The organism is Rhodococcus sp. BE178 (assembly GCF_050433545.1).
Lineage (GTDB): Bacteria > Actinomycetota > Actinomycetes > Mycobacteriales > Mycobacteriaceae > Prescottella.
Genome location: NZ_JBNPXA010000005.1, coordinates 227,880 through 343,222 on the forward strand (window position 1 = coordinate 227,880; position 115,343 = coordinate 343,222).

Sequence of the window (115,343 nt, forward strand, 5' to 3'; positions counted from 1 at the left end):
TTCGTCACAGGCGCCGAGCCGGTCGAGGTCCTCGGCGAGAACAGCGTCACCGGCCTGGTCGTGCGCGACACCGTCACCGGTGAGCAGTCCACGCTCGATGTCACCGGCATGTTCGTCGCCATCGGTCACGACCCGCGCAGCGAGCTCGTCAAGGGCCAGGTGCAGCTCGACGACACCGGCTACGTCAAGGTGCAGTCGCCGACCACCGCGACCTCGACCGACGGCGTCTTCGCCGCCGGCGACCTCGTGGACCACACCTACCGTCAGGCCATCACCGCCGCCGGCACCGGCTGCGCCGCCGCGATCGACGCCGAGCGCTGGCTGGCCGACCAGGGCGACATCACCGGCAACACCCTCGCCGCCGCGGGCGAGCCCGTCGCCGTCGACGCCTGAGTCGGTCCCGCACCACCCGATCCGAGCACTGTCCCGATCCGCGCACTTCCAGGTCCCAGGAGGATCCCGTGTCGAACACCATCACGATCAACGACGACTCGTTCAAGCAGGAGGTTCTGGACTCCGACAAGCCCGTGCTCGTCGACTTCTGGGCCACCTGGTGCGGCCCGTGCAAGATGGTCGCCCCCGTGCTCGAGGAGATCGCCGGTGAGCACGGCGACAAGCTCACCGTCGCCAAGCTCGACATCGACCAGAACCCGGGCGCGGCCCGCGACTTCCAGGTCATGTCGATCCCCACGATGATCCTGTTCCAGGGCGGCAAGCCCATCAAGACCATCGTCGGCGCCAAGGGCAAGGCGGCCCTCCTCAAGGATCTCGCCGACGTCCTCTGACCTGAATCCGTTCCGCTCCGCCCGGTAGGCACCGAATGTGTCACCGGACAGGCCACAGTGTGACCCGACTGGCGCTACAGCCTTGTCACACTGTGGCCTACTGGATTGCTGATATCCGGGGGCGGTCTGAGAGAATCGATCGACGTCCGCAACGAAAGGCCCGCGAGCATGCAGCTACTCCGTCACGGCGATCACGGCCCCGCCGTCGCCGAGATTCGGGGTACCTTGACCGGCCTGGGCTTCCTCCACAACGGGGTAGCGGAGACGCAGCGTGAGGCCGTCAACGGCTCGCACTGGGTGGCCCCGGACGCCGTGTTCGATCACCACCTCGATTCCGCCGTCAGAGCCTTCCAGCAGCAGCGTGGCCTGTTGGTCGACGGGATCGTCGGTCCGGCGACGTACCGCTCGCTCAAGGAGGCGTCGTACCGCCTCGGCGCCCGCACCCTCATCTATCAGCTGTCCGCGCCGCTGTACGGCGACGACGTCGCCGCCCTGCAGACCCGTCTGCAGGACCTCGGGTTCTACGTCGGGCGGGTGGACGGCTACTTCGGCCCGCAGACGCACGAGGCGCTCAGCTCGTTCCAGCGAGAGATCGGGATCGCCGCCGACGGCATCTGCGGCCCCGCGACCCTGCGGTCGCTGGAACTGCTCGGCACCCGGGTCTCCGGCGGTTCGCCGCACGCGATCAGCGAGGAGGAGCTGGTCCGCCGGTCCGGCCCGCAGCTCAGCGGCAAGCGGATCGTCATCGATCCCGGTCTGGGCGGCGCCGACACCGGTCTGATCGTCTCGACCCCGCACGGCCCGATGAGCGAGGCCGAGATCCTGTGGGATCTCGCGAGCCGGCTCGAGGGTCGCATGGCGGCGACCGGGATGGAGACGTTCCTGTCCCGCCCGCCGCACGCCAACCCCAGCGAGGCCGAACGCGCCGAGACGTCCAACGGCTTCGACGCCGACCTGATGATCGCGCTGCGGTGCGACAGCCACACCAGCCCGTCCGCGGGCGGTGTGGCCAGCTTCCACTTCGGCAACTCGCACGGCTCCACCTCGATGATCGGCCAGATCCTCACCGGCTTCATCCAGCGCGAGGTCGTGGCTCGAACACCTATGCAGGACTGCAGAACTCACGGACGCACCTGGGATCTTTTGCGGCTCACCAAGATGCCTACCGTTCAGGTCGACATCGGTTATCTCACAAATGATTCCGACGTTTCGGTGCTGACGAACCCGCGTTACCGCGACACCATCGCCGAGGCGATCCTCGTCGCCGTCAAGCGGCTGTACCTGCTCGGGCAGGACGACGCGCCGACCGGGACGTTCACGTTCGCCGAACTGCTCGCCGAGGAACTGTCCGGCGCGCAGCGGGCCCGGTAGCGGTTCCACGGGGCCACTCGGCGTTGCCGGAACCACCCGGAATGGGCCCTAGTGGGCCCCCACAGGGCTTCGTTCGCCGATATCGACCAGTGACAGGGCCGCGACCTCCAGGAGCCGCTCCAGGGCCGCCTCGACGTCCGCCTTCCACAGGTGGTCCCGATCGAGCTCGAGCCGCAACCGCGGGAACCGGTGATGGGGTGCGACCACCTCGAATCCGACGTCCGTCAGGAAGTCGGCGCTGATCATGCATTCCTGGGGCGAACACTCGCGGGCCGCGGTCGCGGTGGGGACGTCACTGGGGGAGGAGTCGGCGTCGGGTCGGATCCCGAAGGCTTCGAGCGCGCGGACACCGCGACGGACCAGATCGCCGACGGCTGCCTGGATGAGCGTCGACCCCAACTCGAACTCGTCACCGGTCGGTTCCAGCCGCATCGTGGTCAGCAGGATCGCGTCGGCGCTCACCGGCGACGTGGGGAAAAGGTCGGCCCGGGGCACCATGTTCGGTGGGGCGTACAGGGCGCAGCCGGCCGGTTTGTCGTCGACGAGGGCGACCTGGCCGCACGAACCCCACTCGAGCATGACCATCGACAGCCATGCTTCCTTCTCGAACTCGGGGTCGTGGAAACCACTGAACTCTCGGGAGCTGCGAACCGCGGCGGGATCCATTTCCCAGAAGACGCATCGCCGCGCGTGCGAGGACAGCTTGTCGAGTCCGTCCAGTGTGAGTGACGTGACGCTAGTCGACACTGTGTAAGCCAGCCTCCATGCTCGCCCCTCCTCGACGGAACTATCCCCTCCAGAATAGGGGATAGTTCCGTCGGCGGCCCGGCGACGATGTCCGGCCCATGAATCAGCCTGTGGAGCAGACTCTTTCGGAGACCCGTGACCCCGCAGCGTGAGACTCGTCGACCATAACGTCACAGTGACGTTATGGTCACGGGTTCCCGGAGCCGGTGAAACGCGATCAGTTACCGCTCTGCTTCTCCATCATGCCCACGATGCGCTCCAGATCGTCGACCGAACCGAACTCGACGACGATCTTGCCCTTCCGCTTGCCGAGACTCACCGTGACGCGAGTGTCGAACGAACTCGACAGCCGCTCGGCGACGTCCTGCAGACCCGGCATCTGGATCGGCTTCCGCTTCACCGGTGGGGTAGGGGAGGGGCCCTCGCGATTCGCGAGCATGACCGCTTCCTCCGTTGCCCGCACCGACATGCCCTCGGCCACGATGCGGGCCGCGAGCACCTCCTGCGCGTCCGCTCCCGCCTCGAGGGACAGCAGCGCACGGGCGTGGCCCGCGGACAGCACACCGGCCGCGACGCGGCGCTGCACCGGGATCGGGAGCTTGAGGAGTCGGATCATGTTCGTCACGACCGGACGCGAGCGTCCGATCCGTGCCGCCAACTCCTCGTGGGTGACCTCGAACTCCTCGAGCAACTGCTGATACGCGGCCGCCTCTTCGAGCGGGTTGAGCTGCACCCGATGGATGTTCTCCAGGAGGGCATCGCGCAGCAGCGTTTCGTCCGTGGTCTCGCGGACGATCGCGGGGATCGTCTCGAGGCCGGCGATCTGGCTCGCCCGCCAGCGGCGCTCGCCCATGACGAGCTGGTACTGCTCGGGGCCGATCCGCCGGACGACGATCGGCTGCATCAGTCCGAACTCGCGGATCGAGTGCACCAGTTCGTTGAGCGCCTCCTCGTCGAAGACGTGGCGGGGCTGCTTCGGGTTCGGCTCGATCAGGTGCGGCGGGATCTCGTGGTACACCGCACCGGCGGGGGAGAGGGGCTCCTCGTCGGTGCGCACCGCGGGAGTCGGGGTCGGCGCGCTCGCGACGACATCCGCGGCCTTCGCGGCCGCGGCCGGCTTCGCCGGGGTCTTGGCCGGAGCCTTCGCCGTGGCCTTCGCTGCGGTCTTCTTGGCGGCCTTCGGCGCGGCCGCGGTGGCCCCCGACTCCGCTGCGTCCGCCGGGGGATCCACGGGATCCTTGGTGGCGACACCGGCGGCCGGCGCCGACGTCCCGATGATGACGTCCGCGGCCGCGTTCCCCAGTCCCGGTCCACCGTTGGCCGGCCCCGTCGGGATCAGCGCCGCCAGCCCGCGGCCGAGCCCGCCCTTACGTGTCTGCGCCATCTCTACTGCTCCTGCGTCGTGGTGGTCATCCCGCGTGCCGCGAGTTCTCGGCCGGCGTCGAGATAGCTCATCGCCCCCCTCGATCCGGGGTCGTAGTCGAGGACCGTCATCCCGTAACCGGGAGCCTCGGACACCTTCACGCTGCGGGGGATGATCGCACGCAACACCGCGTCGCCGAAGTGCTTGCGCACCTCCTCGGCCACCTGGTCCGCCAGCTTGGTGCGGGCGTCGTACATCGTCAGCAGCACGGTCGAGACGTGCAGTTCCGGATTGAGGTGCGCCTGGACCAGTTCGATGTTGCGGAGCAACTGCCCGACGCCCTCGAGCGCGTAGTACTCGCACTGGATCGGGATCAGCACCTCCTTCGCGGCGACCATCGCGTTGACCGTCAGCAGGCCCAGCGACGGCGGGCAGTCGATGAGGATGAAGTCGACGTCGATGTCGGCGAGCGCCTTCTCCGACAGCGCGTTCTTGAGGCGGTTCTCGCGCGCCACCATCGAGACGAGTTCGATCTCCGCGCCGGCCAGGTCGATCGTCGCGGGGATGCAGTAGAGGCGTTCGTTGTGGGGGCTCTGCTGGATCGCTTCCTTCGCGGTCACCTCACCGAGGAGCAGTTCATAGCTCGACGGCGTCCCCGACGTGTGGGGGACACCCAGCGCGGTGCTCGCGTTGCCCTGCGGATCGAGATCGACGACGAGGACGGTGAGCCCCTGGATCGCCAGCGCCGACGCCAGATTCACCGTGGAGGTGGTCTTGCCGACGCCACCCTTCTGGTTGGCGATCGTGAACACCCGACGATGCGACGGCTTCGGCAGAGTCACCGAACCGGGATGGAGCACCTGACTCGCACGCTGCGCGGCGGCGCCGATCGGCGTGTCCGCGAGGGAGATACCGGCGTAGGGGGAGTGGGCGAGGCTCTGGTCTCGACTGCCGCCGGTCGATTCGGGCGGGGCAGCAGTTTCACGTGAAACCGTTTCCCGTGAAACGGCGGATTCAGGTCCAGCCGACATCTACTGCTCCTTCACTTGATGACCACTCATGACGCAATTCTCAACCCTCGAGCTCTCGAATGCCGGTAACTCAGCGGTGCCGGCGACCGTGTTGCGCGACTCGTTCCGCGCTCACCACGATCGTCGGCACCGGCAACACGTCGACACCACACTCGACGACCTCCAGCTTGCCAGCACCCAACCGACCAAGGGAAGCGCGATCCCGGGAAATCTCCTCCGCCGCACTCGAACCCTTCAACGCCAGCATCCGGCCACCGACCCGCACCAACGGCAGCGACCACCGCGCCAACCGCTCCAACGGCGCCACCGCCCGCGACGTCACCACATCCGCACCGCCGACCTCCTTCACCACCCCCGCCTGTTCCGCGCGCCCCCTCACCACCGTCACATTCTCCAGCCCCACCGAATCCACGAACTCCTGCAAATACACCGACCGACGCAACAACGGCTCCACCAACGTCACCCGCACATCCGGCCGCGCAATCGCCAACGGAATCCCCGGCAAACCCGCACCCGACCCCACATCGACCACCGACTCACCAGCCCCCACAAACTCACCCAACACCCCACAATTGAGCACATGCCGCACCCACAACCGCGGCACCTCACGCGGACCGATCAACCCCCGCACCACACCATCCGACGCCAACGACGCGTGATACGCCTCCGCCAACGACGCCCGCTCACCGAACACCCGAGCCACCGCACCGACAACATCCCACTGCTCATCAACCAGTTCCACGTGAAACATCCTCCCCAACCCGCCACCACAACAACAAACTCTGGCACCAGTTCTCGACACCACGACCAAAATGGGGGAGGGGGGGCGGACACGTCGCCGCGCGCCGGATGCTCGACGCCGGCCAGCCTAGTTCCCTGACTCGACCGCATGGACGGCGGCCATGTTCCACGTGGAACAGTGCCGCGCCGCCGTTTCACGTGGAACACCGCGAAGCCGGCCCGGCGACACCCGCCCCCTCGACGATGATCCGGGCCCGACGTGCGCCGCTCGGGGCACGCCGGCAGGCGGCCCAGCCTGGTGGCACGACATCACTTCGGTCGCGGACGGCGCACGGCCCCCAGCGACCTGGTGACGCATCGGGTCGCCTCCTGCGAGAGCCCTGCGATCGACGCCCGGATGATTCACGTGAAACATCGCCACCGTGACCAGTCCGCACGCCCCAACGGGAGCGGGATCGACGAGAGCTGAGCCGCACGCTCCGCGGTCACCACACCGATCGACCTCCGCGCACCCGTGAGGGGCGCCGCGCGGATCGGATTCGAAGCCCCGAGATCCGCCAAACCCCGAACCCGCTGTCACAGTGACGAAATGAGCCGGTATGACCGGGTGGGGGCTCACGCCAGCACTGTCGCCCATATCCGACAAATCGGCTCTTCTGTTGCCGCGCAGCATGATTCACCTGAAACAACGCGGAATCGCGGCTTTCGTGACGCTCACCGCCTCGCTCGCGTAGCGTTCCGGCACATAGGGACGCGATCAGGGGGTGGCGGGATGGCAATCGGTAAGAGAATCCGCATGGGGTGGCGGGCCGCGGTCGTAGCGGCGGTACTTGCCATCGGCTCGGCTCTGTCGACGGGACCGGCCGGCGCCGAGCCGTTCCCGGTGCCGTACAACCTCTTCGTCCAGGACGAGTTCATCAACCCCGGCGGCTCGGCCGCCGGATCCAACGACTGGTCCTGCCGGCCGACCCCGGAACACCCGAACCCCGTGGTGCTCGTGCACGGCACCGGAGCCAATCGACTCAACATGTGGACCACGTTCGCGCCGCTGCTCGCCAACGAGGGCTACTGCGTCTTCGCGCTGACATTCGGCAACTACGCCGATCAGCCCTATCCGGTCAGCGCGATCGGGGGCATGGCGCGCGCGGAGGACAGCGCGGCCCAGATCGGTGACTTCGTGGACGAGGTGCTCGCGGCGACCGGCGCGGCACGTGTGGACATCCTGGGTATCTCGCAGGGATCGGTCGTGCCCAACTACTTCGTCAAGTACCTCGGCGGCGCAGCCAAGGTCGACAAGTACGTCTCACTCGGTCCGGCTTGGAACGGCAGTGCACTCACCGGACCGGACGGTGGCGCAACGATTCTCGGTCTCGGCACCGACGACGCCCGTGGAGTGCTGCCATTTTGCCAGGCGTGTCTCCAGTTCCTCCCCGCATCGCAGTTCATCGCGAAACTGCACGCCGGTGGCCTGTATGCGCCGGGGGTGACCTACACCAACATCATGACCCGCTACGACGAACTGATCCTGCCGTACACGAGCGGCTATGTGGAGGCACCGAACGCGACCAACATCGTGGTGCAGGACGGCTGCCCGTCGGACTTCTCGGACCACCTGGCGCTCGCGGCATCCCGCGTCGCGGCCGGCCACGTGCTCAATGCGCTGGATCCGGCGCATCCGCGGCCGGTGCCGTGCGTGTTCGTCGCGCCGTTCGTCGGCGGCTGATCGGAACCGTCCCGCACCATCCCTCGGTGGGGGAGGGGAGGGGTCCGGTGTCAGTTGCGGTGACCGCGATGCCGATGGTGCGCGACTCGTTCCGCGCTCACCACGATCGTCGGCACCGGCAACACGTCGCCGCCGCACTCGACGACTTCGAGCTTCCCGGCACCCAGCCGCGCCAGCACGGCACGGTCGCGGGAAATCTCCTCCGCCGCACTCGAACCCTTCAACGCCAGCATCCGGCCACCGACCCGCACCAACGGCAGCGACCACCGCGCCAACCGCTCCAACGGCGCCACCGCCCGCGACGTCACCACATCCGCACCGCCGACCTCCTTCACCACCCCCGCCTGTTCCGCGCGCCCCCTCACCACCGTCACATTCTCCAGCCCCACCGAATCCACGAACTCCTGCAAGTACACCGACCGACGCAACAACGGCTCCACCAACGTCACCCGCACATCCGGCCGCGCAATCGCCAACGGAATCCCCGGCAAACCCGCACCCGACCCCACATCGACCACCGACTCACCAGCCCCCACCAACTCACCCAACACCCCACAATTGAGCACATGCCGCACCCACAACCGCGGCACCTCACGCGGACCGATCAACCCCCGCACCACACCATCCGACGCCAACGACGCGTGATACGCCTCCGCCAACGACGCCCGCTCACCGAACACCCGAGCCACCGCACCGACAACATCCCACTGCTCATCAACCAGTTCCACGTGAAACATCCTCCCCAACCCGCCACCACAACAACAAGAGAAAGGCCGAGGGGATCTCAGTCCTGGGACTGAGATCCCCTCGGCCTCTGCACCGACGTCAGCCGGGTGCGATCAGTCCTTCAGCACGACCACGCGACGGTTGGGCTCGGCGCCCTCGCTCTCGCTGGACACACCGTCGACCTTGGCGACGGCGTCGTGCACGATCTTGCGCTCGAACGGCGTCATCGGGGTGAGTTCCTCGCGCTCGCCCGAGGCCAGAACACGCTCCGCCGCGGCCTTGCCGAGCTCGCTCAGCTCTGCGCGACGTCCGGCACGCCAGCCGGCCACGTCGAGCATGAGGCGGCTACGCACACCGGTGGACTGCTGGACCGCGAGACGGGTCAGCTCCTGGAGGGCGTCGAGCACCTCGCCCTTGCGGCCGACCAGCTTCGACAGATCGTCGCCGCCGTCGATACTCACGACCGCACGGTCGCCCTCGACGTCGAGATCGATGTCGCCGTCGAAGTCCAGGACGTCGAGCAACTGCTCGAGGTAATCGCCGGCGATCTCGCCTTCCTCGATCAGTTCGTCCTCGGTGTCGGTGTCCGCGTCCGTGTCCACGTTCTGCGTCTCGAGTACCACGTCTGTGCCCTCCCTGTTCTCACCGGCCCGGGCGGTGTCCTGCTCACTGGTCATGGTCGTTCTCTTTCTGGAGGTCAGCGCCGCTTGCGCTTGTTGCTCTTGGGGCGGTTCGCTGCCGGCCGCGGTTTCGGCTTGGGGCGCTGCTGCCCGGTCGATCCACCACCCGATCCGGTTCGTTCGTCAGCCGACGACTCTCCGGTCTCCGACGTCCCCGCATCGGTGGACTCGGCGTCGACGACCGGGGAGGACGGGGCGGCCTTCTTCTTCTTGTCGAGCGACGGACGTGCACCCGGCTTCGGCGCGTTGTCGGCACGACGCTCGAGCGCGGCCTGCTTCTTGGCGTCCTCCTCCGCGTCGATCTTGCGGAAGACGAGGTGCTGCTGCGCGTAGGTCCAGATGTTGTTCGACACCCAGTACAGGAGGATGGCGATCATCAGGAACGGGCCACCGACGAGCACGCCGAGCGGGAACACCCACAGCGCGAGCTTGTTCATGATCGCGGACTGCGGGTTGGCTGCCGCGGCGGCGCTCTGACGCGCGACCGAGGCGCGCGAGTTGAAGTGCGTCGCGACGGACGCGATGATCATCAGCGGAACCGCGACGGCGGCGATGTTCGCGACCGTCGGCACAGTGCCGTAGGCGCCGAACGACTCGAGCGTCTCCTTCGGCATCGTGATGTAGGACGAAATCGGGGCACCGAACAGACGGGCACTCAGGAACGACTGGACGTCGGTGGCGCTGAACCAATAGTTCGCGGTGTTGGCGTTCTCCTCGACCGACATGCCGAGACCGCCGTAGCCGGTACCGGTGCGGTTGAACGAGCGCAGGACGTGGAACAGGCCGATGAACACCGGCGCCTGCAGCAGCACCGGCAGACAGCCCATGACGGGGTTGAAGCCGTGTTCCTTCTGCAGCTTCTGCATCTCCAGGGCCATCCGCTGGCGGTCCTTGGAGTACTTCTTCTGCAGCGCCTTGATCTGCGGCTGCAGCTCCTGCATCTGCCGCGTGGTGCGCACCTGCTTCACGAACGGCTTGTAGAGGATGGCGCGCAGCGTGAAGACCAGGAACATGACGGACAGCGCCCAGGCGATGCCGTTGTCGTCGCCGAGAACGGCGCCGAACACCTTGTGCCAGACCCACAGGATCCCGGACACCGGATAGTAAATGATGTCGAGCACGGCTCTAAGTACTCCTCTGTTCGTCCACGTTCACCACACCGTGGTGTTGGGCAAGTATCGGGCGAGCGCGGCGCATCATTCCTGGCTCGCATGGTGGTGGATGTGTCGTCCTCGACGTTCCGGGACGGGATCCCACCCACCAGGGTGCCAGGGCGCGCACTTCACAATCCGCACGACAGTGAGCGCCGAACCCTTCACCGCACCGTGGGTGCGTAGCGCGTCGACCGCGTACTCGCTGCAGGTCGGTGTGAACCGACAGGTCGGCAGGCGGAGTGGGGACACATAGGTTCGGTACAGCTCGATGAGGAAGATCAGGACGCGCGCGGGAAAGCGTCGCAGCGTCGTCCAGAGGGTACCCGCGAACGACGAAGAGCGCGGACCGGAATCGGTCCGCGCCTCATCGAGTTCGCTACTCATGCCGGATCACCTTCGTCAGCCAGCAGATCCATCTTTCGGAGCACGGACCGCAGCTGCTTGTCGAGTTCCCGGGAAGTCGCGGTCGCCGAACCAGGCAACGCGCGAATCACAACGTCGGTGTCGACGGGAACGGTCTCGACCAACCCGGCACAGATATGACGAAACCGGCGGGCGACTCGATGTCGAATCACCGCCGGCCCGACAGCCTTGCTGACGACGAGCCCGAAACGGGGACCGTCGATACTCACCAGGGTGTCGGTCGAGCCACGCTCGAGAGCGTGGACGACCAGATCTCGTCTACCCATTCGACGTCCGCCACGCACCGTCGCGGAGAAATCCGAGCGACGACGCAGGCGGTACGGCTCAGGTAACACCCCGAGCTCCTGAAGTCGGTATCGAAATCAGGCGGTGAGCTCGGCGCGGCCCTTACGGCGACGCGCCGACACGATTGCACGACCCGCACGGGTCCGCATACGAAGACGGAAGCCGTGAACGCGCGCGCGGCGGCGATTGTTCGGCTGGAACGTCCGCTTGCCCTTGGCCACGGTCAACACTCCTCGAAGCTCGGTGACGCCGGTCGGCGTCGGTCTAACATTTCAAATGGAAAATCCGGTGATCACACGAGAGCACTGGGGCGCGACCTCTGGCCAGCGCACATCCTCCACCATCGGGTGACTGTTCGAGGGTACTGATCGCCACAGGCAAGGTCAAACCGGATCGGTCTCGAGACCTCGAGAGATCCTCGACCGGGATCCGCGGCGGGGCCGAACGCGCCAATTGCGTGGAATCGCCATGCAGGAACCGACCGATTGTTACCGTCCCTGCATGGCACAGCCGAAGCCCGGATGCTCGCGTCGCACCGCGGATCTCGCCCGCTGCGAATCAGCCTTCCCCCTGCGACGCTCGAGAATCGGGACTGTAAGGCAACTAACATCACCACGCGCGGCCCGTGTCGACGCCGGCAGTGCCGGCACTTCCTCCGCCTGAGCGCATACCACCAGGTGACAGCCTCGAGCATTCGGTACGCGCCGAATGCCGAGTGGACGAACCCCGCACTCGAGCGTTGTCCACATCTGTGGATAATTGTGTGGAAACACAGCTCGGGTGGCATATTCGTTGCCCAGTAAGGGGTCCAGCCTCACCGGGGGGAGCTCAACCGACAACCACGGCGACGGGCCGTTCAGGCCCGCATACGGGGAGGACACACAGTGAACGACGATCCGAACGCCTTGGCGAATGTCTGGCGCGACGTCGTTGCAGAACTGACCTCCGATGCCGGGGACGGCGCAGCACTCACCAAGGCACAGAAGGCGTGGCTCGCACTCGTCAAGCCGCTCACGTACGCACAGGGTTTCGCGTTGCTGTCGGTGCCGTCGCCGCTGGCGCAGGAAGCGATCGAACGCGATCTGCGGGAGCCGATCCTGCGGGCCCTCAACCTCCATCTAGGGCAGAAGGTCGAGGGGCTGGGTGTGCGCATCGCCGCACCGTCCGAGGACGCCGACACCCTCGGCGAGCCCCTGAGCAGCAACGACATCGACTCCGCGCCCCGCGCGAACGAGCGTGTCGGGTCCACCGATTTCGCCGACGCCGGGTCGGGCGCGCACCGCCGACGCCATCTCGCGATGGGCGCCGCCGACCCCGTCCCGACGGACCTCGCCGAGCACGAGGAGGTCGACGACGACCGCGAGGCGCTGGCCAGCGTCCACGAGTCCTGGCCGTCGTACTTCACCAAGCCGCCGACGAGCACTGCGACGGCGTCGTCGGGTGGCAACAGCCTCAACGCGAAGTACACGTTCGACACGTTCGTCATCGGCGCCTCCAACCGGTTCGCGCACGCCGCGGCCGTCGCGATCGCCGAGGCACCGGCCCGCGCCTACAACCCCCTGTTCATCTGGGGCGCGTCCGGCCTGGGCAAGACGCACCTGCTGCACGCCGCCGGCCACTATGCGCAGCGTCTGTTCCCCGGCATGCGGGTCAAGTACGTCTCCACCGAGGAGTTCACGAACGACTTCATCAACAGTCTTCGTGACGACCGCAAGGTCGCCTTCAAGCGGCGGTACCGCGAGACCGACATCCTGCTCGTCGACGACATCCAGTTCATCGAGGGCAAGGAAGGTATCCAGGAAGAGTTCTTCCACACCTTCAACACCCTGCACAACGCGAACAAGCAGATCGTGGTGTCCTCGGACCGCCCGCCCAAGCAGCTCGCGACGCTCGAGGAGCGGCTGCGGACCCGCTTCGAGTGGGGTCTGATCACCGACGTCCAGCCGCCCGAACTCGAGACGCGGATCGCGATCCTGTCGAAGAAGGCGCGGATGGACCGTCTGGATGTTCCGCACGATGTTCTCGAGTTGATCGCCAGCCGGATCGAACGCAACATCCGCGAACTCGAGGGGGCGCTCATCCGTGTGACGGCGTTCGCGTCGCTCAACCGGCAGGCGCTGGACCTCAAGCTCGCCGAGGTGGTGCTCCGGGACCTGATGCCCGATTCGGCGGCACTCGAGATCAACGCGGCGACGATCATGGCGGTGACCGCCGAGTACTTCAACACGTCGATCGACGACCTGTGCGGCCCCGGCAAGGCCCGACCGCTCGCGCAGGCCCGCCAGATCGCCATGTACCTGTGCCGCGAGCTCACCGACCTGTCGCTGCCCAAGATCGGCCAGACGTTCGGCAGGGACCACACCACGGTCATGTACGCGGACAAGAAGATCCGCAAGGAGATGACCGAGCGGCGCAAGGTCTACGACCAGGTGCAGGAGCTCACCGCTCGCATCAAGCAGCGCTCCAAGAGCTGACCAGAACCGACAAGAGCCGACACAGCCGGACCGTCTCGAGAACGGCACCGCCGCACGATCCACCGACATCCGCACGGATTCTGCCGTGCGGATGTCGTGCTTCCGGGGTGACTCGAGACACGAATCCGAAAGAATTCACACCTGTGGATAGGTGTGTGTATAAGGTGTAATCGTTGTGGACAACTGTGGGACAACTTCGAACTGTCTCGAGGTATCCACAACCGCGCCCGATTCGTCCTCGAGTACGTCCTCGAGAAGTCCCCATGCCTCGAGTACCGGGGACCAGCGACTTCGAGTGTCCATCCACAGATTCCACAGTGCCTATTACTGAGATTGAAGTCTTCTCGAGAGAAGTTCTTTGAAAACAGGCCCTGTGAACATCCGGGCGAACCCGACCGTTCACAGCCCGCCTCGAGGTGTCTCGAGGCGCCGGCGCCCGCTTTTCAACACGACCTCCGAACGCATACGGTGTCCTCTGGCCGCTGTGTCAGACTGCTAGCGCAGCCTCTGCAGCCTTCATGCGCAGCTGCTGCAGATACGTCCGTGCCTACCGAGAGGAACACCCGAGCGATGGAGCTTGGAAGTATGAAGTTTCGCGTTGCTCGGGAGGACTTCGCCGACTCCGTCGCATGGGTCGCGCGCAGTCTGCCTTCGCGGCCGCCGGTGCCCGTCCTCGGTGGCGTGCTGCTCGGTGCGGACGAGCAGGGACTGACCGTCTCCGGTTTCGACTACGAGGTCTCGGCGCAGGTGCGCGTCTCGGCCGAGGTCACCACCACCGGTCAGGTCCTCGTGTCCGGCAAACTCCTCGCCGACATCACCCGGGCCCTGCCCAACAAGCCCGTCGACGTCACCGTCGACGGCACCCGCGTGCTGATCACGTGCGGCAGCGCCAAGTTCTCGCTGCCCACCATGCCCGTCGAGGACTACCCGCAGCTGCCGACGCTGCCGCAGCAGACCGGTTCGGTGCCGGTGGATCTGTTCTCCGAGGCCATCAGCCAGGTCGCCGTCGCGGCCGGCAAGGACGACACCCTCCCGATGCTCACCGGTATCCGCGTCGAGATCGAGGGCACCAACGTCGTGCTCGCGGCCACCGACCGTTTCCGGTTGGCCGTCCGTCAGCTCGAGTGGATGCCCACCGCGGGCGAGACCTCCGCCGCGGTCCTGGTGCCCGCCAAGACGCTGTCCGAGTCCGCGAAGACGCTGGGCGGCAACACCCTCGCGCCCGTCGAGCTCGCGCTCGGTTCCGGGGCATCGGTCGGTTCGGAGGGCATGCTCGGCATCGTCGCCGACGGCCGCCGCACCACCACCCGCCTGCTCGATGCCGAGTTCCCCAAGTTCCGCCAGCTGCTGCCGGCCGAGCACACCGCGATGGCCACGGTCGAGGTGGCACCGCTGGTCGAGGCGATCAAGCGTGTCGCCCTGGTCGCCGAGCGCGGCGCGCAGGTGCGGCTCGAGTTCAACGCCGACGGTCTGCTGCTGTCCGCCGGTGGCGACGATGCCGGCCGCGCCGAGGAGTCGCTCGAGGCCGACTTCCAGGGTGAGCCGCTGATCATCGCGTTCAACCCCGGCTACCTCATCGACGGTCTCTCGTCGCTGCACTCGGAGCGCGTGCTGTTCGGCTTCACCACGCCCAGCCGCCCCGCAGTGCTGCGCCCGGCCGGCGAGGAAGCGCCCGAGCGCGGCGAGTCCGGTGCGTTCCCGGCGCCGGAGAGCGACTACACGTACCTGTTGATGCCGGTTCGACTGCCGGGCTGATCCCCGCGTCGCAGCCGACGCCCCGCGGGCCCCGCTCGAATCACCACTAGTGGAGGGACATCTCACGATGCAGCTCGGACTGGTCGGACTCGGCAAGATGGGCTTCAACATGCGCGCGCGTCTGCGTGACCGCGGGCACGACGTGGTCGGCTACGACCCGCGGCCCGAGGTGAGCGACGTCTCCTCGCTCGCCGAGTTGGCGTCGCGCCTGTCCGGTCCCCGCGTGGTGTGGGTGATGGTGCCTGCCGGCGAGATCACCCGCCGCACCGTGGCGGACCTGGCGACGGTACTCGAGTCCGGTGATCTGGTGATCGACGGCGGGAACTCCCGCCACACCGACGATCGGATGCACGCGGATCTGCTCGAGTCCCACGGCATCGGATACCTGGATTGTGGTGTCTCCGGCGGTATCTGGGGTCTCGACGAGGGCTACGGCCTCATGGTGGGCGGCTCGGACGCCGACGTGGCCCGGGCGATGCCGATCTTCGACGCGCTGCGTCCCGACGGCGACCGGGCCGGCGGATTCGTCCATGCGGGACCGGTCGGTGCCGGTCACTACGCCAAGATGGTCCACAACGGCGTCGAGTACGGGCTGATGCAGGCGTACGCCGAGGGCTACGAACTGCTCGAGGCCGAGGACCTGATCACCGACGTGCCCGGCGTGCTGCAGGCCTGGACGCACGGCACTGTCGTCCGGTCGTGGCTGCTCGACCTGCTGGTGAAGGCGCTCGCCGAGGACCCCGGTTTCGCCGAGATCTCCGGGTACACAGAGGATTCCGGCGAGGGGCGCTGGACGGTCCAGGAGGCACTGGACCACGCGGTCCCCGCGCCGGTGATCTCCGCCGCGCTGTTCGCACGGTTCGCGTCGCGTCAGACCGATTCCCCGGCCATGAAGGCCGTGTCGGCGCTGCGGAACCAGTTCGGCGGGCATGCCGTGCGGGCTGCGGATTCGGGAACGGCGACCCGAGGCTAGTGTTCGTCCGCCAGTTCTCCCTCCGTGATTTCCGGTCGTGGGACGCCGTGACCGTCGATCTCGAGCCCGGTGCCACCGTGTTCGTCGGCCGCAACGGGCACGGCAAGACCAACCTGCTCGAGGCGCTGGGGTATCTGTCGACGCTGTCGTCGCACCGGGTGTCGGCCGATGCCCCGCTGATCCGGGCGGGCGCCGCCCAGGCGTACGCGGGGGCGATCGTGGTCAACCACGGCCGTGAGCTGGGTATCGACATCGAGATCAACGACGGTAAGGCCAACCGGGCCCGGATCAACCAGTCTCCGGTCCGCCGACCTCGGGAGATCGTCGGGATCCTGCAGACGGTGTTGTTCGCGCCCGAGGACCTGTCCCTCGTCCGTGGCGATCCGGGTGACCGCCGGCGATTCCTCGACGAACTGCTGACCTCGCGAATCCCGCGGATGGCCGCGGTGCGTGCCGACTACGACAAGGTACTGCGCCAACGGTCGGCCCTGCTCAAGACCGCGGGTGGTGCGTTGCGCCGCGGGTCCAGATCGACCGACGGCGCGAGCGCTCTTGCCACACTTGATGTCTGGGACGGGCATCTCGCGGTGCACGGCGCCCAACTGCTCGAGGCGCGGCTGCGTCTGGTGCACGACCTCGCCCCGCACCTGGTGACGTCGTACCGCTCGCTGGCCCCCGAGTCGCGGCCGGCGTCGGTGCGCTATCGCAGCAGTCTCGGTACCTCGCTTCCTCCCGAATTGTTGGATCCGACAAGGGAACCCGAACGTGAGGACGTGGAACTGCTCGAGGCGAGCTTTCTGCACGAGCTGTCGGTGATGCGGCAGCGGGAGATCGAACGCGGGGTGTGCCTGGTAGGCCCGCACCGCGACGACCTCGAGCTGTATCTCGGCGACCAGCCCGCGAAAGGCTTTGCCAGCCATGGTGAATCGTGGTCGTTCGCGCTGTCGATGCGACTGGGCGCGTTCTTCCTGCTGCGTGACGACGGCAGCGACCCGGTCCTGATGCTCGACGACGTGTTCGCCGAGCTGGACCGCAAGCGCCGGACCGCGCTAGCGGGCGTGGCGGCCGAGGCAGAGCAGGTGCTCATCACCGCCGCGGTGGCCGAGGACGTGCCGGACGAGCTGTCCGCGACCCGCTTCGGGGTGCAGGCGCACGACACCGAGCGGGGCCGGATCTCGCAGATCACCGCGCTCGGCCGGATCACCACGACGGGAGGCGAACTATGACCGACGAGCAGCCCGAGACCCAGTCCGGTCCGCAGCCGGAGCTCAAGGGCATCGACCTGGCCCGGCGGGCGCTCGAGGAGGCGCGCGCCGCGGCCAAGGCCAACGGCAAGGCCGTCGGACAGGGGCGGTCGTCGCCGCGCGGCGGCGGCATCCGGGCGTTGCGGTCTCGCCGTCGGAAGAGCTGGTCGGGGGCCGGACCGGACGACCGCGATCCGCAGCCGTTCGGTGCGCTCGCCGGCGCCATCGCCAAGCAGCGCGGCTGGTCGCCGCGGGTATCCGAGGGCACCGTGATGGGCCGCTGGGTCGACGTCGTGGGCGCGGACATCGCGGCGCACGCCGAGCCGACCGGTCTGCGGGAGGGCGTTCTCAGCGTGTCGGCGGAGTCGACGGCGTGGGCGACGCAGCTGCGGATGATGCAGTCGCAGATCCTCGCGAAGATCGCGGCGGCCGTCGGGCACGGTGTCGTGAAGTCGCTGCGGATCACCGGTCCCACCGCTCCTAGCTGGAGAAAGGGCGATCGGCACATTTCCGGTCGGGGCCCGCGGGACACCTACGGCTGAGCCCTAGGTTTACCTATAACTCCGTGTTACAGTTACGCCACTTCGTCGAGTGAGTGAACTGGGTCACGATGCTGCCGTGGTGCGGCGGACGCGATCCGCGTCAGTACCTGGGAGTGGTCATGTCCGTAACGCACACCGCGCATACGCCCGCCACCGCGGAGCCGGAGCACATCCTTCTGCAGGCCCGCAACGTCGAGTTCGACTGGTCCGACCTGCCGATGCACTGGATTCCCGGTGACCCGTTCAGCACCCACGTGCTCAACGTCCTGCACCTGCTGCTGCCGGCGGGCGAGGAGTGGTTCGTCGAGACGTACAAGGAGGCCCTGCCCCTCATCGAGGACGACAGGCTCCGCGAGGACGTCGTCGGATTCATCGGCCAGGAGGCGATGCACGCGGGCGCTCACACCGGCGTACTCGAGCACCTGCGGGCGAACGGCCTGGATCCGACGCCCTACACCGAACAGATGCACTGGGCGTTCCGGAAGCTGCTCGGCCCCAGGCCGCTCACCGGTCGCCGCGCCGAGAACCACCTCATCGAGCGTCTCGCGATCATCGCGGCCGTCGAACACATCACCGCGTTCCTGGGGGACTGGGTGCTCAACGCCGACGGGCTCGACCGCGCCGGCATCCACCCGACGATGCTGGATCTGCTGCGCTGGCACGGCGCCGAGGAGGTGGAGCACCGCTCGGTCGCCTACGACGTGATGCGTTACTTCGACAAGCGCGAGTCGCGCCGGATCCGCACCCAGCTGATCGCGACACCGATGATCGTGTGGCTGTGGGTGCGCGGCACCCGCTTCCTGATGCGCAACGATCCCGAACTCGCGAACTGGGCACCGAGCCGTCGCCGTCCGCGGATGTCCGACTTCGTCGCCGCCGGCCGACGTGGAACCCTGCCCACCGCAACGGAACTCGGCAAAAGGATGTCGACCTACTTCCGTCGTGACTACCACCCGGGCAAGGAGGGCTCCACGGCCCAGGCCGTGGCCTACCTGGCGTCCTCCCCGGCGGCGCGGGCGGCCTCGCGGTGAAACTGCCCCGCGTGCGCGACCTGCTCACCGCTCACGAGGCCCTCACCCGACCGGCGCCGCCGGCCGACCTGCAGGGCCGTGACCGTCCCGACCGTGCCATGACGATCGTCGAGGCCGTCGCGGACAAGTACCTGCGCGTGCTCACCGCGTACGACTACGACCCGGCCGTGGCGGGTCACAACCCGGACACCGCGATGACGCTCGTCGTCACCGAGCGCACGATCGTCGCCGAGGACGAGAACGTCGCGGCCCTGACGTTCGCGGCCGTGGACGGCGGTGACGTGCCGACGTGGCAACCGGGCTGTCACCTCGACTTCCATCTGCCGTCGGGCCGGCGACGCCAGTACTCGCTGTGCGGAGACCCGGCCGATCGCCGGCACTATCGCATCGCGGTCCGCTCGATTCCCGACGGTGGGGGCGGGTCGACCGAGATGCACGGGCTGACCCCGGGCACCACCGTCACGGTGCGCGGTCCGCGTAACGGCTTCCCGTTCGTCCCCGAGGGCGCGGCCCTTTTCGTCGCCGGCGGTATCGGCATCACGCCGATCATCGCGATGGTGCGTGCCGCACGGGAGGCCGGAATGGACTGGCAGTTCGTCTATTCCGGGCGTTCACGCGAGTCCATGCCGTTCCTCGAGGAGATCGCGTCGTGGGAGGCGGATCGGGTGTTCGTCCGCCCCGACGACGAGTTCGGCCTGCCCACCACGACCGACCTGCTGGGCCGCGCACCGGCGGGGGGAGCGGTGTACTGCTGCGGTCCCACCCCGATGCTCGACGCCGTCCGCGGCGGCTTCGCCACCTCGGGTGCCAAGGCGCTGCACTTCGAACGGTTCGGCGCGCCACCGGTTCTCGACGGCCAGCCGTTCGAGGTGCAGTTGGTGAGCACCGGGGAGGTGCTGGATGTGCCGGCCGACGAATCGGCGCTCGAGGTGATCCGGGAACGACTGCCCGGTGTCGGCTACTCGTGCCGGCAGGGGTTCTGCGGCACGTGCCGGGTGCGGGTGCTGTCGGGGACACCGGACCACCGCGAATCGCGTCTGACACCCGAGGAACAGCAGGACCAGATGCTGATCTGTGTCTCCCGCGCCGACGGCGGACGCCTCATCCTCGATCTCTGATCCGTGAGCCGAAAGGCTTGACCGAGAGGAACTTCCATGAGCACGCCGCACTCCGTCGACCCCGGCTCAGTGCCACCCCGGCTCGTCACCAACGGCGCCGTCCGACTCGCGGTCTTCGAGCAGGGAAACCCGGACGGCGAGACCTTCGTGCTGGTGCACGGCTGGCCCGACACCCACGAGCTGTGGCAGCACGTGATCCCGCATCTGGCGGACCGGTTCCGGATCGTCAGCTACGACACCCGCGGCGCCGGGGCCAGCTCCGCGCCGACCGCGGTGTCGGCGTACGCGCTGCCGGAGCTGGCGAAGGACCTGTTCGCGGTGATCGACGCTGTCAGCCCCGACGCGCCGGTGCACGTGCTCGCGCACGACTGGGGCGCGGTGGAGTCGTGGGAGGCGGTGTGCGAGCCGGGGGCGGAGCGGCGGATCGCGTCGTACACGTCCATCTCGGGACCGAACCTCGACCACCTGGGTGCGTGGATGCGGCGCTCGCTGGCGCAGGGCCGGGTGGCCGGACCGCTCGCACAGGCCGCGGCGTCGGCGTACACGGTGCTGTTCCAGATCCCGGGGGTCGGCACGCTGCCGTTCCGGCTGGGGCTGTGGCGGATCTGGCCCATGTTCCTGCGGTTCTTCGATCGGATGGACCCGTCGCTGGTCCGGCCGGCGCCGACGCTGCGCTCGGACATGGTGACCGGGCTCAAGCGGTATCGAGCCAACATCCGGCCGCGGCTGCGTCACCCGCGGGAGCGGCGCACCGACGTCCCGGTGCAGCTGATCCTGAACCGGCGGGACCTGGCGGTGCGTCCGGTGGGTTACGAGGACACCGGGCGGTGGGTCTCGGACCTGCGGCGACGTGAGTTGCCGGCCGGGCACTGGTCGCCCGTTTCCCACGGGCGCGACGTGGCCCGACTGACCGCCGAGTTCGTCGATGATCTTCGCGGGGACACCGCAACCGACAGCCTCGGGGCCGGTTCCGCCTAGGGTTTCACCCGCCGGGGGCCGAGAAAAGTCGTCTGCGGGGCAGCTGGGGGTGTGTTAGGCGCCCTGTATGTCTGCACGTACACGTAAGATGGTCGGGTAACTAGCGGCGAATCTCGACACACCGCTCGCGGTGCTTCGTTGTGCGTGGCCGACAGAGACCTCAACAGAGACCTCGACAGAGACCTCAGGGAACTTACGGCCACCGTGTCTCGAAGCGCAGTGTAGAGCCGTGTCGGCACACTACGGAGAAGGAGAGCTACCCACCCGTGGCTGCCCAGAAGTCAGACAAGAGCAACACCTACGGCGCTTCCTCCATCACCGTCCTCGAAGGACTGGAAGCCGTCCGCAAGCGTCCCGGCATGTACATCGGTTCCACCGGTGAACGCGGCCTGCACCACCTGATCTGGGAGGTCGTCGACAACTCGGTCGACGAGGCGATGGCCGGCTACGCGAGCAAGGTCGAGGTGACCCTGCTCGAGGACGGCGGCATCCAGGTCGTCGACGACGGCCGCGGTATCCCCGTCGCGATGCATGCCTCCGGTGCTCCCACCGTCGAGGTCGTCATGACCCAGCTGCACGCGGGCGGCAAGTTCGACTCCGACGCCTACGCGGTGTCCGGTGGCCTGCACGGCGTCGGCATCTCGGTCGTGAACGCGCTCTCGACCAAGGTCGAGGTCGACATCAACGTCGACGGTTACCACTGGTCACAGACGTACGACCACGCCAAGCCCGGTCCGCTGGTGCAGGGCGAGCCGACGAACGAGACCGGCACCACCGTCCGGTTCTGGGCGGATCCCGAGATCTTCGAGACCACCACCTACAACTTCGAGACGGTCGCGCGCCGCCTGCAGGAGATGGCCTTCCTCAACAAGGGCCTCACCATCACCCTCACCGACGAGCGCGTCGCCGAGGAGGAGATCACCGACGACGTCGTCAGCGTCACCGCCGAGGCCCCCAAGACCGCCTCCGAGACCGAGGAGGCGGCGGCCGCGCCGACGCCCAAGGTCAAGTCCCGCGTCTACCACTACCCGGGCGGCCTCGAGGACTACGTGCGGTTCATCAACCGCACCAAGCAGCCGATCCACAACTCGGTCGTCGGATTCACGGCGAAGGGCACCGGACACGAGCTCGAGATCGCGATGCAGTGGAACTCCGGCTACTCGGAGTCGGTGCACACGTTCGCGAACACCATCAACACCCACGAGGGCGGCACCCACGAGGAGGGCTTCCGTGCGGCGCTCACCTCGGTCGTGAAGAAGTACGCGAAGGACAAGAAGCTCGTCAAGGACAAGGATCCGGAGCTCACCGGTGACGACATCCGCGAGGGTCTCGCCGCGATCATCTCGGTGAAGGTCGCCGAGCCGCAGTTCGAGGGCCAGACCAAGACCAAGCTCGGCAACACCGAGGTCAAGTCGTTCGTGCAGAAGGCCTGCAACGAGAACATCGCGCACTGGTTCGAGTCCAACCCCGCGGACGCCAAGACCATCGTCACCAAGGCGGTGTCGTCGGCGCAGGCCCGGACCGCGGCCCGCAAGGCGCGTGAGCTGGTCCGCCGCAAGAGCGCCACCGACATCGGCGGCCTGCCCGGCAAGCTCGCCGACTGCCGCTCCAACGATCCGAGCAAGTGCGAGATCTACATCGTGGAGGGCGACTCCGCAGGCGGCTCGGCCAAGTCCGGCCGTGACTCGATGTACCAGGCGATCCTGCCGCTGCGCGGCAAGATCATCAACGTCGAGAAGGCCCGCATCGACCGCGTCCTCAAGAACGCCGAGGTCCAGTCGATCATCACCGCGTTCGGTACCGGCATCCACGACGAGTTCGACATCGCCAAGCTGCGGTACCACAAGATCGTGCTGATGGCCGACGCCGACGTCGACGGCCAGCACATCGCGACGCTGCTGCTGACGCTGCTGTTCCGGTTCATGCGTCCGCTCGTCGAGCAGGGCCACGTGTACCTGGCGCAGCCGCCGCTGTACAAGCTCAAGTGGCAGAAGGGTTCCGCGCCGGAGTTCGCGTACTCCGACCGCGAGCGCGACGGCCTGCTCGAGGCCGGTCTGGCGTCGGGCAAGAAGATCAACAAGGACGACGGCATCCAGCGCTACAAGGGCCTGGGCGAGATGAACGCCAAGGAGCTGTGGGAGACCACGATGGATCCGAGCGTCCGGGTGCTGCGTCAGGTCACCCTCGACGACGCCGCGGCCGCCGACGAGCTGTTCAGCGTGCTGATGGGCGAGGACGTGGAGGCGCGTCGTAGCTTCATCACCCGCAACGCCAAGGATGTCCGTTTCCTCGACGTCTGAGTGACCACCCTACCGAGCCGGGCGTTTTGTGATGTCTATCACTTTAGCGCCCGGCTCGGCGCTATCCGGTGAAGGTAGTAGGGCACGCCGGTATCACTGTGCCTGTTCGGTCGGGGTCGACCGAACAGCGCGGGGGTCGGTCGTCCACATGAATCACGACACGATATCGACTCGGGAACGATAAGGCTCTGCCTGGCGTCCCGGAGCATTTAGACTCCGGAACCGCCCAGGGCTGTCCTCGACTCCCTCCGGCGAAACTTGTTCTGTGGTCCGGGGGAGGGCACGAGCGCGGCATCTTGTGCTGGACCTGGGTGGAAAGTGAGCTTGGACGATGAAGACCCAATCGCCGCCTGTCAGCAGGCTGGGGAGGCTGTGGAACCTCGAGGGCTGGGGTCTGCGCTGGAAGGTCACCGCGGTGGTGGCACTCCCGATCACCGTGGCAATGGTGCTGGGCGGTCTGCAGGTGAAGGACGAGTTCAGTCGTGCAGTGAGATACAGCAACACTGCGGACCGGGTCGCGGGTGTTCCCGACATCGTCACGCTCAGCAACGAATTCGGCCTGCTCTCCGCCGGCTACGCGGCCGGTACGTTCAAGAAATCTGACCTCGGGGACTTCAACGAATCGGTCGTCGCGGCTCACGCCGCCGCTGACAATCCCGCGATGCCCGCCGACCTGGCCGACCTGGTGCGGTCCTCACTGGTCGTGGTCGAGAGCCTCGTGGCCGACATCGAGTCCGGCACCGTGGCTCGCCCGAACCTGCCGGCCGAGACCGCGAAGGTTCGCGAAGACCTGATGCGCGTCGTCGACGAGATCGTCGGACCCATCGACGACCCCACCGTCATCGTTGCCTTCCGTCACCTGCACGACCTGGCTGGTGCGCAGCAGGCCCTGACGGACCAGGTCGCCGGCATGATGACCCACCTCATGGACACCTCCAAGCCGCCGAGCGCGATGGTCGCCGCGGGCGGTGCGGAGCTCGCGCTGATCGACGCCATGATGCGCGCGTACCCGGACTCGGTGCCGGTGCTCGAGAAGACGCGGGATTCAGGGAGGGCTCGTCTCGACCTGATCATCAACTCTCCGGCCAGCCAGATCCAGTTCCAGATGCGTGATCTGTTGTACGCGAGCGTCGACAACTACACCGGCCTCGTCGCGAAGACATCCAACACCATCGCTGACACGGTGGCCGCACGCGCCGACGAGACTTCCGCCGCAGCGTTGCGCGCCGCGGTCGTGGTGCTTCTGACGCTCCTCGCGACGATCGTGCTGGGTGTGCTGGTCGCCCGGTCGCTGATCCGCCCGATCCGCCGACTCCGGCGCGGAACGCTCGAGGTGGCCAACGTGGACCTGCCCGAGGCGATCGAACGGATCAAGGTCGGCGACGGCTCCGCGGTCACCGACTTCGAACCGATCCCGGTGCACACCACCGAGGAGATCGGCCAGCTCGCGCGCGCCGTCGACGACATGCACGGTCAGGCACTCCGGCTCGCCGGCGAGCAGGCGCACCTCCGGCTGCAGATCGGCGACATGTTCGAGACCCTGGCCCGGCGCAGCAAGTCGCTGGTCGACCAGCAGTTGGGCCTGATCGAGAACCTCGAATTCGAGGAGAAGGACCCCAAGCGGCTCGAGAGTCTGTTCCGGCTCGACCATCTCGCGGCCCGCATGCGCCGCAACGGCGACAACCTGCTGATCCTGTCCGGTAACCGGGTCCGACGCGCCCAGTCCGCCCCCGTGCAGATCGGCGACACGGTGCGCGCCGCGATGTCCGAGGTCGAGAACTATCAGCGGGTGCAGCTCGGGTCCACTCCGAACGGCGCATTGAGCGGTGCGGTCGCGGCCGACGTCGCGCATCTGCTCGCCGAACTGCTCGACAATGCGCTGCGTGCCTCCCCGCCGGACAGCAAGGTGTGGATCACGTTCGCGCGTGCCGTCGACGGCGGGGTGCTCCTCGAGATCGAGGACAGTGGAATCGGTATTCCCGCAGAACAACTGGACGAGATCAACGAGCGTCTCGCATCGGGTGGCGCGGTCGGTCCGGAGACGGCCCGGCACATGGGCCTGTTCGTGGTCAGCCGGCTCGCGGCCCGCCACCGGCTCACGGTCCGCCTGCGGCGGACATACGAGTCCGCGTCCGATCAGGGTGTCACCGTGAGCGTGCACATTCCCGACACCCTGCTGGTCTCGCAGCTCGAGATGCCGCAGACCGGTCCGGTCCCGCGCGTGGGCACCGCCGGGCTGCCGCAGGTGACCATCGTCCACTCCGGCGAGATGCCGCAACTGGTCGCCGAACCCGCCCGGCAGGAGCCGGTGCCCGCGGCGAACCCGACGAGCGCCCTGCCGCGGCGCACTCCCGGTGCGACGGAGCTGCCGCGGCGCACTCCCGGCGCGACGGAACTGCCGCGGCGCACTCCCGGCGCCGCCGTTCCCGCGCCACTGCCGGTGGATCCCGCTCCCGTGCACCACGCGCCCGAGGAACAGTATTCGGCTCCGCCGACGCCTCCGTCCGCGCCGCTGCCGCCCGTGTCCGAGCCCGCCGCACCGGCTTTCGGCAGTACCGACTCCACCGAGTCCCCGGGCGCCCAGTCGGTCGACATCACGCCGCCCGCAAGGCGTCACCGTTACCTGAGCAACGCTGCCAAGACCGCGTCGTTCTTCCAGCCGCGTCCGAATGTGGCTCCGTCCCAGGACGTTACGACCACCGGAACGCCGATCTTCTCCGGCATGGTCACGGACTGGCTCACGGATCCGACCGAGTCGGAGAATCTCGGCAAGTTCGAATGGACGTCGGCCGCCGACCAGGGTTGGACCGCCGCACACCGGGCCAGTGAGGCCCCGGTCGAGGCCAGGACCGAATCGGGTCTGCCGCAGCGTAAGCCGGGACATCGGCTGGTGCCGGGCGGGGTCGACGCCGGCGACCGGGGCGCGAACCGGTCGCGGCTGCGTGACCCGGAAGCCGTCCGTGAGAACCTGAGCCGCCACCAAAAGGGAACTCGCGAGGGCCGCGCAGTGAGCTCGGCCGACCGCGCCAGTATCGGAGGAGACAGATGAGTATCGATCAGGGAATGGTGTCGAACGGGGATCACGGCTCCGGCGGCGCCCGCCCGCTCGACTGGTTGGTCTCGAATTTCGCCAGGGAGATCCCGGGCGTCTCGCACGCCGTGCTGGTGTCCGCGGACGGCCTGCTCATGGCGGGCAGCGAGCATCTGCCGCTCGATCGTGCGGAGCAGCTCGCGGCGGTCACCTCCGGGCTTGCCAGCCTGTCCGCGGGGGTGTCGAACCTCTTCGACGGTGGCGGAGTCCTGCAGTCGGTCGTCGAGATGCAGCGCGGCTACCTGTTGCTGATGAGCGTCGGCGACGGATCGCACCTGGCCGCGCTGACCTCCTCGTCGTGCGACATCGGGCAGGTCGGCTACGAGATGGCACTGCTGGTCGAGCGGGTCGGCAGCTCCGTGCAGGCCACGCCGCGATCGATGTTCGGATCCTGACCGGACCGTGGCCATGAACGACGAGTACGACGAGGTGAGCGAGCGCGGGCCGAGCCTGGTGCGCCCGTACTCGCTCACTTCCGGCCGGACGAAACCGGCGGTGGAACTGGCGCTGGAGGCTCTGATCCAGGCGCTTCCGCCCCGGGATTATCAGACCCCGGACCTGGGAGACATCGAGGCGACGATCATTGCGCTGTGCGCGCAGTCGCCGTCGGTGGCCGAGATCGCCGCCCGAGTGGGTGTGCCGATCGGTGTGGCACGGGTGCTCGTCGCCGATCTCGTCGAGTCCGGTCACCTGCGGATCCTGGCAACTCTCCAAGACGACGCGAGCGACACCGAACGTCGCGAACTTATCGAAAGGGTCCTCGGTGGACTACGGAACATCTAGCTCTGAGCGCAACCGGGTGACCTCGACCAAGATCGTCATTGCGGGCGGCTTCGGCGTCGGCAAGACCACTCTCGTCGGCGCGGTGTCGGAGATCGTCCCGCTGCGGACGGAGGCGCTGGTCACCAACGCCTCCGACGGTGTGGACAATCTCACGGCCACCCCACAGAAGTCGACCACCACCGTGGCGATGGACTTCGGGCGTATCAGCCTCGCACCGGACCTGGTCCTGTATCTGTTCGGAACGCCGGGACAGCAGCGGTTCTGGTTCATGTGGGACGACCTGATCCGCGGTGCGATCGGTGCGATCGTGTTGATCGACACCCGCAGACTGGACGAGTCGTTCGCCGCGGTCGACTATTTCGAGGCCCGCAACCTGCCGTTCGTGGTCGCGGTCAACGAGTTCGACGACGCGCCGCGGTACCCACTCGAGGAGATTCGTCAGGCCCTCGCGGTGTCGGCGCAGGTGCCGATCCTGTCCATCGACGCCCGCAACCGGGAGTCGGCGAAGGCCGCGTTGGTCGCGATCACCCAGTACGCGCTCACCCGGCTCGGTCAGACGGTCGGGTAGAACCCCGCCGGCACCAGCTTCGCCGGCGCATCCGACTCGACGCGGAAGGCCGGGCAATCAGCGAGTGCTGCCAGGTCTGGCTGACCTGCACCTATAGACTTGACGGGTTGCGCGTGCCTGGCATCGGAGCCATCGAGCTTCAACGCTTCGCACGCCCAGGGTCCACAGGCTCTACCAGGACCGTTTTGCTGAGAAGAAGAGGAGCCGATGACTGACACCACGTTGCCGCCGGAGGAATCGGGGCACGACCGCATCGAGCCGGTGGACATCCAGCAGGAGATGCAGTCCAGCTACATCGACTACGCGATGAGCGTGATCGTGGGCCGCGCGCTGCCCGACGTGCGCGACGGCCTCAAGCCCGTGCACCGCCGCGTCCTGTACGCGATGTACGACAACGGCTACCGCCCGGACCGCGGCTACGTGAAGTCCGCGCGCCCGGTCGCCGACACGATGGGTAACTACCATCCGCACGGCGACAGCTCCATCTACGACACCCTCGTGCGCATGGCGCAGCCGTGGTCGCTGCGCTACCCGCTGGTCGACGGCCAGGGCAACTTCGGTTCCCGCGGCAACGACGGCGCGGCCGCGATGCGTTACACCGAGTGCCGCCTCACGCCGCTCGCCATGGAGATGGTGCGCGAGATCGACCATGACACAGTCGATTTCGTCCCGAACTACGACGGCAAGACGCAGGAGCCGACGGTTCTCCCGAGCCGTATCCCGAACCTGCTGATCAACGGTTCCGGCGGTATCGCGGTCGGTATGGCCACCAACATCCCGCCGCACAACCTGCGCGAGGTCGCCGAGGCCATCTACTGGGCGCTCGACAACCACGAGGCCGACGAGGAAGCCACCCTCGAAGCGGTCATGGAGCGGGTCAAGGGCCCCGACTTCCCGACGGCCGGCCTGATCGTCGGCGGCCAGGGCATCCAGGACGCCTACCGCACCGGTCGCGGCTCGATCCGCATGCGCGGTGTCGTCGAGATCGAGGAGTCGGACCGCGGCGCCACCCAGATCGTCATCACCGAGCTGCCCTACCAGGTCAACCCGGACAACCTGATCACCTCGGTCGCCGAGCAGGTGCGCGACGGCAAGATCGCCGGCATCTCCAAGATCGAGGACCAGTCGTCCGACCGCGTCGGCATGCGAATCGTCGTCGTCATCAAGCGTGACGCCGTCGCCAAGGTGGTGCTGAACAACCTCTACAAGCACTCGCAGCTGCAGACCAGTTTCGGCTGCAACATGCTGTCCATCGTCGACGGGGTGCCGCGCACCCTGCGCCTGGACCAGATGATCCGCCTGTACACCACCCACCAGCTCGAGGTCATCGTCCGACGCACGCGCTACCTGCTGCGCAAGGCCGAGGAGCGGGCCCACATCCTGCGCGGTCTGGTCAAGGCACTGGACGCGCTCGACGAGGTCATCGCGCTCATCCGCGCGTCGCAGACCGTCGACATCGCCCGCGCCGGCCTGATCAACCTGCTCGACGTCGACGACATCCAGGCCGACGCGATCCTCGCGATGCAGCTGCGTCGCCTGGCCGCTCTCGAGCGTCAGAAGATCATCGACGAGTTGGCCGAGATCGAGCTCGAAATCGCCGACTACAAGGACATTCTCGCGAAGCCGGAGCGGCAGCGCGCGATCGTGCGGGACGAGCTCGCGGAGATCGTGGACAAGTACGGCGACGACCGCCGCACCCGGATCATCGCGGCCGACGGCGATGTCACCGACGAGGACCTCATCGCCCGCGAGGACGTCGTCGTCACGATCACCGAGACCGGCTACGCCAAGCGGACCCGAACCGACCTGTACCGCTCGCAGAAGCGCGGCGGCAAGGGCGTGCAGGGTGCCGGGCTCAAGCAGGACGACCTGGTCAAGCACTTCTTCGTCAGCTCCACGCACGACTGGATCCTGTTCTTCACCACCAAGGGTCGCGTGTACCGCGCCAAGGCGTACGAGCTGCCCGAGGCCAGCCGCACCGCCCGCGGCCAGCACGTCGCGAACCTGCTGGCGTTCCAGCCGGACGAGCGGATCGCGCAGATCATCCAGATCAAGACCTACGAGGACGCGCCGTACCTGGTGCTCGCGACCCGCAACGGCCTGGTCAAGAAGTCCAAGCTCACCGACTTCGACTCCAACCGCAGCGGCGGCATCGTCGCCGTGAACCTGCGCGGCGAGGACGAACTGGTGGGCGCGGTGCTGTGCTCGTCCGACGAGGACCTGCTGCTGGTCTCGGCCAAGGGACAGTCGATCCGGTTCGCCGCGACCGACGAGGCGCTGCGCCCGATGGGCCGCGCGACGTCCGGTGTGCAGGGCATGCGGTTCAACCAGGACGACGAGCTGCTCTCGCTCAACGTGGTCCGTGAGGGCACGTACCTGCTGGTCGCGACGTCCGGTGGCTACGCCAAGCGCACGCCCATCGAGGACTACGTCGCTCAGGGTCGCGGCGGAAAGGGCGTTCTCACCATCCAGTACGACCCGAAACGTGGCACGCTGGTCGGGGCGGTCATCGTCGACGACGACGACGAGCTGTACGCGATCACCTCGGGCGGCGGTGTCATCCGCACCGCAGCCAAGCAGGTGCGTAAGGCCGGCCGTCAGACGAAGGGCGTGCGGTTGATGAACCTCGGGGAGGGTGACACCCTGCTCGCGATCGCGCGTAACGCCGACGAGCCCGAGGAAGCTGCTGCGGGTTCGTCCGATGGAGCGAAGGAGTCGTAGTTGAGCACTCCCCAACAGCCCGGCGACGGCAAGAAGGACGGCAAGCCGGACGAAACGCCCGGTAAGCCGGCCTCCGGCTCGGCCGACGCGAATCCTGCTGCGGGGTCGGCCGAGTCGGCCGCTCCCGCGCAGGGCAGCGCTCCCGCGCAGGGTCCGGGTCCGCAGAAGCCTCCGGTCCAGAGGCCGGCGGAGCAGAAGGCACCTGAGCAGAAGCCCGCGGAGCAGAAGGCACCTGAGCAGAAGCCCGCGGAGCAGAAGGCGCCCGAGCAGAAGCGGCCGGGACAGACGCCGCCGTGGCAGCGGGGACAGCAGCAACAGCAGCGTGTGCCGCAGACCAACCTGAGCCGCCCGGGTCCCGTCCCGGGTCAGGGTGCGCCGGGTCAGGGTGCGCCGGGTCAGGCCGGGGGGCCCAAGCCTCCCGTCGGCCCGGCCAAGCCGAGCACCAACGGCAAGGCGGCCCCGTCTGCCCCGGCCAAGTCCACCCGGCCCGTCGTGACGGGCACGGCCGCTCCCAAGCCGCCGGCGCAGCCCCAGGCTCAGCCGCCGGCCGGGCCCAGCAGGCCCGCCCGGCCCGTCGTGACCGGTACGGCGGCCCCGAAGCCACCCACGTCCTCTCCTACGGCCCCTGGCGGGCCGCAGGGGGGTGCGGGCGGCCCGGAGGCGGGACAGACCGCGAAGGCGGCGGCGAAGGCCGCGGCCAAGTCGAAGGCGGCGGTCATCGACGGGCCCACCCGCAGCATCGCCCGCACCGATCTGGCGAAGGACATGCCGGACCTGTCGGCGGTGAAGCATCCGGTGCCCGCCGGTGCCCCGGCTGCAGCCGGCTCGGCCCGCAAGGCGGCCGCTGCCGCGCTCACCGTGTCGGCCCCGGCCCCGGCCGAGGGTGAGGGACTGCGGGCGACGGTCCAGGTGCGCCGCGTCGACCCGTGGTCGATGCTCAAGGTGTCGCTGGTGATCTCGGTGGCGCTGTTCTTCGTGTGGATGGTCGCCGTGGGCCTGCTGTACGTCGTTCTCGACGGCATGGGCGTGTGGGACAGGCTCAACAGTGCCTTCACCGAGATCGTGACCGACACCGGCAGCGGTGGACTGGTGACGTCCGGTCAGGTGTTCGGGTACTCGGCCCTGATCGGGCTGATCAATGTGGTGCTTATCACAGCGATCGCGACGATCGGTTCGTTCATCTACAACCTGTGTTCCGACCTGGTCGGCGGCGTGCAGGTCACTTTGGCAGACCCCGACTGACCAGGCAAAAGACTGCCCCGCCGGAGCCGTTTTGGTATCCGACGCTTCGGTGGGGTAATCTTCTGCCCGGTTCAAGGGCCTATAGCTCAGGCGGTTAGAGCGCTTCGCTGATAACGAAGAGGTCGGAGGTTCAAGTCCTCCTAGGCCCACTCCACGTGCCAACGAAGGGGTTACCAACGTGAAGGTCATCCTGATTGCGGGAGCCGGATTGCTGGTGGCTCTCGGGCTTGCCAAGTTGCTGTCCAAGCGACACGGTGAAGATGTCTGGCACGAGGTCACAAGTCGCTGAATCCGGTTTCCGGAACCAGTGCAGACGGGGCCTTAGCTCAGTTGGTAGAGCGCTGCCTTTGCAAGGCAGATGTCAGGAGTTCGAATCTCCTAGGCTCCACAAAGTTTCACAACGCAGGCGCTTTCCTTCGGGAGAGCGTCTTTTGCGTTTCCTGGGTCCGCTTCGTGGGTCCGTTTCCCGGGTCCCATGTCACGACGGACGTCGCACACGCCCTGCTGCGCGCGACATGGTGCGCTGCGCGGTAGACGGCGCGCGGGCGGCGATTCTGCGCGCAGCAGGGCGGCTGGGGGGCTTCTGGGGGCCCGGTGGGGGGCTTCTGGGGGCTCGGGCGGGTCGATCAGCCCGTGATCATGTCTTCCTGGCCCCAGACGGCGCGCATGCTGACGATCTTGCCGGCGTCGTCGAACTCCATGATGTCGATGGGTGCGATCTCGACGGTCTGATCGCCGATCTTCGTGATCAGACGGAAGTGGAAGGCTGCGGTGTTGGCCGCGATGCGCAGCGTCACCAGCTCGGCCTCCTGGTCCAGCGGCTCGATGATCGCGTAGAACTCACGGATCGACTCGCGCGTGGTGCGGGGCTCGGTGCCCACGGGATCCTCGACGCTGGCGCCCTCGGCGTACAGCGCCAGGACGTCGTCGGCGGTGCCGCTCGCGACAGCCTTGATGTAGCTCTCGACGGTGCTCCGGATGCTCTCGGGTGACGCGGCCATGCTGCTCCTCCATAGTTGGAACCTGTTTCAGTTTGCGAGGGTATCGCAGCGCTGCGGTCGGATGGCCCCAGCCGCGAATGACGAAACGGGTGAAGGCGATCGGAGCGGTCCTCCCGCGCATAGCACGCATACCGTTCGTTCAGTGCGGGAATGGTTCGAACTGGGACTGGCATCACAGGTGGCTGGATATCCTGTGTCGAGGCCCAGTTCGACTCGCCCACCTCGGGAGCTGCCATGAAGCTCGGGAAGATAGTCGCCACAGCCGCTTTCGTTGCGATGACCGTTGCCGTCGGTGCCGGCACAGCCTCGGCCGATCCGGCCGCGATCGTGAATACCGCGTCGGCCCAGGGGAACGACCAGGGCGTCGGGTTCACCACCGCGGTCGACCCGTCCGGTGCGACGGTCACGACGGTGCTCGATGCCGGCACGTTCCGCATCGAGGCGGACGGTGCGCAGGTGAGCGTCGTGCGCGACGACGGCACCGTCGTCGGCGCCGTTCCGCTGGCGTACCGCCTCGACGGGCAAATGTTCCCGATCGTGGGCAGTGTGGGGACGGACGGGCGCACGCTGACGCTGACGCCGGATCGAAATCCGTTGCAGACCAATCCGGTCCGCATCGACGACCCGGTTGCGCAGCAGAAGCTGATCGAAGAGGCCCAGAAGAACCAGGCGGGCGCAATCATCGGCAACATCGTCGGTTCCGCGGTGGGACTGCTGGTCGGATGCATAGTCGGCGTGATCGGCGGGTGCATCCCCGGTCTGATCGTCGGAGGATTCGTCGGAGCAGCGATCGGAATGGACATCCAGGGCGGGCCTCCGATGCGGCAGGCCTTCATCGACTTCATAACCCCCTGACGTTCAACGTCATCCGACCCCGACCCCGACGCCGCGTCGCGTCGGGGTCGGATAGTTGTACCGTGGTCTATTCCGGGTGAAACCACTACACGAACGTCCATTTGGCGCTCAAATGGACGCGTGCGTGTGAACGAGGTGGTGAGCGGACCCGTCCGTTCGTTGTGGGCGAGGGCCGGTGCCGCGGTGTACGACCCGATGTTGGTGAAGGCGGAGCGACGCGGAATGGCGGAGCGCCGGCGCCGACTGCTGGCGTCGGCCGAGGGCGCGGTTCTCGAGATCGGTGCCGGTACCGGGCTCAACGTGCCGTACTACCCGACGACCGTGTCGTCGCTGGTGTTGACGGAGCCCATCGCCCCGATGGCGGCGCGACTGCGCAATCGGGTGCGGACGTTGCGGCCCGACGCCGAGGTGGTCGAGGCGCCGGGGCACCGGTTGCCCGCCGCGACCGGCACCGTCGACACCGTCGTGAGCACGCTCGTGCTGTGCACCGTGCCGGACCCCGATGCGGTCCTAGGCGAGATCGCTCGGGTACTGCGTCCGAACGGTCGTTTCCTGTTCTGCGAGCACGTACGCTCGGAGGATCCGGCTCTGGCGCGGCGGCAGGATCGCCTCGCCGGGCCGTGGTCGGTGTTCGGGCAGGGGTGCCGGTGTGATCGCCGTACTCTGTCATCGATCTCGGGGGCGTTCGGGGACGTCGAGGTCGATCATGGAGCGTGGCAGGGGATGCCGGCGTTGGTTCGTCCACTGGTGATCGGACGGGCGATGCACGGCACGGTGTCCGGTCGCGGCACGTCGCCGCGACCGGTGATCTGACAAAGGTCGGTAGGCCATGGAAGCAGGGGGATGAAGTGAGTCGTACCGGAAAGGTACCGGTCTCGGCCGAGGGCGGGAAGGAACGGCCGGACAAGCGTGACGAGATCCTGACGGCGTCGTCGGAACTGTTCGCGGCCAAGGGATATACGGGTACGTCGATGCGGGACATCGCGGGCGCCACCGGGATGCTGGCCGGCAGCCTGTATTACCACTTCGATTCGAAGGAAGCGTTGGCCGCGACGATGGTCCGGGGCCTGCGCGACGACATCGTCGTCGCGGTGCAGCGTCCCGCGGTGGCGTCGGACTCCCCGATCGAGGCGATCCGGCGATTCGCGCTGGACATCGCCGACGCGTCCGCCCGCCATCCCGGCGCACTGCAGGTGTGCCTGGGTGTACCCGGGACGCGGGACGAGGAGCTTCAGGGCCTCCTCGCGGCCGAGCCGCGGTGGTCGGAGAAGAAGTGGCAGACGCTGATTCGCAATGCCGAGCAGGCGGGCGTACTGCGCTCCGAGGTCGATTCCCGGATCCTGCGCGAGGTACTACGGGTCGCGCTCACGCACAGCGCGACGCTCGCGCCCACCGGATTCTCGGCGCGCAAGGTCGCGGGTTGCACGATCGACATGTTGTTCGGCGGACTCGCAACCAAGCCTGCCGACGACGATCTGTCCGACTCGGCGTCCGCCCGGGTGGCGCGCAAGGTGATCGCGTCGTGGGACCGCGAGGACTCGATGATCTTGTCCGACAAGCAGGATCGCATCCTCGATGCTGCCCGGTTCGTGTTCGCCGAACGCGGGTTCGATGCGACGACGACCCGGGACATCGCCACCGCGGTGGGGCTGACCCAGGGCAGCCTGTACCACCACTTCGAGTCGCGGGAAGCAATCCTCGTCGCGATCCTGCAGCACTTCTCCTCCCGCATGCGCGCCGCGCACGAGGAGATCGGGGCGGTGGGCGGGACACCGCTCGAGACCATTGACGCGCTGATCCGGATGCGCAGTGCGGCCGGTAAGCGGTTCGACGCCGAGATCGCGATTCTCAAGTCGTGGGTGATGCTCACCGGCAAGGAGCACTTCGACTTCCTGAAGAAGGACGGCCGCAAGTTGCTGCGAGTGTGGGATCGCGCCTTCGCGGCGGGCGTGCGTGACGGCAGCGTCACGATGCCGGGATCGACTCGGTTGGTGTTCCAGTGCATGGGCGAGATCCTGTGGTCCACACACGGACTGCCGCGTGTCTCCACCGAGCGCATGACCCGGTACAACCTCGAGACGGTCCTGTGGGGGGCCTCACCCAAGTAGCACGAGGTCGGCGCGACGACGGGAGGAAGTCGTGATCGGGAGGTGGTGTGCCGCAGCGGCGGCGGTGATCGGTGTAATGGTGGCCGGTGAACCGGCCGCGGCGGCGCCACCGGACTTCTACCTCCCGCCGCCGGGGTTACCCGCGGGCCCGGCCGGGGACGTGATCCGGGCCGAGCCGATGCCGCTGGTGTGGCAGGTGGGGGTACCCAACATGGTCACCGGCGCCTACTTCGATCCGGCACTGCCGTGGACCGGACCCGGTCCGCGTCCGCTGGTGAGTATGGCGGCCGGCACCCAGGGCCAGGGCGATCAGTGTGCGGCGTCCCGGACGCTCGGCGACGTGATCCGGTACGTCTCGCCGAGCGAGACGGTGACGTCGTACGAGATGGTGTTCGTCAACGCCTTGCTGTCACAGGGGATCGCGGTGGTGATCACCGACTACGAGGGGCTCGGAACCCCGGGGACACACTCGTACGTCAACCGGGCGTCGGAGGCACACGCCGTGCTCGACGCGGCCCGCGCCGCGATGCGCCTGCCCGGCACCGCGCTCAGGCCGCACGCTCCCGTCGGGTTCTGGGGCTACTCGCATCAGACCTATCCGGAGGCCCGGGAGCTGATCGATTCCGAACTCAACGACCGCGGCCGGCAGATGCTCGCCGACGTGCAGAACCAGTGCGTCAACGAGACGAAGGCGACGTACGGGTTCCAGCGCACGGAGGCGTTCACCCGCACCGGTGAGCCGCTGAATCCGTTACCGCCGATCAACCCGGGCACGGGACTCAACCACGCGCTCCCGTACGTGTTCGGGGTGCCGGAGTCGGTCACCTGGATGACCGACCGCTTCGCGGGTCGGCCGGCGCCGACCACCTGCCGGGTTCCGTGAGCGGCTAGCGCGGGTCGGTCACCGACGGCGGCTCGGCCGCCACCGGCGGCATCTCGGGCCGTCGGGTGAGCGCGACGACGGCCGCCCCCACCGCGGCCACGACCGCACCGAGTCCGATCAGCACCCGTCGGCGGCCGGCCGAGGACGTCGGGGTGGAATCACTCTTGGTCGCACGCGTCATGCCTCCACTCTTACACAGCTCGCACACGTCGCCCGGAGCGCAATGGCACGATAGGGGGGTGACTTCACAGACTGCTACCGCAACGCTGCACACCAACCGCGGCGACATCAAGATCGCCCTGTTCGGTAACCACGCGCCGAAGACCGTCGAGAACTTCGTCGGCCTGGCCGACGGTTCCAAGGAGTACTCCACGCAGAACGCCAAGGGCGAGGCCGCCGGCCCGTTCTACGACGGCGCCGTCTTCCACCGCGTCATCGACGGCTTCATGATCCAGGGCGGCGACCCGACCGGCACCGGTCGCGGCGGCCCGGGCTACAAGTTCGGCGACGAGTTCCACCCGGAGCTGCAGTTCGACCGCGGCTACCTGCTGGCCATGGCCAACGCCGGCCCGGGCACCAACGGCTCGCAGTTCTTCATCACGGTCGGCCCCACCCCGCACCTGAACCGCCGCCACACCATCTTCGGTGAGGTGCTGGACGAGGAGTCGAAGAAGGTCGTCGACGCCATCGCCACCACCGCGACGGACCGCGGCGACCGCCCGGTCGACGACGTCGTGATCAACAACATCACCATCGCGTAAGGATCCACGAATGACGAACCCCGGCTGGGGTGGCACGGCGAGCGAGGGCACCCCGCCACCTCAGCCGAGGTGCGTGCACCACCCCGATCGTCCCACAGCCCTCTCCTGCACCCGCTGCGGTCGTCCGGCGTGCCCGGACTGCCTGTGTGCCGCCTCCGTCGGCCACCAGTGCGTCGACTGTGTCGCCGCTGGTCAGCGTGATGTGCCGCAGGCACGTACCGTCGCCGGTGCACCGGTACGCACGCAACTGCCGACGCCGCTGCTGACGTACGTCCTGATCGCGGTCAACGTGCTGATCTTCGCGGTCACCGCCGTGCAGTCCCGCAGCGTGATGGACAACCACATCGCGTCGCCGCTGTTCCTCGACTGGGTGCTGTGGGGTCCGGCCGTCGCCGCCGGCGAGTTCAGCCGGATCGTCACCAGCGGATTCCTGCACATCGGCCTGATGCATCTGGCCGTCAACATGTTCGCGCTGTACGTGATCGGCCGGGACACCGAGATGGTGCTCGGGCGGGCGCGCTACCTCGCGGTCTATGTGATCGCGCTGCTCGGCGGATCGGCGTCCGTACTGATGCTCGACCCGCTGATCCCCACCGCGGGCGCGTCGGGCGCGATCTTCGGTCTGCTCGGTGCGCAGGCGGTGATCCTGCTCCGGCTCAAGCGCAGTCCGATGCCGGTGCTGGCGGTCATCGCGATCAACGTGATCATCAGCGTCACGATCCCCGGGATCTCCCTGTGGGGGCACATGGGCGGCCTGGTCGCCGGTGCCGCCGCGACCGCTGCCCTCCTGTACGTCCCGGGTGCCGTCGGCGCCAGGGACCGCAAGAGCGCCGGCACCGCCGGTTGGTTCGCCCTCGGTGGCGTCGGCCTGCTGACGCTGGTCGTCACCGCTGCCGCCGTCGCCGCCATCTGACCGTAGCGCCGGTCAGTCGCTGCCCGCGGCCCGATCCTCCGGCGGCACCAGTCGGTGCACGGACAGGGCGTCGAACACCACCACCGGGTCGACGCCCAGGTCCCAGCGTCCGAAGATCAGCAGACGTTCGGTGCCGTCGGGATCGACGGCGTCGATCTCGAGCATCGGCACCCGCCGGCCGAGCCGCGGGTAGCGGACGATGCGGATCCGGGCGATGTCGTCGGGCCGGTACGTGCGTCGGCCCGTCAACCGCGTCACCGCGACGGCGGAGCCGCCCGCGCCACCGGCGTCGCGCACGATCGCGAGTTTGGGGCGCTGTCTTGCGCCGAGACCGGCGAGCACGAACATCCCGACCGCGGCCAGCACGGCCAGGAACTGTCCCGGCGCGTCGAGTCCCAGCAGCAGCGCCGCGAGGAGCATAGCGATGCCGCCGGCGGCGAGAGCCACCACCGCGCCGAGTGGGGTAGACCACTCGAGCGGCGGTTCATGATCGACTTCATCCTCAGGCATGTGGACAAGTACCCCCGTTATCCACAGGGGTTATCCACACTGGGGATGAATAACACGCGTGTAATTGACTGCCTGGGGATAACTCGGTCGCTGAAACAGACCGGCAGGTCAACGCCATCTCATCGTCATGATCAGGCCCACGACCATGAAGCCGAAGCCGATGAGGAAGTTGTAGGCCCCCAAGTTGTTCATCCATGTGAGGTTTTCGCCCGCGAGGTAGTACACAATCAGCCAGGCCAGTCCGACCAGCATGAATCCGAGCATCACCGACACGTACAGCGCGCTCGACGGCCCGGCCTTCACCTTCACCGGGGTGCGGTTCGCGGGATTGATCGTGTAGTCGGTCTTCTTCCGGACCTTCGACTTCGGCATGACTTCCTTATTCGTGTGGATGGGCCCAGCGGGCTCGGGGCGGATCGGTCGCGCGGCGAGCGCGGTGCCCGGATCGGTCCGGGCCGACAAGGTACATTCGGCAGTACCTGTTGTGTAATACACGCTAACTCAAACAAGCACAGCCAGGACCGGTCGCGCACCGAATCGTCCGTGGTGGGAGTGGTGGTCGAGGGTGCCGGACGTGGAGGAGGAGCCGCAGGGCAACCGCCCGCGGTTCGGCTTCTGGCCGATTGCCGTCCTCGTGGTCTGCCTGGTCGCGGGGCTACTGCTGGCGACCACGCGGCAAGTCTCGCACGGCAACGAAATCCGCGCCGCCGATTCGACCCGTTTGTCCGACCTCGTGCGCCGTGCCCAGACCGAGGCGGACGCCGCCGCCCGCACCCGTGACGAGCTGGCCGCGCAGGTACAGGACCTGCAGGAGAATGCGGCCGGCACCGACACCCGAGTCGCCGAGGCGCTGGACCAGAGCCGCGCGCTTGCCTCCGCGGCCGGGCTGACCGCCCTCACCGGGCCCGGTGTCGTCGTCACCCTCACCGACGCCCCCCGCGACGCCGACGGCAAATACCCGGCCGGGGCGTCGCCCGACGACCTCGTGGTCCACCAACAGGATGTGCAGAGCGTGCTCAACGCGCTGTGGACAGGTGGCGCCGAGGCGATCGCGATGCAGGACCAGCGGATCGTGAACACATCGGCGCCGCGGTGCATCGGGAACACGCTGCTGCTGCACGGGCGCACGTACAGCCCGCCGTACGTGGTGACCGCGATCGGCGACCCGGCCCGGCTCGCCGCGACCCTCGCGAACGAGCCCGGCATCAAGACGTTCAAGCAGTACGCCGTCCGCTACGGCCTGGGATACACCCAGCAGGAATCCGGCCACCTGACGGTTCCCGCATACACCGGGCAGCTGCACACCGAGTACGCGCAGCCTGTCGCGTAGCAACCGCCCGATCCCGCGCATTACTCTTCTTCCCATGCGCATTCTGGTCGTCGACAACTACGACAGCTTCGTGTTCAACCTGGTCCAGTACCTGGGTCAGCTCGGGACGCAGGCCGAAGTGTGGCGCAACGACGACCCCCGGCTGACCGGGGACGACGCGATCGCGGCCGCCGCCGCCGACTTCGACGGCATCCTGCTCAGCCCCGGCCCCGGCACCCCGCAGCGGGCCGGCGCGACGATGCCGCTGGTAGGAGCCTGCGCCTCCGCGCAGACACCGCTGCTGGGCGTGTGCCTCGGGCACCAGGCGATCGGCGCGGCATTCGGCGCCACGGTCGACCGAGCGCCCGAACTGCTGCACGGCAAGACCAGCATCGTCCACCACAACGGCGGCGGTGTCCTCGCCGGCCTGCCCGACCCGTTCACCGCCACCCGCTACCACTCGCTGACCGTGGTCGAGGACACCATCCCCGCCGAACTGGAGGTCACCGCGCACACCGACAGCGGCATCGTGATGGCGATGCGGCACCGCGAGCTGCCCATCCACGGCGTCCAGTTCCATCCGGAGTCGGTGCTGACGCAGGGCGGGCACCGGATGCTCGCGAACTGGCTCGGCGTGTGCGGTCAGGCGCCGGCCGAGACGCTGGTCGCGACGCTCGAGGACGAGGTCGCCCGGTCGCTGGGGGACGCGCTCACGCGCTGACCGCCCAGCGACCGTTCCGGTCGACTAGCGGGGAATCCCGAACTCGCCGACGCCCACCGACAGCGGCGCGTCCTTGGCGACGTCGCTGCCCGGGGGCTGCGACTGGGTGAGGATCTTGCCCACCAGATCGGTGTCGAGCGTCTGCTGCTTGGTCTGCGACAGCTGATTCGACGACCCGGTCCAGCCGGCCTTGCGCAGCGCTTCCAGCGCCTGCGAGATCGTCATCTCGGTCAGGCTCGGCATCGTGAACAGCTTGCCGTTGGAGACGCGGACGGTGATCGTGTCGCCCTTCGCGGCGCTCGATCCGCCGGACGGGGACGAGGAGATCACCTGGCCCTCGGGCTTGCCCGAGTCCACCTTCTCGACCTCGACCTTGAAGCCCGCGCCCTCGATGTTGGGCTGCGCCACGTCGATCGTCTGCCCCACGACGTTCGGCACCCGCACCTGCTCGGGGCCCGAGCCGAGGACGACCACGACGGTGGAGTCCAGGTTGGTCTTCGCTCCGGCCGACGGCTCCTGGCCGACGACCATGTCCAGCTGACTCGGGTCGGACGGCGCGCGCGCGATCGTGTCGTCGAGGCGCAGACCGGCCGCGTTGAGCGCCTGAATCGCCTCGTCCTGCGTCAGACCGGCCAGTTTGGGCACCTGTACCTGCTCGGGGCCCGACGACACCACCAGCGTGACGGTGCTGTTCTCGTCCACCGAACTGCCCGACGTCGGATTGGTTCCGATGACATTGCCGTTCGCGACCACCGCGTCGGGCCGGGACTGGATGGTGGTGTCGAGGTTGACGGTGCGCAGCTTGGCCTCGGCCTCCTGCGCGCTCAGCCCCGCGACGGTCGGCACCGTGACCTTCGTCGGCGTCGACAACAGCGAGAAGGTGAACACGCCGATGATGCCGACGACGACGAGTGCCGCGAGCGCGACCAGCACGTTGCGGGTGGTGTTGCGCTTCTTCACGGGGGGCGCCGACGCCGGGATCGCGGCCGGAGCGGCGGTGGCCGTGGCCGTCCGCGCCGGCTCGGCCTGGTATCCCGCTCCGGTGCCCGCGCCGCCGTCCACGGCGCCGAACATCGTGGTCCGGTCCTCGTCGGTCAGCACCATCGGGGCGCTCGGACGCTGACCGCCCAGCACCCGCACCAGGTCGCTGCGCATCTCCGCGGCGCTCTGGTACCGGTTGGCGGGATTCTTGGCCATCGCCTTGAGGATCACCGAGTCCATCGCGCGCGGCACCGCGGGATTGACCAGCGACGGCAGCTTGGGATCCTCCCGCACGTGCTGGTACGCGACGGCGACCGGCGAATCACCCTTGAACGGGGGCTCACCGGTGAGGACCTCGAACAGCACACAGCCCAGCGAGTAGACGTCCGAGCGGGCGTCCACCTGATCGCCGCGGGCCTGCTCGGGCGACAGGTACTGCGCGGTACCGATCACGGCCGCGGTCTGCGTCATCGGGCTCGAGCTGTCCGCGATGGCGCGCGCGATGCCGAAGTCCATCACCTTCACCGCGCCTGCGCGGTTGATCATGATGTTCGCCGGCTTGATGTCGCGGTGCACGATGCCGTTGCGGTGACTGAAGTCCAGGGCCGCGCACACGTCGGCGATGATCTCCATCGCCCGACGCGGCTGCAGCGGACCCTCGGTGCGGATGAGGTCGCGCAGGGTGTCGCCGTCGACGTACTCCATGACGATGTACGGCAGCGGCCCGGCGTCCGTCTCGGCCTCGCCGGTGTCGTACACCGCGACGATCGCCGGATGGTTCAGCGCGGCCGCGTTCTGCGCTTCGCGGCGGAACCGCAGGTAGAACGTGGGGTCGCGGGCGAGGTCGGCGCGCAGCACCTTGATCGCGACATCCCGGCTCAGACGCAGGTCCCGTCCGAGATGCACCTCGGACATCCCGCCGAACCCGAGAATCTCGCCCAGCTCGTACCGGGAGGAGAGATTGCGCGGTGTCGTCATGGCTGTCCTTGTGTGGCCGTGGTGGTGGTGGCCGTCGTGGTGGTGGTTGTGGTCGGTGCCGTCGTGGTGGTCGTCGTCTGCGGCGGTGTGGTGGTCGTCGTAGTCGGCGGCGGTGTCGTCGTCGTGGTTGTGGTCGGCGGCGGCGTTGTCGTGGTGGTCGTCGTGACCGGCGGCGGTGTGGTGGTCGTCGTCCTCGTGGTGGTCGGCGGCGTGGTCCGCGTCGTCGTCGCCGGCGCCTTCGACGTCGATGTCGATGTCACCACCGGCGGGGTCGACGGTTCCTTCGACCCGCCGTCGAAGAACAGCATGCCGAGCGCCGCGAGGGAGGCCAGCGTGAGCAGCGCGCCACCGGCCCACGCGATCGCCTTCTGACCGCTGGTCCAACCGCCGTCCCCGTCCTCCGGGTCCGGGATCTGGCCGGTGTCACCGGTGTAGTTGCGCTGCTGCGTCGGCATCATCGCGGTGGGAGCGGCGACCGGGACCGGGGCCACCACGCTGGTCGCGCCGGTCGGTACCCGACCGGGCGGCGGCGGGCGGCGACCGGCGCGGACGGCGGCCACGGCGTCGGCGAACTCGCCGCCGTTCGAGTACCGGCCCGCCGGATCCTTTGTCAGCGTGATGTCGATCAGCTCGCGGATCGGGGCCGGCAGTTCGGCCGGCATCGGCTCCGGCGGTTCCTGCACATGCTTCATCGCCACCGTCAGGGTGCCGCCGCCACCGAAGGGGCGTCGGCCCGACAGCGCCTCGTAGCCGACCACACCGAGCGAGTACACGTCGCTGGCGGCGGTCGCCTCCTGGCCCAGGGCCTGCTCGGGCGCGATGTACTGCGCGGTGCCCATCACCATGCCGGTGCGGGTGACCGGCGAGGCGTCGACGGCCTTCGCGATGCCGAAGTCGGTGATCTTCACCTGGCCGGTGGGGGTGATCAGGATGTTGCCGGGCTTGACGTCGCGGTGCACGACGCCCGCCGAATGCGCGACCTGCAGCGCGCGTCCGGTCTGCTCGAGCATGTCCAGGGCATGCGGAATCGACAGCCGACCGACGCGCGCGAGCACGGCGTTGAGCGGCTCACCCGCGACCAGTTCCATCACCAGGTACGCCAGGTTGGCGCCGGCCTCGTCACGGGTCTCGCCGTAGTCGTACACGCCGGCGATGCCCGGATGGTTGAGCTGCGCGGTGGTGCGGGCCTCGATGCGGAACCGCTCGAGGAACTCGGGGTCGGACGAGAACTCGGCCTTGAGTACCTTCACCGCGACCCGACGGTCGAGGCGGCTGTCGGTGGCCTCCCACACCTGACCCATGCCGCCGGTCGCTATCAGCCGTTGCAGGCGGTAGCGCCCGCCGATCACCGATCCGTTCGTCAACGACATGGCTCAACCCCTCTGCAATCCGGCCGCGATGACGGCCCGCCCGATCGGCGCCGCGACCGATCCGCCGGTCGCGGCGAGCGCGCGGTCGCCGCCGTCCTCGACGATGACCGCGATCGCGACGGTCGGGTTCTGTGCCGGCGCGAACCCGATGTACCAGGCGTGCGGCGGGGTGTTGCGCGGATCGTTGCCGTGCTCGGCGGTGCCCGTCTTGGAGGCGATCTGGACGCCCGGGATCTTCCCGCCGCCGGCCGTGTTGTTCTCGGAGCCGATCATCAGCTGCGTCAGCGTCGCCGCCACCTCGGGCGACACGGCCCGGCCCAGCGACTTCGGCGACGTGGTCGCCAGGTTCGACAGGTCCGGTCCCTGCAGCTGCGACACCAGGTGCGACTCCATCCGCATGCCCCCGTTGGCGATGGTGGCCGCGATCTCCGCGTTCTGCAACGGAGTGAGCGCGACGTCACGCTGCCCGATGCTGGACTGGCCGAGCGCGGCGTCGTCGGGGATGGGGCCGATGGTGCTGTCCGCCACCGGGATCGGGATGCCCGGAGTGCCCGGTCCGATACCGAACGCCGACGCCTGCTCGGCGAGCGCGTCGGATCCGGTCTTGATGCCGAGCTCGACGAACGCGGTGTTGCACGAGCGGGCGAACGCCTCCCGCAGCGACGCCGTCGGCCCGCCGCCGCACGTGGTGCCGTTGTAGTTCTCGAGCGTGGTCGACGTGCCGGGCAGCGTGATGTTCGGTGCGGCCGTCAGCTGCTCGTCCGGGTTGGCGCCGTTCTCGAGCGCGGCCGCCGTGACCACGACCTTGAACGTCGACCCCGGCGGGTACGTCGCCGACACCGCGCGGTTGAGCATCGGCTTGTCCGGATCGGAGCTGAGCTCGTCCCACGCCGCGGACGTCTCGGCGCCGTCGTGGCCGGAGAGCCGGTTGGGGTCGTAGCTGGGGGTGCTGGCCATCGCGAGGATGTTGCCGGTGCTCGGTTCGATCGCGACGACCGAACCGGTGTAGCCCTTCGCGGTCAGCTCGTCGTACGCGACCTGCTGCATCACCGGGTCGATCGTGCTCACGACGTTGCCGCCGCGCGGATCGCGGCCCGAGACGAGGTCGAAGAACCGCTTGCTGAACAGGCGGTTGTCGGAGCCGTTGAGGACCGGGTCCTCGGCCTTCTCGAGGCCCGCGCTGCCGTACTGCATCGAGTAGAAGCCGGTGACCGGGGCGTTCGCGAGCGGGCTCGACGGCGCCGCCGGGTTCGGCGGATAGGTGCGCAGGTACTTGTAGCGGTCGTCGGTGGGCACCGACGACGCCAGCACCTGCCCGCCGGCGGAGATCTGACCACGCTGGCGCGAGTACTCGTCGAGCAGCACGCGCGAGTTCCGCGGGTCGTTGCGCAGATCGTCGGCCTTGATGACCTGCACGTAGGTGGCGTTGGCGAGCAGCGCGACGACCATCACCATGACGGCCAGCGCGACGCGGCGCAGGGGAGTGTTCATTGGCGACCCAGCATTTCCGTCGGGGCGTCCGCAATGGGTGCGGGCCCCTTCTTCTTGGGGGCTGCGGGGGTGCGGGCCGCGTCGGAGATCTTCATCAGCAGTGCCAGCAGCAGGTAGTTCGCGAGCAGGGACGACCCACCGTACGACATGAACGGTGTGGTGAGACCGGTGAGGGGGATCAGCTTGGTGACGCCGCCGACCACCACGAACAGCTGGATCGCGATCGTGAACGACAGGCCGGCCGCGAGCAGCTTGCCGAAGCTGTCGCGCACCGCGAGCGCGGTCCGCAGCCCGCGGATCACGAGGATCAGGAACAGCATGAGGATCGCGGCCAGGCCGATCAGGCCCAACTCCTCACCGATCGCGGCGATGATGAAGTCGGTCTTGGCGAACGGCACCTGTGACGGGCGTCCGCTGCCCAGACCGGTGCCGGCGACGCCGCCGGTCGCGAGCCCGAACAGCGACTGCGAGATCTGGTAGCCGGTGTTCTGGTAGTCGCCGAGCGGGTCGATCCACGTGTCCACGCGCACCCGGACGTGCCCGAACATCTGGTACGCGAAGAAGAACCCGATGATCAGCAGGACCCCGCCGATCAGCAGCCAGCCGACGCGTTCGGTCGCGATGTAGAGCATCACCAGCACGGTGCCGAAGATCAGCAGCGACGTACCGAGGTCCTTCTCGAACACCATGATGCCGACCGAGACGACCCATGCCACCAGGATCGGGCCGAGGTCGCGGGCGCGGGGCAGGTCCATGCCGAAGAAGTGACGGCCCGCGGTGGTGAACAGATCGCGCTTGGCGACCAGCACCGCCGCGAAGAAGATGATCAGCAGGATCTTCGCGAACTCGCCCGGCTGGATGCTGAAGCCCGGCAGCCGGATCCAGATCTTGGCGCCGTTGACCTCGGAGAAACGCGCCGGCAGCAGCGCCGGGATCGCGAGCAGTACCAGGCCCGCGAGTCCCACCGTGTAGCTGTAGCGGGCGAGGAGTCGGTAGTCCCGCAGCAGGATCAGCACGGCGATGAAACCGCCGAGCGCGAGTGCCGTCCACATCACCTGCTGGTTGGCGTCGGGCGACGGGATCGGCAGCCCTTGGTACACCGCGTTCTCGGCGTCCGCGAGGTCGAGTCGATGGATCAGCACCAGGCCGAGCCCGTTGAGCAGGGCGACGATCGGCAGCAGCAGCGGATCGGCGTACGGCGCGTACCGGCGCACCGCGAGGTGCGCGACGAGGAACATCGCCGCGTAGGCCAGCCCGTACTTGGCCAGGTCCCACGTCAGGGTCTGCTCCTGGCTGGCCTCCACCAACACCAACGACACCGTCGTGACGACGATGGCGCAGCAGATCAGCAGTAGTTCGGTGTTCCGCCGGGTCGACTGGATCGGCGGGGGAGCGAACCCGCCGGGCGGGCTGGGGAACGGAGCGTCGGACGTGGACATCAGCTACCGGTCCTGCAGTTCTGGCCGGGGACCTGTTCGATCGGCGCCGGTGCCGGCTCGGCCGGGGGAGCGGCCGTCGGCGGCGGCGCGCCCTCCGGGGTCGGCGCCGGGGGTGCCGGTTCGCCGGTGGGGGCCGGGGCGGGCGCAGGGGCGGGAGTCGGGGTGGGTGCGGGTGCGGGCTCGGGCGTGCACACCGGCAGCAGATCGCTGGCGGCGAGCCGGCGCATCTGCTCGGTGGCGTCGTCCTTGGTGCCCGACGGCAGACCGGCCCGGACCTGTTCACGCGCGGACGGCTGCAGGTCCTCGACCTTCATCACCCGGCATTCGGTGGGGAGCTGGTCGGGGTCGACGAGCGTGAGGGTGCCGTCGTCCGTGACACAGCCGACGAGCGCGCTCTTCTGCAGTTGGTAGCCGAGGACCGAACCGGGAATCCCGCGCAGCACCGTGACCCGGTCGTCGGAGGCGCCCACGTAGTAGTAGCTGCGGATCATCGTCCGGCCCACGATCAGACCGACCACGACGACCACGATCAACCCGAGGCCGACCAGGGTCCAGCGCAGCTTGTGCGACTTCTTCGGCGGGGCCTCCGGTGCCGGTGCGACGCGCTTGGGGGTGGCGCGCGGCGGGCGCATTGCGGCGGCCCGGCCGGCGGCGGTGTTCGGCGGCGGGGTGTCCTCGTCGTCGTCATCGGAGGCCGCGCCCCCGACGATGGGGTGACTCTGGCCGTAGTCCAGGTCGATGACGTCGGCGACGATGACCGTCACGTTGTCGGGACCGCCGCTCCGCAACGCCAACTCGATGAGGCGATCGGCGCATTCGTCGTTGGTGCCCTCGCGCATCGTGTTCGCGATGGTCTCGTCGCTGACGACGTCGGACAGGCCGTCCGAGCACAGCAGGTACCGGTCGCCGGCGCGGGCCTCGCGCATCGTCAGCGTCGGCTCGATCTCGTTGCCGGTGAGCGCGCGCATGATCAGCGACCGCTGCGGGTGGGTGTGCGCCTGCTCGGCGGTGATGCGGCCCTCGTCGACGAGGGACTGGACGAACGTGTCGTCGCGGGTGATCTGGGTGAGCTGGTCGTCGCGCAGCAGGTAGGCGCGCGAATCGCCGATGTGCACCAGGCCCAGCCTGCTGCCCGCGAACAGGATCGCAGTGAGCGTGGTGCCCATGCCCTCGAGCTCGGGATCCTCCTCGACCTGGTCGGCGATCGTCGCGTTGCCCTCGTGGGTGGCCGCGTCGAGCTTGCCGAGCAGATCCTCGCCGGGCTCGTCGTCGTCGAGGTGGGCCAGCGCGGCGATCATCAGCTGCGACGCGACCTCACCGGCCGCGTGCCCGCCCATGCCGTCGGCGAGCGCGAGCAGCCGGGCACCGGCGTACACGGAGTCTTCGTTGTTGGCGCGGACGAGACCGCGGTCGCTGCGGGCCGCGTAGCGGAGAACCAGGGTCACGGGCGGAGCTCGATCACGGTCTTGCCGACGCGCACCGGCGTACCCAGCGGGACGCGCACCGCGGTGGTGACCTTCGCCCGATCCAAGTAGGTGCCGTTGGTGGAGCCCAGATCCTCGACGTACCAGTCGGCGCCGCGCGGCGACAGGCGCGCGTGGCGGGTGGACGCGTAGTCGTCGGTGAGGACGAGCGTCGAGTCGTCGGCACGGCCGATGAGGACCGGCTGCGTGCCGAGCGTGATGCGGGTGCCCGCGAGGGCACCCTGGGTCACCACGAGATTCTTCGCGACCTTCTGTCGGCCGAGCGACGGCAGCACCGACGCGGTGCGCGTGTACCGGGGCGCTACCCGGCCACCGCCGGCGCCGGCGTAGATGTCACTGCGCAGCGTCTTGATGACGGCCCAGACGAAGAGCCAGAGCAGCAGCAGGAAGCCAGCTCGCGTCAGTTGGAGAATCAGTCCCTGCACTGCTCGACACCTCCTTCGGGGGCACGGCCGCGCGGATGCGCAGCCGGGGCATTTTCAGCTGGCTGCATCATATGTGGAAGCCGCCGGTGGTGATCATGATCTTGCGCCGGGCCCGGTGTCCCGAGCCGCGGCGCGCGCTGTTGGTACGAGGTGTCCTAGGTGGTCAGAGGATACGCACCAGGATTTCGGAGTGTCCGGCGCGAATCACGTCACCGTCGGCGAGCTGCCAGTCCTGGATGGGCGCGCCGTTGACGGTGGTGCCGTTGGTGGAGCCCAGATCCGCCAGCATCGCGACCTGGCCGTCCCAGCGGACGTCGAGATGGCGCCGGGACACGCCGGTGTCGGGAAGGCGGAACTGCGCGTCCTGCCCGCGTCCGACGATGTTGCTGCCCTCGCGGAGCTGGTAGAAGCGCCCGCTGCCGTCCTCGAGCTGCAGGGTCGCGGTGAGCGTGCGCCCGGCCTCGGGGGCGTAGCCGGCCTGGTAGCCCTGGTCGTACCCCTGCTGGCCGTAGGCCTGGTTGTAGCCGGCCTGCTCGTAGCCGCCCTGGTAGCCCTGGTCGTACCCCTGCTGGCTGTACCCCTGCTGGTCGTAGCCGCCCTGATAGTCCTGCTCGTATCCCTGGTTCTGGTAGCCCTGGTCGTAGCCGGGCTGGTTGTAGTCCTGGTGGTAGCCGGGGTACTGGCCCGGGTACGGCTGCTGCGCGTCGTACTGCTGCTGGTAGTCCTGCTGGTAGCCGCCCTGGTCGTAGCCGCCCTGCTGCGGATAGCCCGCGTCCTGCGGATAGCCGGCGTCCTGCGGGTAGCCGCCCTGCGGTGCGGCCCCGTACGCCTGCTGGCCGTAGCCCTGCTGGTAGTCCTGCTGGTACTCGGCGGCCGGTGCCGTCTGCTGATCCTGTCCGGGGTGCGCGCTGCCGTTGTGCGGGTACTCGCGGTCCTGGCCGCGGTCGTCCCTGGGCTCGCGGCCGGGCTCGTAACCGGAGTTCTGCGTCATGGGGCCTGCTCCTGGGGTCGGTGATACGGGTACGGGGGCGCGTCCTGCCCGAGGGTCGGGCCCGGATCCGGCGGCCTTGCCGCGGCGTGCATCCGGATCGACCGATCCCATCGTGCGGAACTGCCCGGTGTGCAGTGTCGGTGACGCCTCGAAACGGACGTCGATGTCACCGTAGGTCTGCCACCCCTGTTCGCGGATGTATCCCTCGAGGTGTCGCGCAAAAGATTTCACAGTCAGCTCGTGATCCGACGCCAGCTTCTCGTGATCGGACTCGTTGATGGTGATCACGTAACTGTTCGGGGCCAGGTAGTGGCCGCCGTCGAGCTGCTGGACGCGGTCGGTGGCCTCGCGCTGCAGCGCGGCTTCCACTTCCTGAGGTACGACGCCACCGCCGAAGACGCGCGCGAAGGCGTCTCCGACGGCCCCCTGAAGCTTGCGCTCGAAACGTTGAACGATCCCCACGGCATAACCTTGCTGTTGTTGGTCGCGGTCTGTCTGCGTGTCGCGGCGGCAATACTGCCTGCCACCGCCCCTGCATGATATCCGGACACCCTGTCGGAGGCGGTCCGGTAGCCGACCCGGAACCTCGCTTTTCGCCCCCTACCTGCACGAATCGTCATTTTTGAGGAGTGCATGCTAGTGTTTTCCACGTCGCTCGGGCGAGTGGCGGAATGGCAGACGCGCTGGCTTCAGGTGCCAGTGTCCTTCGGGACGTGGGGGTTCAAGTCCCCCTTCGCCCACAATGAACGAGGTCACGAACTCGAAAGAGTCCGTGGCCTCGTTTTCGTTTCGGGCCACCGGTCGTCGACGTGTTCGCAGAGTTCCCCGATGGGGCTGATCCTGACGTCGCCGTGCGGATCCACCCAGACCGGTTCCGTTCCGTGCAGCCGAGGCACGAGCAGATGGCGACCCAGACTGCGGCTTCACCGAACTCGGCATCCATCGTCAGACCGTGGCCGGCGTTGAAGCCGCTGACACCTCGAACGCCCTGCCAGCCGATCGAGACGTGGTACTCGCTGTCGAGCGAGAAGTCCCAGACGAGACGATCGACGTTCACTTCCCGCCCGTACCGCAGGCATCGGAGATCGCGTGCGACAGCGCCGAGTGCCCGCACCCATGCCCCGGGTGGGTCGAAAGCCGGGTTTCCGTCCGGTTCGGCGGCGCTGTCGTGCATCGGGATGCGCCACACCAGGCTGTCGTGGTTCCACGGATCAGGAAACGGCATGACGTCATCTTTGCGTGTTCCGGGCGTCCGATGAGCCTCTGCGCCCATTCCTTCTCTATCGGCGCGGCATTCCGTCGCTTGCGGCGAGGAGTGGGCGCTCAGGCCGACTGCGCAGCGCCCGCGACCACCCGCCCCCGGTCGCGCACGGGCACGGCGAGGCCGAGCGTCCGACGCGGATCTCGTCGATGCCGCGGATAATCGTTTGTTCGTCCCCCGGGCCGGTCGTATCGTGGCGGTGATTAGCTGTCCGAACGATCGAAGGGATAGGTCCTGCTATGGATCCGATCACCGAACGCGACCTCCGCGCATCGTTCGTCAACTGTTCGAAAGGCGACGCGAAGCGCCTGCCCGCGCCGCGTGATCTGGACGGCCGGCCCTGGGACGACCTGGACTTCCTGGGCTGGACCGATCCCGCCTTCCCCGGCCGCGGCTACGTGGTTCTGCCCCGCGCGGACGGCGCGGTCGGCGTCGCGATGCGGTTCGAACCGAACGGCTCCGGCAAGTCGCAGATGTGCGCGATCTGCCTCACCACGCACACCCGTGGCGGTGTCGCGCTCATGACCGCGAACAAGGTGGGCGAGTCGGGGCGGGCGGGGAACTCGGTGGGCATCTACATGTGCATCGACCTGGCCTGCTCGCTCTACGCACGCGGCAGGAAGAAGCCCACGCTCGGCAGTCGGTACCGCGAGGACCTCAGCCCGGAGGAGAAGACGGAACGGGTCCGCGAGAACATCAACGCGTTCGTCGACCGGTTGTACGCCTGACCGACCGCCGACCGGATCAGTCGGGCGCGGCCGTCTGTGAGAGCGGCCGGTCGGCTTCGGGAGGCCGCCGCTACTGGACCTGTTGTCGTCGCACCATCTCGGTGATCCAGATGGGCGCGGACGGGGACGTACAGTTCGGGGGAGTCGGGTAGTTCCCGAGCACCCTCAGGCGGTCACCGATGTCGATCGCGTCGGCCGGAGCTCGGCGTGACGGGGACACAGCCCGCCCGGCTGCGGCGGGGGAGGACATGCCCGGCCGATCTTGCCGCGAAGAGCAGGCCGACCAGTGCCAGCCCGGTCGCATCGCGGATCCGGTACCGGCGGTTGTCGCTGCACACCCGCTCGAGTTCGCTCCGGGGAATCGGCCGTGATGTCACCACCGGTTCGCCGGACGCCACCACCGTCACGCGCAGTTCGTCCGCAGGCACCGGATTCACCACGGATCCGCAGACGGTCTCCGTCTGACCGACACTGTCTGCCGGAACCGAGTAGGTCGCGAATATCGCTGTCGCGCTGCCGGAAAGCGCCAGAGCGGCGACGACGGCACACGTGAACCCGAACAGATGCCAGTACCTGCTGCGCCGGCGTTCACGCCACCAGGTAACGGTGAGCGCGGCGCCGACGGCGGTGGACAGCACCCAATGCCACCACGGGGAAGCGCCGATCAGGAGGTACCCCGACCACGCGACGGCCGCCCAGAAGGCTGCGGTGATCCAACCGGTGGATACGCGTTCCGAGCGGTGTTCCTGGAGCGTCACCACCGCAGTCTCGCAGCTGGGTTGCGGGTTCGGCGCCACTTCGGGCCGCGTCTGCTCAGGTGGTCGCGCCCGCCACCACCCGCCCCGCATAGGCGCGCAGCAACTCCACGAGCTCGTCGTCGTCGACCGCGAGCCGCCCCGTGGGGCCGATGGCGGCGAGGCACCCGACGACGGCGCGCCCCCAGTCGTGCACGGGCACGGCGAGGGCGGAGCGTCCGACGCGGATCTCGTCGACCTCGCGGGCCGGCTCGCCGCGCCGGATCACCGACAGTTCCAGTTCCAACGTGTCCGGGTCGGTGATGGTGCGGGCGGTGACCTTCCGGAGCGGGCCGGACGCCAGGTCGGGTCGCGACGCGAGCAGCAGTTTGCCGATCGCGGACGCGTGCGGTGCGTTCACCAGTGTCCGCTCGCCGCTGAGTTCGTGGTCGGGGTCGCGGTCCACCAGGCGCACCCGGCCGGCCGTGTACGACGCGAGGTACACCCCGTACCGCACCTGCGCGCGCAGCTCCTCGAGCACGACGCGGTTGTCGACGGGGGTGGCTTGTTCTGCGGCCCCGGCCAGTTCGCGGGTGCGACGGCCCAGGGCGAACCCGGACAGGTCGGCGATCCGCACGAGGTAGCCGTCGGCGACGAGGAGGTTCAGCAGTCGATAGGCGGTCGCCGGCGGGATGCCGGCCAGGGCCGCGATGTCTTTCGCGGACGCGCCGGAGCCCAGTCGGGCGGCGGCCTCGAGCAGTGCGAGGGCGCGCTGCACCGCACGCGGTTCGTTCCCTCCGAGGTCGCGGACCGCCATCAGCGTCCGCCCCGGCCGACCAGGATGGTCTCCCCGGTCGCGTCGGCGGCGAACAGCCCCGCACCAGGCAGGACGTCGGCGGTCTCGGCGCTGTCGAATGCACCCATCCGCAGCAGGGCGTCGGGCCGGCGACGACGTAGATGAGCGCGCCACGACAGCCCCGAAGCGAGGATCACGATCACCGCGATCGGCACCACGTACGACGCGTCGATCATGTTGACGTACAACAGGTATCCGAGCACCGCTACCCCGGCGCCGCTGCCGAGCGCGCCGGCGGCGAGCACTCCCGGTGTTTGCTCGCCGATCCGGCTCAGGAACAGGACCGACGCCACCGCCACCACGACGTACGCGACGATGACCGCGCCGCGCACCACCAGCCGCAGGTCCCCGAACACGACACCTGTGCCGAGTATCGCGAACGTCCCGCCGCCGAGCAGGACGACGCCGACCACGAGCGTCAGCGCGACGTCCGGCGTGCGGAAGGAGCGGTGCACGCGGGCACACCACGACGGCAGCACCCGCTCGACGCCGAGCGAATACACCAGGCGCGACGCGGCATTCGACGACGACATCGCCGACGCGAGCCACGAGCAGCACAGTCCGACGTTCAGCACGATCACCACCAGCGGGCTCACTCCGGTCGCGGTGCCGTGCAGGTACGCGTTGACGAGGGTGTCGCTGCGCCCGGTCCACGCCGACCATCCGGCGAGCACGAACAGCGAACCGCAGATCACCGGCGTCAGCAGCACGGTGCGGGTGACGGTCACCAGCGGTCGGAGGGCCTCGGGACCGAAGAAGGCGGCGCTCTCGAATCCGGCGAGCGCGAACAGTGCCGCGAGCATCAGCGCGAGCATCCCGTGCCCCGACGTCGGTGGGACGATCGCGACCTGGGAGGCGCTGTCGCCGAACAGCATCAGGCCCACGATGAATGCGAGTGAACAGGTCTCGATCGCCAGGATGGCGATCGCGGCGAAGCGCACGCTGCGCACCAGGCACAGCAGGATGCACACCGCCAGAACGGGATACACGATCGGTGCCGGTGCCCCGATGCCCGCGAACGCGAACAGCGCGATCACCGCCTGCCCGCCGTGGTAGAGCGTCATCACGGCGCTGCCGACGTACTTGACCAGCATCGCGACCGCCGCGGTGAGGGCGGCCCGTGACCCGGATCCGCGGAAGGCGAAGCTGTGGAGCCCGCCGGCCGCGGCCATGCGCCGGGTGAACTGCGAGAGGCAGAATGCTATGAGGGTGACCGCGACCGTCGCGGCCAGGATCGTGAGCATGCCGCCGAGCAGGTGGCCGTGGGTGAGCATCGTGACCGGCAGTACCACCATCGACACGGCCGGCGCGGTGGTCGCGACCGACTGCGCCAGCACCTCGACGCCCGACAGCTGCCGGCGGCCGAGCGCCCGCATCGGCGACAGCGCAGGCCGCCCGGGTTCACGGACGGTGAACGAGCGCGCGATCGCGTCGGTGAGTGCGGACATAGCGCGTGACGCTAGTCCGGCTGTGTAACAGGGATATTGCCGGCGTGCTTCCACCGATCGCACCCGCCCGAGACGCTTTGAGCACGCAGGGGCCCGCGTTCTCAGTCGGCCGCGCTGAACCGTTTCACCGGTGACAACTTCCCGACCCGAGCCGTCTCCAGGATGAGTCCCAACGGATCACCCGGATCGCCGGGCGGACATTTGGGAGCGTGAAATGGCATTCACACGTAGATCTTTCATGCAGGCGCTCGGCGTTACGGGTGGCGCGGGCCTGGCGTACGGGGCGATGTCCTCGATCGGTCTGGCGCCGGCCACCGCGGCGACGCCGAGGCGCTTCCAGTCGCTGGCACCGGGTGACCTGGTCGGTTCGGTCGCGGGGGATCACTCGGTGGTGATCCTCGGCGGCGGACCGGCGGGGCTGTGCGCTGCGTACGAGATGCGCAAGGCCGGGTACAAGGTGACCGTGCTCGAGGCGCGGACCCGGCCCGGTGGCCGCGTGTGGTCGGTGCGGGCCGGTACCGAGGAGACGGATCTGGGCGGCGAGACCCAGAAGTGCACGTTCTCCGAGGGCCACTTCTTCAACCTCGGCGCCACCCGCATCCCGCAGGGGCACATCACCCTCGACTACTGCCGCGAGTTGGGCGTCGAGTTGCAGATGTTCGGCAACCAGAACGCCAACACGATGGTCAACTACACGGGCAGCCGGCCGCTGGCCGGCCAGTCCATCACCTACCGGGCGGCGAAGGCCGACACGTTCGGGTACATGTCCGAACTGCTGCAGAAGGCCACCAACCAGGGCGCGCTCGACGACGTCCTCACCAAGGGGGACAAGGACGCACTCTCGGAGTTCCTCACCAGCTTCGGTGATCTGTCCGACGACGGTCGCTATCTCGGTTCGCCGCGCCGCGGCTACGACACCGAGCCCGGCGCCGGTCTCAACTTCGGCACGCAGAAGCAGCCGTTCGGGATGCAGGACGTCATCCAGAGCGGCATCGGCCGCAACTTCGCGTTCGACTTCGAGTACGACCAGGCGATGACGATGCTGACTCCGGTGGGCGGCATGGACCGCATCTACTACCGCTTCGCGGAGGAAATCGGCGACAGCCTCGTCTACGGTGCGGAGGTCACGTCGATGAAGAACGCCCCGGACGGCGTGACGGTGGAGTACAGCGTCGGCGGGCAGCGCAGGTCCGTCACCGCGGAGTACGCGATCTGCACCATCCCGCCGCACCTGATCGAGCGGCTCGACAACAACCTGCCGTCCGAGATCATCACCGCGCTGCGGGCCGCGAAGCCGTCGTCGTCGGGCAAGCTCGGCATCGAGTACTCCCGCCGCTGGTGGGAGACCGAGGACCGCATCTACGGCGGTGCGTCGAACACCGACCGCGACATCTCGCAGATCATGTTCCCGTACGACCACTACAACTCCGACCGCGGCGTCGTGGTCGCGTACTACAGCTCGGGGCGACGCCAGCTCGGATTCGAGTCGCTCACGCACCGGCAGCGTCTGGCGAAGGCGCTCGCCGAGGGCTCGGAGATCCACGGCGACAAGTACACCCGTGACATCTCGTCGTCGTTCTCCGGTTCGTGGCGGCGCACCAAGTACTCGGAGTCGGCGTGGGCGTCGTGGGCCGGGGCCGGGGACTCGCACGGTGGCATGGCCACGCCCGAGTACACCAAGCTGCTCGATCCGGTGGACCGGATCTACTTCGCGGGCGACCACCTGTCCAACGCCATCGCGTGGCAGCACGGCGCGTTCACGTCGGCCCGGGACGTCGTCACGAACATTCATCAGCGTGTGGCCCAGGCCGCCTGAATTCCAGTCACATTCGCAGAGGAGCCACCATGAAATCCGTTGCCCGCAAGACCTTCGCCGCCACCCTCGCCGCGTCGGCGCTGCTCGTCACGGCGTCCGCGTGCTCGTCCGACACCGCCGAGGCCGAGACCACACCCGGGAGCACCTTCGTTTCCAAGTCGGTTCTCGAAGTGGGAGAGGCGAATCCGATGATCGCGCAGGGTGTCGCGATAGGCGCGAACACCGCGGTCTACAAGACCAGCGGCATCGGACCCTCCGCGTCCGACAAGTCGGCGCCCGAGGGCACCCCCGAGTCGTACATCGACAGCCAGTTCGGCGGGGGAGTGCTCCCCGCCGGTGTGACGGTCACCGAGGCGCAGGGCATAGGCGTGCTCGAGAAGATTCGCGACAATCTCGAAGCCCAGGGACTGACGCTCGAGGACGTCGTCACGATGCGGGTGTTCCTCGACAACGCCCCCGGCACCGACCGGGCCGACTACGCCGGCTGGAACCGCGCGTACCGCCAGTTCTTCGCCAACACGAACCTCGAGACCGGCGACACCGTGCTGGTCCCGATGGGCACCGCGGCGCCCGCCGCGCCGATCGAACGGAACAGCGCCCGCCCCACCCGGTTCGCGCTCGAGGTCGGGACGCTGCCGGTGCCGGGCTGGCTCGTCGAGGTCGAGGTGGACGCCGTCTACCCCGACGGCAAGGAGCCGTCCTGATGGGCGCGCTGAGCCCGGGGCACTGGGCGATCGTGGCGGTGGTCCTGCTGGTGCTGTTCGGCTCGAAGAAGCTGCCCGACGCCGCCCGCGGCCTGGGCCGGTCGCTGCGCATCCTCAAGAGCGAGGTCGGTGAGTTGCAGACCGACGACCAGCCCACCGAGGTCGGGGCACCGGAATCCGCGAAGCGCCTGTCGGCGTAGTTCCACCGAGAAGAGAAGCCGCGCAACGGAAATCTGTTGCGCGGCTTCTTCACGTCCGGAGGCCGCCGGTCACGGCCGGGGCCAGGGCCGTCCGCCCATTCTCTCGATGTCGGTATTGAACCGTTTGAGGTAGGCGGCGAAGGCGGCGACGTCCTCGGCCTCCCAGTCCTCCATCATCTTGTCGAGCGCCGCGATGCTCCCCGCCCGTTCCGCATCGAGGCGGGCCTTGCCCTCCGCGGTGATGCGGAACTTGCGGGCCATCCCACCCTCGGGGTCGGGGATACGTTCGAGGAGTCCGTTGCCGAGCATCGAGGTGGTCTGCCGGTGCAGGGTGGAGGTGTCGAGGCCGAGGGCGTCGCTGAGCTGTCCGATCGACATGGGGCCCTCGATGTCGATGCGGCTGAGCAGCACGTAGGCGCTGCTGTCGAGGTGGCCGCCGCTGCGCCGGGGGCGCGGGCTGTTGTGGTGCACGTGTCGACCGAGCAGCATGGTCTCGAAGTCGATCAGATGCGTGGGTTTCTGCATTTCGGTCCTCTCACAACCCGCATCGGTCCTCGGCGCTCGATGCCCTCCCATTGTGCCCCGCGAAACCGGACATATCACCCTAGCTGGGATTTTGCGCGATACAACTCGATTGCACGATACAAGTTGGTTGTATGCTGCAACTAGTTTGAGTAACGAAATCCGTTGATCTTAGAAGTTGGGAGTCCCGTGGACAGCTCCGCGTCCACCGCCCGTTCGGGCGGCATCGTCACAGTGCTGGCGGTAGCCGGCATCGTGGCGGCACTTATGCAGACCCTGGTGGTGCCGCTGATCGGCGACCTGCCTCGCATCCTCGACACGACGGCGTCCAACGCGTCGTGGGTCATCACGATCACGCTGCTCGTCGGCGCCGTCGCGACGCCCGTCACCGGACGGCTCGGTGACCTGCTCGGCAAGCGGCGCATGCTGCTGTTCTGCTCGTTCCCCCTCGCGGCCGGTTCGGTGATGTGTGCACTCGCCGACTCCCTGGCTCCGATGGTCATCGGCCGCGGCCTGCAGGGCCTCGGCATGGGAATGGTGCCCCTCGGTATCAGCGCCCTGCGTGAGCTGGTGCCGCCGCAGAAGCTGGGATCGTCGATCGCCCTGATCAGCGCGACCCTCGGCATCGGTGGCGCGCTCGGTCTGCCGATCTCGGCGGCCGTCACGCAGAACACCAGCTGGCGCGTGCTGTTCTGGGGCTGCGCGGTGCTCAGTGTCGTCATCGGCGTCCTGATCTGGCGTCTCATCCCTGCCACCCCGGCCATGGCCGCGGGCGGCCGGTTCGACTACGTCGGTGCGATCGGCCTCGGCGCCGGCCTGGTGAGCCTGCTGCTGGCCGTCTCCAAGGGTGCCGTCTGGGGCTGGGGCAGCGCGTCGATCCTCGGACTGTTCGCGGCCGCGGTCATCGTGCTCCTGGCCTGGGGATGGTGGGAGCTGCGCACCAGCGATCCGCTGGTGAACCTGCGCCTGGCCGCCGGCAAGCAGGTGCTGCTGACCAACTCCGCGTCCGTCGTCGTCGGGTTCTCGATGTACGCGCAGTCGCTGATCATTCCCCAGCTGCTCCAGCTGCCCGAGTCCACCGGATACGGCCTCGGTCAGTCGATGCTCGCGATGGGTCTGTGGATGCTGCCCGGCGGCTTCGTGATGATGGCCGTCTCGCCGCTCGGCGCGAAATTGTCCGCCGCCCGCGGCCCCAAGGTCACGCTGGTGCTCGGCGCGCTGGTCATCGCCTTCGGTTACGGATCGTCGATGCTGCTGCTCGGGTCGACGTGGGGTCTGCTCGTGGTCGTCTGTATCTCCAACGCGGGTGTGGGCCTGGCCTACGGCGCGATGCCCGCGCTGATCATGGGCGCGGTGCCGCCGTCGGCGACGGGCTCGGCCAACAGTTTCAACACCCTGATGCGCTCGGTCGGTACGTCCGTGGCCGCCGCGGTCGTGGGCGTCGTGCTGGCGCAGATGAGCGTCGACGTCGGCGGTCACACGATGCCCACCGAGGCCGGGTTCCGTACGGGTCTGCTGATCGGCTGTGGTGTCGCACTCGTGGCGGCGGCGATCGCGTCGGCGATTCCCGGCCGCAAGCCCGCCGCGTCGACGCATCCCGTCACGGCGGATGTCGACGAGAAGGTCGCCGCCAAGGCCTGATCAGGGCGTTCGATCCGGGCGATCGGACACTCCGCGAAGAAGTTCCGATCCCTGTGAGACAAACGTTCAACAGGTGCTACTGTTCGTCCTGCACTGGCCGCAGCTGTTCACTCGCTGCGGCCAGTAGCTATTTTGGCCCCCGCCCGCGCCGCGGGTGGATGTTTCACGCGAAACGGGAACCCAGCCTGACGGCGGCGTCGCGCACACCGATCCAGTGCCGCGCGGTCGCGACCCGGCCGACCAGGTGCGACGCCCGGACGAGTCGACGGGTGGGACGCCGCCGCGCCCGGTCGTAGCGGCGCAGCGCGTCGGCGACGCGGTGCTCGGTCAGCAGGCGGCCCAGCGTCACCGCATCGACCATCGCCTCGCACGCGCCGCGCCCCAGATTCGGGGCCATCGAGTGCGCGGCGTCGCCGATCAGCGCGACGTTGCCGCGCACGTACGACGGCAGCGGCGGCGACTCGTAGAGGTCGTGGTGCAGCACGACGTCGGGGTCGACCTGTTCGAGGATCTTGCGGATGTCCTGGTGCCAGTCGCCGAACCGGGCCCGCAGGAAGTCGAGCCCACCGGTCGACTCGGCGGGGGAGCGGACCGCCGCGAACCAGTTCACCAGCCCGCCCTCGCGCGGCGTGATACCGAACAGCGCACCCGGCCCCCACGTCTCGCTCACCGAGGCCGCCTCGCCCGGAATCCATCCGCGCCAGGCGGTCATTCCCGTGTACCCGGGTCGGTACTGCGCCCCGAACAGCACGTCGCGGGTGGCGCTGCGGGTGCCGTCGGCGGCGACGACGACGTCGAACCCGGCGAGCGTCGCCAGGTCGGGGGACGGTGTCGCGAAGCGGACGACCCCGCCCGGCAGGCCGTCGAGCAGTACGCCGTGCAGGGCGGGCCGGGAGATCAGGTAGGCGGTGCGGCGTTCGCTGTCGACCCGTCCGATCACCGACCCGTCCGGCCGCAGGAACGCGGCGCGGCGCTGCATCGCGCCCAGCTTCCGAACCCCGTCACCGACGCCGGCATCGTCCAGTGCCGCCACCGCCTGCGGCCACACCCCCAGCGCGGTTCCAGTCGTGGGCGGGGCCGCGGAACGCTCGAAGACGGTGACGTCCCAGCCGCGCCGGGTCAGATGATTGGCGGCCGTGAGTCCACCGATGCCGCCCCCGAGGATCGCTGCGCAACCAGCCATGCGAGGGACCGTACCGGAGGTGTCGCAATCCTTCCGGGCAGCGTTTCGCGCCGTCCCCGGATCGTCTGGGGTGTTTACAGGCTCGTGGGCACGGCGTCCAATGGAGATGAGAACTGATGCGCCGCCGTGACGGTGAGCGAGGTGGATGTCTGGTTTCGGGCCTGAGAGCGTGCCGGGTGCCGTCGGGAGTCGGCCGGACACAACCATGGTCGTCCCTGGTGGCGATGGTGGCGTCGGGCGCCCGACTCCGGCGATTCGTCCGCTTGGAGAAGGGAATACGCATGATCTCGTTGTCCACATCTGCAGCCGCGGTCGCCGTGTCGGTGGCGGGGCTGATGTTGCCCGGTCCAATTGTCCACGCGGACAACGTCACCACGACGATCTCGGTCGGCGGCGGACCGACCCAGGTGGCGATCGCGCCGGACGGTTCCCGCGCCTACATCACCAACTACTTCGACGACACCGTCGCGGTGATCGACACCGCCACCGACTCCGTCGCCGCGACCGTGCCGGTCGGCAAGTTCCCCACCGGCGTGGCGCTGAGCCCCGACGGGGCACGGGCCTACGTCACCAACTCCGAGAGCGGCACGGCGTCGGTGATCGACACCGCCACCAACGCGGTCGCCGCCACCGTGCCCGTCGGTGCGAGCCCGGAGGGTGTGGCGATCACGCCCGACGGTTCCCGCGCCTACGTCACCAACTACGACGGCGGCACGGTGTCGGTGATCGACACCGCGGCCAACGCGGTGACCGCGACCGTCCCCGTCGGCCGCCTTCCGTCCGAGGTCGCGATCACTGCGGACGGCACCCGGGCCTACGTCGCCAACCAGGGCAGCGACGAAGTGTCGGTGATCGGGATTCCCCTCGACGTCGTCGTCGGGACCGTTCCGGTCGGTGACGGGCCGTTCGGGGTGGCGCTCACGCCGGACGGCACCCGGGCGTACGTCACCGCCTGGGACAGCGACGCGGTGTCGGTGATCGGCCTCCCGGTGAACGCCGTCGTCGCGACCGTTCCGGTCGGCGACAGCCCGTTCGGGACGGCGGTGACCCCGGACAGCGGCCGCGCGTACGTGACCAACTACGCGAGCGACACCGTGTCGGTGATCGACACCGCCGCGAACGCCGTCGTCGTGACCGTCACGGTCGGTGACAGCCCGTCCGCGGTCGCGATCACCCCGGACGGCACGCGCGCCTTCGTGACCAACTACGACAGCAACACGGTGTCGGTCGTCGCGATCGAACCCGGGGCCTGATCGGCACCGCTGCAACACCCCCGACACCGCAGCGAGATGCGGCCGCAGCGCGGCCGTAGGACGATCGTGGCGAAGCTGCAATTCGCCGCCCTCCCGGGGACGAAACATTCGTCCTAGGCTGTGACGTGCGCTGCATTCGCCCAGAAGGCGAACGTAAACTCGCAGGTCACGGCGTGGAGAGGGGAGCCTTGGTTGCGTTTGTCCCAGGGGTGTGAATTAACCTTTTCTCAACACGGTGGACTCATGACCGTTCGAAACGCCCTCGAGCAACGTCGCCGGGGCGGATGTCAGTCCCGTGCCGAGGCTCAATGACGAGCCATTCTCGGTCGGTGCCGAACACAGTGTCGTGTCGGTACATGCTCTGCAGTTGTATGGCCATCAGCGCTGCTGGTCGTCGGTGCATTTACGCATACGAAGGCAGTAGGTATGAAGCATCTTCCCGGGCCCCAGGGGCTCTACCACCCGGCAAACGAGCACGATGCGTGCGGCGTCGCATTCGTCGTCGACATGCACGGTCGTCGCAGCCGCGACATCGTCGAGAAGGCGATCACCGCGCTGGTCAACCTCGAGCACCGTGGTGCCGCGGGTTCCGAGCCCAACACGGGTGACGGTGCCGGCATCCTGCTCCAGGTTCCGGACCGGTTCCTGCGGGCCGTCGTCGACTTCGAGCTGCCCGCCGAGGGCACCTACGCCACCGGTATCGCGTTCCTGCCCCAGGGCGCCGACGCCGCCGACGAGGCCGCGTCCGGTGTCGAGAAGATCGTCGCCGAGGAGGGCCTGACGGTCCTCGGCTGGCGTGCGGTCCCCACCGACGACTCGTCGCTCGGCTCCCTCGCCCGCGACGCGATGCCGACGTTCCGTCAGGTGTTCATCGGAAGCGCCGGTTCCGCCGAAGACACCGTCACGGGCATGGACCTCGAGCGCCGTGCGTACGTCATCCGCAAGCGCGTCGAGCACGAGCTCGGTGACGCCGGTGCCGGCGAGGACGGCCCGGGCCGCGAGTCGGTGTACTTCCCCAGCCTGTCCGGCCAGACGTTCGTTTACAAGGGCATGCTCACCACCCCGCAGCTCAAGGGCTTCTATCTGGACCTGCAGGACGACCGGCTCGAGAGCGCGCTGGGCCTGGTGCACTCGCGCTTCTCCACCAACACCTTCCCGTCGTGGCCGCTGGCGCACCCGTTCCGCCGCGTCGCCCACAACGGTGAGATCAACACCGTCAGCGGCAACGAGAACTGGATGCGGGCCCGCGAGGCACTCATCCGCTCGGATGTCTTCGGTGAGGGCGCGCTCGACAAGATCTTCCCGATCTGCACGCCCGGCGCCTCGGACACCGCCCGCTTCGACGAGGTGCTCGAGCTGCTGCACCTCGGCGGCCGCAGCCTGCCGCACGCCGTGCTGATGATGATCCCGGAGGCCTGGGAGCGTCACGAGAGCATGGATCCGGCGCGCAAGGCGTTCTACCAGTACCACTCTGCGCTCATGGAGCCGTGGGACGGACCGGCGTCGGTGTGCTTCACCGACGGCACCGTCGTCGGCGCCGTGCTCGACCGCAACGGCCTGCGCCCGTCCCGCGTGTGGGTCACCGACGACGGCCTCGTGGTCATGGCGTCGGAGGTCGGTGTCCTCGACATCGCCCCCGAGAAGATCGTGCGCAAGATGCGCATGCAGCCGGGTCGCATGTTTCTGGTCGACACCGCGCAGGGCCGCATCATCTCCGACGACGAGATCAAGTCGGAGCTCGCGGCCGAGCACCCGTACCAGCAGTGGATCGACGAGGGTCTCGTCCAGATCGACGACCTGCCGGAGAGCAAGTACACGTACATGACCCACGACCGGGTCGTGCTGCGCCAGCAGATCTTCGGCTACACCAACGAAGAGGTCAACCTCCTCGTCAAGCCGATGGCGATCACCGGTGGTGAGGCGCTCGGCTCGATGGGCACCGACACCCCGATCGCGGTGCTCTCGGCGCGCCCGCGGATGCTGTTCGACTACTTCCAGCAGCTGTTCGCTCAGGTCACCAACCCGCCGCTCGACGCGATCCGCGAGGAGATCGTCACCAGCCTGGGCGGCACCATCGGCCCCGAGGCCGACCTGCTGAACCCGTCGGCGGCGTCGTGCCGACAGATCGTGCTGCCGCAGCCGATCCTGCACAACGACGACCTGTCGAAACTGATCCACCTCAACGACAACGCCGAGTTCCCGCACTTCCGCAGCGTCGTCGTCCGTGGTGTGTACCCGGTCGCGAAGGGCGGCGAGGGGCTGCGCAAGGCCCTGGACACGGTGCGCGACAAGGTTTCCGAGGCGATCGCCGGTGGCGCCCGCATCATCGTGCTCTCGGACCGCGAGTCCAACGAGAAGTACGCGCCGATCCCGTCGCTGCTGCTGACGTCCGCGGTGCACCACCACCTGGTGCGCGAGAAGACCCGCACCAAGGTCGGTCTCATCGTCGAGTCCGGCGATGCCCGCGAGGTCCACCACATGGCGGCGTTGCTCGGCTGCGGTGCCGCGGCCGTCAACCCGTACATGGCCTTCGAGACCATCGACGAGCTGCTGCAGAGCGACCAGCTGCAGGGTCTGACGCTCGACAAGGCCGTTTCGAACTACATCAAGGCCGCCGGCAAGGGCGTGCTGAAGGTGATGTCGAAGATGGGCATCTCGACGCTCGCGTCGTACACCGGTGCCCAGCTGTTCCAGGTGATCGGCCTGTCGCAGGAGGTCGTGGACGAGTACTTCAGCGGCCTGCACTCCAACCTCGGCGGCATCGGCCTGGACGAGATCGCCGCGGATGTCGCTGTGCGGCACGCCAATGCGTACCTCGACCGTCCGGAGCTGCGCGCGCACCGCGAGCTCGAGGTGGGCGGCGAGTACCAGTGGCGTCGCGAGGGCGAGTACCACCTGTTCAACCCGGACACGGTGTTCAAGCTCCAGCACGCCACCCGGACCGGCCAGTACGAGGTGTTCAAGGAGTACACCAAGCTGGTCGACGACCAGTCCGAGCGCCTGGCGTCGCTGCGCGGTCTGTTCAAGTTCAAGACCGGTCTGCGCGAGCCGATTTCGATCGACGAGGTTGAGTCGGCCAGCGAGATCGTCAAGCGGTTCTCGACGGGCGCGATGAGCTACGGCTCGATCTCCGCCGAGGCCCACGAGACGCTCGCGATCGCGATGAACCGTCTCGGTGGACGCTCCAATTCCGGTGAGGGCGGCGAGCATCCGTCGCGCTTCACGCCGGACGAGAACGGCGACTGGCGCCGGTCGGCGATCAAGCAGGTCGCGTCGGGCCGCTTCGGTGTCACGTCGAACTACCTGACCAACTGCACCGACATCCAGATCAAGATGGCGCAGGGAGCCAAGCCTGGCGAGGGTGGCCAGTTGCCGCCGCACAAGGTGTACCCGTGGGTCGCCGAGGTGCGCGGCTCCACCCCGGGCGTCGGCCTCATCTCGCCGCCGCCGCACCACGACATCTACTCGATCGAGGATCTGGCACAGCTGATCCACGACCTGAAGAACGCGAACCCGCAGGCACGGATTCACGTGAAGCTGGTCTCGGAGATCGGTGTCGGCACCGTCGCCGCGGGTGTCTCCAAGGCACACGCCGACGTGGTCCTCATCTCGGGTCACGACGGTGGTACGGGCGCGTCGCCGCTGACGTCGCTCAAGCACGCCGGCGCCCCGTGGGAGCTCGGCCTCGCCGAGACCCAGCAGACGCTGCTGCTCAACGGTCTTCGCGATCGCATCGTGGTCCAGGTCGACGGTCAGATGAAGACCGGCCGCGACGTCATGATCGCGACGCTGCTCGGCGGCGAGGAGTTCGGTTTCGCCACCGCGCCGCTCGTGGTCTCGGGTTGCATCATGATGCGCGTGTGCCACCTCGACACCTGCCCGGTGGGTGTGGCGACGCAGAACCCGGTGCTGCGCAAGCGTTTCGCGGGCCAGCCGGAGTTCGTGGAGAACTTCTTCCTGTACATCGCCGAGGAGGTGCGCGAGCTGCTCGCCGAGCTGGGCTTCCGCACCCTCCAGGAGGCGGTCGGCCAGGTCGACGTCCTCGACACCACCAAGGCACTCGAGCACTGGAAGGCGTCCAAGCTGGACCTGTCGCCGATCCTGCACAAGGTCGAGTCCGCGTTCATGGATCAGGACCTGTACTGCTCCGGCACGCAGGAGCACGGTCTGGAGAAGGCGCTCGACCAGCAGCTGATCGAGCAGGCACGCGATGCGCTCGACAAGGGCGAGGCCGTCGCGTTCGAGTCGGCGATCACCAACGTCAACCGCACGGTCGGCACCATGCTCGGCCACGAGCTGACGAAGGTCTACGGCGCGCAGGGCCTGCCGGACAACACGATCGACATCACCTTCACGGGTTCGGCCGGCAACAGTTTCGGCGCGTTCGTGCCCAAGGGCATGACGCTCCGCCTGCACGGCGATGCCAACGACTTCGTCGGCAAGGGCCTGTCCGGCGGACGCATCGTCGTCCGCCCGCCGCTGCAGACGGCCGCGGGATTCGTGCCCGAGGACAACATCATCGGCGGCAACGTGATCCTGTTCGGTGCCACCACGGGTGAGGTTCTCATCCGCGGCATCGTGGGTGAGCGTTTCGCAGTGCGCAACTCCGGCGCCACCGCTGTCGTCGAGGGCGTGGGCGATCACGGTTGCGAGTACATGACCGGCGGCAAGGTGGTCATCCTCGGCAAGACGGGACGCAACTTCGGCGCCGGCATGTCCGGTGGTGTCGCGTTCATCTTCAATCCGGACCGTGATTTCGGGACCAACCTCAACACCGAGTTGGTCGATCTCGAGGACCTCAGCGTCGAGGACTTCGAGTGGCTGCACGGCGCCATCGAGCGCCACCGCGACGAGACCGGATCCGAGGTTGCGGCCCGGATCCTCGCCGACTGGTCGCACCAGAAGGCACATTTCGCGAAGGTCATGCCGCGCGACTACAAGAAGGTCCTCGTCGCTATCGAGACCGCGAAGAAGAACGGAATCAACGTGGACGACGCAATCATGGAGGCAGCTCGTGGGTGATCCGAACGGCTTTCTGAAGCACACGTCGCGCGAACTGCCCATCCGCCGTCCGGTGCCGCTGCGCCTGATGGACTGGAAGGAGGTGTACGAGGATTTCTCCTCGGACACCCTCGAGACCCAGGCCGGCCGGTGCATGGACTGCGGTATCCCGTTCTGTCACAACGGTTGCCCGCTCGGAAACCTCATTCCCGAGTGGAACGACCTGGTCCACAAGGATCGGTGGCGCGAGAGCATCGACCGGCTGCACGCGACCAACAACTTCCCGGAGTTCACCGGCCGGCTGTGCCCGGCGCCGTGTGAGGCGGCGTGCGTGCTCGGCATCAACCAGGACGCCGTGACCATCAAGCAGGTCGAGGTCGAGATCATCGACCGCGCCTTCGACGAGGGCTGGGTCCAGCCGGTGCGCGCGTCGCACATCACCGGCAAGAAGGTGGCCGTCGTCGGCTCGGGCCCCGCGGGTCTGGCTGCCGCACAGCAGCTCACGCGTGCCGGGCACTCGGTGACGGTGTTCGAGCGTGAGGACCGCATCGGCGGTCTGCTGCGCTACGGCATCCCCGAGTTCAAGATGGAGAAGCGCCACATCGACCGCCGCCTGGCGCAGATGGAGGCCGAGGGCACGGTGTTCCGCACCGGCATCAACGTCGGTGTCGACATCACCGCCGAGCAGCTGCGCGAGCAGTTCGACGCGGTCGTCCTCGCCGGCGGTGCCACCGAGGCGCGCGACCTGCCGATCCCGGGCCGCGAGCTCGACGGCATCCACCAGGCGATGGAGTTCCTGCCGATCGCCAACCGGGTGCAGCTGGGCGATCTGGCCGAGCCGACCATCACGGCGAAGGGCAAGAAGGTCGTCATCATCGGCGGCGGCGACACCGGTGCCGACTGCCTCGGCACCAGCCACCGTCAGGGCGCCGAGAGCGTGCACCAGTTCGAGATCATGCCGCGCCCGCCGGAGCAGCGTGCCGACCAGACCCCGTGGCCGACGTACCCGCTCATGTACCGCGTCTCCTCCGCGCACGAGGAGGGCGGCGAGCGCGTGTTCTCGGTCAACACCGAGGCGTTCGTCGGACGCGAGGAGAACGGCCGGCAGGTCGTCGCTGCTCTGAAGGCCCACGAGGTCAAGATGGTGAACGGGCGCTTCGAGAAGGTCGAGGGCTCGGACTTCGAGCTCGAGGCCGACATCGTGTTCCTCGCGATGGGCTTCGTCGGCCCGGAGAAGCCGGGTCTGCTCACCGACCTGGGCGTCGACCTGGGCGAGCGCGGCAACGTCGCCCGCTCGTCGGAGTGGGCAACCAACGTCGACGGTGTCTTTGTCGCCGGCGATATGGGCCGCGGTCAGTCGCTGATCGTGTGGGCCATCGCCGAGGGTCGCTCGTGCGCGGCCGCGGTCGACCAGTTCCTCGAGGGATCGACGGCCCTGCCGTCACCGATCAAGACCACCAGCGCGCCCCAGCGCTGATTGCAGATTTCGGCGGGGACCAGCGTCGTTCCCCGCCGATGTGAAGGCCCGAAGGCCCCGTTCCACGCAATTCGCCTCGCGTGGAACGGGGCCTTCGTCCGTTTCGACACCTCTTTCTGGACGATTGACCAGAAAACGCTTATGCAACGATCCTGCAACGGCTAGGGTCCGCCTCGTGTGATGTACGACACATAACCGCCAAGTCGGGGGGCGGGCTACCCGAGGAGGATCTGTGTTCTCGTCAACGCTTCGTAGACTCGCGACACCGGCGTTCGCCGCCGGTGCCGCGCTGGCGGTGATGATCGGCGCCGGTGCCGGCGTCGCCGCGGCCGCTGACCCGCCGTCGAGCAATACCGGCATCGTCGACAACCTCAATTACTCGAAGACCGTCGTCGGCCCTGCGGTCCTGCATCCCGGCGACACCGTCACCTACAAGAGCGAGATCAGCTTCCGAGGCGGCCTCGAGCGGTCGATCGCCAAGATCAGGGACATTCCGCCCGCCGGCTTCGTTCTGCAGAGCGCCAAGGCGACCTACCTCGGCGTCACCACCAGGGCCTCGATCACCAACGAGAGCGACGGTGGCGTCTCGGCCAAGTGCACGAGTGGCTGCACCTTTCTGGTCGGCGGCTTCGTGGTCAAGGGCGGTCAGCCCGTCACGTTGGAGGCTACCTACAAGGTGCCGGACACCTTCGCGTTCGGAACCTACGACAGCGGTCTCCTCTTCGACGTGAACGCGTTCACCACCCAGTCGGGGCAGAACCCGTTCAACGTGAACGTGCAGGTGGTCGATCCCAACGTGACCACGGCGACCACGCTGCAGGCGCCGGCGTCGGCCAAGACCGGTGAGTCCGTCACTCTCACCGCCACGGTCGATCCGACGAATGCCGCCGGCCAGGTGCAGTTCAAGGACGGCGACAACAACATCGGTTCGCCGGTCACCCCGGTGAACGGTGTTGCGACACTTCCGCACACGTTCGACACAGTCGGCCCGCACTCGATCAGCGCGGTGTTCACCGCCGGTGCCGGGTTCCACAACTCGACGTCCACGGCGCACACCGTCGACGTCACCGCCGACACCACCACGACACTGCAGGCGTCGCCGAATCCGGCTCTCGTCGGCCAAGATGTGACCGTCACGGCGACCGTGACGCCGGCCTCGGCCGCGGGGCACGTCCAGTTCAAGGTGGACGGCGCGAACTACGGTGAGCCCGTTGCGGTCTCGAACGGTACCGCGAGCATGACCCGCACCTTCCCCGAGGCTTCGGCGCACAGCTTCACCGCCGATTTCGTCGGCACGGGCGGCTACAACAACTCCGCCGCGTCGTCGGCCGACTTCACCGTGAACAATCCCGACTGGAGCACCACGACCATCGTGGTCGAACCGGTGAGCGCCGAGGCCGGCAGCCCGACCAACCTCATGGCCACCGTCCGTCCGATCCCGACCGGCGGCGAGGTCGTCTTCCGCGTCGACGGCACCGAGGTCGGACGTGCCGATGTGGGCACCGCAGACGGTGTCGCAGTTCTCGAGCACACCTTCGACACCGCCGGTTCCTACCAGGTGGTCGCCGAGTTCACCGGCACCGAGGGCTTCGGCGCCTCCACCTCCGCCGAGTTCACTGCCACGGTCGCTCCGGCCGCGCCCGTGCTCACCGCGGTGAACGCGGACCTGAAGGTCCAGGGCCTGTCCGTGGTCGGCCAGACCGTCACGCTCACCGTGGACGTCGATCCCGCCGACGCGCAGGGCACCGTCCAGTTCTACAAGGGCACCGAGGCCATCGGCGGCCCGGTGGCCGTCGTGGACGGCAAGGCCACCATCACCACCACGCTCGACTCCGAGGGCACGCAGGTGCTCAGCGCGAAGTTCCTCGGCGGCGAAGGCTTCCGGGACACCGTCTCGAATCCCGTGGTGCTGAACGTGTCCGCTGCGCCGGAGAACCCGGGCACGGGTGCAGGGAGCTTGGGCTCGCTGAGCGGGCTGTTCACCGGATCGCTGGGGAGCTGACGAGATGAGTGCAGGAGGATCGATGAATTCCAGGCTTTTCCGCTACATCGCACCGGTTGCGGTGGGTGCGACGGTCGCCTCGGGTGCGGCACTGCTCGGCGCCGCCCCGGCGGCGGCGGAGGTGGTCACGACAGCGTTCAAGAACGCGTGCCAGGCGACTCCGGACTCCAGTCTGGCCGGCGGCCCGCAGCACCAGGTGCAGGAGGCATCGGTGACGGTCGACGCGCCTACGTCGGTCGCGCCGGGCGAAGAGTTCGTGGTGACCATCATCCCGCCACCGATCTCGGTACCGAACGATCTGGGCTCGGGTGCGAGTCTCAACAACGTGTCGCGACTGAAGATCGACGTGGCGATGCCGGAGAACGCGCAGTTCCTCGGCGCCGAGGTGGTGGCGGGCACGAGCTCCGGACTGTCCGGTGTCACTCCCAACGTGCTCGTCGTCAACGAGCAGGGCACCGTGGATGCCAACGGCAAGATCATTCGCCTGTCTGGCAACAACCAGACCATCGGTAACGGTCCGAGCGCTTCGAAGAATTCGGAGGGAGGTATCAAGGCCGCCGCGACAGGCGGCGCGAACACGAGCTTCCAATTGCCGCAGGTCAAGGCGCGACTGAAGGCCGGCGCCACTGGCGAGGTCCAGTTGAAGCTGCGCACGGCAGGCAATGCCGGGAATTACGCCGACGACGCCAACTTCCTGACGTTCCTTCCGCGGGCAAATGCGCCGTGGCCGGTGAGCAACGTATGGGCGCCGACCCAGTGCAGCCCGAGAGACAGTTCCAGTGGTCCGCTCAACACGGGTGCCGGCCCCCTCTCGACTGTGCGGATCCAGCGCGCGGTCGTCGATACCGTCACACGTCTGGACGGCCCCAGTGCTGTGACCAACGGCAGCGAGTTCACTCTCAGCGCGACGGTGGTGCCCACCCCGGACAGCGGGCAGGTTCAGTTCACCCTCGGCGGCGAGAATGTCGGTGCTCCGGTCGATCTGGTGAACGGCAAGGCGTCGCTCACCCAGACGCTCGACGTCGACGGCGACTACACCTACGAGGCCAAGTTCCTGGGCGCGGAGTTCTCCAACCCGTCGTCCGGCTCGAAGTCGGTTTCGGTGACCTCGCTGGACATCCAGACCGCCACGTCAGTCACCGGACCGGATCACGACGCCTACCGTGACCAGCCGGTGAACCTCACTGCGAAGGTCGAGCCGGGCGTCTCCGGCGGCACGGTGACCTTCGAGGTCGACGGCACCGCGGTCGGCACCGCGAACGTGATGGACGACGGTTCCGCGGTGCTCCCGCACACCTTCACCACCAACGGCACTCATCGAGTGATCGCTCGCTACTCGGGTGTGGAGGGGATCTCCCCGTCGGTTTCGCTGCAGTACCCGGTGAGCGTGACCGAGGCCCCGGCCGCGGACGTCGCCACCACGATCACCGTCGATCCGGTCGCCTCGACCGCGAAGGGCTCGCCGGTGACGCTCACCGCCCGTCTCGACCCGGCGGACGCGCGTGGCATGGTGCAGTTCAAGCTCGGTGACACGCTCCTCGGCGGACCGGTGCGGGTGGACGGGAACGGTGTCGCGACCTTGACGACGTTCTTCCAGAACCCGGGCGAGTTCGTCGTCACCGCCCAGTTCACGGCCGACGCCGGCTTCATCGACTCGGCTGCGGCACCCGTGAACGTCAGCGTGACCGGTGACCCGGACACGTTGCCGGGGAACGAAGGCCCGGGAAGTCTCGGTAGCTTGTCGGGGTTGTTCGGCAGCTTGGGAGGCTGATCTGAGTCAGGCGGCGGGCCCCCTCGACAAGTCGAGGGGGCCCGCCGTTTTCGATCCCCGCGCACCCGTTTCGTCGGCTCTGCGAAGGACCCCACACGGAACCGTCCGTCCGGTAACGTGCGTTTACCGATCGTGCACCGTCTCGCAACGTAGACCTGCCAGTATCTACGTGTCGCGTCACCCGGAGGCGTTGTCACGGGAGGGGACGTCACGGCTCGTGGCCATGGGGAAGTGGCCACTCGGATCAGTGAGTGGGGTGCGGTGTTGATGCGTGTGAAGAATTCTCTGGCAGTGATCGGCGCCTGCGTTGCAACAGTTTTCGCTTCGGCGGTGTCGGTCGGGGTGGGGTCCGCGCAGGCTGCGCCGGCGTGCCCGAACCTCCATGTAGTCGCCATTCCGGGCACTTGGGAGACGTCGACCGAGGCCGACACTCGGCCCGGACCGGGCATGCTGGCCGCCGTCACCGATCCGCTCCCGTCGACGGCGAGGGTCGATTACGTGACGTACGCCGCGACGGCGTTCCCGTGGGAGGCAGAGGTCTACGGGGCCTCCAAGCGTGAGGCCGTCGACAATGCCCGGGCGATCATCGCCGACGCGGCCCAGCGGTGTGGCAACACCAACTTCGCGATCATCGGCTACAGCCAGGGCGCCGACGCGGCCGGTGACCTGGCCGCCGAGATCGGTACCGGACTCGGGGTGGTGCCCCCGTCCCGGATCGTGGCGGTCGGCCTGTTGTCCGATCCTCGCAGGTCCGAGGGCGACACCCTCATCGGTCCGCCTGTGATCGGCAACGGTGCGGGCGGGCCGCGGATCGGCGGCTTCGGAATGGTCACCCCGCAGACCCGGACGTTCTGCGCGGTCGGTGACCTCTACTGCTCCACGCCCAAGGACGACTTCGTCACCCGCCTGGCCGGATTCCTGGCCCAGAACTCGTCGCCGCTCGCGCCGCTCACCGGGCGGTACACGCAGGAGGCACTGACGATCGTGCAGGATCTGATCGCGGCGGGCGGCGTGCCGACCCTGCAGGCGCAGTCGTCCGACGGCGCCAACCAGGACCGCGCCGAGAAGCTCACGCAGTTCTACGAGTCCCAGGTGCACCAGGACTACCGGGGCTACGTCGTGGACCGCAACGGCGCGACCGCGACGTCGTGGATGGCGAACTGGTTGCGGTCGTTGGCCTGACGAGCACGGGGTAGAGCCCGCGAGCCGACGGCTCGCGGGCCCTCTCGATTGTCAGCAGTACGTCCGCTCCGCGGTCGAGACATAGATCTCCGCGATCCGATCCGCCGGCATCGGGAGGAACTGTGCGTACGCCGTTCCGACCGAATCGAATTCGGCCAGCACGCTCGACCGGGCGTCGCCGCGCGCGAGAGCCTCGCACGTGCCCTGTGCGTACAACACCTCGGCGGCGTCCATGCCCGTCGGTGGGATCCCCGCCACCCGTAACGCGGCGAGATAGCGCTGCCCGCGCTCCCCGGAGTCGGCGACGATCCGGTCGGGGGAGCGGCTGTCGATGCCGCCCGCTGCAGGGGGCGCCGGCGGCAGCGGGGCCGGTGGCGGCACCGTCGTCACCGGTGGCGCAGGGGCCGCGGTCGTGGTGGGCGGGGCTGGAGCAGTGGGCGATTCGGCCGCAGGCGTCGGGGCGGCCGTGGCCTCGGCCGGTATCGACGTTGCCGACGTTGCCGACGTTGCCGACGATGCCGACGACGTGGAGGACGGCGTCGCGGCCGTTGTGGTGTCGTGCTCCGCGTGGACCGTGCCGGAGTCCGCGCCGCTGCACCCGGCGAGGAGCAGCGCGCCGGCGGCTGCGACCACGACGGTAACTGCACGTGTGCTGGTCATGGTCGATCAGTCTTGCACGCAAAACTACCGACTGGTAGACCCCAATCTCCGTAGCGGCAGAAAGCGGCGAATTCCCCATTCGTCGGCATTGCGCTGTGGTATAAACCAGCTCAGCTGTTACCGCCTGTAACAGTGGAACTCGCGCAGAGTTCGTTCCCGAAAATGCAGACTGCTGCGGGTTTTCGGGGCCGTCTCCGGTGCTGTGGAACGCTGACCGCGCTGCGCAGCAGATTGATTCACCGTAGTTCGCGGCGGGCTTGCGTCCGTCGCAGTTCGTTACCTCTGCGCGTCCGCAAACGCGGTCGCGTGTGTCGAGTGTTCGGTAACTGAGGAGAACGCGTGAAGAACGATTCGTCTAATTCGTGGTGGCGCGCCGGTAAGCGCGTGGCCGTTGTAGGGGGCGCGATCGGTGCGTCCATGGCATTGCTGGCGCCCTTGGCATCGGCTGATCCGGTGACCACGCCGGTCCCGGGCGGCGCGGTGTGCGACCCGGACCTCACCGAGGCATGCCTGTCCGTCGTCGTCAGAAACGGCACGTTCTCGAACAACGGCTTCACCCTGCCGATCGGTGACGGTGACATGATCATCGCCGGCAACCTGGGCGAGGTGGACTTCGTTCCGCGGGACGACGGCAGCAACGGCGTCTACAGCAAGCCGCTGACCGTGCCCGGTGGCGTGCTCGGGATCGATCTTCCGTTCGACAACCTGTTCGGGCTGGCCGCGGTGACGTCGACCGTGGAGGCGGTGGATGCTCCGGTCTTCAACGGGATCATCACCGATTTCGACATGACGCTGCCGGTGAGGCTGAAGATCGACAACCCGTTCCTCGGCGACAACTGCTACATCGGGACCGAGGATGCCCCCGTGGTGTTCGAGTTGAACAAGTCGAACCCGATGGACGATCTGCCCGTCACCGACATCACCACTCCGTATCCCGCGGGAACCGCTGCGATCGACAACATCCAGAACACGGCGACGGATTTCCAGCTCCCGGGCGCCACGGGTTGCGGTCCGTTCGGGATGCTCAACCCGATCGTCAACTGGCGAGCCAAGGTGCCCGCCGAGTCCGGTACGACGCTGACGACGAAGTCCACCGGATTCCTGTTCCCGGCGAACGCCGGGGGCACCGATCCGCTCGACGACTCGGGGACCGGCGCCGGTTCGAGCGGTTCCGGTGGCTCCGGTGGTTCGAGCGGATCCAGCGGTAGCTGATCTCGCATGACGCGCGGGCGTCCCGTCGATCCGTCGGGGGATCGGCGGGACGTCCGTCGGCGTCAGCGCAGGCCGTGGAAGCGGGCCATCATCTTCTCGGTGACGGCGCGCGGCGCGAGGCGGCGCACGGTGAACACCAGCGGTGCCATGTTGCCGACGGCGTAGAGCGGCTTCGGCTTGTCCGCCTCGATCGCCTTGACGACCAGCTCGGCCACCTTCTCGGCCCGGATGCCGCGATCCTCGTTGCGCTGCATCGCATTCGCGACGGTCGTGTAGTCGCCCGTGTAGGGGGATCCGTCGCCGATGTAGCGGGTGCGGCGGTCGCCGATGCCGGTCGCGATGGTGCCCGGCTCGACGGTGGTGAGCCACACCCCGAACGGGCTCAGCTCGCGGCGCGCCGCCGACGCGAACCCCTTGAGCGCGCACTTCGCGGCGACGTACGACGATCGGAACGCGAGCGGAAAGCTCGCGAGCATCGAGCCCACCATCACCACTCGGCCGTAGCCTCGCTCGCGCATCCTCGGCAGCAGCAACTGGGTCAGCTGTACCGCGCCGAGGACGTTCACCTGGAACAGTCGGTCGATCGCGTCGGTGGGCAGCTCCTCGAACGGGCCCATCTGGCTCTCGCCGGCGTTGTTGACGAGGACGTCCACATCGCCCGCGGCCCGCGCGCACGCCTCGATGCTCGTCCGGTCGGACAGGTCCAGGGCGAGGTACTCGACCCCCCTGACCCTCGAGTTGTCCTGCAGGGCAGCGGGATTGCGGGTGGTACCCAGCACCCGGTAGCCGCGCGCCACCAGCAGGCGTGCCACCTCCCGGCCGATGCCGGACGACGCACCCGTCACCAGCGCGGTACGGCCCGCGCTCATCCGAGGCTCCGTCCCAGTGCGCGCCCGGCGGCCCGTCCGGAGAAGATGCAACCACCCAGGAACGTGCCCTCGAGCGCGTTGTAGCCGTGCACGCCGCCGCCGCCGAACCCGGCCACCTCACCGGCCGCGTAGAGGCCGTCGAAGACACTGCCGTCGGGCCGGATCACCTGCGAGTCCAGGTTGGTCTCGAGGCCGCCGAGGGTCTTGCGGGTGAGCAGGTTCAGGCGCACCGCGATCATCGGCCCGTGCGCCGGATCCTGCAGACGGTGCGGCTTGGCGACGCGAATCACCTTGTCCGGCAGGTAGGAACGCGCGTTGTTGATCGCCATCATCTGCATGTCCTTGGAGTAGGAGTTGTCCACCTCGCGGTCGCGGGCGGTCACCTCCCGCTCCACCTGCGCGTAATCGAGCGGGGGACCGGGGTTGATCGCGTTCATGCCGTCGACGAGGTCGCGCAGGTTGTCGCGGACCACGAAGTCCTCGCCGTGCTGCTTGAAGGCCTCGACGGGGCCCGGCGCCCCCTTCTTGACGCGGCCCAGCAGCAGCTTGAGGTCCTTGCCGGTCATGTCGGGGTTCTGTTCGGACCCCGACAGCGCGAACTCCTTCTCGATGATCGACTGCGTGAGGATGTACCAGGAGTGGTCCTGCCCGGTGCTCAGGATGTGCTTCAGCGTGGCGAGGGTGTCGAAGCCGGGGAACAGCGGCACCGGCAGGCGCTTGCCGGTCGCGTCCAACCACAGCGAGGACGGGCCGGGAATGATGCGGATCGCGTGGTTGGGCCAGATCGGATCCCAGTTGACGATGCCTTCGGTGTAGTGCCACATGCGGTCCCGGTTGACGATGTTGCCGCCGGCGTCCTCGGTGATCCCGAGCATGCGGCCGTCGACGTGCGCGGGGACCCCGGTGATCATCCGCTCGGGCGCACGGCCCAGGCGGTCGACGGGCCAATTCTTCTTCACCAGTTCGAAGTTGCCGCCGATGCCGCCGGACGTGACGACGACCGCCTGGGCGCGCAACTCGAATTCGCCTGCGGGAGTGCGCGACGACTTCACGCCCCGCGGCTCGGTGGACGGTTCCAGAACGGTGCCGCGGACGCCGACCACGGCGCCGGACTCGACGATCAGCTCGTCCACCTGGTGCCGGTAGCGGAAGGTGACCTGGCCGCGGCTCGCGGCGTCGAGGACGGGCTCGCGGAAGACCCGCACCACCTCGGGGCCGGTGCCCCACGTGATGTGGAACCGCGGCACCGAGTTGCCGTGACCGTACGCGAGTCCGGCGCCGCGCTCGGCCCAGCCGACGTTCGGCATCAGCCGCAGCCCCAGATCGTTCAGGTACGAACGCTTCTCGCCGGCCGCGAAGTCGACGTACGCCTCGGCCCACTGCCGGGGCCAGTGATCCTCACGGTCACGGTCGAAGCCGGCGCTGCCCATCCAGTCCTGCAGGGCCAGTTCACGTGAGTCCTTGATGCCCATCCGGCGCTGCTCGGGGCTGTCGACGAAGAAGAGCCCGCCGAGCGACCAGAAAGCCTGCCCGCCCAGGTTTTCCACGTTCTCCTGGTCGACGACCAGTACCCTGCGCCCGGCCTTGACGAGTTCGTGTGTCGCGACCAGACCTGCCAGTCCCGCTCCGACCACGATGACGTCGGCTTCTGTTGCCACGGCCTATCTCCTGTCCGTATCGGTACTGCTGCTGTAACTGCTCACGACGGTGACGAACAGGCGCTCGCGCGCCTGCCGCACCGCCTCGTTGTGGGGTTCCATGAGGACCTGGATGCTGGTGCCGTCGTGGAGGGCGACGAGCGCGTGGCCGAGCGCCTCCCGATCGGTGACCCGGCGGCCCGCGGCGGCGAGGGCGTCCTCGATGATCGGCATGATCGTCTGCAGGATCGCGTCCTCCCGTGCCACCATCACGCGGGTGAGTGCCGGGTTGCGCAGTGCGTGTGCGGTGAACTCGGCGGTGATGCGGTACCACGCGTCGTCGACGGGGATGGCCGCGAGGACGAGCGCGACGGCCGGCTCGAGTGTCATGGTCGACGGCCGTGAGGCCGCGTCGGCGAGGGCGGTGCGGATGCCGTCGAGCATCTGTGCGGAGCGCTGCTCCCACATGGCGAGGAACAACTCGTCGAGCGAGGTGAAGTTCGAGTAGAACGCGCCCCGGGTGTAGCCGGCCCGATCGCAGACCTGCTCGACGGTGGAGCGTCCGAACCCCTCCGCCGCGAATACCTCGCCGGCGGCGTCGAGCAGGCGCTGGCGGGTCTCCGCGCGTCGCTTCGTGACCCGCCGGGGCTTGGCGTCGGCGCCCGCGGCGCCGGTCGTGGATTCGGACGTCTGCACTGGTCACCCCCGGTTTCAGGATCGGAGAACCCTTTCGATACAAAACTGTATCCGATGAACAGGGCGCGTACCGTCGGAATTGTGCAGGTCTGGTACGTGAGCTACGGGTCCAACATGTCGCGGGCCCGCCTGGACTGCTACCTGCGCGGCGGATGTCCGGCCGGGGGAGGGTGCACGTACACCGGGGCCCGAGATCCGGGCGCGCCCGCCGACCGCGTCGCCGTCCGACTGCCCGGCACGGTGTACTTCGCGGGCGAATCCCTCGTGTGGGGTGGCGGGCGCGCGTTCTACGACCCGGAGGTGCCCGGTGATGCCGCCGCCTGCGCGTATCTGGTGACCGCCGAGCAGTTCGACGACATCCATGCGCAGGAACCGCCCTGCTACGACCGCATCGTCGATCTCGGGACCTGCGACGGCGCGCCGCTGCGCACGTTCACGTCCGTCGTGGGCCGCGGTGACGTCGCCCCGACCGAGCCGTCGGCCCCGTATCTCGCCACGATGACGACGGGACTTCGCGAGGTGTTCGGTTGGAATTCCGAACGGGCACAGGCCTATCTGCGCCGTTTGGTGGGCTGACCAGGGTACCGTCGGGAAGCCGCACGCTGTGGCGGCGCTCACAGAAAGAGGATCTGATGTCGAATCTGCATGTCGTAGCGACCATTCCGGCCAAGTCCGGATCCGAGAACGTGGTGCGTGCCGCGCTCACCACGCTCGCGGAGGCCACCCGCAAGGAGGATGGCTGCGTGTCGTACGACCTGTACGAGTCGGCGTCGGCGCCGGGCACGTTCGTCGTGGTCGAGGTGTGGGCGGGTCAGGACGCGCTCGACGCGCACATGAAGTCCCCGCACATGCGTGAGGCGGCCGGTGCCTTCGGTTCGCACCTCTCGGCCGCCCCCGGCATCCACCCGCTGCGCCCCGTTTCCTGATCTTGCCCGCGTTTTGCGCACTTACCGGCCCTGTTCGGGCCCGCGGATCAGCGATAAGTGCGCAAATCGCGGTATCGGGGGGTTCCGATCGCCGTGACAGGTGTCCGACATCACGCCGACCGATCTCACGTTTTCGCGTCCTCTGTCGTCAGTAGTGCAGGAGCCCGCAACCGGCGGGCGAGAGGCACGGGAGACCGTCATGACGAAGCTGTATTCCGACCGTCCGTCGGCGCCGGTTCACCGCGTGGTGGTCCTGGGCGCAGGGTATGCCGGGGTGCTCGCCGCCAACCGGATCTTGTCGAGCCGGGGCGGGGTGCCGGGCGAGGACCCGGCCCGGAACTGTTCTGTGGTCGTGGTCAATCCCCGCGCCGACTTCGTCGAGCGCATCCGCCTGCACGAGGTCGCGGCGGGCACCCGTTCGACGGCGGCGGTGCCGCTACGGGACCTGCTGCACGGCGATGCGGAGATCGTCGTGGGGTCGGCGACGGCGATCGACGCGGCCCGGCGCCGCGTGGACGTGGCCGTCGGTGACGGCGTCGAATCCGTCGGATACGACACCCTCGTGTACGCGGTCGGCAGCAACACCGACCGGTCCGTCCCGGGCGTGGGCGAGCACGCCCACCACGCCGGTGACGCCGATTCGACGGAGGCCCTGCGCGCAGCGGTGGCCGCGCTCGCGCCGGGTTCGATGGTGCGGGTCGTCGGCGGTGGTTCGACGGCGATCGAGATCGCCGGTGAGATCGGTGCCGCCCGCCCGGATCTCGCCGTCGAGATGGTGTCGGCGGGTGGCGTGGCCGGCTTCATGCGCGATGCCGCCCGCAGTCGGGTGCTCGCCACCCTCCGCCGGCTCGGTGTCGCGTGGCGGGACGACACCCGCGTGACCGAGGTACGCGACCGCGAAAACTGCTCACCGCCGACGGGACCGTTCTCGGGTTCGACGTGTGCGTGTGGGCCGCCTCGTTCACCGTGCCGGACCTCGCCGCGCGCAGCGGACTGGCGACGGACGCCGCCGGACGCCTCCGCGTCGACTCGACGCTGACCAGTATCGACAGCCCCGCGATCGTCGGCGCCGGTGATGCCGTCGTCGCGCCGCCCGAGGTGGGTGCGCACCTGCGCATGGCGTGCGCGGTGGCGATGCCGCTCGGTGGGCACGCCGCCCACACCGTGCTGGCACGGGTACGGGGCGCGCGGCCCCCGACGCTGTCCCTCGGCCTGGTGGCCCAGTGCATGAGCCTGGGGCGCAAGGCCGGGTACCTCCAACTGGTCCACCCCGACGACCGTCCGCGCCCGGTCGCGGCGTCCGGGCGGCTCGGTGCCATGATCAAGGAGTCGATCTGCCGGATGACCGTCGACAAGATGCGCGCCGAGCGGACCCGGCCCGGCGCCTACAAGACCCCCAAGGGGCCGCGCCCGCGCGCGGCGTCCCGGGTGGTGGAGGAGATCCGATGAATCTCGTTCCCGAATCCTCCGACTACAAACAGCTTTTCGGTGTGGCGTATCGGATGCTCGGCTCGGCCCACGACGCCGAGGACGCCGTGCAGGACGCTGTCGTCCGGTGGCAGGCACTCGGGGACGGTGAGCGGGCGTCGATTCGCGAGCCGCTCGCGTGGATGACGACGGTGGTCAGCCGGATCTGCCTGGATCAGTTGGGGTCTGCCCGTGCCCGGCGGGAGTCGTACGCGGGCATCTGGCTGCCGGAACCGGTGCCCGGCACCATCGGCCCGGCGACCGTGAGCGGACGGCCACCGGATCCCGCCGATGCGGTGACGCTCGACGAGTCGGTGTCGGTGGCGTTGATGCGGGCGATGGAGTCGCTGACGCCGGGCGAGCGGGTCGCGCTGATCCTGCACGACGTGTTCGGTATGCCGTTCGCGGAGATCGGGGACGTCGTCGGCCGGACACCGGATGCGTGCCGTCAGCTCGCGTCCACGGCGCGGCGTCACCTGCGGTCCGCGCCGAGGTTCCAGCCGGAGGACGAGCAGCGGAGGCAGGTGGTGGCCGCGTTTACGGCGGCCTGCGCCACCGGCGACATCGACGCTCTGACGGCCGTTCTCGCGCCGGAGGTGGTGTCCCGCGCCGACGGCGGCGGAATGCCGGGCATCGCGCGGGTGCCGGTGGTGGGTGTCGAGCGGGTCGCGCGATATCTGCTGGGCATCGTCGGACTCAGTGAGGCGCGTGGACTCACGCTGGGTGCGCGGTTCGCGTCGGTGAACAACCGCACCGGAGTGGTCATCTCGTTCGACGATCAGGTGGCCGCGGTCCTGGATCTCGCCGTCGCGGACGAACGTGTCCACGAGATCGCGATCATCATGAACCCCGACAAACTGGGGGCCTGGGCCGAGCCGGTCTGATCCCTCCCTGCCGCGTTTTGCGCACTTATCGTTGAGTTTCGGGCTCGCATATCACCGATGAGTGCGCAAAACGCGGGGGAGCGGGGTTTCACGTGGAACCGGCAGAACCGGACACCCCGTGCACGTCCCGCCATGTCCGGTCGTTCAGGACCGTCGCCGCGACCAGGACCATCCACCCGCTCATCGACAGCAGTTCGACGCGCTGGGCGAAGCCGAGCCAGCTGTGGCTGCCCGACGGGTCGTCGACGCCGACGAGCATCCACAGCGTGCCGACGAGGAACAGCACCACGACGGTGAGCCCGGCCCACCACATCGCCCGCGGTGCGCGGTAGACGTAGATCGCGATGATGAACGCGAGCGCCGAGACCACCGCCGCCGTCACCGACAGCGTGCTCGTGAGTGCGTGCCACTGGTGGGTGAGCGGCACCTGCGCCGCCTCGCACGCGGGCGTCGAACACCGCAGCGGCAGCCGGGAATCGGCGATCGTGCCGACGGCGAACACACCGAGCGCGATCCAGCCGACGACGGTGAGGAATCGCCACGGACGGATGGTCAGCCCCACCAGCGCGGCGATCGTCAGCACGATCCCGGTCAGCAGGTCACCGCTGCGGTAGAGGATCCCGTGTTCCTGATCGGTCGCCGCCAGTTGGCTGGCGAACCCCTCGAACGGGCCCTCCCCGGTGTTCAGGAAGAACGCGAGTACCCACGACGAGTACAGGATCGCGCCCGCGATCAGCAGCGCGGCGAGCAGGTACCGCCGGACGGTCATCGTCACCGCGTCCTCAGTTCCGCGGCTTGGCGAACGGGAAGGCGAGCGACTCGCGGATGCTGCCGCCGGTGATGAGCATGACGATCCGGTCGACGCCCATGCCGAGGCCACCGGTGGGCGGCATCGCGTGCTCGAGGGCCTGCAGGAAGTCCTCGTCCAGTTCCATCGCCTCGGCGTCGCCGCCGGCCGCGAGCAGCGACTGCTCGGTGAGCCGCTGCCGCTGGTCGATCGGGTCGGTCAGCTCGCTGTATGCGGTGCCCAGTTCCATGCCCCACGCCACCAGGTCCCACTTCGCGGCCACGCCCGCAATGGTGGGGTGCGGCCGGGTCAGCGGCGACATCGACGTCGGGAAGTTGGTGTAGAACGTCGGGAACTCGGTCTGCCCCTCCACCAGGTGTTCGTACATCTCCTGCGCGACGGCACCCGCGTCCCAGCTCTTCTGGTACTCGATCTCGTTCTCGTCGCACAGCTTCTGCAGGATCTCCAGCGGCGTCTCGGGGGTCACCTCGACGCCGACCTTCTCGGCGACCGCACCGTGCATCGTCTTGACCGGCCATTCGCCGGAGATGTCGACGGCGACCAGTTCGCCGTCCGGTCCGGGCCGCATGATCGTCTGGCTGCCGTGCGCGGCGACGGCCGCGGCCTGGATCAGCTCGCGGCACAACACCATCATGCGTTCGTAGTCGCTGTGCGCCTCGTACGCCTCGAGGATCGTGAACTCCGGGTTGTGCTTGAAGTCCACGCCCTCGTTGCGGAACACGCGCCCGATCTCGAACACCTTCTCCATTCCGGCCACGCACAGTCGCTTGAGGAACAGCTCCGGCGCGATCCGCAGGTACAGGTCCAGGTCGTACGCGTTGATGTGGGTGACGAACGGGGCCGCGTTGGCGCCGCCGTGGATGCGCTGCAGGATCGGCGTCTCCACCTCGAGGTAGTCGCGACCGGACAGCGTGTCGCGCAGCGACTTCACGATCGCGGTGCGTGCGGCCAGCAGCCGCCGCGACTCGGGGTTGATCGCGAGGTCCACGTACCGCTGCCGCACCCGGGTCTCGGCGTCGGTCAGGCCCTTCCACTTGTCGGGCAGCGGGTGCAGGCACTTGCCGTTCATCCGCCAGTCCGTCGCCAGCAGCGACAGCTCGCCCTTGCGGCTGCGGCCGATGGTCCCGCTGACCTCCATGAGGTCCCCGAGGTCGAAGTCGGCGGAGAACTCGTCGAGGCGGTCACCGACGGCGGTTCGTTCGATCAGCACCTGGATGTCGCCGGACCAGTCCCGCAGCACCGCGAACGCGACACCGCCGTACGTGCGAATTCGCAGCAGTCGGCCCGCGATCCGCACCCGCGTGCCCTCGGGCGAGGCGGCGGCCGCGGCGACCGTGTGGGTCGGGGGATAGGCGACGGGGTAGGGGTCGATGCCCTCGTCGGCCAGGCGCTCGAGCTTGTCCATCCGTACCCGGACCTGCTCGGGGCGGCGGGGCCCGGTCGGATCGACCTTGGCGGGGACGATCTCCGCGGCAATCGGGGCGGCGTCCGGTGCGCTGCCGTCCGCGTGCAGGATCCCGGAGTGCGCCAACGCTTCCGGTACCGCGGTGTGACGGCCGGTGTGGGCGAGGGCGTCGGTGCGGTGACCGAAACTCGGCAGCGTCAGGAAGCCCTCGGCGATGGCCGACGCGATCGCGACGCGGGGCAGCTGCCGGTTGTCGTCGAAGCACAGGTAGCGCGGCGCCCACTCCGGCAGGTACTTCACGTTGGAGCGGTACAGCGCCTCGAGCTGCCACCACCGGGAGAAGAACAGCAGCATCGAGCGCCACACGCGCAGGATCGGGCCGGCGCCGATGCGGGCACCCTCCTCGAACGCCGACCGGAACACCGCGAAGTTCAGCGATGTCCGGATCACCCCGAACTCGTCCGCGCGGGTCGCGAGCTCGGTGATCATCAGTTCGTTGACGCCGTTCGGGGCGAGCGGGTTGCGGCGCATCAGGTCGAGCGAGGCCCCGTTGGAACCCCACGGCACGAGCGAGAGCATGCCCAGCACGCCACCGTCGGGTCCGATCGCCTCGACCAGCAGGCAGTCACCGTCGAGGGGGTCGCCGAGCCGTCCGAGGGCCATCGAGAAGCCGCGCTCGGACTCGGTGTCGCGCCAGCTGTCGGCGCGGGAGATCACGTCGGCCATCTCGGCGGGCGGGATGTCGCGGTGGCGTCGGATCCGGACGGTGACGCCCTGCCTGCGGACGCGGTGCACGGCCTGGCGCACCTGCCGCATCTCGCGGCCGTTCAGGCTGAAATCGCGGGTCTCGAGGATCGCCTCGTCGCCGAGTTGGAGGACGGACAGTCCGCCCCGCTTGTAGGCGGTGGCGCCAGCCTCGCTCGCGCCCATCACCGCCGGAGCCCAGCCGTACTTCGACGCGAGCTCGAGCCACGCGTCGATCGCGTGCGACCACGCCTCCGGGTTGCCGATCGGGTCGCCGCTGGCGAGGCACACCCCGGCCTCGACTCGGTAGGTCACCGCGGCCTTGCCGCTCGGAGCGAAGACGACGGCCTTGTCGCGTCGGGTGGCGAAGTAGCCGAGGGAATCGCCTCCGCCGTACGCGTCGAGCAGCCCGCGCAGCGCCGATTCGTCGTTGCCGGTCAACGCGTTCGATGCCCGCTGCGATCGGAACAGCGTGATCACCGCGGCGAGCAGCGCGAGTGCGCCGAACAGTCCGAGTAGGGTGTTGACGAACGCGTGCGGGTGGCCGTCGAACTGCTCGTTCTCGATCACCACGAGCGCGGTGACGCGGTTGAGGGCCCAGAAGAACCGTTGGCCCGACGGCAGGGTGCCGGGGAACATCTCCACCAGCGCCCAGCCGAGGAGCGTGCCGACCGCGAGACCGGCCACCAGCACCCCGAGGGCTTTCCAGCCGGCGCCGCGTCGGACCCGGGTGTAGAACTCCTTGTGCGCGGCGATCAGGATCCCGATGACCGCCAGCTGCACGACGAACGCGACGGCGGAGTTGATGTTCTTGTCGACCACGGCCGTCACGGCGTTCAACACCGCGAACACCGTCAGGTAGATCGTGAGCAGCCACCACGCGATCCGCTTGCGGCTCGCGAGCGCGGCGGCGACGAGCCCGAGGACCAGTGCCCACGCGAAGCTCGTGTCCGGGGCGTCGAAATAGTAGTTCTCGACGTACACGCGCGGGGTGTGGACGAGGTACCGCAGCGCCGGCGACAGGCTCCACAGGAACACCAGGACGGAGAACACCCCGAGGACGAGTCCCGCGATGTGTGGAACTTCGCTCAGGTGTCCGCGTTTCGGCGCGAGGGAGGACCGGTGTTGTTCCGGGTTCTCCGCCGCATCGGCAGGGGTGCCGGTGCTCGTGGCCATCGAGGTCCTTCCCGTCACGGTGTGGTGTCTGTCTCCAGTGTGAGGCGTCGAAGGGCTGTTTGGGGCGAAGGAGGATGATGGTGGCATGTCTGACGCTGTGGACGCTGTGCCGATCCGTGACGAGTCGATCCGCCTGGGTCAGTTCCTCAAGCTCGCCAATCTCATCGATTCGGGCGCCGAGGCGAAGGGCGTCATCGCCGACGGGCTCGTGAGCGTCAACGGCGAGGTCGAGATCCGTCGCGGTCGACAGTTGCGCGACGGCGACGTCGTGGAGATCGGTGGGATGTCGGCACGGGTGAGCGGTCCCGAGGCGCAGTAACGCTCGGTCCGATCCACCCGCACGGCGCGTCGGCGCCCACTCCCCGACGGACGCCGGGAGGGAGCGGGACGGCATGACGGCGAGTGAGGGTTCGGGGACCACGACGGTCCCGCGTCGGCACCTGCTGTCGCGAGCGTTGTCCGGCGTGCTGGCCGCCGCGATGGTGCTGGGTGTGGGGGAGTTGCTGTCGGTGCCGATCGGCGCGGAGTCCTCACCGTTCTTCGCGGTCGGCTCCACCACCGTCGATCGGAGTCCCGCGTGGGCGCGGGAGTTCGCGATCACCACGTTCGGCACCGGCGACAAGCCGGCCCTGTTCGTCGGCATGAGCATCCTGATCGTGCTGCTCGCCGCGGTGGCCGGGATGATCGAACAGCCGCGGCGCCCGTACGGCAGCGCGATCCTGCTCGCGCTCGGCATCGTCGGGGTGTACGCCGCGACCCACCGTCCCGGCGCCACCGCTGTCCACGCGCTGCCGACGATCGCCGGTGTGGCCGCCGGCATCCTCACGCTGCGGGTGCTCACCGCGCGGGCACGGGTTCCGGAGGGAGCCGCCGTCGAGGTCTCGGGCATGCCACGGCGCACCTTCCTGATCCGGGCTGCATCGGTGGCCGCCGCGGCTGCCGCCGCCGCGGCCACCGGCCGCTACCTGGCGGGCACCGTCTCCGGGGCGATCCGGAACCGCAGCAACCTCACCCTGCCCGGCGTCGCCGCAGCCGACCGCGCGGCTCCGATCGCGCCCGGCACCGACATCGCGGTGCCCGACGCCACCCCCTTCATCACCGCCGACGACGACTTCTACCGCATCGACACCGCGCTGCAGGTCCCCATGCTCACCACCGAGAACTGGCGCCTGCGCATCCACGGCATGGTCGATCGCGAGGTCACGCTCACGTGGGACGACCTGACCGCGCGGACACCGATCGAACGGGCCGTCACGCTCACCTGCGTCTCCAACGAGGTCGGTGGCCACCTCGCGGGCAACGCCACCTGGATCGGCTACCGGATCGCGGATCTGCTCGACGAGGTCGGCGTCTCGCCCACCGCGGACATGCTGCTGTCCACCAGCTCCGACGGGTTCACCGTCGGGACGCCGGTCGCGGTGCTGCGCGACGGCCGCGACGCGATCCTCGCGGTCGCGATGAACGGTCGACCGCTGCCGTTCGAGCACGGCTACCCGGTCCGTCAGGTGGTGCCCGGTCTGTACGGGTTCGTCTCGGCGACGAAGTGGGTGGTGGACTGGGAACTGACACGCTTCGACCGCGCGGAGGCGTACTGGACGCGGCGCGGGTGGGCGGAGCAGGCGCCGATCAAGACGGCGTCGCGCATCGACGTGCCCGCGGCGTTCGGGAGGATCACCGCCGGTCCGAGGGTCGTCGCGGGGACCGCGTGGGCGCAGCACCGCGGCATCGCGAGGGTCGAGGTCCGCGTCGACGGCGGCGAGTGGCAGACCGCGACGCTCGCGCCGCCGTACTCGATCGACACGTGGCGGCAGTGGACGTGGCAGTGGGACGCCCCGCCCGGGGTGCACAACCTGCAGGTGCGGGCCACCGACCTCGACGGCAACACCCAGACCGAGAAGCGGACGGCGCCGATCCCCGACGGTGCCAGCGGATGGCACTCGTGCACGGTCACGGTGTCCTGACCGCGGTCCCGGGGTGTCAGTGGGCCCGACGGTGCTGGCGCGAGACGGCGATCCGCCCGGCCGCCCGCAGCAGGTGCGGTGCGTGGCGCGCGGTACCCAGAATCAGACGATCGATCATGTTCAGACTCAACGGGTTTCGGGACATCGCCCGGGAACTGTCGCAGGTTTCGGTGAGTGCGTACAACCGCCAGTGCCCGGGGACGCCCTTGAGGTCGTGGTCACCACGGTCGGTGAAGACCAGTCCGGAGCCGACGACGAGGTCGCGCACCGTCCGTGAGACCAGCACCTCGTCGGGGCCGGCGGCCGCCGCGATGCGCGCGCCGACGTGCACGGTCATCCCGGTCAGTTCGGTTCCGATTCCCTCGAGTTCGCCGGTGTGCACGCCCGCTCGTACGCCGAGCCCCAGTTGGTGGGCCTGGCGGCACACGGTGCGTGCACACCGGACCGCGGCGACCGGACCGTCGAACACGCTCAGCGTGCCGTCGCCGGCGACGTTCACCAGGCGTCCGCCCGTCTCCTCGACCTCGTTGCGCACCTGGCGCTCGTGCGCGGCGCGAAGATCGCGGTAGCGGCTGTCACCGATCCGGGCGAGCGTCTCGGTGGACGCGACCACATCGGTGAACAGCACCGACGCGAGATAGCGTTCGGCGTCGACGAGCCGACGGACCCCGGTCGCGACCTCCTCGATGTGGTCGAGGACCGGTATCCAGGCCTCACCCATCGAGGTGCCGGGCGGCAGCGGGGGCAGTACGTGCAGCGTGCCGTGCGGAATCGCTGCGGCGATCTGCCGGGAGGCTTCCAACGGGACCGCGCTCCGCGCGGAGTGCAGGACACGGGTGGGGCACTGGACGGAGGCCAGTGTGTCGAAGTAGTCGACCCGGAACAACCATTCGAGGTGTGCGCGGGCGGTGGCGGGGGTCGCCGAACAGCGCTCGAGCAGCGCCATCAGCCGCCGATTGAACGGCGAGTCCTGGGTCGGATCCCACATGGCGATGACCTGGCCGGAACCCCAGTCGTCGTAGACGGCCCGCCATCCGTCGACGAAGCGGTCCCGCGACTGGCCGGTCCACCCCCGCGGCAGGTCCACGCCCTCGCGGAGGGCGCCCTCGACGAAGGGCTGCTGGAAGACCATTCCGGTGACCCGGTCCGGGGCGCGGGCCGCGATCAACGCGAGGGCCCCGCAGGTGCTGCCGATGCCGACCAGGGTGGCGCGGTGCATCCCGACCGCGTCCATGACCGCGAGCACGTCGTCGGCCTGCTGTTCGAGGGTGGGGACGTGGTCGACCGGATCGGACAGGCCGAAGCCGCGGCGCTGGAAGTACACCATCCGGCAGAAGGTCGCGGCCCGCTCGAAGACGTAGTGGATGTGGGGATCGGTCCACATGAGATCGGGATGCAGGCCGATCTCGAGAAACAGGACCACGTCCGTGCTGTTCTCGCCGCCCTCGCCCACGACCTGATATGCCAGCGCGTGCCCGTCACGCTCGACGTACCTCGTTCCAGGCGGGTACATAACCCCAGCGTAGGCCGCGGCCCCGATCCGACCTAGTCGGGTTCGGGCAGTGCGGCCTCGGGTCCGGACACCCCGCCCAGCACGGCGGCGAGGCGTTCGCGGGCGCGGCCGAGGTGGTCGGTGAGGACGTCCACCGCGCGGTCGGCGTCGCCGTCGCCGATCGCGTCGAGGATCTGCTGGTGCTCGGCCGCGATGCTCGACGTGGTGAGCAGGTGTTTGCCCTGCACCTGGACCATGCACAGCCGTACCTCGGAGACGAGGGTCCGGAAGATCCGGCTGGTGCGCGCGCTCCCGACGGCGTCCACGAGCGCGGTGTGGAACCGCATGTCGGGGTCCACCACCGACAGCGGCGCACCATCGGTGAGCACGACGATCTCGGCGTTCGCGGTCACCGCCTGCTCGGGCACGGTCCGGGAGGCCGCGAGTTCGCGCAGCACTTGGGACTCGACCCGGGCGCGGGTGCGGTAGACGTCGCGCACGTCGTCCGGGCCCAGGTGCAGCACCCGGGCGGTCTTGTGCGCGCCCCCGCTGGAGCAGCCCCTCGCCGAGGTGTACGACACCGCCGATCCTGCCGAGGGCGAGGAGTTCATGCAGGCCCGCCGCGTCGCGCTCACCGCCCTCGAACGCCAGGGCAGCACGCTCCTCGACGACCTCGCCGTCCCCGTCCCGCAGCTGCCGGCGATGCTCGCCGCGATCGAGGAGATCGCCGCCCGCCACGACGTGCTCATCGGCACCTTCGGGCACGCCGCCGACGGAAACCCACCATCGTGTTCGAAGCCGCCGACCCCGACGTGACCGCGCGGGCGCGGGCCGCGTTCGACGACCTCGTCGCCGCCTGCCTCGCGCTCGGCGGTTCGATCACCGGCGAGCACGGCGTCGGCGTCCTCGAGGAGCCCTACATGGAGTCGATGGTGGGCGCCGCCGTGCGCGAACTGATGGCGGGCATCAAGTCCGTCTTCGAGCCCACCGGCATCCTCAACCCGGGTCGCGGCTTCTGACGGAACCGAACTTTCCGGCCGCGGATCGCGCGACTGTGACTCGGCAACTGCGCTGTTCGATACATCCTTCAGGGCACCGGACCGCTGAACCTCGGAACTGTGCCGGAGAGGAACGCGTCGAGGCCGACTTCCAGATCCGGGTTGGGCGTCTCGATCCAGCGGTCCTCGAGTCTACTGCCGATTCCCTGCCCCGCTGCCGCGTCGATCATCTGTTTGGCGGCCTGTTGTGTGATCGAGGACCGAGTGGCGATCGTTGCCGCCAAGTCGGCGGCCCGGGACCACAGACTTTCTGCGGGAACGACTTCCGCGACGAGTCCCACGCGTAGTGCCGTCTCGGCATCCATCCGGTCGCCGGTAATCACCAGGCGTTTTGCGGTCGCGGGCCCGAGCGTGCGGACCAACCGAGTGATCGTCCGGGCCGGGTAGATCACGCCGAGCTTCGCGGGCGTCACCGCGAACTCGGCGTTCTCGGCGGCCACACGGAGGTCACATGCCAGCGCGAGCTGTGCGCCACCGCCGATGCAGTATCCCGCGATCGCCGCCATCGTCGGTTTGGGGAACGCCGCCAGCGCCTCCTCCGCATCGGTCACCCGGTCTTCCATGCGGATGCCGGACGCCCGCGCCGACCGTAGCTCGCGGATATCCATCCCGGCGCAGAAGTGCGACCCGGCGCCGGTCACCAGAACCACGGAGACGGCGGGATCGTCCGCCAGCCGGGTGAGCGTGGCCGTCAATTCGTCGAGCATCGCTCCGGTCAGGGCGTTGTGGCGGCGCCGATGGTCGATCGTGATGACCGCTACACGATGTTCGACCGTGGTCAGGACCCGGCCCGGTCCTTCCGGTGTATTCATCCACCCGCCTGGAAGGCATCCACGAGCAGTTTCTTCTGCACCTTGCCCATCGCATTTCGGGGCAGGACGTCCACGACGCGAATCTCGCGCGGACGCTTGTGGATCGACAGTGTCTGCGCGACGAAGTTCGACAGTTCGCGATGGTCGTGGCAGTCGCCGACGATGTACGCGACGATCCGTTGTCCGAGATCGTCGTCCGGCACGCCCACGACCGCGGCCTCCTGGACGCCGGGGTGGTTCAGCAGCGCCTGTTCCACCTCGCCGGCGCCGATCCGGTAGCCACCCGATTTGATCATGTCGATCGATTCTCGCCCGACGATACGGTGGAAGCCCTGTTCGTCGACGACGGCGATGTCGCCGGTCTTGAACCACCCGTCGTCGGTCATCGATTCGGCGGTCTTGTCGAAGTTGCCCAGGTATCCGTCGAAGAGGGTCGCGCCCGCGATCTCCAACTGACCGAGGGATTCTCCGTCGTGTGCCACCGGGTCACCGGACTGGTCCCGCAGCCGGGCTGCGACTCCCCGGATCGGCAACCCCACCCAACCGGGGCGTCGTTCACCGTCGAACCGCGTGCTCAGCGTGATGAGGGTCTCGCTCATTCCGTAGCGCTCGATCGGCGCGGATCCGGTGAGTGCCGTCATGCGTTCGAAGACGGGAACCGGCAGTGGGGCGCTGCCCGAGACGAGGAGCCGTGCGGAGCCGAGCGCTCGGGCAGCGGACTCGTCGGCGCACATGCGGGACCACACGGTGGGGACGCCGAAGTAGAGCGAACCACGGGCCGCTGCATACGATTCCGGAGTGGGGCGCACAGTGTGCACCAGCGGTGAGCCGTGCCGAAGTGCCCCCACGACTCCGAGAATGAGCCCGTGCACGTGGAACAACGGAAGTCCGTGAACGAGGGTGTCGTCCGGACTCCAGTCCCACGCGTCGGCCAACCCGTCCAGCCCTGCCGCGACGGCGGAACGGGATAGCACGACGCCCTTCGGGGCGCCGGTCGTACCCGAGGTGTACATGATCATCGCGGGGGTGGCGGGATCGGGCTCGCGGTGCGTCGATCCCGATCGCGCTCGTACGTCGATCGGGACGTGGGGGAGTGTGACGTCCCCTCGCTGACCGCCTAGCCAGAGTTGCGCGTCCGAGTCCTTCAGGATGTGGTGCCGTTCGGCCGGACCCGAGTCGGGTGGTACCGGTACCGCTGCCACGCCGGCCATGAGGCATCCCGTCACCGCGATCACCGTCTCGATCGTTGCCGTCGCATCGATGGCAACGCTTGTGGCGCCGCCGATCTCATCGGCCACGGCAGCCGCCGCAGCGATCAGGTCGGATCGGGTGAGGGTGTCGTCTCCGACGCGGACCGCGGGTCGGCCGTCGATGCCGGTGCCCGGATCGACGAGCGACTTCAGCAGCGGCCGAGGCGTGAGGGTGGTCATCGGTGAAGGGTCCTTTCTCGAAGTCCCTACCGGACGGCATCGGTCCACATGGTGGACCACCGTGCTACGATGTGGTCCGGCTAATCTATAGCCCGCGATGCTCGACGTCAACCGACGTGTGTGAAAGGTCTTGAATGAACAGCGTTCTCACCGCGCTCCGGGTGTTCGAGGAGGTAGCGGCGGCGCAGCCGGTCGGCCTGTCGGAACTCAGTAAGCGGCTCGACGTTCCGAAGAGCACGGTTCAGCGATGCCTCAAGACCCTGGCCGACGCAGGATGGTTGCGGCCCGCGACCAACGATGCGGGTCGGTGGGTGATCACCGGCAAGGCCTTCAGCCTGGGCAGTGCCCTCTCGGCGGGAGACGACCTGCGGGACGTGGCGCTTCCGGAGCTGAGTCGGCTGCAGGTGGAGACGGGAGAGACCGTTCACCTGGCGGTTCCGGACGGCGACGAACTGGTGCTGGTCGAGCGCCTCGACAGCGCTCACCAGCTACGAGCCTTCCTGCCGTTGGGGACGCGGCTGCCCCTGCATGCGGCGTCGAACGGCAAGGCCTACCTCGCGTCGCTTCCCGACGCCCAGGTCGAGCAGTTCCTGTCGGCCGAGCTCGCCCCGGTGACCGGCCGCACGGTGACCGATCCGGAAGCGTTGCGCAGCGAGATCGCGGAGATCCGCCGTCGTGGGTATGCAGTGACCGATCAGGGACTGCACGACGGGATCGCGGCAGTCGCGGTCGCCTTGCGGGGGCGGGGAGGCGCCGTGCGGGGTTGTTTCAGCGTCTCCGGTCCGGCATCTCGCCTGACCCCGGACCTCTATCAGGAGTACGGCGAGAAGGCGCTGGCCGCACGGGCTGCGATCGAGCGGTTCCTGTCCTGACGGGGAGTCAGGACTGAGTGCGCTTGCTCCGCGCGCGTGTCTTGCCGGCCACCTTCTTCGGCGGTTCGGTCTCGGCCGCAGGCGCTTCGTCAGGCAGCGGCTCGAAGAACATCGCGGTGTTGATGGTGGCCAGCTCGCGACTGGCCGCCTCGTAGAGGCCGGTGAGCACCTGCATCGACCGCACTGCATGGTGCATCTTGGTGGTGATGTCGCTCAGCTCTTCGAGGTTGGACACAAGGGTCTGGCGACGCAGCTGCGCGTACCGATCGGTGATTTCGCGGCCCTTCGCGGTGACGGTGAAGACCGACGAGGTTCCGGACTTGGTGCGTTCGAGAAGCCCCATGCTCACGAGTTTGCGCAGGTTGTACTGCAGGTTCGGTAGGTCGTCGCGATTGGTCAGCTGGGCGATCGTGGCGGTGTCCTTCGACCGTTCCTGCATGCGCACGACGTGCAGCGCGACCACCTCGTTGAATCCCAGATCGAGGTCGGCCGCGACACGAATCGACTGGACCGCGAACCGCTGGAAGCTGCCCTCCACCTGGAGAATTGCGAACTCGAACGCTGTCAGCGCTTCCTCGTAGGCATTCTCGGCGAGGTGCCAGCGCCGTCCTGGTGCCAGTGATTCGGGCTCTCCGGGCGACTGGGGGTCGGTGATGCTCATCTTCTCTTTCGCTGTTCGCTCGACGGTCGACCTGTGGGGTGCAGCGGATGAGTGATTCGCGCTGCGTTGCAACGGTAACAGGGGCAAGCATTGCACTAATTCGTAGATGATCCATAAAAAATCTATTGACGATCCACGGATAACTGATACTGTGACTCGCAACACCAGAGGTGTTTCGACTTCTACAGCACTTGCGGCCCCCAGCCCGGGCCATCGCACAGCTGGCACATCCAGGCAACTGATCAGCCAATCCATCCAGAGCACACGGAGGTCTCTTCGATGACTGCTTCGTCCCACAGCGGCTCGTCCGCCGGCGTCACCCGGCAGTACGCGCCCTACGTCAAAGCCGATTGGGGCTACTCCAACCACTGGTATCCCGCGCTGTTGTCCGACGAGCTCGAGGACGGCACCGTCAAGGGCGTCACGATCGGCGGCAACGACATCGCCGTGCGCCGGTCCGCCGGCAAGGCCTACGCGGTCTCGGATCGTTGCATCCATCGTGGTGTGAAGCTGTCCGCCAAGCCGATGTGCTTGTCGGAGGGCACCATCACGTGCTGGTACCACGGCTTCACCTACGGTCTCGAGGACGGCAGCCTCACCACGATCGTCGGCAATCCCGACGACTCGCTGATCGGCAACGCCGGCATCCGCACGTATCCCGTCGAAGAGGTCAACGGGATCATCTACGTGTTCGTCGGGGACGAGGACTACGGAACCCCGCCGCCGCTCAGCAGCGATCTACCGGCCCGAGTCACCAACGACCCCAACGACACTCCGGTTCCGCACCTGCTGGACGAGGGAATCGTCATCCGGGGTATCCACCGCAAGCTCGTCGGCAACTGGCGTCTCGCCGCGGAGAACGGTCTCGACCCGGGCCACCTCCTCGTGCACTGGGACAACCAGATCCTGGTCGCGCTCGACCGTGCGCTGCCGTTGGGTGTCAACGCGCTGACCGACTCCGCGACCGAGGAGATCGACATTCCGGACGGGCCGAAGGGTGTGATGAACCGGTACGACCGTCCGGACCTGTACCAGCCTGTGCTGGACAACCCCAAGGTCAACATGAAGGCGCGCGGTACGGTGCCGCACTACTTCCGTACCTCGCTCTGGGTTCCGGGCGTCCTCATGGTGGAGCACTGGCCCATCACCGACGTCGTCCAGTACGAGTTCTACGTGCCGATCGACGATCATCACCACGAGTACTGGGAGATCATCGCCACTCGCGCCACCACCGACGAGGACATCGCCGAGTTCAACTTCAAGTACGACAACTTCATGCTGCCGCTGGCACTCGAGGGCTTCAACAACAGCGACGTCTTCGCCCGTGAGGCCACCGAGGAGCACTACACACGTTTCGACGGTTGGAACAACGAAATGCTCTGCGACATGGACTATTCCATCATCGCTTGGCGAAAGATGGCGGCGCGTCACCCGCGCGGCTTCTTCGAATCGCCCTTCCAGGACGAGGACTGACCATGTCGATCGCCCCGACCGACGCAATTCCGGAGTGCGCAGTGACCACTGAGAACAACGTCCACCTGAAGTTCACGGACGGAACCAAGACCATTTCGGTGCCGGCCGGTACCACCATTCTCGAAGCAGCGAACGCGGCCGGTGTCCGACTGGTCAGTCAGTGCACGATCGGCACGTGCGGAACCTGCGTCGGTCGGGTCGCGTGTGGTGACCTCGTGATGCCCGAGGGGCGGGTGTACTCGCTGCGGCAGGACGAGATGGCCGCCGGCCACCGCCTGCTGTGTCAGTCTCACGCCTTCGCGGAGTCCGAGGTGGAACTCGACTATCCGGCAGCGATGCTGGACGAGTACCCGGTGATCGTCACCGCCGCGAAGGTCGGTGCGGTCACCTGGCTCGGTGAGTCGGTGGTGGAGCTGCAGCTCAAACTTCCCAAGTCGGTGCGCTTCTCGTTCCGGGCCGGTCAGTACGTGCGGATGCGCGTTCCCGGCACCGACGAGTGGCGCTCCTACTCGATGGCGTCCGGCGAGCGTGAGCGCAAGAAGTTGGCCTTCACGATTCGAGTGCTCCCGTCCGGTGCGATGTCGGACTACCTGCGCACCGCCGCAGCGGTCGGCGACCAGATCGACCTGGAAGGGCCGATCGGGGGATTCGGGCTGGCGGACGATCCGGGACCGAGCCTGATGATCGCCGGCGGCACCGGCCTGGCCCCGATGCTCTCGATGCTCGAGACGCTGCAGACTGCACGCACCGACTTCCCGATTCGGCTCGTCTTCGGGTGCACCCGCGCGGCCGATCTGTTCCACCTCGACGAACTCGATGCGCGCCGGAGCTTCATGCGCAATCTGGGGGTCCGAGTCGTCGTCGACGAACCCGGCAACGAACTCGCACCCGTCCCCGATGTACTGACGGGCAATCCCGTCAGCGTCCTGACCCCCGAGGACGTCGCGCATCCGCAGACCTCCGCATACCTGTGCGGCCCCCCGGCGATGCTCCAGGCAGCCGAGGTACGCCTGCTCGAACTAGGAATGCCGGCAGAGCGAATCCACGCCGAGCAGTTCCTCCCCAGCTAGATCGCGATCGGACTGCGCCGCGCCGCGGTTCGACTTCCGAACAGAGGCAAGAGATGAGTATTTCCCGTCTGGGCGCTCTGAGCGTCGACGTCACGGACCTCGAGGCTTGGCGCCACGTACTGGTCGACCTCCTGGGGCTCCACGCCCGACCTCGCGCATCCGATCAGGACCCGCTGTTGATCCGAATCGACGACCACCATCATCGAATAGCGCTGTACCCCGCGACCGAGGACCGGATCCGGACCATCACGTGGGACGTGGACAGCCTCGAAGAACTCCAGGCCATCGCGGACCGTGTGACGGCCGAGGGTATTGCCGTCGAATGGGTCCCCGCTGGCCCGCCGGAGGAGCGAATGACGCTGGCGTCCTTCCGGTTCGTCGATGGCGACGGATTTCCGAACGAGGTCCGCTTCGGCCCGACCGTCGATCACCTCCCGCTCGCTCAGGGCGGTGTCATCAGTGGCTTCGTGACCGGCGAGCTCGGTCTCGGCCATGTCGTCCTCATGTGCAAGGACTACCCGGCGGCCGTCGACTTCTACACCCGCGTCCTCGGATTCCGGTTGACGGACTACATCGTGTGGGACGGCGCGGATGCGACCTTCCTGCACTGCAATCCGCGTCACCACAGCCTGGCGCTGATGAACGAGTGCTTCAGCTTCAAGGGTGGGGACTTCAACCACCTGATGCTGGAGGTGGAATCGATCGACGACGTCGGCCGTGCGTACGACCTCATCAACGAGGCCTGCATCGACCTGCAGATGACATTCGGCCGTCACACCAATGACGGTGTGACGTCCTTCTACCTGCGCACGCCCTCCGGATTCGCGATCGAGATCGGGTACGGCGGCGACCTCGTCGACTCGGACGAGTGGGAGGTCAAGACCTTCCGCTCGCCTTCCCGGTGGGGTCACGAACCGCAGAAGGCGGGGTGACCACGTTGTCCGGCGTCGCTTCCCCCTTCTCGGACATCCTGACCGACGAGAACGTCAGTGTCTCCGCGGTCGAGGGCTGTCTGGAACGAATCGAACAGCGCGACAGCGCGATCAAGGCGTGGGCCCACCTCGATCCCGATCTCGCAATGGAGCAGGCCGCGCTGCGCGATGCCGAGCCGCGTCGCTCGGCGTTGCACGGTATCCCGTTCGGTCTCAAGGACATCATCGAGACCGGCGATCAGCCCACCGGTTACGGCTCCGAGTTGTGGGCGGGGTGGCGGCCGGAGCGGGACGCGGAGGTGGTCCGTCGACTCCGCCGTGACGGCGGGGTGGTCCTCGGCAAGACGACCACTACCGAGTTCGCCACCTACCGGCCGACGGACACCCGCAATCCCCACGGGCAGGGACATACGCCCGGCGGATCGTCGAGCGGTTCGGCCGCTGCAGTCGCGGACGGTCAGGTGCCGTTGGCGCTGGGCACCCAGACCGCCGGGTCGGTACTCCGGCCGGGGTCGTTCTGTGGCGTGTTCACCCTCAAACCCACATACGGGCGCTGGCCGTTCGACGGCGTTCTTCCCGTCGCGCTCACCTTCGACACGGTCGGGGCGTTCGCGCGTCATCCTGCGTGGTTGGGGGCGGTCGATGAATCCCTCGCCACCGACGGATCAGAGACGCCGGCGGTCACGGTGCTGGCGCCGATACGGGAGTTGCGGGTCGGTGTGCTGCGTCCGCCGTGGGCGGACCGTGCGACGCCGGCGGCCGCCGCGCTGCTCGAGGAGTTTGTCTCCCGTCTGCGCGACGTGGTCGCGGACGTCGTCGATGTGGAGGTCCCGAGTGACCTGATCGCACTCGACGAGGCACACACGCTGCTCATGGCTGCCGAGGCCTCCGCCGCCCTCGCCGGGCGCATCCACCGGTCGCACCCTGACCGGATAAGCGACCAGTTACACAGGTTCCTGCAGGCCGGACGGCAGGCCCCTGCGAGTGAGATCCAGTATGCGCGAACAGTTCTGAGGCGAACGCGTTCCTTCGTGGATCGCGCGTTCGATGAGGTGGACCTGCTGGTGACGTTGGCCGCACCCGGCGAGGCGCCGGCGATCGCCGACGGAACGGGTGACCCCGTTTTCAACAAGCTGGCGAGCGTCAGCGGATGTCCCGCCGTCGGGCTTCCCGCCGGACGCGGCGTGCACGGCCTGCCGCTCGGTATCCAGCTCGTGGCACCAGCGCATGCCGACCAGGCGCTGGTGCGGGTGGCGACCTGTCTTACGGATCGTGTGGGCCTGGCATGGCGGCCCGGTGTATCGGAGGAGGAGACGAACGGTGACTGACGTATCGACCACCACGCCACTACCGCTCGACGACACTCGTCGCGAGATGTACGAGGCCGTGTGCGCGAAGCTGGACGCGGATCGCTTCCGCGACCTGCTCGTCGACCTGATCGGCATCCACAGTCCGACGGGCCGCGAGCGGGCCGCGTCCGAGTTCATGGCTACCCACCTGCGGGATCGGGTCGGCATCGACGCTCGGTACCAGCCGATCTCCGAGCACACCGGGAACGCGGTCGGGGGATTGCACGGCACCGGTGGCGGCAGCCGGCTCCTGTTGTACGCGCCCATCGACACCCACATCGATCCCGATTCGGATGTGCCGTGGGTAGGAAAGTCGTTGCGCCCCGACATGATTCCCGAAGCCAAGGTGGACGGTGATCTGGTCGTCGGGCTCGGCGCCTCCAATCCGAAGTGCATGGTCGCCGGTCTTACCGAAGTGATGCACGCCGTCGTCGACGCGGATCTTCCTCTGGTCGGCGACCTCGCGATCGGATTCGCGGGCGGTGGCATGCCCGTGACGATGAGTGGTCGTGACCACGTCGGGATGAGCAGCGGCGTGTTTCACATGCTCACGCACGGCATGGTGCCCGACCACGCCGTCGTGCTCAAGCCGTGGTGGGCGGTCTACCCCGAGGAACCGGGAATGTGCTGGTTCAAGGTGTCCGTGCGGGGCACGTACGGGTACGCGGGAATATCCAGGGGCACCGAGGGTTTCCGTTCGTCGATCGTTCCAGCGGCGACGGTGATCCAGGAGATCGAGGCGTGGCTGCCCGAGTACACCGCACGCAACACCTCAGGCTCCACCATCCCGGAGGGCTGGATCTCCGCGGTGCGGTCGGGGAGCCCGGACAAGCCGGCGTTCCCGTCGGCCACGACGGAGATCTACCTCGACCTCCGGGTCAACCCGCGGGTGACCCCGGGCGACGTCCGCCACCAGTTCGCGCAGATGATCGCCGACATCGGCCGCCGGCACCCCGGGGTCGACATGGACTGGGAGATGTACGGTTCGCTGCCCGGCGGCATGACAGACCCGGACAACTGGATCGTCCAGTCGTGCCGCCGCGGTTGGGAGGAAGTCGAGGGCACACCGTACGAGACGACGCCCCTGCTCGGCGGCCAGACCGACGGAACGCTCATTCGTAGACTCGGAATTCCCTGTGCCCGAATTGGTTACCCATGGCCGCCGGCCGCCGCGCCGGCAGAACTCAATGAGGGGCTCGGTGGCATGGGCGTCGCCTCGGTCACCGACGTCATGATGGCGACGCGTGCTGTCGCGTACGCCGTCGTCGACACCCTCACCCGTACCAGAGAGGAACTCGACCTGTGAAGCGTGTACTCAACATCGTTCCGGTTCCGGTCCCACCGGAATCCTTGGACGCCTTCGCCTCCCAGCTCTCCGCCGACTTGGTCCACCCCGACTTCGAGAACGTGTTCGTGTCGGCACGCGCGGGCGGTGGCACGCTCGACAGCGCGTACGAGACGACATTGGCCGATGCCTTCGTGCTCGACGCGGGGTGCCGCGCCGAGGAACAGGGCTACGCCGCGGTGTGCGTGAACTCGATGAGCGACTCGGCGCTCGCCGCACTTCGCTCGCGGTTGACGATCCCGGTCGTCGCCCCGAGCCAGGCCACCATGCTGCTCGCATGTCTACTGGGCAAGCGTTTCTCGGTCGTGACGATGTGGCCGCAGTGGCACGAGCTCTACCACAAAGCCGCCCGCGAGAACGGGCTGACCGGACGCCTGGCGTCAGTGCGTGACATCGGTGTCCGGCCCGACGCGGCGGAGCTGCTGGCCGGCAAGGAGGAGTTCGTGTTCGCCGCCGTCGAGCGGGAGGCGCGTGCCGCCGTCGAAGAGGACGGTGCTGACGTCATCATCCTGGGTTCGACCACGATGCACCAGAGTCATGCGTATCTCTCGTCTGTGCTCGATGTGCCCGTCCTCAACCCCGGAGTCGTCGCGTACAAGCTGTGCGAGCTGCTGGTGCAGACCGGCCTCGCGCACAGCAAGCGCGCCTACCCGTCCCCGGAGCGACTGCAGGACGATCTCCTGTCGGCAGTGGCCTCCGTCTTCCCGAGCAAGGACTGACAATGACGACTGAATCCAATCCGGAGATCGGACAGCGCCTGCGCACCGGATCCTTCGACACGAACTACCACGACGTCGGTACCGGCGCCCCGGTACTCCTGCTGCACGGGTCCGGCGCCGGAGTCTCGGCCTGGGCGAACTGGCGTGGGCTGATTCCCGTTCTGGCACAGAACTTTCGAGTGATCGCCCCCGACCTCGTCGGCTTCGGCTACACGTCGCTGCCCGAACCGGCACAGTTCGAGATCTTCGACACCTGGATCGATCAGATCCTGGCCCTGCTCGACGCGCTGGACATCCCGAAGGTGCACGTGGTGGGGAACTCGTTCGGTGGCGGCCTGGCGCTGCACCTTGCGACGCGATATCCGGACCGTCTCGATCGCATCGTGCTTATGGGCGCCGGCGGTGTGCAGTTCGACTTCACGCCGGAACTCGACGCGCTGTGGGGCTATACCCCGTCGGTCGCGAACATGAAGAAGATCATGGACATCATGGCGTACGACCGGTCGCTCGTGACCGCCGAGCTCGCCGAGCTGCGGTACCGGGCGACGTTGCGTCCGGGGGCGCAGGAGGCGTTCGAGAAGGTGTTCCCGCCGCCGCGGCAGCGGTGGCTCGATGCGCAGATCGTGCCCGACGCCGACCTGGCGAAGATCGAGCACGAGGTGCTGATCCTCCACGGCCGCGAGGACCGAGTGGTTCCGGTGGAGGCGTCGCGGCACATGTTCGAAACGATCCCCAACGCGCAGCTGCACGTGTTCGGAAAGTGTGGTCACTGGACCCAGATCGAGCATGCGTCCCGGTTCCAGCAGCTGGTGGGCCAGTTCCTCGGTGAGTCGCTCGGGCGTGAGGAGGCGTCGGCGTGAGTCCGCGTCGAGCCGATTGCCCGCGGCCGGTAGTCGTCGCGGGTGGTGTGGTCCGGTGAGGGTCGCGATCATCGGAGCCGGCGTCGCCGGCCTGTCCTCGGCGAAGGTGCTGAAACAGTTCGGGTTCGACGTCACCGTGTTCGACCGGACCCCGGACGTCGGCGGCGTGTGGAGTGTGACGCGTCGATATCCGGGGGTGACGACCCAGAACAACAAGGGCACCTATGCCTTCTCCGACTACCCGATGCCGCGGGACTACCCCGAGTGGCCGACGGGGGAGCAGGTGCAAAGGTATCTGGCCGGATACGCCGAGAGCTTCGGGTTGCGCCCGCACCTGCGCCTGGGCACAGAGGTGACGTCGGCGACTCAGGACGAGGGCTCCGGGAACTGGTCGGTGACGACCCGTGAGGTCGAGAGCGGCCGAACAGTGGAGCAGCAGTACGACCGACTCGTGATCGCGAACGGCATCTTCTGTGATCCGTTCGTTCCCCCGTATTCCGGTGCGGCGGAGTACGAGCGGGCAGGCGGCCGGCTGTGTGCCGCCTCCGACTTCCACCGTCTCGAGGACGCGGCCGGCAAGGATGTCCTGGTCGTGGGGTACGGAAAGTCCGCGTGTGACGTCGCGGAGGCCCTGAGCGAGGTCACGTCCTCCATGACGGTGGTGGCCCGCGAGGTCACGTGGAAGATGCCCCGAAAGCTGGGAAATGTGCTGAACTACAAGTACATCCTCCTCACTCGACTCAGTGAGGGGATGTTCGAGCACATCGAGCAGCGCGGATTCGGCCGGTTTCTCACCGGCCCGGGCAGGTTTCTCCGCAACGGTCTGCTCGGCGCCGTCCAGGCGATCACACAGCGGCAACTCCTTCTCGATCGCGTCGGATTGGTTCCCGAGGGGTCGTTCGAGCGGATCGTGCGGCACGCGGTGAGCCTCGCGACGGAACAGTTCTACGAGAAGGTGGCCGACGGCACGATCGGAGTACGGCGAGGAGCGGTCATCTCCTCGCTGCACGAGAAGGACGGCAAGCCGGTCGCCGAACTTGGCGACGGCGCAGTGGTGCCCGCGGACGTCATCGTATGCGCCACCGGATTCGAGCAGCGGGTGCCCTTCCTGACCGATGAGCTTCAGTCACGGCTCACCGACGACGTGGGTAACTTCCAGCTCTACCGGCAGATCCTGCCGCTCGACGTCCCCAATCTCTACTTCGTCGGCTACGGCTCGTCGCTGTTCAGTCCACTCAGTGCCGAGGCCGCCGCGCTCTGGACGGCCGATCACATGCTCGGTGGTGCCCGGTTGCCGTCACTCGAGGACCGGCGTGCCTTGGTCCGCACTCGGCTGGACTGGATGGTCGAGCGCAGCGAGGGTAAACCGGCTCGCGGAACGAACATCATCCCGTTCTCGTTGCGGCAGGTCGACGAGGTGCTCGACGAGATCGACGCGAATGTGGGACCCCTGACGCGGCTGGCGCAGTGGTTCCTGCCGGCGCGCCCGGCGTCCTACCGGCGGTCGACCCGCGTGCTGCTGCGGCGCCACGGCATCACCGCGGCGTCGTCTCGTAGCTAGAAGGCGGATGCAGGGGGCCTCGACTGTCGTCGCGCCCCCTGCGCCCGCTACATCTCGTGGCCCGGTCGACCGTTCTGCCCGGTCAGTGGCGATGATCCAGCCCGCGAAGCCTGCGCCGCGCGGGATACTCGTGCGAGGAGGTGCTGCCGTGGCCGAGTTCAGTGTGCAGGATGACCGGATTGTCCTGAGGCTGTCGCGTCTCGAACGGATCGCCGGAGTGCACGGTGATGTCACCGTTCCCGTCGAGCAGATCCGCGAAGCCGACGTGGTCGCCGATGCGTTCGCCAACATCCGCGGCATGCGAGCGTCGGGCCTCGGTGTTCCACGACGCCTGCGCATCGGGACCTGGCGGGGTGGGGGAGTGCGCACCTACGTTGCCGCGCGTGCCGGCGTGCCGGCCGTGCGCGTGCGCACCGTCGGCCGTGCGGCGGGCGCGGAGTTCGACGAACTGATCGTGACCGCGGCCGACGCGGCGGATGTCGTGGCGCGGATCCGCGCCGCCGCCGACGCCGACCGGCCGGGGACGGCCGAGCGGGACGTGGCGTTCGCGTCGTCGGACGGCACTCGCCTCGCCGGCACCCTCACCGTCCCCGCGGGCGCCGAGGCCGGACCGGTGGCGTTGATCCTCACCGGCTCGGGTGAGATGAACCGCGACGGCGACCATGCGAAGCTTCCGATCGGTGTCAGCCGGGCGCTTGCGGAAGCATTGGCCCGCAACGGGATCGCGTCGCTGCGCTACGACAAGCGCGGTGTCGCGAAGTCGGGTGGCGACTACTATGCGACGGGGTTGACCGACAACCTTGCCGACGCGGCGGCGGCGATCGAATGGCTGCGCAGCTCAGCGGGTTTCGCGCGCGACGCGGTCGGGGTGATCGGCCACAGCGAGGGTGCGTGCCTGGCGATGGCGCTCGGTGCGGACCGGACGGTGGATCCGTCGGCGGTGGTGTTGCTCGCCGGACCGGCGGTGACCGGCCGGGAAGTGCTGCTCTGGCAGTCGGGGAAGGCCGTCGACGGGTTGCCCGTTCCTACCCGTGCGATCCTGCGCGTGCTGCGGGTGGATGTGAAGGCCAGACAGCGCAAGGCACTCGACAAGCTGTATCGATCGACCGGCGACGTCGCGCGGATGGGTGGCCGCAAGGTCAATGCCCGCTGGTTCCGGGAGTTCCTCGACTTCGATCCGAAACCGCTACTGCAGAAGAATCATTCGCCGGTGCTCGCGATCACCGGCGCGAAGGACTTGCAGGTGGATCCCGACGATCTGGCGTCGATAGCGGCGCTCGTACCGGACGGGGTCGACACCGTCCGGATGCCGGACCTGACCCACCTGCTGCGCCGCGATCCGGCGCCGCCGTCGCTGCGGGTCTACCGGAAACTGGTGCGGCAACCGGTGGATCCCGAGGTGCTGTCGCTGGTGGCCGCCTGGACGGCCGGCCACCTGCGACGCGTCTGACGGACTTACCGGACGACGACGACGACGCCGTCGTCGTCGCTGTAGACCGTCTCGCCCGGGTTGAAGGTGACGCCGCCGAAGGAGACGGGAACGTTCTTCTCGCCGGAGCCGGTCTGGGTGCTCTTGCGCGGATTGGTGCCGAGGGCCTTGATGCCGATGTCGAGGGTGCGCAGGATCGCGGAGTCGCGGACTGCGCCGTTGACGATGACGCCGGCCCAGCCGTTGGAGACGCCGCGCCCGGCGATGATGTCGCCGACGAGGGCGGTGTGCACGCTCGCGTCGCCGTCGACCACCAGGACGCCGCCGTTGCTGGGCTCGCTCAGGGTCTGCTTCACCAGCAGGTTGTCCTGGAAGCACTTGATGGTGGTGATCGGGCCGGAGAACGCGGCCCGGGCACCGAACTGGATGAACTGGGTGTCGCAGCTGCGAATGTCCGGTCCGATCTCGTCGGCCAGATCGGCGGTCGCTACCTGCTCACTCATGGTTTCTTCCCTTCGTCGGTTCGCGCGTCCACCATAATTGACCGGTCGGTAGCTTGTGGAGGTCAGCCGCGCCCGTGGCGGCGCTCGTAGTCGTCACGGACCCGGTCGGCGCGACGCTGCGCCTTCTCGGCGACCAGCTCGGGGTCCAGGCCGTGGCTGTGCAGGCGATGCCGGCGGTACACCTGCATCAATGCGATCGCGAAGTAGACCAGCGGCAGGAACAGCAGCGCCATCATCGCCAGCGGCACCCACACGGGGCCGGGGATCAGCAGGAACAGCGCGAGGATCGGCAGGATCGGCAGCGTGAACCGGATGAGGTAGCGCACCGACGCGCCCGGACCGACCAGGTCCTGGCGCACCCAGTCCTGGTACTCGTCGGGCAGCGTCCGGCCGAAGAGGTACCCGACGTACTGCCCGAACGTGGGGCGCTGTGGTGCGGACATGGGTCCAGACTAGAGCGGCCCGCAACGGGAACGAACCTAGGTCTCGTACCGAACATTTGCTACCGTCGCGAACGGGCAGACGATGAACTCGACATCTGCACGGCAACAGGAGAATACGTGGACCACACGACGACTGCCGGTGGGCCCGCACTGAGCGTCTGCCTCGCCGCGACGGCCGGGTGGCCACTCGGCGATTCGCTCGCGATGCTCGATCGGATCGGCGCCCGGCGTTTCGGCGTCCTGGCCGCCACCCTGGGCGCCCAGGGCTGGGACACGGCTCCACTCGGCCTGGCAGGAACGGGGTCTGATGCGGACCCTCGCCGACAACCTCGATGCGATTCACCTCGTCCAGCTCGGCGACCACCGGGTCGAGGTCACGTCGGTGCCGAACCGCTGGGTGCCCGGCGACGGGCACATCCCGCTGGATCGGCTGGTGCGGGAGGTGCGCGAGTTGGGTTACGCGGGGCTGGTGGATCTCGAGCTGCTGGGTCCGGCGATCGACGACGAGGGCCCGGAGTCGGCGCTGGGGCGCGGGTTGGACTGGATCCGAACGCACGTCCCCGTTCCGGCCGGGATCTGATCGACGGGCTCAGGCGTACAGGTCGGTGATCCGGTCGGCGAAGTTGTCGACGACCTTCTTGCGCTTGAGCTTCATGCTGGGCGTGATCTCGCCGTTCTCGATGGTCAGTTCGCGTTCGAGGATGGTGAACCGCTTGATCTGCTCCCACCGGTTGAGCCCGGTGTTGAGTTGGTCGATGTAGGCACTCATCATCGCGATGGTCGGTGCCGCCGCGGCGACCTCGCGCATCGGCCGATCGCCCATGCCGTTCTCCTGGGCCCATTCGGCGATCGCCTCGCCGTCGAGGCTGATCAGCGCGACACAGTACGACTTGCCCTCCCCGTGCACGATGATCTCCCCGACGTACGGGCAGATGCCCTTGAACGTGGCCGCGATCGCGGACGGTGCGACGTACTTGCCGTTGGACGTCTTGAACATGTCCTTCTTGCGGTCGGTGATCCGCAGGAACCCGTCGGCGTCGATCGTGCCGATATCACCGGTGTGGAACCATCCGTCGCTGCTGAGGGACTCGGCCGTGGCGTCCGGATTGTCGTGGTAGCCGCTCATCACTCCCGGACCCTTGATCAGGATCTCGCCGTCCTCCGCGATCTGCACGTCGGTGCCCGGGATGGGCCAACCCACCGTGCCGAACCGGTACGCCGTCGGCCGGGCCACGAGCGACGCGGCACTGGTCTCGGACAGCCCGTAGCCCTCGAGGACGACGATGCCGACGGCGTCGAACCATTGCGCCACATCGTGATCCAGCGCCGCCGAGCCGGAGATGAAGAACTTCAAGCGTCCGCCGAACCGGTCCCGGATCTTCTGGAACACCAGCCGGTCGGCGAGGGCGTACTGCGCCTTCTGCATCGTCGACGGTGTCCTGCCGGCCTGCCGTGTCTTCGACATCGCCAACCCCACGCCGATCGCCCAGTCGAAGATCTTCTCCTTCACGCCGCCTTCGGCTTTCACCGTGCCGACGATGCGCGCGTACGCCTTCTCGAAGATGCGTGGCGCGGCGCCCATGAACGTCGGCCGGACCACGGCGAGGTTGTCGACGATCTTGTCGACGTGTCCGTCCACGGCGGTCGCGAATCCGATCTGCAGCGGCAGCGTCAGCAGGATCTTGCCGAACACGTGCGACAGCGGCAGCCACAGGTACTGCAGGTCGTCGGCGTCGAGGATCCCGACCGCGTCGATCGCGGCGGCCTCGTACGTCCACGCCGAGTGCGGCAACCGCACGCCCTTCGGTCGACCGGTGGTGCCGGAGGTGTAGATCAGTGTCGCGAGGCTGTCCGGCGAGATCCCGGCGATCCGCTCGTCGACGGCGTCGGGCCGCTCGGCCAGCAGGCGCTCGCCGAGGGCGGCGAGGTCGTCGAACCCGACCACCCACTCGTCGTCCGCGGGTGCGGTGCCGTCGACGAGCACCACGCGCTGCACGTCGGGGATCTCGGCGCGGTGCTCGCGCAGCTTCGCGAGCTGGGCCTCGTCCTCGGCGACCACGACCCGGCTGCCCGAGTTCGCGATGATGAAGGCGACGTCGGACGCCGTGGTCGTCGGGTACACGGTGGTGGTCGCGGCGCCCGCGCACATCACCGCCAGGTCGGCGAGCACCCACTCGTACCGGGTCATCGACGCCAACGCGACGCGCTGCTCCGACTCGACGCCCAGCGCGATCAGCCCGGCCGCCAGCGCGCGCACCCGCTTGCCGACGTCGGCCCACGTCACGCTCGTCCAGCCCGCACCGCCCGGACCGGGGAATCGGAAGGCCTCCGCCTGCGGGGATGCGGCCACCCGATCGATGAACATCCGGGCGACCGACGGCGCCCGCTCCTCGATCTTGGACCAGTCCACGACCTCGTCTGACGCGCGCGAAGCTGTCATAACCCGAGTCTAGAAACCCCCCGCGAACCCCTGAACGGGAATTCACGGCACGGTTCGGTCTCGAAAGTGCGCCGTGCATTCCCGTTCAGGGATTGATCAGCGGAGGTCCCGGCGGCGCAACGCGGCCAGTCCGGCGAACAGGAGTGCCGCGGCGATCAGCAGCAACCAGACGATCGGGGCGGCCTGGAACTCGCCGCCGGGCAGCTTGGGGAGGTGGGTGAACGGGACGACGTCGAGCAGGGGCTGCGGCAGATCGGCGACCATCCCGAACACGTACAGCGCCATCAACGTCCCGAACACCGCCCAGGCCGCGGGTGCGAAGCGCGGCAGCACCCCGAACAGTGCGACGGTGATGCCGGTGACCAGCCAGACGGCGGGCAGCTGCACCAGAGCGGCGCCCAGGATCCGGGGAACCTCGCCACCGATGTCGTCCACCGACGCGCCGTACGCGAACCCGGCCGCCAGTCCGGCGACGGTGAGCGCGACGGCGGGGCCGATCAGCGCGAACAGGATGTGGCTCATCGCCCACCGGTCCCGCCCGATCGACGCGGCGAGGATCGACTCTGCCCGGCCCGACTCCTCCTCGTCGTGCAGTTGCAGTGTCGCGGAGACGGTGTAGGCGCTGGACACCAGCCCCAGGATCGTGAAGGCCATCGCGATGAACGAGTCCTCGAGCGCCGACGGCCCACCGAGCCGCGCCAGGACCTGGGTGATGAGCTCGCTGTCGCCCAGCTGATCGCTGACACCGTGTGCGGCGCCGCCGATCACGAGTGCGAACACGGTCAGGCCCACCGTCCAGGCGATCATCGACCCGCGCTGCGTGCGCCACGCGAGCCCGACGGGGCCGGCCAGCGACGGCGGCGATGCCGCGGGCCCGGGCCGTTCGGCGATCAGACCGGCGCCGAGGTCGCGTCGGGACAGGAGGCGGTACGCGACGGCGACGAGTACGACGGTCGTGACCGCCGGTAGCAGCAGCACCCACCAGCGTTCGTCGGCGTACGGCCGCACCTGCTGGGCCCAGCCGATGGGGGACAGCCACGACAGCGTCCCGGAGGTAGCGTCGCCCACCGCGCGGAGCAGGAAGGCGAGCGCGAGGACGGCGAAGGCGATGCCGCGCGCGAGCCGTGCCCCGGTGCTCACCTGGGCGGCCACACCGGCGACGCCGGCGAACACCGCACCGGCGCCGAGCACCGCGGCGCCGAATGCGATGGAACCCGTTGCGCTGGTACCGATACCGATCAGACCGAGGGTGCCGACGAGCGCGCTGATCGTGGCGCCGATCCCCGCGACGAGCAGCGCGGCGGTGAGGCCCGCGTACCGGCCGACGGACGTGGAGTCGAGTAGTTCGGTACGGCCGGTCTCTTCCTCCGTGCGGGTGTGCCGGACGACGGTGAGGATCACGGCGACGGCCAGGAACGTGAACAGGTAACCGGCACGCCACGTGGTCAGGGCCCCCACGCTCGAGCCGAAGATCGGTCCTACCAAAGCGATTTCGGACTTCAGGGCCGCGGTCGACTCCGCGAACGCGGTGCGGGCGGCGTCGGTGGTGTACAGCCCGGCGATGGCCTTGCCGTACACGATCGGCAGCAGACCGATCGTGATCGACCACGCCGGCAGGATCAGCCGGTCACGTCGCAGGCACAGGCGTAGCAGTGCGCCGGTCCCGGCAAAATGGGCGGGCGACCGTCGATCCGTCCGGACCGACGCGACCGGTGCGGCGGTGGTGGTCATACCCGCACCTCCTCCGTCAGCTCGTAGTGCCGCAGGAACAGTTCCTCGAGCGTCGGGGGCGTGCTGACCAGACTCCGCACCCCGATGTCGCCGAGCGTGCGAATCAGCGTCCCCAGGGCGTCCGCATCCACCTGACAGTGCAGGGTGCGGCCGTCGAATCGAATGTCCGCGACCCCGGGAATGGCGGCCAGGTCGCCCGGATCGGCGGTGAGTTCGGCGGTGATCGACGTGCGGCTGAGATGACGCATCGAGTCGATCGTGCCGCTCTCGACCGTCCTGCCGGACCGGATGATGGTGACCTTCTGGCACAGCGCCTCCACCTCCGACAGGATGTGGCTCGACAACAGTACGGTCACGCCGCGCGCGCCTGCCTCGGCGATGCAGTCACGGAAGATCTTCTCCATCAACGGATCCAGGCCCGACGTGGGCTCGTCCAGCAGCAGCAGCCGGGCGTGTGACGAGAACGCCGAGATCACGGCGACCTTCTGCCGGTTGCCCTTGGAGTAGGTGCGCGCCTTCTTCCGCGGGTCCAGGTCGAACCGTTCGATCAGGTCGGCCCGGCGTGCGGTGTCGAGGCCACCGCGCATCCGCGCGAGCAGGTCGATGATCTCGCCGCCCGTCAACGACGGCCAGAGCGTGACATCGCCGGGTACGTAGGCGATCTCGCGGTGCAGTTCCACCGCGTCCCGCCACGGGTCGCGGCCCAGCAGTCTCGTCGTCCCGCCGTCGGCGCGGAGGAGTCCGAGGAGAACCCGGATGGTGGTGGACTTCCCGGCGCCGTTGGGGCCGAGGAAACCGTGCACCTCGCCCTCGCTGACCGTGAGATCGAACCCGTCGAGGGCGCGGGTGGCGCCGAACGTCTTCACGAGCTTGTCGATTTCGATGATGTTGGTCATGCCTTCTCCTCGGGAGACGGAATGTGGGGCAACGGATCGGCTGAAGGGTCCCTTTACGCGCTGCGGGCGCACGAGGGGTCCCTTCAGCCCGGGTCGGGGTCGGGGTGGACGCCGGTGTAGGCGTCGAGCATCGACGAATCGACGAACAGTCCCTCGGTGTAGACCTCGAGGCCCGGCAGCATGATCTCGTCCGTCATGTCGCGGATCGCGCGGGCGTAGTCCGTGGACCGGTCATCGTCGGACCGCATCTGCAGGTAGAGCAGGGTCGACCCGAGACTGTTCATGGTGAGGTAGCGCGCGCGTGCGGTCGGGTCGCGACTTGCGCGCACCCGCCCCTCGGCGACCGCCGCCTCGAGGTACGCCTCGACGCCCGCAACCATGTGCTCGAACAGTGACGTCGCGAGCCGCCCCCCGGCCTGGAAGCTGCGTACGAGGTACGCCACCAGGGGCGCGTACCGCTCGAGCTCCGACAACGAGGAGAGCATGCGCGCCGGACTGGACGCCGTCAGCACATCCGTCTTCTCGGCGATGATGATGCCGAGGACCTCCTCGTCGCACACCGCCCGTAGGCCCTGTTTGGAGCCGAAATGGTGGTTCACCAGGCCGGGCGAGACCCCCGCCGCGGTCGCGACGGCGCGGATCCCGGCGTCGAACCCCTGTTCACCGAACACGCGGATCGCGGCATCGCGGATCCGGGCGCGGGTGTTGAGGTCCCGGTCGGACGGAACAGCCATGGCTGAACACATGTTCAAAGTCTTACTCGCCTGTTCAACCCCCGCAAGGGGACGGCCGCGTTCCTGACGGGATCTTGACGGGAAACCGGCACAACGATTTTGGTCCCAACAAACACCCGATTGTGTTAGCTTCGCGAACAATTGACCCGCGATCCGGGCCTGCTGAAGTGAGGATGGACTTACGTGACGCTGAACATCGCCGACCTGTACGAAGCGGTCGCGGATGCGATTCCGGACCGGGTGCCGGTGGTGTGTGGGGACGAACGCCGGACCTACGCCGAGCTCGACCGCCGGGCCAACCGGCTCGCGCACCACCTCGAGTCGGTGGGAGTGCAGCCCGGGCAGCACGTGGCGGTCCATATGCGGAACCGGATGGAATACGTGGAGGCCCTGCTGGCCTGCATGAAGATCCGCGCGGTGCCGATCAACGTCAACTTCCGGTACACCGACGCCGAGCTGGTGTACCTGTACAGCAACTCCGACAGTGTCGCGCTCATCGTCGAGAACGAGTACCTCGCGACCGCGGGCGTGGCTCTGCCGCAGTGCCCGGGCATCGGGCACGTCGTCGTGGTCGGCGAGCACGACGGGCTGCCGGCCGGTTTCGAGTCCGTGACGGTGGTCGACTACGAGGACGCCCTCGCCGCGCAGCCCGACACCCGCGGCTTCGGACCGCGCAGTTCGGACGACCACTTCGTGATCTACACGGGCGGCACCACGGGGATGCCGAAGGGCGTGGTGTGGCGGCACGAGGACTTCTACTTCGCGGCGCTGTGTGGTGGGAACGTCGGCGGCGCCCCCCGACGTTCGCTCGAGGAGGTGGTGGCCGGCGCCACAGCCAACACCGAACCCTCTGCGTACCTGTTGATTCCGCCGCTGATGCACGGGGCGGCCATCTATTCGCTCCTCATCGCCTTCCTCATGGGTGAGCGGCGCGTCCTCACCCGTACGTTCGACCCGGCCGACGTGCCGCGTCTGGTCGAGGCCGAGCAGCTCGCGGGCATCACGGTCGTCGGCGACGCCATCGCGCGCCCGATCGCCGACGCCATCCGCGAACACGGGGCGGGCCACGACCTGAGTTCGTTGAAGATGATGGGCTCGGGCGGTGCGCTGTTCTCCCCGAAGCTCAAGGACGAACTGCGCGAGATGATCCCGGGCCTGACGATCAAGGACGCCTTCGGCGCGTCCGAGACCGGCCACGACGGCATCGTCGAGTTCGGCGAGGACGGCACGAAGCGAATCCGCTCCAACCCCAACATGATCCTCGTCGACGAGAAGTTCCGGCCGATGTCGCCGGGCTCCGACGACGTGGGCTTCATCGCGCGCAGGGGACACGTGCCGCTCGAGTACTACAAGGACGAGGCGAAGACGGCCGCCACGTTCCCGGTGGTCGACGGCGTGCGGATGGCGATCCTGGGCGATATGGGTCGGATGGAGGAGGACGGCACCATCCTGCTGCTCGGTCGGGGATCCACGTGCATCAACACCGGCGGCGAGAAGGTGTACCCCGAAGAGGTGGAGCAGGCACTCAAGACCCACCCCGCCGTGATGGATGCGCTGGTGGCCGGTGCCCCCGACGTCCGGTACGGGGAGCGAGTCGCAGCGGTGGTGCAGTTGCGGCCCGGCTTCGACGACGCCGATCCCGGCCAGATCGCCGAACACTGCCGCGTTCACGTTGCGGGCTACAAGATTCCGCGTGCCGTGGTGGTGGTTCCGTCGATCCGGCGGTCGCCCAGTGGCAAGGCCGACTACCGCTGGGCGCGCGAGGTCGTCACGGCGGGCTAGGTCTGCCGGGATTATCCGCCGCACATGCGTGGGGCCGGCAGTCGTACGACTGCCGGCCCCACGCATGTGCCGATCCGCTCACGGCGGCAGAGTCGAGATGTCGACCGCGAACTCCGTCGGCGAGAGGTTCTGGATCAACAGACGGGTGACGATCAGCCCAGGATGGCGCGGCGGTCGCGGTCCGGATTCGCGAGCAGCAGTGCCGCGACCGCAGCGATGGCGGCGAGGATGCCGATCACCTGAAACACCAGGGTGTAGCCGGCCGTCGGGGTGGCGGCGTTGTCGATGATCACGCCCGTCGCATACGGCGCAATGAGCCCACCGATGGCCATGGTCGCGAGGAAGGCGCCCATGGTGCCGGCCGTCTGCTGAGGTGGGCACAGCTCCGAGATGGCTGCGTTGATGAGAGGAAACGCCATGCTGGCGGCACCGTAGCCGATCGACAACGCAATAACCGCCAGCATCGGTACGTCGACGAGGGGCAGCGCCGCCAGAACAATCCCGCAGACCAGCACGCCGATGCACGGAACGATGATCCGTACCGTGCGGGAGCTCGCGCCACGTCCCATCAGTCGGTCTGTCACGAATCCCGAGGTGATCAACAGGATGAGTGTGACGATGGCGGGTATCGCGAGCATCGATCCGGCCTGCAGCGCGCTGTACCCGAGGCCACGTTCGAAGTATGAAGGGAGCCAGGTCAATACCACAGTAGACAGGCCGTAGACGACGATCGTGAGCGCGCCGCAACTGACGAATGTACGGGAGAGGAGGATCTTCCGCCACGGAACGCTCGCCACGGCGTCGTCAGCATCGCCGGCCTCGGCCTTCGGTGCCTTCCCCGTGTAGGGGCCCTCGGTCCAACCGATGAGCCAGCACACTATCCATGTGACGCCGAGGACGGTCAAGACTGCGACGGTGGTTTTCCAGCCGTAGTTGATGGTGATGAACGTGAGGACCGGGGCGAGCAGGATCTTCGCGATGGATCCCGATGCCATGAGGAAGGCGCCCGGCAGGCCACGCTTGTTCGGTGGATGCCAGGAGTAGGTCGCAGTGTGCATGAGCGCAGAACTCGGACCTTCGGCGAGTCCCAAGAGCATCCGACCCACGATGAGGGTCACCAGGGATGCCGAGATCAGCAGCGGCAGCATCACCACCGACCATGCTGCGGCGAGGATGAGCAGCGCCCAGCGCAGCGTCAGGTACTTGTTCAAGGGACCAGCGAAGAAGCCGCCGATCGTGAAGGTGAGGAAGAACAGCGAGCCGACCATGCCGATCTGGGCGGAGGTGAGGCCCAGTTCACGGGCCATCGGCTGGGCGATGATGCCCAGGACGGCTTTGTCGGCATAGTTGATGATGTAGAGAAACACGACGAGGCCCGTCATGCTCCAGGCGCGGCGCCGGTTGTCGGGTCGGCTTTGGGCGACTATCGGAACAGCAGTCTGCTCTGCGGTCATTCAG

At 68.3% G+C, this 115,343-nt stretch carries 102 protein-coding genes, 3 tRNA genes and 2 pseudogenes (1 of these 107 only partly in view); 62 read left to right on the forward strand and 45 right to left on the reverse strand.

Annotated elements, in window-relative coordinates:
• From trxB to J2X34_RS12190, 3 genes are all read left to right on the forward strand, one after another.
• A protein-coding gene (gene trxB / locus J2X34_RS12180; RefSeq protein ID WP_114720253.1) for a thioredoxin-disulfide reductase crosses the window boundary here: on the forward strand, positions 1–393 show its 3' portion. The gene continues 597 nt to the left of window position 1, outside the view; 393 of the gene's 990 nt are visible here — the last part of the coding sequence; its start codon lies off the left edge, out of view; the stop codon is at positions 391–393.
• Between the two features lie 68 nt (positions 394–461).
• Positions 462–785, forward strand: a complete 324-nt coding sequence (gene trxA, locus J2X34_RS12185; protein ID WP_114720255.1) for a thioredoxin — start codon at positions 462–464, stop codon at positions 783–785.
• A gap of 168 nt (positions 786–953) precedes the next feature.
• The gene (locus J2X34_RS12190) at positions 954–2,156 is read left to right on the forward strand and encodes an N-acetylmuramoyl-L-alanine amidase (protein ID WP_429517453.1); all 1,203 of its coding nucleotides are present in this window, start codon (positions 954–956) and stop codon (positions 2,154–2,156) included.
• A 48-nt stretch (positions 2,157–2,204) separates the two neighbouring features.
• Here J2X34_RS12190 and J2X34_RS12195 read toward each other — a convergent pair whose 3' ends face one another.
• The 4 genes from J2X34_RS12195 to rsmG (J2X34_RS12210) form a co-directional block, all read right to left on the reverse strand.
• The gene (locus J2X34_RS12195; protein WP_429517454.1) at positions 2,205–2,903 is read right to left on the reverse strand and encodes a GNAT family N-acetyltransferase; all 699 of its coding nucleotides are present in this window, start codon (positions 2,901–2,903) and stop codon (positions 2,205–2,207) included.
• Between the two features lie 217 nt (positions 2,904–3,120).
• Positions 3,121–4,287: a ParB/RepB/Spo0J family partition protein gene (locus J2X34_RS12200; protein ID WP_429517455.1), complete on the reverse strand. Its 1,167-nt coding sequence runs from the start codon at positions 4,285–4,287 to the stop codon at positions 3,121–3,123.
• 2 nt (positions 4,288–4,289) lie between these two features.
• A complete protein-coding gene (locus J2X34_RS12205) occupies positions 4,290–5,297 on the reverse strand; it encodes a ParA family protein (RefSeq protein WP_174914254.1) in 1,008 nt (335 codons plus the stop codon).
• 70 nt (positions 5,298–5,367) lie between these two features.
• Complete coding sequence (gene rsmG / locus J2X34_RS12210; protein ID WP_429517457.1) at positions 5,368–6,048, reverse strand: 16S rRNA (guanine(527)-N(7))-methyltransferase RsmG; 681 nt, start codon at positions 6,046–6,048, stop codon at positions 5,368–5,370.
• Positions 6,049–6,810: 762 nt separating this feature from the next.
• Here rsmG (J2X34_RS12210) and J2X34_RS12215 point away from each other — a divergent pair.
• Positions 6,811–7,761, forward strand: a complete 951-nt coding sequence (locus J2X34_RS12215) for an esterase/lipase family protein (protein ID WP_429517459.1) — start codon at positions 6,811–6,813, stop codon at positions 7,759–7,761.
• A gap of 50 nt (positions 7,762–7,811) precedes the next feature.
• Here J2X34_RS12215 and rsmG (J2X34_RS12220) read toward each other — a convergent pair whose 3' ends face one another.
• The 6 genes from rsmG (J2X34_RS12220) to rpmH form a co-directional block, all read right to left on the reverse strand.
• A complete protein-coding gene (rsmG, locus tag J2X34_RS12220) occupies positions 7,812–8,498 on the reverse strand; it encodes a 16S rRNA (guanine(527)-N(7))-methyltransferase RsmG (protein WP_429517461.1) in 687 nt (228 codons plus the stop codon).
• A gap of 102 nt (positions 8,499–8,600) precedes the next feature.
• Positions 8,601–9,164, reverse strand: coding sequence for a protein jag (locus tag J2X34_RS12225; protein ID WP_114720267.1), 564 nt, complete (start codon positions 9,162–9,164; stop codon positions 8,601–8,603).
• Between the two features lie 20 nt (positions 9,165–9,184).
• Entirely contained in the window at positions 9,185–10,288 is a 1,104-nt protein-coding gene (gene yidC / locus J2X34_RS12230; RefSeq protein WP_114720269.1) for a membrane protein insertase YidC, read from the reverse strand.
• A 75-nt stretch (positions 10,289–10,363) separates the two neighbouring features.
• The gene (gene yidD / locus J2X34_RS12235) at positions 10,364–10,705 is read right to left on the reverse strand and encodes a membrane protein insertion efficiency factor YidD (protein ID WP_114720271.1); all 342 of its coding nucleotides are present in this window, start codon (positions 10,703–10,705) and stop codon (positions 10,364–10,366) included.
• The gene (gene rnpA, locus J2X34_RS12240; protein WP_114720273.1) at positions 10,702–11,079 is read right to left on the reverse strand and encodes a ribonuclease P protein component; all 378 of its coding nucleotides are present in this window, start codon (positions 11,077–11,079) and stop codon (positions 10,702–10,704) included. The genes yidD and rnpA overlap by 4 nt, the downstream gene beginning before the upstream one ends.
• A gap of 27 nt (positions 11,080–11,106) precedes the next feature.
• The gene (gene rpmH / locus J2X34_RS12245) at positions 11,107–11,250 is read right to left on the reverse strand and encodes a 50S ribosomal protein L34 (RefSeq protein WP_005516618.1); all 144 of its coding nucleotides are present in this window, start codon (positions 11,248–11,250) and stop codon (positions 11,107–11,109) included.
• 663 nt (positions 11,251–11,913) lie between these two features.
• Here rpmH and dnaA point away from each other — a divergent pair.
• From dnaA to J2X34_RS12330, 17 genes are all read left to right on the forward strand, one after another.
• Positions 11,914–13,503 (forward strand): chromosomal replication initiator protein DnaA, encoded by a 1,590-nt coding sequence (dnaA, locus tag J2X34_RS12250; RefSeq protein WP_114720275.1) that lies wholly within the window; start codon positions 11,914–11,916, stop codon positions 13,501–13,503.
• 570 nt (positions 13,504–14,073) lie between these two features.
• Complete coding sequence (dnaN, locus tag J2X34_RS12255; protein ID WP_114720277.1) at positions 14,074–15,258, forward strand: DNA polymerase III subunit beta; 1,185 nt, start codon at positions 14,074–14,076, stop codon at positions 15,256–15,258.
• Between the two features lie 67 nt (positions 15,259–15,325).
• Positions 15,326–16,231 (forward strand): phosphogluconate dehydrogenase (NAD(+)-dependent, decarboxylating), encoded by a 906-nt coding sequence (gnd, locus tag J2X34_RS12260; protein ID WP_114720472.1) that lies wholly within the window; start codon positions 15,326–15,328, stop codon positions 16,229–16,231.
• Positions 16,231–17,457 carry a DNA replication/repair protein RecF gene (recF, locus tag J2X34_RS12265; protein WP_429517467.1) on the forward strand — a complete coding sequence of 409 codons (1,227 nt, stop codon included), beginning with the start codon at positions 16,231–16,233 and terminating at the stop codon, positions 17,455–17,457. The genes gnd and recF overlap by 1 nt, the downstream gene beginning before the upstream one ends.
• Positions 17,454–18,017 carry a DUF721 family protein gene (locus tag J2X34_RS12270; protein WP_114720281.1) on the forward strand — a complete coding sequence of 188 codons (564 nt, stop codon included), beginning with the start codon at positions 17,454–17,456 and terminating at the stop codon, positions 18,015–18,017. The genes recF and J2X34_RS12270 overlap by 4 nt, the downstream gene beginning before the upstream one ends.
• Before the next feature lie 119 nt (positions 18,018–18,136).
• A complete protein-coding gene (locus J2X34_RS12275; RefSeq protein WP_114720474.1) occupies positions 18,137–19,048 on the forward strand; it encodes a metal-dependent hydrolase in 912 nt (303 codons plus the stop codon).
• The gene (locus J2X34_RS12280; RefSeq protein ID WP_114720283.1) at positions 19,045–20,166 is read left to right on the forward strand and encodes a PDR/VanB family oxidoreductase; all 1,122 of its coding nucleotides are present in this window, start codon (positions 19,045–19,047) and stop codon (positions 20,164–20,166) included. Before J2X34_RS12275 ends, J2X34_RS12280 begins: the two co-directional genes overlap by 4 nt.
• A 36-nt stretch (positions 20,167–20,202) precedes the next feature.
• A complete protein-coding gene (locus J2X34_RS12285; RefSeq protein WP_114720285.1) occupies positions 20,203–21,144 on the forward strand; it encodes an alpha/beta fold hydrolase in 942 nt (313 codons plus the stop codon).
• A gap of 266 nt (positions 21,145–21,410) precedes the next feature.
• Positions 21,411–23,444, forward strand: coding sequence for a DNA topoisomerase (ATP-hydrolyzing) subunit B (gene gyrB / locus J2X34_RS12290; RefSeq protein WP_114720287.1), 2,034 nt, complete (start codon positions 21,411–21,413; stop codon positions 23,442–23,444).
• 331 nt (positions 23,445–23,775) lie between these two features.
• Entirely contained in the window at positions 23,776–26,493 is a 2,718-nt protein-coding gene (locus tag J2X34_RS12295; RefSeq protein ID WP_429517471.1) for an ATP-binding protein, read from the forward strand.
• Positions 26,494–26,507: 14 nt separating this feature from the next.
• A complete protein-coding gene (locus J2X34_RS12300) occupies positions 26,508–26,930 on the forward strand; it encodes a roadblock/LC7 domain-containing protein (RefSeq protein WP_429517591.1) in 423 nt (140 codons plus the stop codon).
• 13 nt (positions 26,931–26,943) lie between these two features.
• Positions 26,944–27,318 carry a DUF742 domain-containing protein gene (locus tag J2X34_RS12305; protein ID WP_114720293.1) on the forward strand — a complete coding sequence of 125 codons (375 nt, stop codon included), beginning with the start codon at positions 26,944–26,946 and terminating at the stop codon, positions 27,316–27,318.
• A gap of 16 nt (positions 27,319–27,334) precedes the next feature.
• On the forward strand, positions 27,335–27,886 hold the full coding sequence (locus J2X34_RS12310; protein ID WP_114720295.1) for a GTP-binding protein: 552 nt from the start codon (positions 27,335–27,337) through the stop codon (positions 27,884–27,886).
• 207 nt (positions 27,887–28,093) lie between these two features.
• Complete coding sequence (gyrA, locus tag J2X34_RS12315; RefSeq protein ID WP_429517473.1) at positions 28,094–30,607, forward strand: DNA gyrase subunit A; 2,514 nt, start codon at positions 28,094–28,096, stop codon at positions 30,605–30,607.
• Complete coding sequence (locus tag J2X34_RS12320; protein WP_429517475.1) at positions 30,608–31,849, forward strand: DUF3566 domain-containing protein; 1,242 nt, start codon at positions 30,608–30,610, stop codon at positions 31,847–31,849.
• 75 nt (positions 31,850–31,924) lie between these two features.
• Positions 31,925–31,998, forward strand: a tRNA-Ile gene (locus J2X34_RS12325).
• A gap of 166 nt (positions 31,999–32,164) precedes the next feature.
• A tRNA-Ala gene (locus J2X34_RS12330) sits at positions 32,165–32,237 on the forward strand.
• Between the two features lie 238 nt (positions 32,238–32,475).
• On the opposite strand, the gene J2X34_RS12335 is transcribed toward J2X34_RS12330, so the two are convergent.
• Positions 32,476–32,850, reverse strand: a complete 375-nt coding sequence (locus J2X34_RS12335; protein WP_429517477.1) for a nuclear transport factor 2 family protein — start codon at positions 32,848–32,850, stop codon at positions 32,476–32,478.
• Between the two features lie 234 nt (positions 32,851–33,084).
• Between J2X34_RS12335 and J2X34_RS12340 the strand changes: the two genes are divergently transcribed.
• The 4 genes from J2X34_RS12340 to J2X34_RS12355 all read left to right on the forward strand — a co-directional run bounded on the left by J2X34_RS12340 (position 33,085) and on the right by J2X34_RS12355 (position 36,696).
• On the forward strand, positions 33,085–33,705 hold the full coding sequence (locus tag J2X34_RS12340; protein ID WP_114720303.1) for a hypothetical protein: 621 nt from the start codon (positions 33,085–33,087) through the stop codon (positions 33,703–33,705).
• 120 nt (positions 33,706–33,825) lie between these two features.
• The gene (locus tag J2X34_RS12345) at positions 33,826–34,518 is read left to right on the forward strand and encodes a class I SAM-dependent methyltransferase (RefSeq protein WP_220181895.1); all 693 of its coding nucleotides are present in this window, start codon (positions 33,826–33,828) and stop codon (positions 34,516–34,518) included.
• 35 nt (positions 34,519–34,553) lie between these two features.
• Positions 34,554–35,813: a TetR/AcrR family transcriptional regulator gene (locus J2X34_RS12350; RefSeq protein ID WP_174907184.1), complete on the forward strand. Its 1,260-nt coding sequence runs from the start codon at positions 34,554–34,556 to the stop codon at positions 35,811–35,813.
• A gap of 76 nt (positions 35,814–35,889) precedes the next feature.
• Positions 35,890–36,696, forward strand: a complete 807-nt coding sequence (locus J2X34_RS12355; RefSeq protein WP_429517593.1) for a lipase family protein — start codon at positions 35,890–35,892, stop codon at positions 36,694–36,696.
• A gap of 4 nt (positions 36,697–36,700) precedes the next feature.
• Here the strand turns inward: J2X34_RS12355 and J2X34_RS12360 are convergent, their stop codons facing one another.
• A complete protein-coding gene (locus tag J2X34_RS12360) occupies positions 36,701–36,877 on the reverse strand; it encodes a hypothetical protein (protein ID WP_174907187.1) in 177 nt (58 codons plus the stop codon).
• A gap of 58 nt (positions 36,878–36,935) precedes the next feature.
• Between J2X34_RS12360 and J2X34_RS12365 the strand changes: the two genes are divergently transcribed.
• Together J2X34_RS12365 and J2X34_RS12370 are read left to right on the forward strand one after the other, a co-directional pair.
• Positions 36,936–37,457 carry a peptidylprolyl isomerase gene (locus tag J2X34_RS12365; RefSeq protein ID WP_429517480.1) on the forward strand — a complete coding sequence of 174 codons (522 nt, stop codon included), beginning with the start codon at positions 36,936–36,938 and terminating at the stop codon, positions 37,455–37,457.
• A 10-nt stretch (positions 37,458–37,467) separates the two neighbouring features.
• The gene (locus J2X34_RS12370) at positions 37,468–38,370 is read left to right on the forward strand and encodes a rhomboid family intramembrane serine protease (protein WP_429517482.1); all 903 of its coding nucleotides are present in this window, start codon (positions 37,468–37,470) and stop codon (positions 38,368–38,370) included.
• A gap of 12 nt (positions 38,371–38,382) precedes the next feature.
• On the opposite strand, the gene J2X34_RS12375 is transcribed toward J2X34_RS12370, so the two are convergent.
• Positions 38,383–38,880: a PH domain-containing protein gene (locus J2X34_RS12375; protein WP_429517484.1), complete on the reverse strand. Its 498-nt coding sequence runs from the start codon at positions 38,878–38,880 to the stop codon at positions 38,383–38,385.
• Between the two features lie 108 nt (positions 38,881–38,988).
• Complete coding sequence (crgA, locus tag J2X34_RS12380; RefSeq protein WP_114720478.1) at positions 38,989–39,252, reverse strand: cell division protein CrgA; 264 nt, start codon at positions 39,250–39,252, stop codon at positions 38,989–38,991.
• Between the two features lie 193 nt (positions 39,253–39,445).
• Here crgA and J2X34_RS12385 point away from each other — a divergent pair, with 193 nt between their 5' ends.
• A complete protein-coding gene (locus tag J2X34_RS12385; protein WP_114720315.1) occupies positions 39,446–40,210 on the forward strand; it encodes a DUF881 domain-containing protein in 765 nt (254 codons plus the stop codon).
• A 34-nt stretch (positions 40,211–40,244) separates the two neighbouring features.
• A complete protein-coding gene (locus J2X34_RS12390) occupies positions 40,245–40,910 on the forward strand; it encodes an aminodeoxychorismate/anthranilate synthase component II (protein ID WP_114720317.1) in 666 nt (221 codons plus the stop codon).
• 24 nt (positions 40,911–40,934) lie between these two features.
• Here the strand turns inward: J2X34_RS12390 and pknB are convergent, their stop codons facing one another.
• The 7 genes from pknB to J2X34_RS12425 form a co-directional block, all read right to left on the reverse strand.
• On the reverse strand, positions 40,935–42,869 hold the full coding sequence (gene pknB, locus J2X34_RS12395) for a Stk1 family PASTA domain-containing Ser/Thr kinase (RefSeq protein WP_429517487.1): 1,935 nt from the start codon (positions 42,867–42,869) through the stop codon (positions 40,935–40,937).
• Positions 42,866–44,239, reverse strand: coding sequence for a serine/threonine-protein kinase (locus J2X34_RS12400; RefSeq protein ID WP_174907195.1), 1,374 nt, complete (start codon positions 44,237–44,239; stop codon positions 42,866–42,868). Before J2X34_RS12400 ends, pknB begins: the two co-directional genes overlap by 4 nt.
• Before the next feature lie 3 nt (positions 44,240–44,242).
• Positions 44,243–45,730 carry a peptidoglycan D,D-transpeptidase FtsI family protein gene (locus tag J2X34_RS12405; protein WP_174907197.1) on the reverse strand — a complete coding sequence of 496 codons (1,488 nt, stop codon included), beginning with the start codon at positions 45,728–45,730 and terminating at the stop codon, positions 44,243–44,245.
• On the reverse strand, positions 45,727–47,169 hold the full coding sequence (locus J2X34_RS12410; RefSeq protein ID WP_114720325.1) for an FtsW/RodA/SpoVE family cell cycle protein: 1,443 nt from the start codon (positions 47,167–47,169) through the stop codon (positions 45,727–45,729). Before J2X34_RS12410 ends, J2X34_RS12405 begins: the two co-directional genes overlap by 4 nt.
• Complete coding sequence (locus J2X34_RS12415; RefSeq protein ID WP_114720327.1) at positions 47,169–48,614, reverse strand: PP2C family protein-serine/threonine phosphatase; 1,446 nt, start codon at positions 48,612–48,614, stop codon at positions 47,169–47,171. Before J2X34_RS12415 ends, J2X34_RS12410 begins: the two co-directional genes overlap by 1 nt.
• Positions 48,611–49,078 (reverse strand): FHA domain-containing protein FhaB/FipA, encoded by a 468-nt coding sequence (locus J2X34_RS12420; RefSeq protein ID WP_114720329.1) that lies wholly within the window; start codon positions 49,076–49,078, stop codon positions 48,611–48,613. Before J2X34_RS12420 ends, J2X34_RS12415 begins: the two co-directional genes overlap by 4 nt.
• A 163-nt stretch (positions 49,079–49,241) precedes the next feature.
• Positions 49,242–50,531, reverse strand: coding sequence for an FhaA domain-containing protein (locus J2X34_RS12425; RefSeq protein ID WP_174907201.1), 1,290 nt, complete (start codon positions 50,529–50,531; stop codon positions 49,242–49,244).
• Positions 50,532–50,726: 195 nt separating this feature from the next.
• Between J2X34_RS12425 and J2X34_RS12430 the strand changes: the two genes are divergently transcribed.
• A tRNA-Leu gene (locus J2X34_RS12430) sits at positions 50,727–50,809 on the forward strand.
• Positions 50,810–51,569: 760 nt separating this feature from the next.
• Positions 51,570–52,058, forward strand: coding sequence for an FBP domain-containing protein (locus tag J2X34_RS12435; protein WP_114720333.1), 489 nt, complete (start codon positions 51,570–51,572; stop codon positions 52,056–52,058).
• Between the two features lie 70 nt (positions 52,059–52,128).
• On the opposite strand, the pseudogene J2X34_RS12440 reads toward J2X34_RS12435, so the two are convergent.
• The 4 genes and pseudogenes from J2X34_RS12440 to J2X34_RS12455 form a co-directional block, all read right to left on the reverse strand.
• Positions 52,129–52,254, reverse strand: a pseudogene (locus J2X34_RS12440) (DNA alkylation repair protein); the annotation flags it as partial.
• Positions 52,232–52,816, reverse strand: coding sequence for a hypothetical protein (locus J2X34_RS12445; RefSeq protein ID WP_429517491.1), 585 nt, complete (start codon positions 52,814–52,816; stop codon positions 52,232–52,234). The gene J2X34_RS12445 and the pseudogene J2X34_RS12440, both read right to left, overlap by 23 nt.
• Before the next feature lie 55 nt (positions 52,817–52,871).
• Positions 52,872–53,609, reverse strand: coding sequence for an IclR family transcriptional regulator (locus tag J2X34_RS12450; RefSeq protein ID WP_429517493.1), 738 nt, complete (start codon positions 53,607–53,609; stop codon positions 52,872–52,874).
• Positions 53,609–55,096 carry an amino acid permease gene (locus tag J2X34_RS12455; protein WP_429517495.1) on the reverse strand — a complete coding sequence of 496 codons (1,488 nt, stop codon included), beginning with the start codon at positions 55,094–55,096 and terminating at the stop codon, positions 53,609–53,611. The genes J2X34_RS12450 and J2X34_RS12455 overlap by 1 nt, the downstream gene beginning before the upstream one ends.
• A gap of 238 nt (positions 55,097–55,334) precedes the next feature.
• Between J2X34_RS12455 and J2X34_RS12460 the strand changes: the two genes are divergently transcribed.
• Genes J2X34_RS12460 through tatA form a run of 3 tightly spaced genes read left to right on the forward strand, consistent with a single transcriptional unit; the run spans position 55,335 to position 57,816 of the window.
• Positions 55,335–56,912 (forward strand): flavin monoamine oxidase family protein, encoded by a 1,578-nt coding sequence (locus J2X34_RS12460; protein ID WP_429517595.1) that lies wholly within the window; start codon positions 55,335–55,337, stop codon positions 56,910–56,912.
• A gap of 29 nt (positions 56,913–56,941) precedes the next feature.
• Entirely contained in the window at positions 56,942–57,616 is a 675-nt protein-coding gene (locus J2X34_RS12465; RefSeq protein ID WP_114720340.1) for a Rid family hydrolase, read from the forward strand.
• Positions 57,616–57,816, forward strand: coding sequence for a Sec-independent protein translocase subunit TatA (gene tatA, locus J2X34_RS12470; protein WP_114720342.1), 201 nt, complete (start codon positions 57,616–57,618; stop codon positions 57,814–57,816). The genes J2X34_RS12465 and tatA overlap by 1 nt, the downstream gene beginning before the upstream one ends.
• Positions 57,817–57,885: 69 nt before the next feature.
• Here tatA and J2X34_RS12475 read toward each other — a convergent pair whose 3' ends face one another.
• Positions 57,886–58,341 carry a MarR family winged helix-turn-helix transcriptional regulator gene (locus J2X34_RS12475; protein ID WP_429517497.1) on the reverse strand — a complete coding sequence of 152 codons (456 nt, stop codon included), beginning with the start codon at positions 58,339–58,341 and terminating at the stop codon, positions 57,886–57,888.
• Positions 58,342–58,527: 186 nt separating this feature from the next.
• Between J2X34_RS12475 and J2X34_RS12480 the strand changes: the two genes are divergently transcribed.
• On the forward strand, positions 58,528–59,979 hold the full coding sequence (locus J2X34_RS12480) for an MFS transporter (protein WP_114720346.1): 1,452 nt from the start codon (positions 58,528–58,530) through the stop codon (positions 59,977–59,979).
• Between the two features lie 163 nt (positions 59,980–60,142).
• On the opposite strand, the gene J2X34_RS12485 is transcribed toward J2X34_RS12480, so the two are convergent.
• The gene (locus J2X34_RS12485; RefSeq protein ID WP_429517500.1) at positions 60,143–61,162 is read right to left on the reverse strand and encodes an FAD-dependent oxidoreductase; all 1,020 of its coding nucleotides are present in this window, start codon (positions 61,160–61,162) and stop codon (positions 60,143–60,145) included.
• Positions 61,163–61,443: 281 nt separating this feature from the next.
• Between J2X34_RS12485 and J2X34_RS12490 the strand changes: the two genes are divergently transcribed.
• The 6 genes from J2X34_RS12490 to J2X34_RS12515 all read left to right on the forward strand — a co-directional run bounded on the left by J2X34_RS12490 (position 61,444) and on the right by J2X34_RS12515 (position 73,848).
• A complete protein-coding gene (locus tag J2X34_RS12490; protein WP_114720350.1) occupies positions 61,444–62,415 on the forward strand; it encodes a beta-propeller fold lactonase family protein in 972 nt (323 codons plus the stop codon).
• A 426-nt stretch (positions 62,416–62,841) separates the two neighbouring features.
• On the forward strand, positions 62,842–67,437 hold the full coding sequence (gltB, locus tag J2X34_RS12495) for a glutamate synthase large subunit (RefSeq protein ID WP_429517502.1): 4,596 nt from the start codon (positions 62,842–62,844) through the stop codon (positions 67,435–67,437).
• Positions 67,430–68,893 carry a glutamate synthase subunit beta gene (locus J2X34_RS12500; protein WP_429517504.1) on the forward strand — a complete coding sequence of 488 codons (1,464 nt, stop codon included), beginning with the start codon at positions 67,430–67,432 and terminating at the stop codon, positions 68,891–68,893. Before gltB ends, J2X34_RS12500 begins: the two co-directional genes overlap by 8 nt.
• 232 nt (positions 68,894–69,125) lie before the next feature.
• Complete coding sequence (locus J2X34_RS12505; RefSeq protein ID WP_429517506.1) at positions 69,126–70,895, forward strand: Ig-like domain-containing protein; 1,770 nt, start codon at positions 69,126–69,128, stop codon at positions 70,893–70,895.
• Positions 70,896–70,917: 22 nt separating this feature from the next.
• Positions 70,918–72,666, forward strand: a complete 1,749-nt coding sequence (locus tag J2X34_RS12510; RefSeq protein ID WP_429517508.1) for an Ig-like domain-containing protein — start codon at positions 70,918–70,920, stop codon at positions 72,664–72,666.
• A 267-nt stretch (positions 72,667–72,933) separates the two neighbouring features.
• Positions 72,934–73,848, forward strand: coding sequence for a cutinase family protein (locus J2X34_RS12515; protein WP_114720482.1), 915 nt, complete (start codon positions 72,934–72,936; stop codon positions 73,846–73,848).
• 51 nt (positions 73,849–73,899) lie between these two features.
• On the opposite strand, the gene J2X34_RS12520 is transcribed toward J2X34_RS12515, so the two are convergent.
• Positions 73,900–74,508, reverse strand: a complete 609-nt coding sequence (locus J2X34_RS12520; protein WP_429517511.1) for a DUF732 domain-containing protein — start codon at positions 74,506–74,508, stop codon at positions 73,900–73,902.
• A gap of 339 nt (positions 74,509–74,847) precedes the next feature.
• Between J2X34_RS12520 and J2X34_RS12525 the strand changes: the two genes are divergently transcribed.
• Positions 74,848–75,720: a hypothetical protein gene (locus tag J2X34_RS12525; protein WP_114720360.1), complete on the forward strand. Its 873-nt coding sequence runs from the start codon at positions 74,848–74,850 to the stop codon at positions 75,718–75,720.
• Between the two features lie 62 nt (positions 75,721–75,782).
• On the opposite strand, the gene J2X34_RS12530 is transcribed toward J2X34_RS12525, so the two are convergent.
• Genes J2X34_RS12530 through J2X34_RS12540 form a run of 3 tightly spaced genes read right to left on the reverse strand, consistent with a single transcriptional unit; the run spans position 75,783 to position 78,922 of the window.
• Positions 75,783–76,589 (reverse strand): SDR family oxidoreductase, encoded by an 807-nt coding sequence (locus tag J2X34_RS12530; RefSeq protein ID WP_114720362.1) that lies wholly within the window; start codon positions 76,587–76,589, stop codon positions 75,783–75,785.
• Positions 76,586–78,247, reverse strand: a complete 1,662-nt coding sequence (locus J2X34_RS12535; protein ID WP_114720364.1) for an FAD-binding dehydrogenase — start codon at positions 78,245–78,247, stop codon at positions 76,586–76,588. The genes J2X34_RS12530 and J2X34_RS12535 overlap by 4 nt, the downstream gene beginning before the upstream one ends.
• A 3-nt stretch (positions 78,248–78,250) precedes the next feature.
• Entirely contained in the window at positions 78,251–78,922 is a 672-nt protein-coding gene (locus J2X34_RS12540; RefSeq protein WP_429517514.1) for a TetR/AcrR family transcriptional regulator, read from the reverse strand.
• 54 nt (positions 78,923–78,976) lie between these two features.
• Here J2X34_RS12540 and J2X34_RS12545 point away from each other — a divergent pair, with 54 nt between their 5' ends.
• The 5 genes from J2X34_RS12545 (at position 78,977) to sigJ (ending at position 82,199) form a co-directional block, all read left to right on the forward strand.
• Positions 78,977–79,498 (forward strand): hypothetical protein, encoded by a 522-nt coding sequence (locus J2X34_RS12545; RefSeq protein WP_429517516.1) that lies wholly within the window; start codon positions 78,977–78,979, stop codon positions 79,496–79,498.
• A 56-nt stretch (positions 79,499–79,554) separates the two neighbouring features.
• Positions 79,555–79,848 carry a putative quinol monooxygenase gene (locus J2X34_RS12550; RefSeq protein ID WP_114720368.1) on the forward strand — a complete coding sequence of 98 codons (294 nt, stop codon included), beginning with the start codon at positions 79,555–79,557 and terminating at the stop codon, positions 79,846–79,848.
• Between the two features lie 199 nt (positions 79,849–80,047).
• The gene (locus J2X34_RS12555; RefSeq protein WP_429517518.1) at positions 80,048–80,887 is read left to right on the forward strand and encodes an FAD-dependent oxidoreductase; all 840 of its coding nucleotides are present in this window, start codon (positions 80,048–80,050) and stop codon (positions 80,885–80,887) included.
• On the forward strand, positions 80,815–81,297 hold the full coding sequence (locus J2X34_RS12560; protein ID WP_429517520.1) for a hypothetical protein: 483 nt from the start codon (positions 80,815–80,817) through the stop codon (positions 81,295–81,297). Before J2X34_RS12555 ends, J2X34_RS12560 begins: the two co-directional genes overlap by 73 nt.
• The gene (gene sigJ / locus J2X34_RS12565; protein ID WP_114720372.1) at positions 81,294–82,199 is read left to right on the forward strand and encodes an RNA polymerase sigma factor SigJ; all 906 of its coding nucleotides are present in this window, start codon (positions 81,294–81,296) and stop codon (positions 82,197–82,199) included. Before J2X34_RS12560 ends, sigJ begins: the two co-directional genes overlap by 4 nt.
• An 88-nt stretch (positions 82,200–82,287) precedes the next feature.
• Here sigJ and J2X34_RS12570 read toward each other — a convergent pair whose 3' ends face one another.
• Both J2X34_RS12570 and lysX read right to left on the reverse strand, forming a co-directional pair.
• Positions 82,288–82,968, reverse strand: coding sequence for a DUF998 domain-containing protein (locus tag J2X34_RS12570; RefSeq protein WP_258557765.1), 681 nt, complete (start codon positions 82,966–82,968; stop codon positions 82,288–82,290).
• Positions 82,969–82,981: 13 nt separating this feature from the next.
• A complete protein-coding gene (gene lysX, locus J2X34_RS12575; protein WP_114720486.1) occupies positions 82,982–86,332 on the reverse strand; it encodes a bifunctional lysylphosphatidylglycerol synthetase/lysine--tRNA ligase LysX in 3,351 nt (1,116 codons plus the stop codon).
• A gap of 85 nt (positions 86,333–86,417) precedes the next feature.
• Here lysX and J2X34_RS12580 point away from each other — a divergent pair, with 85 nt between their 5' ends.
• Together J2X34_RS12580 and J2X34_RS12585 are read left to right on the forward strand one after the other, a co-directional pair.
• Positions 86,418–86,651 carry an RNA-binding S4 domain-containing protein gene (locus J2X34_RS12580; protein WP_114720376.1) on the forward strand — a complete coding sequence of 78 codons (234 nt, stop codon included), beginning with the start codon at positions 86,418–86,420 and terminating at the stop codon, positions 86,649–86,651.
• Positions 86,652–86,724: 73 nt separating this feature from the next.
• The gene (locus J2X34_RS12585; RefSeq protein ID WP_181818720.1) at positions 86,725–88,293 is read left to right on the forward strand and encodes a molybdopterin-dependent oxidoreductase; all 1,569 of its coding nucleotides are present in this window, start codon (positions 86,725–86,727) and stop codon (positions 88,291–88,293) included.
• A 16-nt stretch (positions 88,294–88,309) separates the two neighbouring features.
• Here J2X34_RS12585 and J2X34_RS12590 read toward each other — a convergent pair whose 3' ends face one another.
• Both J2X34_RS12590 and J2X34_RS12595 read right to left on the reverse strand, forming a co-directional pair.
• The gene (locus J2X34_RS12590; protein WP_114720378.1) at positions 88,310–89,806 is read right to left on the reverse strand and encodes an adenylate/guanylate cyclase domain-containing protein; all 1,497 of its coding nucleotides are present in this window, start codon (positions 89,804–89,806) and stop codon (positions 88,310–88,312) included.
• A gap of 32 nt (positions 89,807–89,838) precedes the next feature.
• Positions 89,839–90,366: a GntR family transcriptional regulator gene (locus tag J2X34_RS12595; RefSeq protein WP_429517524.1), complete on the reverse strand. Its 528-nt coding sequence runs from the start codon at positions 90,364–90,366 to the stop codon at positions 89,839–89,841.
• Between J2X34_RS12595 and J2X34_RS12600 the strand changes: the two are divergent.
• Positions 90,350–90,804, forward strand: a pseudogene (locus J2X34_RS12600) (FAD-binding oxidoreductase); the annotation flags it as partial. The gene J2X34_RS12595 and the pseudogene J2X34_RS12600 overlap by 17 nt on opposite strands.
• 68 nt (positions 90,805–90,872) lie before the next feature.
• Here J2X34_RS12600 and J2X34_RS12605 read toward each other — a convergent pair.
• On the reverse strand, positions 90,873–91,655 hold the full coding sequence (locus tag J2X34_RS12605; RefSeq protein WP_114720380.1) for an enoyl-CoA hydratase/isomerase family protein: 783 nt from the start codon (positions 91,653–91,655) through the stop codon (positions 90,873–90,875).
• Complete coding sequence (locus tag J2X34_RS12610) at positions 91,652–93,085, reverse strand: acyl-CoA synthetase (RefSeq protein WP_429517526.1); 1,434 nt, start codon at positions 93,083–93,085, stop codon at positions 91,652–91,654. Before J2X34_RS12610 ends, J2X34_RS12605 begins: the two co-directional genes overlap by 4 nt.
• Before the next feature lie 134 nt (positions 93,086–93,219).
• Between J2X34_RS12610 and J2X34_RS12615 the strand changes: the two genes are divergently transcribed.
• Entirely contained in the window at positions 93,220–93,957 is a 738-nt protein-coding gene (locus J2X34_RS12615; protein ID WP_114720384.1) for an IclR family transcriptional regulator, read from the forward strand.
• A 7-nt stretch (positions 93,958–93,964) separates the two neighbouring features.
• On the opposite strand, the gene J2X34_RS12620 is transcribed toward J2X34_RS12615, so the two are convergent.
• The gene (locus J2X34_RS12620) at positions 93,965–94,618 is read right to left on the reverse strand and encodes a helix-turn-helix domain-containing protein (RefSeq protein WP_114720386.1); all 654 of its coding nucleotides are present in this window, start codon (positions 94,616–94,618) and stop codon (positions 93,965–93,967) included.
• Positions 94,619–94,897: 279 nt separating this feature from the next.
• Here J2X34_RS12620 and J2X34_RS12625 point away from each other — a divergent pair, with 279 nt between their 5' ends.
• From J2X34_RS12625 to J2X34_RS12665, 9 genes are all read left to right on the forward strand, one after another.
• Positions 94,898–96,091 carry a Rieske 2Fe-2S domain-containing protein gene (locus J2X34_RS12625; protein ID WP_114720388.1) on the forward strand — a complete coding sequence of 398 codons (1,194 nt, stop codon included), beginning with the start codon at positions 94,898–94,900 and terminating at the stop codon, positions 96,089–96,091.
• 41 nt (positions 96,092–96,132) lie between these two features.
• Entirely contained in the window at positions 96,133–97,161 is a 1,029-nt protein-coding gene (locus J2X34_RS12630; protein ID WP_429517529.1) for an FAD-binding oxidoreductase, read from the forward strand.
• 53 nt (positions 97,162–97,214) lie between these two features.
• Complete coding sequence (locus J2X34_RS12635) at positions 97,215–98,093, forward strand: VOC family protein (RefSeq protein WP_429517531.1); 879 nt, start codon at positions 97,215–97,217, stop codon at positions 98,091–98,093.
• Entirely contained in the window at positions 98,090–99,421 is a 1,332-nt protein-coding gene (locus J2X34_RS12640) for an amidase (RefSeq protein WP_429517533.1), read from the forward strand. The genes J2X34_RS12635 and J2X34_RS12640 overlap by 4 nt, the downstream gene beginning before the upstream one ends.
• A complete protein-coding gene (locus J2X34_RS12645; RefSeq protein ID WP_429517535.1) occupies positions 99,414–100,748 on the forward strand; it encodes an acetylornithine deacetylase in 1,335 nt (444 codons plus the stop codon). Before J2X34_RS12640 ends, J2X34_RS12645 begins: the two co-directional genes overlap by 8 nt.
• Complete coding sequence (locus tag J2X34_RS12650; RefSeq protein ID WP_174907257.1) at positions 100,745–101,506, forward strand: aspartate/glutamate racemase family protein; 762 nt, start codon at positions 100,745–100,747, stop codon at positions 101,504–101,506. Before J2X34_RS12645 ends, J2X34_RS12650 begins: the two co-directional genes overlap by 4 nt.
• 2 nt (positions 101,507–101,508) lie before the next feature.
• Positions 101,509–102,366: an alpha/beta fold hydrolase gene (locus J2X34_RS12655; RefSeq protein WP_429517537.1), complete on the forward strand. Its 858-nt coding sequence runs from the start codon at positions 101,509–101,511 to the stop codon at positions 102,364–102,366.
• 55 nt (positions 102,367–102,421) lie between these two features.
• Positions 102,422–103,927 (forward strand): flavin-containing monooxygenase, encoded by a 1,506-nt coding sequence (locus tag J2X34_RS12660; RefSeq protein WP_254622704.1) that lies wholly within the window; start codon positions 102,422–102,424, stop codon positions 103,925–103,927.
• Between the two features lie 148 nt (positions 103,928–104,075).
• Positions 104,076–105,377 carry an alpha/beta hydrolase family protein gene (locus tag J2X34_RS12665; protein WP_429517539.1) on the forward strand — a complete coding sequence of 434 codons (1,302 nt, stop codon included), beginning with the start codon at positions 104,076–104,078 and terminating at the stop codon, positions 105,375–105,377.
• Between the two features lie 5 nt (positions 105,378–105,382).
• On the opposite strand, the gene rraA is transcribed toward J2X34_RS12665, so the two are convergent.
• Both rraA and J2X34_RS12675 read right to left on the reverse strand, forming a co-directional pair.
• Positions 105,383–105,859: a ribonuclease E activity regulator RraA gene (gene rraA, locus J2X34_RS12670; RefSeq protein WP_429517543.1), complete on the reverse strand. Its 477-nt coding sequence runs from the start codon at positions 105,857–105,859 to the stop codon at positions 105,383–105,385.
• Positions 105,860–105,921: 62 nt separating this feature from the next.
• Positions 105,922–106,302 carry a DUF5313 family protein gene (locus J2X34_RS12675; protein ID WP_114720494.1) on the reverse strand — a complete coding sequence of 127 codons (381 nt, stop codon included), beginning with the start codon at positions 106,300–106,302 and terminating at the stop codon, positions 105,922–105,924.
• 307 nt (positions 106,303–106,609) lie between these two features.
• Between J2X34_RS12675 and J2X34_RS12680 the strand changes: the two genes are divergently transcribed.
• On the forward strand, positions 106,610–106,882 hold the full coding sequence (locus J2X34_RS12680; protein WP_429517545.1) for a TIM barrel protein: 273 nt from the start codon (positions 106,610–106,612) through the stop codon (positions 106,880–106,882).
• 9 nt (positions 106,883–106,891) lie between these two features.
• Here J2X34_RS12680 and J2X34_RS12685 read toward each other — a convergent pair whose 3' ends face one another.
• The 4 genes from J2X34_RS12685 to J2X34_RS12700 all read right to left on the reverse strand — a co-directional run bounded on the left by J2X34_RS12685 (position 106,892) and on the right by J2X34_RS12700 (position 112,103).
• Positions 106,892–108,742: an AMP-dependent synthetase/ligase gene (locus tag J2X34_RS12685; RefSeq protein WP_429517547.1), complete on the reverse strand. Its 1,851-nt coding sequence runs from the start codon at positions 108,740–108,742 to the stop codon at positions 106,892–106,894.
• A gap of 96 nt (positions 108,743–108,838) precedes the next feature.
• Positions 108,839–110,473, reverse strand: a complete 1,635-nt coding sequence (locus J2X34_RS12690) for an ABC transporter permease (protein WP_429517550.1) — start codon at positions 110,471–110,473, stop codon at positions 108,839–108,841.
• Positions 110,470–111,369 (reverse strand): ABC transporter ATP-binding protein, encoded by a 900-nt coding sequence (locus J2X34_RS12695; protein ID WP_174907269.1) that lies wholly within the window; start codon positions 111,367–111,369, stop codon positions 110,470–110,472. The genes J2X34_RS12690 and J2X34_RS12695 overlap by 4 nt, the downstream gene beginning before the upstream one ends.
• A gap of 83 nt (positions 111,370–111,452) precedes the next feature.
• The gene (locus J2X34_RS12700; protein ID WP_429517553.1) at positions 111,453–112,103 is read right to left on the reverse strand and encodes a TetR family transcriptional regulator; all 651 of its coding nucleotides are present in this window, start codon (positions 112,101–112,103) and stop codon (positions 111,453–111,455) included.
• 183 nt (positions 112,104–112,286) lie between these two features.
• Between J2X34_RS12700 and J2X34_RS12705 the strand changes: the two genes are divergently transcribed.
• Positions 112,287–113,885 carry an acyl-CoA synthetase gene (locus J2X34_RS12705; RefSeq protein ID WP_174907272.1) on the forward strand — a complete coding sequence of 533 codons (1,599 nt, stop codon included), beginning with the start codon at positions 112,287–112,289 and terminating at the stop codon, positions 113,883–113,885.
• Between the two features lie 152 nt (positions 113,886–114,037).
• On the opposite strand, the gene J2X34_RS12710 is transcribed toward J2X34_RS12705, so the two are convergent.
• Complete coding sequence (locus J2X34_RS12710; RefSeq protein WP_429517555.1) at positions 114,038–115,339, reverse strand: MFS transporter; 1,302 nt, start codon at positions 115,337–115,339, stop codon at positions 114,038–114,040.
• Positions 115,340–115,343: the final 4 nt, after the last annotated feature.

Excerpts from the sequence above, each read along its gene's own strand:
- J2X34_RS12655 (WP_429517537.1), top strand. The coding sequence starts at position 101,509 with ATGACGACTGAATCCAATCCGGAGATCGGACAGCGCCTGCGCACCGGA.
- J2X34_RS12390 (WP_114720317.1), top strand. The coding sequence starts at position 40,245 with ATGCGCATTCTGGTCGTCGACAACTACGACAGCTTCGTGTTCAACCTG.
- J2X34_RS12200 (WP_429517455.1), bottom strand. The coding sequence starts at position 4,287 with ATGGCGCAGACACGTAAGGGCGGGCTCGGCCGCGGGCTGGCGGCGCTG.
- gltB (WP_429517502.1), top strand. The coding sequence starts at position 62,842 with ATGAAGCATCTTCCCGGGCCCCAGGGGCTCTACCACCCGGCAAACGAG.
- J2X34_RS12580 (WP_114720376.1), top strand. The coding sequence starts at position 86,418 with ATGTCTGACGCTGTGGACGCTGTGCCGATCCGTGACGAGTCGATCCGC.
- J2X34_RS12490 (WP_114720350.1), top strand. The coding sequence starts at position 61,444 with ATGATCTCGTTGTCCACATCTGCAGCCGCGGTCGCCGTGTCGGTGGCG.
- J2X34_RS12695 (WP_174907269.1), bottom strand. The coding sequence starts at position 111,369 with ATGACCAACATCATCGAAATCGACAAGCTCGTGAAGACGTTCGGCGCC.
- J2X34_RS12585 (WP_181818720.1), top strand. The coding sequence starts at position 86,725 with ATGACGGCGAGTGAGGGTTCGGGGACCACGACGGTCCCGCGTCGGCAC.
- J2X34_RS12285 (WP_114720285.1), top strand. The coding sequence starts at position 20,203 with ATGAGCACGCCGCACTCCGTCGACCCCGGCTCAGTGCCACCCCGGCTC.
- J2X34_RS12300 (WP_429517591.1), top strand. The coding sequence starts at position 26,508 with ATGGTGTCGAACGGGGATCACGGCTCCGGCGGCGCCCGCCCGCTCGAC.
- J2X34_RS12510 (WP_429517508.1), top strand. The coding sequence starts at position 70,918 with ATGAATTCCAGGCTTTTCCGCTACATCGCACCGGTTGCGGTGGGTGCG.
- J2X34_RS12435 (WP_114720333.1), top strand. The coding sequence starts at position 51,570 with ATGGATCCGATCACCGAACGCGACCTCCGCGCATCGTTCGTCAACTGT.
- J2X34_RS12530 (WP_114720362.1), bottom strand. The coding sequence starts at position 76,589 with ATGAGCGCGGGCCGTACCGCGCTGGTGACGGGTGCGTCGTCCGGCATC.
- tatA (WP_114720342.1), top strand. The coding sequence starts at position 57,616 with ATGGGCGCGCTGAGCCCGGGGCACTGGGCGATCGTGGCGGTGGTCCTG.
- J2X34_RS12515 (WP_114720482.1), top strand. The coding sequence starts at position 72,934 with ATGCGTGTGAAGAATTCTCTGGCAGTGATCGGCGCCTGCGTTGCAACA.
- J2X34_RS12360 (WP_174907187.1), bottom strand. The coding sequence starts at position 36,877 with ATGACGCGTGCGACCAAGAGTGATTCCACCCCGACGTCCTCGGCCGGC.
- J2X34_RS12450 (WP_429517493.1), bottom strand. The coding sequence starts at position 53,609 with ATGGCGGTCCGCGACCTCGGAGGGAACGAACCGCGTGCGGTGCAGCGC.
- J2X34_RS12620 (WP_114720386.1), bottom strand. The coding sequence starts at position 94,618 with ATGAGCATCACCGACCCCCAGTCGCCCGGAGAGCCCGAATCACTGGCA.
- J2X34_RS12605 (WP_114720380.1), bottom strand. The coding sequence starts at position 91,655 with ATGAATACACCGGAAGGACCGGGCCGGGTCCTGACCACGGTCGAACAT.
- J2X34_RS12370 (WP_429517482.1), top strand. The coding sequence starts at position 37,468 with ATGACGAACCCCGGCTGGGGTGGCACGGCGAGCGAGGGCACCCCGCCA.
- J2X34_RS12190 (WP_429517453.1), top strand. The coding sequence starts at position 954 with ATGCAGCTACTCCGTCACGGCGATCACGGCCCCGCCGTCGCCGAGATT.
- J2X34_RS12625 (WP_114720388.1), top strand. The coding sequence starts at position 94,898 with ATGACTGCTTCGTCCCACAGCGGCTCGTCCGCCGGCGTCACCCGGCAG.
- rraA (WP_429517543.1), bottom strand. The coding sequence starts at position 105,859 with ATGAGTGAGCAGGTAGCGACCGCCGATCTGGCCGACGAGATCGGACCG.
- J2X34_RS12555 (WP_429517518.1), top strand. The coding sequence starts at position 80,048 with ATGACGAAGCTGTATTCCGACCGTCCGTCGGCGCCGGTTCACCGCGTG.
- J2X34_RS12570 (WP_258557765.1), bottom strand. The coding sequence starts at position 82,968 with ATGACCGTCCGGCGGTACCTGCTCGCCGCGCTGCTGATCGCGGGCGCG.
- J2X34_RS12355 (WP_429517593.1), top strand. The coding sequence starts at position 35,890 with ATGGTGGCCGGTGAACCGGCCGCGGCGGCGCCACCGGACTTCTACCTC.
- J2X34_RS12680 (WP_429517545.1), top strand. The coding sequence starts at position 106,610 with ATGCGGACCCTCGCCGACAACCTCGATGCGATTCACCTCGTCCAGCTC.
- J2X34_RS12700 (WP_429517553.1), bottom strand. The coding sequence starts at position 112,103 with ATGGCTGTTCCGTCCGACCGGGACCTCAACACCCGCGCCCGGATCCGC.
- J2X34_RS12205 (WP_174914254.1), bottom strand. The coding sequence starts at position 5,297 with ATGTCGGCTGGACCTGAATCCGCCGTTTCACGGGAAACGGTTTCACGT.
- J2X34_RS12690 (WP_429517550.1), bottom strand. The coding sequence starts at position 110,473 with ATGACCACCACCGCCGCACCGGTCGCGTCGGTCCGGACGGATCGACGG.
- J2X34_RS12225 (WP_114720267.1), bottom strand. The coding sequence starts at position 9,164 with ATGACCAGTGAGCAGGACACCGCCCGGGCCGGTGAGAACAGGGAGGGC.
- gnd (WP_114720472.1), top strand. The coding sequence starts at position 15,326 with ATGCAGCTCGGACTGGTCGGACTCGGCAAGATGGGCTTCAACATGCGC.
- J2X34_RS12455 (WP_429517495.1), bottom strand. The coding sequence starts at position 55,096 with ATGTCCGCACTCACCGACGCGATCGCGCGCTCGTTCACCGTCCGTGAA.
- J2X34_RS12275 (WP_114720474.1), top strand. The coding sequence starts at position 18,137 with ATGTCCGTAACGCACACCGCGCATACGCCCGCCACCGCGGAGCCGGAG.
- J2X34_RS12400 (WP_174907195.1), bottom strand. The coding sequence starts at position 44,239 with ATGTCGTTGACGAACGGATCGGTGATCGGCGGGCGCTACCGCCTGCAA.
- J2X34_RS12610 (WP_429517526.1), bottom strand. The coding sequence starts at position 93,085 with ATGACCACCCTCACGCCTCGGCCGCTGCTGAAGTCGCTCGTCGATCCG.
- gyrA (WP_429517473.1), top strand. The coding sequence starts at position 28,094 with ATGACTGACACCACGTTGCCGCCGGAGGAATCGGGGCACGACCGCATC.
- J2X34_RS12295 (WP_429517471.1), top strand. The coding sequence starts at position 23,776 with ATGAAGACCCAATCGCCGCCTGTCAGCAGGCTGGGGAGGCTGTGGAAC.
- J2X34_RS12465 (WP_114720340.1), top strand. The coding sequence starts at position 56,942 with ATGAAATCCGTTGCCCGCAAGACCTTCGCCGCCACCCTCGCCGCGTCG.
- J2X34_RS12675 (WP_114720494.1), bottom strand. The coding sequence starts at position 106,302 with ATGTCCGCACCACAGCGCCCCACGTTCGGGCAGTACGTCGGGTACCTC.
- J2X34_RS12475 (WP_429517497.1), bottom strand. The coding sequence starts at position 58,341 with ATGCAGAAACCCACGCATCTGATCGACTTCGAGACCATGCTGCTCGGT.
- J2X34_RS12485 (WP_429517500.1), bottom strand. The coding sequence starts at position 61,162 with ATGGCTGGTTGCGCAGCGATCCTCGGGGGCGGCATCGGTGGACTCACG.
- J2X34_RS12270 (WP_114720281.1), top strand. The coding sequence starts at position 17,454 with ATGACCGACGAGCAGCCCGAGACCCAGTCCGGTCCGCAGCCGGAGCTC.
- J2X34_RS12460 (WP_429517595.1), top strand. The coding sequence starts at position 55,335 with ATGCAGGCGCTCGGCGTTACGGGTGGCGCGGGCCTGGCGTACGGGGCG.
- J2X34_RS12305 (WP_114720293.1), top strand. The coding sequence starts at position 26,944 with ATGAACGACGAGTACGACGAGGTGAGCGAGCGCGGGCCGAGCCTGGTG.
- crgA (WP_114720478.1), bottom strand. The coding sequence starts at position 39,252 with ATGCCGAAGTCGAAGGTCCGGAAGAAGACCGACTACACGATCAATCCC.
- J2X34_RS12520 (WP_429517511.1), bottom strand. The coding sequence starts at position 74,508 with ATGACCAGCACACGTGCAGTTACCGTCGTGGTCGCAGCCGCCGGCGCG.
- J2X34_RS12405 (WP_174907197.1), bottom strand. The coding sequence starts at position 45,730 with ATGAACACTCCCCTGCGCCGCGTCGCGCTGGCCGTCATGGTGATGGTC.
- rsmG (WP_429517461.1), bottom strand. The coding sequence starts at position 8,498 with ATGTTTCACGTGGAACTGGTTGATGAGCAGTGGGATGTTGTCGGTGCG.
- pknB (WP_429517487.1), bottom strand. The coding sequence starts at position 42,869 with ATGACGACACCGCGCAATCTCTCCTCCCGGTACGAGCTGGGCGAGATT.
- J2X34_RS12615 (WP_114720384.1), top strand. The coding sequence starts at position 93,220 with ATGAACAGCGTTCTCACCGCGCTCCGGGTGTTCGAGGAGGTAGCGGCG.
- J2X34_RS12335 (WP_429517477.1), bottom strand. The coding sequence starts at position 32,850 with ATGGCCGCGTCACCCGAGAGCATCCGGAGCACCGTCGAGAGCTACATC.
- rsmG (WP_429517457.1), bottom strand. The coding sequence starts at position 6,048 with ATGTTTCACGTGGAACTGGTTGATGAGCAGTGGGATGTTGTCGGTGCG.
- J2X34_RS12635 (WP_429517531.1), top strand. The coding sequence starts at position 97,215 with ATGAGTATTTCCCGTCTGGGCGCTCTGAGCGTCGACGTCACGGACCTC.
- J2X34_RS12340 (WP_114720303.1), top strand. The coding sequence starts at position 33,085 with ATGAAGCTCGGGAAGATAGTCGCCACAGCCGCTTTCGTTGCGATGACC.
- lysX (WP_114720486.1), bottom strand. The coding sequence starts at position 86,332 with ATGGCCACGAGCACCGGCACCCCTGCCGATGCGGCGGAGAACCCGGAA.
- J2X34_RS12410 (WP_114720325.1), bottom strand. The coding sequence starts at position 47,169 with ATGTCCACGTCCGACGCTCCGTTCCCCAGCCCGCCCGGCGGGTTCGCT.
- J2X34_RS12545 (WP_429517516.1), top strand. The coding sequence starts at position 78,977 with ATGAACAGGGCGCGTACCGTCGGAATTGTGCAGGTCTGGTACGTGAGC.
- J2X34_RS12710 (WP_429517555.1), bottom strand. The coding sequence starts at position 115,339 with ATGACCGCAGAGCAGACTGCTGTTCCGATAGTCGCCCAAAGCCGACCC.
- J2X34_RS12215 (WP_429517459.1), top strand. The coding sequence starts at position 6,811 with ATGGCAATCGGTAAGAGAATCCGCATGGGGTGGCGGGCCGCGGTCGTA.
- J2X34_RS12590 (WP_114720378.1), bottom strand. The coding sequence starts at position 89,806 with ATGTACCCGCCTGGAACGAGGTACGTCGAGCGTGACGGGCACGCGCTG.
- J2X34_RS12375 (WP_429517484.1), bottom strand. The coding sequence starts at position 38,880 with ATGCCTGAGGATGAAGTCGATCATGAACCGCCGCTCGAGTGGTCTACC.
- J2X34_RS12685 (WP_429517547.1), bottom strand. The coding sequence starts at position 108,742 with ATGACAGCTTCGCGCGCGTCAGACGAGGTCGTGGACTGGTCCAAGATC.
- yidD (WP_114720271.1), bottom strand. The coding sequence starts at position 10,705 with ATGAGTAGCGAACTCGATGAGGCGCGGACCGATTCCGGTCCGCGCTCT.
- J2X34_RS12550 (WP_114720368.1), top strand. The coding sequence starts at position 79,555 with ATGTCGAATCTGCATGTCGTAGCGACCATTCCGGCCAAGTCCGGATCC.
- dnaN (WP_114720277.1), top strand. The coding sequence starts at position 14,074 with ATGGAGCTTGGAAGTATGAAGTTTCGCGTTGCTCGGGAGGACTTCGCC.
- sigJ (WP_114720372.1), top strand. The coding sequence starts at position 81,294 with ATGAATCTCGTTCCCGAATCCTCCGACTACAAACAGCTTTTCGGTGTG.